Genomic DNA, 111,423 nt, shown 5'->3' on the forward strand with positions numbered 1-111,423 from the left:
GGCTGACCTCCAGGCTCATCTTGTTGTTCGACAGGATGCGCGGGGTAAATTCGAGGCTCACGCCGAACTCTCGGAACTGGATGGAGATCGTGTCTTCATCGGCGGCCACCGGCACGGGGAATTCACCGCCCGCCAGAAAGCTCGCCGTCTCGCCCGACCGGGCCACCAGATTCGGCTCTGCAAGCGTGCGGATCACCCCGCGTTCCTCCAGTGCTTCCAGGAAGAAATCGATGTTCACGCCGCCGGACCCGCCCAGAATATTGAGGATCGACTGCGGCGCACCACCTGAAAGCAGGCCCGACCCGGTGGCAAAGAGAAAGTCGCCCGCGCGGCCGACTTCGCTGCCGATGCCAAGCTCGGTCACATCTTCGCGCGAGGCTTCAACGAAGCGCACCTCGAGCATCACCTGCTGGGGGCTGTTCACATCCAGGGCATCAATGACTGCGTCGGGGGCGTAGCTGGCCGCGACCTGCATGATCTCTGCGGCCGTCTCATCGTCCGGCACCTCGCCGCGCACATGAAGACGCTGGGCAATCGTGCGCAGCTCGAGATCTATGTCTGGAAAGAGCGCGTCGATGTCATTGCGGATCGCGCCAAGGTCGTGCTCAACGCGCACATCGATCAGTTCAATGAGGTCGCCAGCCTCATCATAGACCAGAATATTGGTCGAGCCGATGGAGCGCCCGCGGACATAGAGCCGGTTGTCAGAGGTCGGGGACGCGTCGGCGATCTCGGGCTGGGAAATCGCAATCCGCGCAAATGGACGGTTGATAGCGACCGGCGTGGAGCGATTTACAACAACGGTCAGGTCGCTCTGCAGCGGAGAGGTGCCTGCCGGCACAGTCTGAGGCAGGGCAGATTGGGTCGCATGCGGCGATGCGGTTGCCGCGCCCGGTACCGAGAGCGCGAGCATGGCTATCGCAACCGATAGAATCTGACAGGTTTTGGACGTCATTCTGTGCCTCTGAGCCGCTGTCTGCTGGCCGCAATTCTTGCGGGCCGTCAGCCAACAGCTCTAGGGGACAGGCTTGAAGCCCCACTGAAACGAGCCGGGAAAACTTGCGTTAAATTTACCGTATCCTGATCAAGGTCTGTCAGGACTTTCGATGGGCGTTTCGGCCTCAGGCAGGTTTGGCAGGGCCGATCCAGACCTGCTGGGCATTGACGAATTCCAGGATTCCGTGCGGTCCAAGTTCGCGGCCAAGGCCAGAGGCCTTTGTGCCACCGCTCGGCAGGCGCGGATCGGTCTTCACAATGCCGTTGACGCTCACCTGTCCGGTATCGATCTTCCTCGCCATCGCTTCGCCGCGTTCGGCGCTTGTCCAGACACTGGCGGCAAGGCCGTAATCAGTATCGTTGGCCAGCTCCAGCGCATGGGCTTCGTCACGCGCGCGCACCAGAACGCCGACCGGACCGAACGTCTCTTGATTGAAGGCGCACATGTCGGGCTTCACATTTGAGAGCAGGGTGACGGGATAGAAATAGCCATCCCGATCCGGCAGCTCCCCGCCCAGAAGACAGTCCGCCCCCTGGGAGATTGTCTCCTGAACCTGCCTGTGCAGCTCATCGCGAAGGTCCGGCCGCGCGATCGGGCCAACATCAGTGTCGGCGCTGACCGGATCGCCCACCTTCAGCGCGCCGAGCTTTTCCTTCATCAGCGCCTCGACCTTATCGTAGACGCTGTCTTCAACGATGATCCGCTTGGCCGCGATACAGGACTGGCCGGCATTGATGATGCGCGACAGGGTCAGCACATCGGTTGCCTTGTCGAGGTCGGCGTCTGCGAGGATGATGGACGGGTCGGACCCGCCAAGCTCCAGCACAGCTGGCTTGATCGCAGAACCTGCAATCCCCGCAACCGCAGAGCCGCCCTTGGACGACCCTGTAAAGGAGACCCCGCGCACGCGCTTGTCGCGGATCACCGGCTCGACGGCCGGCGTCTCCAGATAGAGCGCCTGGAACAGTCCTTCGGGCGCACCGGCTTCGGTAAAGCACTTTTCCAGCGCTTCGGCGCAGCCCGGCACATGCGGATCATGTTTCATAAGGCAGGTATTGCCGGCCATCAGGGCCGGTGCGGCAAAGCGGAAAGCCAGCCAGAACGGCGCGTTCCAGGGCAGGATGCCAAGAATGGGCCCCAGCGGCAGGTGCTGGACATAGGACAGGGTCGCATCGGACTCGAGCACCTGACGCGTCAGGTAACCCTCCGCATGATCTGCATAATGCTCCGCGCACCAGGCCGACTTCTCGACTTCGCCGCGCGCTTCCTTGCTGGGCTTGCCCATCTCCTCGGTCATGACCGGGCCGAGCGTCTCGACATTGTCACGCATGTATTTCGCGACCTTGCGCAGAAGGGCGGCGCGCGTCTCGAATGAGGTCTCCTTCCAGTCTTGGAAGGCAGTCAGCGATTTTGCGATCTTCTGTTCGACTTCAGCGGCCGTGTCGGTTTTGACTTCACGAACGGTCTGGCCGGTCGCCGGATTGACGGCTTTCAGCATTCTCTTCTCCTGAAGACCTGGGTCTTGTCTATTCGGCCGCGGGGGCCGGCTGGCTTTTCTTCTTCGGGGCGGCTGGCGCGGACGATTTTCCGCCGCCGCCTTTCAGCGTGAATTCCTCGGGCAGGCTGAAGAAGCTCTCGCAGCCATTCTCTGTGACGTAGAAGGTGTCGGAAATGCCGACCGTCTTGTCGCCATCGACGCCCCAGACCCACGGAATGATATGGAAGGTCATGCCTTCTTTCAGGATCTGCGGGTCGCCCTGCATGAGCGACAGGATATAGCCTTCGTCCCAGCTTGGCGGGAAGGCGATCCCGATGGAATAACCCGACCGTGTAATCAGTGAGCCGCCATGCGAGCCATCGGAAATGATGTCGCGCACAATCTTGTCGGCGTCCGAGACAGTCAGGCCCGGCTGGACACGTTCGCGCAGCTCCAGCAGTGCTTTCTGCATTTGCTCCTCTGCGCTGCGCATGGAGGGCGAGAGCTTGTCCTGCATTACGACCGTGCGCATCATGGCTGTGTGGTAGCGTCTGTAGCAGCCGCCAACCTCCAGGAACACATGCTCGCCCTCCTGCACGGTGCGCCCTTCCCATGTGGCATGGCCGATCATGGAGCGGGGGCCAGAGGTCACATAGGGCATGACCGAGGGCGGCTCGCCGCCCGCCTCGAACATAGCGGCGGAGATGGCCGCCCCGATCTCATTCTCGGTGACGCCGGGTTTCGCAATCTCGATCCCGGCCTTCATACCCGCTTCGGTGGCGCGGGCGGCCTTCTTCATGATCTCGATTTCGTGCTTCGACTTGCAGACGCGTCCTTCCTCCACAATGCCGAAACAGTCGAGCAGACGCCCGCCGGTATAGGCCGAGTGGAAGCGGTCCTGCTGATAGGCCGGCAGGAAGTAGGAGTTCCGCTCATAGCCGACAGTCGAATTGTAGAGCCCGGCTTCGCGCAGCGCCTCGATGAGCCGCTGGATGGCATCGCCATTGTCCGCATAGGGCCGGGTCTTCTCAACCCATGTGCGGGCGTGGACATTGGACTCCTCCATGTTCCGTGTGACCATGAAACAGTCGCCGTCCAGCGGCACCACCAGCGCCTGGAAGAAGGAATAGCCGGTGGTCTGGTAATCGGTGAGGTACATGATGTTCTCGGGGTCCGAGATCACCACAGCATCGAGCCGGCGGCTCCTCATACGCTCACGCAGGCCTTCAAGACGGCGGACATACTCCTCCGGCGGGAAGGTCATATCATCGCGTTGCTTCATGCTGGCTCCATCACGCTCTGCATGGCCGCTTCCATGATGTCGAGGCCCTCCTTGAGGTCGGCATCGTCGATGGTGAGCGGCGGGATGAGTTTGGCCACCCGGCCTTCGCTGCCGCAGCCGCCAATGAGCAGGCCGTTCTCGAAGCATTCGGCGACCACCTTCTTGGCAAAGGCGCCATCCTTGGTGTCGAGGCCCTGCATCATGCCCTTGCCGCGCACTTCCATACCCTTGCCAGCCATCTTTTTCAGCCGCTTCTCCATGATCTCGCCCTTGCGGCGGACATCGGCCATGAAGCTGTCATCGCGGAAATAGTCCATGGCGACCTTGCCCGCGATGAAGGAAATGCCCTGGCCGCGGAAGGTGCCGGTATGTTCGCCCGGCGACCAGTGCTTGTCATGTTCCGGCTTGTTGAGGTTCATGGCGAGCGGGGTGCCGAAACCGCCAATCCCCTTGGCCAGGGTGATGATGTCGGGGTCGAGGTCCATGCCGTCGAAGCTGAAATAGGAACCGGTACGCCCGCACCCGGCCTGAATGTCGTCCAGAATGAACAGGGCACCGCGGTCGCGCGCGAACTGGCGGATTTCCTTTAGCCATTTCTCGTCGGCAACATTGACCCCGCCCTCAGCCTGGATCGGTTCAATGAGGATCGCCGCAGGCGGCTCATAGCCGGATGACGGGTCGGCATAGGCTTCTTCCATACCCTCCAGCGGATGGCCGAAAGGCAGGCGTTCGACATGGTTGAGCGGCACGCCCGCCGCATTGCGGAAATAGGCGTTCGCCGTCGCGGCCAGCGAGCCGAGCGTCATGCCGTGAAAGCCGTTCGTGAAGGCGATGACCTGTTTGCGGCCAGTGACGCGCCGGGCGAGTTTCAGGGCGGCCTCAACGGCATTGGTGCCTGTCGGGCCGGTGAACTGCATCCGGTAATCCCAGCCGCGCGGCTCCAGGATTGTCTCGGTGAAAGCGGCGATGAAGTCGCGCTTCGTCGTCGTCATCATGTCGAGGCTATGGGGAATGCCGTCTGACTGGATGAATTCGATGATCGCTTCCTTCATCTTCGGATTATTGTGCCCGAAGTTCAGCACGCCAGCGCCGCCAAAGAAGTCGATATAGGATTTGCCGGCCTCGTCGGTCTGGCGGGCGTTCGATGCGGACTTGAAGACGGTCGGGTAAGTCCGAGCGTAACCCCTGACATTCGATTCCCAGCGTTCAAATAGGTCCATGTCGGTCTCTCCTCGGAATTTGTGTTTAGGTTCGGTCGTTCAGAAATGTGGATTGTTCGGGCAGCGGCGCGCCGGCAAGGCGCGCATAGATGCGCGTCACAATCGGCAGCAGCCTGTCATTGAAGTCATAGCGGGGCGAATGGCAGGGCTCGTGATGGCCCTGGCCATCATCGGCGCCAATCAGCGCAAAGGCGCCCGGTATCTCTTTGAGATAATAGGAAAAATCCTCCGACGCCATGATCGGCACCGGAATGTTCTCAAAGTGCCAGCTTTCGCCAAGGTCGGCCGCGATCGCCTCGCGCATGCGGCCCGCTTCGGCAGGATGGTTCACAGTCGCATCGTAGCGGGGAAAAACCTCGACCTCTGCCTCGACGCCATAGGCCCTGGCCTGGGAGATGGTGATTTCCCTGATAAGGCCCTCTATCAGGGGTCGGTCATCAGCATTGGCGAGCCGGATGCTGCCGGCGAGCTTTGCGCTGTCAGGGATGACGGTTTCGCCGCTCGGCGCCTCGATGGAGGTAACACTGACCACGGCTGCATTCTGGGGCGTGATACGGCGCGAAATGATCTGCTGTAGCGCCATCGTGACGGCCGAGGCTGCGAGCACAGGATCGCGCGTGTTTTCAGGCTGGCTCGCATGGCCGCCTGCGCCCTTGAGCGTCACCCGGAATGTCCCGTTGCCTGCCATGACCGCGCCGTCCGGGCAGACAGCCTTTCCGAAGGGGATGGCCGGCCAGTTATGCCAGCCGAAGATGCAGTCGAGCCCGTCCAGCGCGCCATCCTCGATCATCTTGCGCGCGCCGTGCCCGCCTTCCTCGGCGGGCTGAAAGAGCAGCGTGACAGGGCCGGGCAGCTCGGCCTCATGGCGTTTCAGCCAAGCCGCCGTCGACATCAGCGCAGCCGCATGGCCATCATGCCCGCAGGCATGCATGCAGCCTGAACTGGACGAACTATAGTCCAGCCCAGTGCTCTCGTTGATCGGAAGGGCGTCTATGTCGGCGCGAAGCCCGACATGTCGTCCTTTTGCGCCAGCGGCGAGTGTTGCCACAGTGCCGGTGCCTGCGCAGATACGATAATCAATATCCAATCGCGCAAGCGATGTGCGGATAATTTCGGCTGTGTCTTTCTCCTGCCAGGTCAGTTCGGGATGGCGGTGAAGATCATGCCGGAAGTCCGCCGACGCAGACACGAGCGCCTGCCAGTCGGAGGGGGATGCTTCGGGCAAGATGAAGCCTCGGCGCGACATGACCGTACCGTACAGACTAAGCCCTTTGCTTCAAGGAGCCTTGTGGAAAAACAATTGAATGAACTGAAACTGACCGAAAATGGTCATAAAAGCGGGCAGTGACTCAGGCTTTGGCCTTGCCGTCAGCAGCTCTCAGAAGTTGAATGAACTCGTCCGGCACATTCTTCTGCGCTACGCGGTCATAGGTCCGTTTCAGACCGGTCGACATGGCATTGCGAAATGCACGCCGGGCGTGGCGTTCTTCAACGCTCACCGGTCTTGCTTTTCTGTGCTCATGCATATCGGTCATTGTTCTGTCTCATTGCTCAACCAGTAAACAGTTATCTTCCGAGACCGTTCCGATTTTATAGCGGAACAATGGTTAACAGAATTCCATAAACTCTTCATTTTCTGGTTGAGGCTCACCCTTAGTCCGTTGTGAATGCTGGCGATCTGCACATCCTATAGGGTTGAGAAGATGCGCTGCACATTCCGTTTTACGGGCGATATGTTCGTGTTATGTTCCGTCGATGGGAAAGCGCACGCTCATAGACCGTCTGGCTATATTGGCCGATGCCGCGAAATATGATGCGTCCTGCGCCTCATCCGGCTCAGCGAAACGAAACTCACTTTCGACCAATGGGATAGGTTCCACCGAGGGGATGGGCATCTGCCACGCCTATGCGCCGGATGGCCGGTGCATCTCTCTCCTGAAGATATTGATGACCAATTTTTGCATCTATGACTGCAAATATTGCGTCAACCGGGTCTCCAGCAATGTTGAGCGGGCGCGTTTCAGCGTGGAGGAGATCGTCAAGCTGACGCTCGATTTCTACAAGCGCAACTATATTGAGGGCCTTTTCCTCTCTTCCGGCATCATCCGGTCTGGCAATTATACGATGGAGCAGATGGTGGAGGTCGCCCGCCAGCTGCGGGTCGAGCATAATTTCGGCGGCTACATCCATCTCAAATCCATTCCGGAGGCCGATCCTGCCCTGATCGAACAGGCCGGGCTTCATGCAGACAGGCTTTCGATAAATATCGAGCTGCCCCGCGAGGCCTCGCTCAAATCCTATGCGCCTGAGAAGTCGGGGGCGGTCATCCGCACCGCCATGGCGAATGTCCGGCGGGGCATTGAAGACCGCCAGCACGATCGTAAGGAGCGGGGCAGGGCGCGCCCGCCGCGTTTCATTCCCGGCGGCCAGTCAACGCAGATGATTGTCGGCGCTGACCAGTCCTCGGACAGGGACATCATGACAGCCAGCGCCTCGCTTTATTCCGGCTACAAGCTGCGCCGCGTCTATTATTCGGCGTTCAGCCCCATTCAGGACAGTTCCGGCGACCTGCCCCTTATCAAGCCGCCTCTGATGAGGGAGCACCGGCTCTATCAGGCCGACTGGCTAATGCGGTTCTATGGCTTCGAAAAGGATGAGATCTTTGAGGCGCGCGGCGATGGCATGCTGGATCTCGACCTCGATCCGAAACTCGCCTGGGCGCTGGAGCGGCGCGAACATTTTCCCGTCAATGTGAACCGCGCCAGCCGGGAAGCGCTTCTTCGCGTTCCGGGTTTCGGGACCAAATCGGTTCAGCGCATACTTGCCGCGCGCCGCCATACACATCTGCGTCTCGATCATATCGCCCGGATCGTGCACTCACTGAAAACCTGCCGGGACTTCATAGAAACGGTAGACTGGCACCCCGCCGGCACGCTTGATCTTGCGCATCTGCGCGACAGGTTCGTTCCGGCGCCGCAGCAGCTCCAGCTCCTCTGATGGAACAGGTGACGCTTTCGTCCGAGACGGATTTTGATGGCTGGCGCGAGGCAGCGCGGCGGCTGGCGGGCACAGGGGTTCCGCCGGGGGCGGTCAAATGGGCCGGCCCGGCGGGCGAGACCGATCTTTTCGCCGCGCCCGCAGTCAGCGAAGGGGAGGCGTCTGCGCCGGGCGAAGCCCCCGGCATCCGCGTGCCGAAGGCGTTTGTCGACATGGCGCGCCGCGTTGTCTGCCACCGCGATCCTGCGCGTTTCGCCTGGCTCTATCAGCTATTATGGGACCTGCAGCGTGACCGCGCGGCGCTGTCTGATCCGCTCAATGATGCGGCCCTCTGGGTGAAGGCCGCAGACAAGCAGATCCGGCGCGATGTCCACAAGATGCACGCCTTCGTCCGCTTCCGGAAGGTGGGAGAGCGCGGCGATCGCGAGGTTTTCATGAGCTGGTTTGAGCCGGATCATCGCATTACGGCGCTCACCGCGCCTTTCTTTGTGCGCCGCTTCACCGGTATGGACTGGTCGATCCTGACGCCGGACGCCTGCGCCAGCTGGGATGGGGAAAAAATGACCTTTGCCGAGGGGGCCGACCGTTCACAGATGCCGGACGAGGACGCAATTGAGGATCAGTGGCGCACCTATTATGCGTCCATCTTCAATCCCGCGCGGCTCAAGATCGGTGCGATGCTGTCGGAAATGCCGGCCAAATACTGGAAGAACCTGCCGGAGGCCGAGCTTATTCCCGGTCTTATAAGACAGTCCTCCGAACGCACCGGCGCGCTGCTGGCTGCCCCCTCCAGCCCGGCCAATATCCGCGCCTCGCGCATGTCGGCCTTCCTGCCGGAAGAGAATGCAGCCGGTATCCAGTCGCTGGAGGAGGCCCGCCGGGCGGCGTCCAGATGCACGCTCTGCCCGATCCATGAATGCGCCAGCCAGACCGTTTTCGGCGAAGGCCCGGCTGGGGCGCGGCTGATGATTATCGGTGAGCAGCCCGGCGACCGCGAAGACATTGCCGGCAAGCCTTTCGTCGGCCCAGCGGGCGAGCTTCTGGACAGGGCGATGGGCGAAGCCGCGATCGACCGGCACAAAGCCTATGTCACCAATGCCGTGAAACACTTCAAATTCACCCCGCGCGGGAAACGGCGCATGCACCAGAAACCGAATGCAGGGGAAATCGATACCTGCCGGTTCTGGCTCGATCTGGAGCGCCAGTTCGTCAAGCCGGACCTTATCGTCAGCCTTGGGGCCACGGCCTTGCGCGGGGTCTTTGGAAAGGCGGTGGCCCTGAAGGAATTGCGCGGCGCGCTGACGGAACTTGGCGAGGGGACCCAGCTCATTGCGACCGTGCACCCATCCTATCTTCTACGCCTGCCGGACAGGGCGCGGGCAGAGGAGGAATATCGCCGCTTTGTTCAGGATCTCGGCCGCGCGCAGTCACTCCTGTCGCGCAAGGCGGGCTGATCTTCAGCCACCGCCAAAGAATTTGGCGAATTGGCCCCAGGGGACGAAGGCGACGGTAACGGCGGCGGTAACAGCCGCCAGCACATAGCCAAGCAGCATGAGGACGCCATCGCGCGCCATGATGGCAAGGCCGTACAGCGTGATCGCCGCGCCCGGTACGCCCACGGCGAACGGCACCAGCTCCAGCGGAATCATCAATAGCGAGAGGAAGATAATGATGACCGCAGACGCATAGATCGCCCAGGGGCCCGTGAGCATCGTAATCCGCTCGGAAACAAGCCCATCAATACGTTTCAGCCAAGGCTTTGCCTTCTCGTCGGCCTTTTTGAGCTTGTCCTTGGAGATCGAGCGCTTTTCGATGAAGCCGGGTACCCAGATGCGGTTGGCCCCGAAGACGATCTGCACGGTGAAGAGGATGATGATGACGCCCACAATCATGGGCAGTCCAGGCACGGCGCCGATGGGCGGGACAGTCACAAGCATGCCGAGCAAGACGATAATCGGCCCGAAGGAGCGCGAGCCGAACAGGTCCAGAATGTCGCCAAAGGTGACCTTGTCGCCTTCAACTTCGTTGATTGCCCGCTCAAGAACGTTTTCAAGCGGATTGTCCCGTGAGGCTGTTTCGCTCATCGAGGTACGTCCTTCTTTCGCCGATGATACACTTATAGCGTGCAATCTGGGGGAAAGTTCATTCGCCCTTTGTGACAGGTGCAGGCGACAGGATGGAGAGCATGGTCTGGCGCATGAGGCCGACGATGTTTTTCAGGTCGAGATCGGGGTTTCGCAGCAGACGGTTCGCAAGGCCCGAGAACTGCACCATCATCATGTCCGTGCGCGCCTCGGCCCGGTCCAGGCCCAGCTTGTCGTGAATAAGATGGGCCAGCTGATCGCGGATATAGCGGTCATGACGCTGTATGATCTCGGCGACTTCGGGATTGCGCTGACATTCGGCCAGCATTTCCATGTTCAGTGCCGACTGGAGGATATCGGTTTTCTGGGCGATGGATTCGATGGCACGCTCGGTCATGACAGTGGCGAGCTGCGCTGAGTCGACTGCATCGAATTCGGCGAATCTCTCCGCCGCGCGCGCCGACTCGCGGTCGACAATCGCGGCGATGATCGCCTCCTTGTTCTCGAAGTAGTGATATATGTGGCCGGGGCTCATACGGGCGCGTTCGGCGATCTTGGCCATGCCGGCACGATGGAATCCGAATTCCACAAAACAGTCAGCGGCAGCATCGAGGACTTGTTCGATACGGGCCTGGCGCCGCTTTTCTCCGCCTGTCATGGGTGGCTGCTTCGACTGCAAAATTAATTGTCCTCACTCATTGACTTGGTGCGCTGCAGCAATAAGTAGAATGCTCATTCTAAAAGCAAGGGCCGCGCAGAAAAAAACCAGTCGTCGCGCGACCTCGTATGAAGGACTGATTATGGTCTCGAAGGTTTATCGTCCATCGCCCCGCCATACTGGTGTGAAGGCGTGTCTCGCCACTCTTGGTCTGGCCGCGCTTGCCGCTTGCGGACAGGGTGCCGGCGGGGAGGGCGGACAGGAAGCGGGCGGCGGCGGCGCCCAGCAACAACAGCCGCAGGCCGCCCGTGTTGAGGTGGTGCGGATCGAGCCCCAATCCATCGGCAGTGTCCGCACTCTGCCTGGACGGGCCACGCCCTACGCCGAAGCTGAGATTCGCCCCCAGGTGACGGGCCTTATCGAAAGCCGCCTGTTCACTGAGGGTGAGCTCGTCAATGAAGGGCAGGCGCTCTATCAGATTGATGCTGATGAATATGTCGCCGCCGTGCAGAGCGCGCAGGCCGCGCTTGAGCGTGCGCAGGCCACAGCGGCCACGGCTGGTGAAACCGCCAAACGGTTCGAACGCCTTGCCGGTATCAACGCCGTCAGTCAGCAATCCTATGACGAAGCCGTCGCCGCGCAGAAACAGGCTGAAGCCGATGTCGGCATCCAGCGCGCTGCGCTGGACCGCGCCCGCATCGATCTCGCCCGCACCAAGGTTCGTGCTCCGATTGACGGACGGATCGGGCGCTCGGCGGTGACAGAAGGCGCGCTTGTGACCGCCAATCAGGCAACGCCGCTCGCCCGTGTCCTTCAACTCGACCCCATCTATGTCGACATGACTGCATCGAGCGCGCAGGTCCTGCGCTGGAAACGTGACGTCGCCGAAGGCAAGATCGAGACTGTCGGGCCGACGTCCGGACGTTCTGCGGCCGTCCCGGTGACACTCGAGTTTGAGAATGGAGACGACTATCCTGTCGAAGGCCAGCTCGAATTCTCGGAAGTCAGTGTTGATCAGGAAGCTGGAACGGTCATTGTGCGCGCACAGTTTCCCAACCCGGGCAATCTGATCCTTCCTGGCATGTTCGTGAAAGCCTCCTTTGCGGCGGGCAGCTATAATGACGTCTATCTCGTGCCCCAACGCGCCGTTCAGCGGACCCCGCAGGGGGACGGATACGTCTTCGCGGTTGGCGACGATGGTACAGCCGTCCGCAAGAGTCTCACCATTCAGGAAGCAAACGGCTCCAACTGGGTTGTGACCGAGGGCCTCTCCGCAGGTGACCAGATTGTGATCAGCGGCTTCCAGAATTTGCGGGCCGGCATGCCGGTGCAGGTCATCGGCACCTCGTCGGATGAGCTTGCCTCGGTGAAAAACGCCGACACAGAAACCGCTCCAGAGTAAGAGACAGACCCGATGGCAAATTTCTTCATCGACCGCCCGGTCTTCGCCTGGGTGATTGCAATCGTCATCATGCTGGCGGGGGCGATGTCGCTCCGCGCCCTGCCTGTGTCGCAATATCCAGACATCGCGCCGACCACGATTTCCGTGAACGCAGTTTATCCGGGTGCATCGGCCAAGGCGGTCGAGGACTCGGTGACCCAGGTCATCGAGCAGCAGATGACGGGCCTCGACGGGCTCGATTACATTTCGTCTTCCTCCAGTTCGTCGGGCGAAAGCTCGATCACGCTGACCTTCGAGACCGGGACTGATCCGGACATTGCCCAGGTTCAGGTCCAGAACAAGCTGTCGCTTGCGACGCCGCTTCTGCCGGAGCCGGTGCAGCGTCAGGGCGTGACCGTTAACAAGGCGAGCGCGGGCTTTCTGTTGATCACAGCGCTCTATTCGCCGGATGGCAGCTACGACCAGACTGACCTTGGCGACTATATCCGCACCAACATGTACGACACGATCGGCCGTACCGACGGTGTGGGCCAGGTCCGTCAGTTCGGCTCCCAGTACGCAATGCGCATCTGGCTCGATCCGGACAAGCTGACCCAGTTTGACCTCGTGCCGGGCGATGTAATCGCAGCAATCCGTGCCCAGAACACACAGGTGTCCGCTGGCGCGCTCGGCGGGGCACCATCCGTTGAAGGCCAGGAAATCAATGCGACGGTGACGCTCCAGTCTCTATTGAGTACGCCCGAGCAGTTCCGCAATCTCTTCCTGCGTACAACGCCCCAGGGGGGCTCGGTCCGGCTTGGTGATGTAGCTGAAGTAGAGCTCGGCGCTGAAAACTACTCGTTTACATCGAAGTTCAACGGACATCCGGCTTCGGGTTTTGCCGTCTCTCTTGCAACCGGCGCCAATGCCCTCAACACAGCAAAGGCGGTGAAGGCAGAGGTCGCCCGTATCGCGCAGGACTTCCCGGCAGGCATTGATTATGCCTTCCCGGTGGACTCCACCCCCTTCATTCAGACGTCCATTCACGAGGTCCAGAAGACGCTTGTGGAGGCAATTGTTCTCGTCTTTCTCGTCATCTTTGTCTTCCTGCAGAGCCTGCGCGCATCCTTCATCCCGATGATTGCCGTGCCGGTCGTGCTTCTTGGCGTCATGGCAGGGCTGCTCGTCCTCGGTTTCTCCATCAATACGCTCACCATGTTCGCCATGGTGCTCGCCATCGGCCTCATTGTTGACGATGCCATCGTGGTGGTTGAGAACGTCGAACGCGTCATGGAAGAAGACGGCCTCGGCCCTGTCGAGGCGACCCGTAAATCCATGGGACAGATCACCGGCGCTCTTATCGGCATTGTGGTTGTGCTTTCTGCGGTTTTCATCCCGATGGCCTTCTTCCCTGGCTCTGCGGGTCTCATCTACCGTCAGTTCTCGGTGACCATCGTGTCGGCCATGGCGCTCTCGCTCCTGATTGCGCTTATCCTGTCGCCGGCGCTCTGCGCCACCATTCTGAAAAAGCCGAAAGAAGGCGAGAAACCTGGTCTGCTGGAAAAGCCGGCAGTGTGGTTCAATAACGGATTTGATCGCCTGCGCGAGGGATATGGGGGCGTCGTCGACCGTATTCTGCGCCGCCGGTGGATTTTTGCCGGGGTTTTCGCCGTCATTGTGGCCATCACAGCATTCGGCTTCGTCCGCCTGCCCACGTCCTTCCTGCCACAGGAAGACCAGGGCCGCGTCATTACGCTCGTCCAGCTGCCGCCGGGGTCCAGCCTCGAGCGCACGACAGAGGTCATGGATGAGGTGCACGATTATTATTACGACGCCCATGAAGACAGTCTGCAGGGCCTTTTCACCCTGTCCGGCTTCAGCTTTGCCGGGCGAGGACAGAATAATGGTATCGCCTTCGGTGCGTTGAAGGACTGGTCAGAGCGGACTGGTCCCGGCGAGTCCGCGTCTGCCATCGCTGGCGCTGCCAGCGGCCATTTCGGCCAGAGCACGGACGCCCAGATCTTCGCCATTGTGCCCCCGCCAATTCAGGAGCTCGGTAACTCATCAGGCTTCGATATGTATCTTCAGGATGCAGGCGGTATCGGCCATGATGAGCTGATGCAGGCCCAGGGGCAGCTGCTGGGACTCGCAAATCAGCAGTCTGAACTGACTGGCGTGCGTCCGAACGGCCTTGCCGACGGACCGCAATTCAACATCGATATTGACTACCAGAAGGCGCAGGCTTTCGGCGTCGATACCTCAAGCATCAACAGCCTGCTATCGACCGCTTTTGGTGGCACTTATGTCAACGACTTTATCGACCGTGGACGCATCAAGCGCGTCTACGTGCAGGGTGAAGCTGCTGACCGGATGCAGCCCGACGATCTTGGCCATTGGTATGTTCGCAATGAGTCAAACCAGATGGCGCCGCTCGAAGAACTCGTGACCAGCGACTGGACCTATGGGTCCCCGCAGCTGCAGCGCTATAATGGTTTTCCTGCACTCAATATTCAGGGGTCCCCTGCGCCAGGCGTCAGTTCCGGCGTGGCGATGAACAAGATGGAAGAGCTGGTCGGCCAGCTGCAACCCGGTCTCGACATGGAATGGACAGGTATCAGTAAGCAGGAGAAGGAAGCCGGCAACCAGGCCTCGCTTCTCTACATTCTCTCCATCCTGTTCGTCTTCCTGTGTCTTGCGGCGCTCTATGAAAGCTGGACCGTTCCGGTTGCCGTGCTTCTGACAGCGCCCCTCGGCGTTGCAGGCGCCGTCCTTGCGGCCCACCTGCGCGGGCTCGATAATGACGTCTTCTTCCAGGTGGCCCTGCTGACCACAGTGGGTCTCGCCTCAAAGAACGCTATTCTGATTATCGAATTTGCGCGGAATCTGGAGCAGCAGGGCGTCGGCCTTATCAAGGCAATCGAACAAGCAGTCCGCATGCGTCTACGTCCGGTCCTTATGACCAGCTTTGCCTTCGGCTTCGGTGTTCTGCCGCTTGCGCTCAGCACCGGGGCAGGCGCTGCGGGGCGCCAGGCCATCGGTACGGCTGTCCTTGGCGGCCTTATCGTCTCAGTCGTATTCGGCTTGCTGTTCGCACCGCTATTCTATGTGATGATCCGTAAACTCACAGGCGAGAAAAGCCTTGTGACACAGACCCCGGGGGAGGCCCAGGCATGAGAGCCCTTCGTTTGATGGCATCAACCGGCAGCGCCCTTGCTGCCCTGGCCCTTGCAGGCTGCACGACGCTGATGGAGCCCTATGAGCGCCCCGAAGCGCCAATCCCGGACGCCCTTCCGGTGACCGATGCGGCGGGGCAGGAGGTCCAGCCCCTCTACTGGCAGGACATCTATCAGGCTGACATGCTTCAGCGTCTGGTCGCGCTCGCGCTGGATGAAAACCGCGATCTCCGCATCGCGGCGGCCAATGTGCAGCTAGCGCGCGCCCAATACGGCATCAGCCGTTCCCAGCTCCTGCCGACCGTTGCGGCGCGCGGCAGCGCCACCGAGGCGGGCGATATTGGTGGCGGCGATGGGGCAGGCTTCAATGAGGGCGCGTCGGCGAGCCTTGCCATCACCGCCTATGAGCTAGACCTTTTCGGCCGCGTCTCGGCGCTGAACGAGTCCGCGCTACAGTCCTACCTGGCCTCGGCCGAGGGTGAGCGGGCAGCGAAAATCTCCATCGCCGCAACAGTGGGCGAGATCTGGATGCAGCTTGCCGCGGACAAGGCGCTGCTGGCACTGGCCGAGGACACGGTCGATGTGCAGTCTGAATCGCTCAACCTGACACAGGAACTTTTCAATGCAGGCGTGGCGACCGAGCTCGATGTGCGCCGCGCATCTGCCAGCGTTGAAACGGCTCGCGCCCAGGCTGCGCAGTTTGCCGCCGCCGTCGATCAGGACCTGAACGCCCTGCGCTTCGCCGTCGGCACCGATCTTCCCGAAGGCACCTATGCCGCGGCCAAACTGGAGCCGAGCCCGCTGGCGGAGCAACCCCCCGTCGGCCAGTCCTCGCTCATCCTTCTGAAGCGGCCGGACGTGCAGTCCGCCGAACGACAGCTCATGGCCGCCAATGCCGATATTGCCGTCGCCCGGGCGGAGTTCTTTCCCGTTGTCTCTCTGACAGGGCAGGTGGGCTATTCCAGCCGCGAGCTGTCGGACCTCTTCGATGGATCTGGGGGCTGGTCCTTCGGGCCGTCCATCTCGCTGCCGATTTTCGATGCCGGTGCGCGTCAGGCCAATCTCGATGCCACCCTGGCTCAGCGTGAGATTGCGCTTGCCAGCTATGAGCAGGCGATCCAGGCAGCCTTCCGCGACACCGCCGATGCCCTGGCTGTGCGCCGCACGATCGATGAGCGGGTCGATGCCCTGGTCCGCCTGGTTGAGGATACCGAGGTCACACGCGATCTTTCCGACGAGCGTTTCCGCGTCGGTGTCGACGACTATCTGTCGGTGCTCGATTCGCAGCAGCTCTACTATGACGCCCGCCAGCAGCTGATCCAGGCCAATCTGGTGCGCAACCTCAATGTGATCTCGGTTTACCGCGCGCTGGGGGCATGGCCGGAGCGTCAGCCGGCGGCCGATACACCGCCTGAATCGTGACGCCTGCGTCATAATCTATGGACAAGGCAGGTGTTTCGCGGTTTACTTTGCGGCATGACAACACCTGATTTCGACGTGATCATCGTGGGGGCGGGCCTCTCCGGTATCGGGGCCGCCTACCACCTGCAGGCGCGCTGCCCCGATAAGTCTTACGCCATTCTCGAGGGCCGGGAGGCCATTGGCGGGACGTGGGACCTCTTCCGCTATCCGGGCATCCGGTCGGACAGCGACATGCACACGCTCGGTTATGACTTCAAACCGTGGAAGGCGCGCAAGGCGATTGCCGACGGGTCATCCATCCTGAGCTATGTGCGCGAGACGGCAGCAGAAAACGGCATCGACCGGCACATCCGTTTCAACAGCCTCGTCCAGGAAGCAAGCTGGGACTCCGAAGCGGCCGTCTGGACACTGACGATCCTCGACAGGACGACCGGTCAGACGAGCGATCTCACCTGCCGTATGCTCCATATGTGTGCGGGCTATTATTCCTATGAGGGCGGCTACAAGCCGGATTTTCCGGGCGAAAACAGTTTTGCCGGCCGGGTGATCCATCCGCAGGCCTGGCCTGAGGATCTCGACTATGCCGGCAAGAAGGTCGTGGTCATCGGCTCCGGTGCAACCGCTGTCACGCTCGTTCCGGAAATGGCAAAGACCGCCGCGCACGTTACCATGCTGCAGCGCTCGCCCACCTATATCGTCTCGCGCCCGGCAGAGGACAGGATCGCGCTCGGTCTGCGCAAGATTCTGCCCGAAAAGCTCGCCTATGGCCTGACGCGCTGGAAGAACACGCTGCTCCAGATGCTGTTCTTCAGGATGGCGCGCCGCCGGCCGGACAAGGTCAAGGACCGCATCATCGGCATGGCCCGCGAGGAACTTGGCGAAGGCCATGATATTGAGACCCATTTCACGCCGGACTATAATCCCTGGGACCAGCGTCTCTGCCTCGTTCCGGATGGCGACCTTTTCACAGCGCTGCGCGATGGCGACGCGACCATCACGACCGATACGATAGAGACCTTTACCGAGACAGGCATAAAACTCTCCTCCGGTCAGGAGCTGGAGGCCGACATCGTGGTGTCCGCGACAGGCCTGCAACTTGAATTCATGGGCGGCGCGGTTCTCAAGGTCGATGGTGCCCGAATCGATCCGGCCTCGCTTCACGGCTATCGTGGCATCATGTTCACCAATGTGCCCAATCTGGTCGTCACATTCGGCTACACGAACGCGTCCTGGACACTGAAGGCAGACCTGATCGCCAAATATGTCACGCGTCTTCTAAAACATATGGACAAGACCGGTGCGGTTGAAGTGCGCCCCATTCCTGAAAGCGATCCGGGCGATGCGCCATGGCTGGATTTCTCTTCCGGCTATGTGACCCGAGCCCTTCACAAGCTTCCCAGACAGGGCACGTCCGCGCCCTGGAAGCTGAACCAGAACTACATACAGGACATCTTCGAGATCCGGCATGCGCCGCTTGATGACGGTGTTCTTCAATACCGTCGTGCCGGTGATCCATACTTCAGTGATAAACACGCCGACGCAGCAGCGGCGATTGCGGCCGAATAGCGAAAGCGGGGTTTACTGCACTGCGTGGCCAAACCCGCTTGAACCGGGCCGCGCTTGGTCGTATGTGCGTGCCAAGTGCCGCCTTAGCTCAGTTGGTTAGAGCGCTGGTTTGTGGAACCAGAGGTCCTCCGTTCAAGCCGGAGAGGCGGTACCATTCTCCCCTACAGCCAATTGTGTCCTAATCTGGATGGAATGGAGAACAAAAGTGAGGCGACCCGGAAATATTGTTGCATTTACGCCTCGCTTTCTGGAAAAAACTGGAAGTTTCAAATATTTTCCGTTCTTGTGCTCTCGTCTAGGGAACCAAGTTCCTATAGATGGGTAGTCACACGGAATGGTCCGTTAGTCTCTGCGGTCGGTGGGCAATGGTGCCCGTCCCGGCTCACAATAGGGGATGAGTATGAAAAGAACTCTTATGTGCGCGACAGCCGCAGCCGCCATGGCGTCTGCTATGACTGTCGCAAATGCTCAGGACGGCTGGTATGGCCGTGCTGACCTGGGCTACACTTTCGACGGTACGCTGGACAGCGACGCCGAGCGTAACTCGCCGCTCTCCCTGGGTGGTGATCAAAGCGTCGAAGACGGCTTTGGCGCTCAGCTCGGTCTCGGCTACGGCTTCGACAACGGCTTCCGTCTCGAATCCACCGTTGGTTACCGCTCTACGACGCTTGACGTCAGCGGCGTGATCAACGGCGCAGGTGTTGTTCCGGTTCCGACCGCTCCGGGTCTGGCTTACCAGCCGGGCGGCAGCGGTGAAGCTTCCGTCTATGACGTGATGTTCAACGGCATCTACGACTTCAACGCCGGTGGCGCGATCCAGCCCTACCTCGGCGCTGGTATCGGTCTTGCCAAAGTTGACGCACGTGCAACCAACCTGCGCGCTGGCCTCAACTCCGGTGGCACCGTCACCACGTATGACGCCAACGGCTTCAACGACGACGACACCGCGCTGGCCTATCAGGCTCTCGCCGGTATCGGTTATGCGATGACCGAGCAGCTCACGCTGGACATCGGCTACAAATACTTCGCAACCGATGGTCTTGATTTCGACGGCCAGGGCGCGCTCGGCCAGCCGGTCGCCTATGACGGCGAGTATCAGGATCACTCCGTGACCGTTGGTCTGCGGTATCAGTTCGCTGCGCCGGCTGCTCCGCCGCCGCCGCCGCCTCCGCCTCCGCCGCCGCCACCTCCGCCACCGCCGCCGCCGCCTCCGCCGCCGCCGCCTCCTCCGCCACCGCCGCCTCCGCCGTCGTGCTCGACGCTGAACCAGGCGTTCGTGGTCTACTTTGAGTGGGACCGCTCGGAAATCACGAGCCAGGCTTCGGCAGTGATCGATCAGGCTGTTGCGAACATTCGCGGCCGTCAGGATTGCGCTCCGAACTCGGTGACCATCGTTGGTCACACCGACACCTCGGGTGCTCAGTCCTACAACGCTCGCCTGTCCGAGCGTCGTGCGACTGCGGTTGCGACCGCTCTTAACGAGCGTGGCATCCCGTCCAGCATGATCACCACGGAAGGCCGCGGCGAGAACGACTTGGCCAAGCAGACGCCTGACGGTGTCCGCGAGCCTCTGAACCGTCGTTCGGAAGTCACGATCATCGTTCGCTAGGAACGGTCTGATCTGACATCAGATTGAGGATGGCCCGGCAGATATCTGCCGGGCCATTTTCATTTGCGCGCAGAAAAAATCTGCTGTTCACCGCGCACCGAAAGACCTGCGAGACGCCGGGGCCTCAAAGCCCGGCTGATTGCGCCCACAAAAAAACACCGGTCATGATGACCGGTGTTTTCAATTGTTTTCCCTGTAAGGGTTGTCCTGGACGGCCTTAGTCGCCGCCGCCTGATCTGCTTTCGCGGGCGAGGGTGTAATCGTCGATGAGGCCGACGCTTGCCAGCGCAAAGGCATATTCAATCGCCGTCTCCTTTAGCCCTTCAAATCGGCCCGTAGAGCCGCCATGGCCGGCATCCATATTGATGCGCAGGAAATAAGGCCCGCCCTCCGGCGCTTCATAGCGAAGTTTTGCGGCCCATTTTGACGGCTCCCAATAGGTCACACGCGGATCGGACAGGCCGCCCGTGATGAGCATGGCCGGATAGGGTTTGTCGCCGACATTGTCATAAGGGCTATAGGCCATGATCGTGTCATAGGCTGCTCCATCCGTGATCGGATTGCCCCATTCAGGCCATTCCGGCGGCGTCAGTGGCAGGCTCTCATCCGACATGGTGTTGATCACATCGACGAAGGGGACCGCCGCGATGATGCCGCCAAAGAGTTCCGGATCCATGTTGGCCGCAGCGCCCATGAGAAGCCCGCCTGCCGATCCACCATGGCCAACGACCCGGCCTGCGGACCCATAGCCATTGTCCACGAGGTAACGCCCGGCGGAGACATAGTCCTTGAAGGTGTTCTCCTTCTTGTCGAGCTTGCCATCGAGATACCATTGATAGCCCTTGGCCTGAGAGCCGCGAATGTGCGCGATGGCATAGATAAAGCCCCGGTCGACGAGCGACAGGCGTGAGGTGGAAAAGCTCGCCGGGATCGTCATCCCGTAGGAGCCATAGCCGTAAAGCAGGAGAGGGGCCGAGCCGTCGACCGGCGTGTCGGCCCGTCTCAGCATGGTCACCGGGATTTCCTCTCCATCCCAGGCCGGCGCCATGATCCGTTCGACGACATAATCGTCTGGATTATGGCCGGATGGGACTTCGCGTGTCTTGCGAAGCGTCCGCTCGCGGCTTGCCATGTCATAGTCGAACACCTGGTCCGGCCGTGCGGGGGAGGCGTATTCGTAACGCATCACGGTGGAGTCGTATTCGCCGGAGCCAAGGCCCAGATCATAAGCGCTCTCATCCATGGCAATCGTATGCTCCTCGCCGCTTTCGCGCTCACGCACGACAATGCGGGGCAGGGCGTTGGCACGCTCCAGCCGGACAAGATGGTCCCTGTAAGGATCGAGACCCAGGACAAGCGTACCGGGGCGGTGCGGGATGACCTCTTCCCAATTCTCGCGGCCCGGCGTCTCGATAGGGGCCTTCACCACCTTGAAGTCGACCGCGCCATCGGCATTGGTCAGGATGTAGAAGGCACCGTTCCAGTGCGATACCGAATACTCCTCATCTTCCTTGCGCGGGGCGATGAGCACCGGTTCGGGTGCCTTTGCATCGGCGGGGAAGAACCAGACTTCGCCGGACGTATGACCGCCCGTCTCGACAAAGATGAAGTCTTCAGATTCAGATTTGCTGACCCCCACAAAGAAGCCCGGATCCTCCTCGCGGTAGATTTCGACATCTTCGCCGGTGGTCAGATTGCGCTGGAAGACGGCGGTCGGCCGCCCATTATCGTCGCGCTCGACCCAGTAGAGCAGATTGGAGTCGGCGCCCCATTCAAAGCTGCCATATGTGCCTTCGATTGGCTCGCCAACGGCTTCGCCGGTTTCGATATTTCGCACGCGGATCGTATAATACTCACTGCCCTGCGTATCGATCGCAGAGGCCAGCAGCGTGTGATCCGGCGACTGGTCCAGACCGCGGATGGAGAAGTAGGACTCACCTTCGGCTTCCTTGTCGCCGTCGAACAGGATGGTTTCCGGCGCATCCGCGCTGAAGGCCTGGCTGGCTGGCCGGCGGGCGAAGATCGGATACTCGCCGCCCTCGCGATAGCGCACATAATAGGCATAGGGGCCATCCTTGGCCGGCACGGAACTGTCGTCTTCCTTGATCCTGCCGCGCATCTCTTTCAACAGCGTTTCGCGCAGCGACTCGGTCGGGTCTTCCAGCGCGGCCTTCGTATAGGCGTTCTCGGCCTCAAGATATTCACGGATATCGTCGCGCAGCACGGACGGGTCGCGCATGACCTGCTGCCAGTTTTCGTCCTTCATCCACTGATACGGGTCGGTCCGGGTACGCCCGACCTGTTCGATCTCCACGGGCACGCGTTTGGCCGCTGGCGGCGTTTCGGTTGCGGTTTCGTCGGCTGTCTGGGTGTCGGAAGCAGTTTCATTCATTGTATTATCACTCGGTTCGCTCGCTCCGGATTGAGAGGGGAAGCCTGTCAGAAGGGCTGCGCTCGCGGCGCTCGCCAGCAGATAGCTCAGACGCATGGAAAAAGGGCTCCGTTTCTTATCGAGAAACGGAAACCCTAGCGGCTCTTTCAGAGCTGTCCAGCGGGCCGCTGTTCAGGCCGGTTTGAAGTTGAGCACGACACCATTGATGCACCATCTCTCACCGGTCGGAGGCGGTCCGTCCTTGAAGACATGGCCCATATGCAGTCCGCACGTGGCGCAATGGCACTCCTTGCGCGGCATGAGCATCTTGAAGTCGGTCTTCGTCTCGACGGCCGTGTCGCGCACAGGCTTGTAGAAGCTCGGCCAGCCCGTGCCGGAATCGAATTTGTGCTCGGACGACCAGAGCGGGGTATCGCACCCCACACAATGATAAAGCCCGTCGCGCTTCTCATCATTATGGTTGCCGGGCGAAAAGGCACGTTCGGTCCCGTCCTTGACGCCGACGCGGAACTGTTCGTCCGTCAGCAGCTCACGCCACTCCTCATTGGAACGGCTGACGCGCTTGAAATTGTCGGCGGGCTTTGGGGGCAGCATGTCGTATGACTCCTGTCTCGAGGTCTTTCACACGAGATATGGGGTCAGAGCCCGCTTTCAACAGGCTCTGGCGACATGTTGCCCGGACTGGCGACTAGTCCTCCGCCAGCCGCAACCCGCCTGTGCGCCAGGCGGCAAGGCAGTCATTGGCATCGTGATGGGCATCTTTCGCCAGAAGCGGCGTCTCAGTCATGCCCTCGCCTGCAAAGCGTGGATCGTCACACTCGCCATCACCGGCCCACTGGCTTTCATTATCGCCAAAATTGATGCCGTTGAACACGATGCCCTCAGGCGCGGTCTGTGGCTCGCGCTTTACCTTGTCAGAGGAGGGGTCTTCTGCCTCTTGCGGGGTGCGCGCGGCGTTTTCCTTCTTCTCCACCGCCTCTGTTCCGGCACTATCGCGAAGCGACAGGCGGCCGGCTTCATAGGCGGTGCGGCAGTCGGTTGCGTCGTGGCCAATATCTTCCTCCAGCAGGGATGTGGATGTCATGCCATCGCCCATGAAGCGGGGGTCGTCGCATTCGCCATCCATGGCAAATACGCTGGCATCGTCGCCAAAGTCGACCTCGCCAGCCTCATCGGCGGGCGTCTCCATTTCGCTCGCCGCTTCGGGCGTTTCAGCGATGTCAGCGGCGTCGCCGCCTACGTCTTCGCTGGCATCCTCGGCCCCCTCAATCTCCGCATCTGCATCAGCGGACACATCAATATCGGTGGTGTCTTCTTCCGTGCCTTCTGAGCTTTCGGCGTCTGCGGCCCCTTCGCTCTTATCGGCCTCGGCATCGGCTTGCGATGGCTCTTCGGCGGATGCGGCCTCATCCTCGCTTGCGGCTTCATCGAGGCTGATATCTTCCTCCTCGCCTTCATCGCCTGTGGCCAGATCCGCTTCTTCGTCGGCCGCCTCGTCAGTTGTGACAACGTCCCCGGCTTCATCGCCTGCCGAGTCTGTCACGGGCGCCTCACCGGCCTCAGGCTCATCGGCAGCCAGCGCCCCGTCTGCGGTCTCTTCTTCCATGGAGGCGGGGGCCTCTTCGGCGGGCTCGTCGGCATCGACGTCAGATGTCTCCTCGCCGGTCTCGCTCTGCTCGTCTTCCGATGCCATAGCCGTCTCATCCGGCGCGGCATCGATTTCTTCGCCATCCGAACCGGCGTCAACGTCGACCGCTGCCTCGGCGGCGGGGGCGGTGTCCGCCTCGACTTCGGCGCTGGCCTCTGTCTCCGCCTCGATTTCTGTCTCTTCAGCCGGTGCTGCCTCAGCCTCCTGGGCCTCCGCATCGACCAGGCTGATCTCGCCAGCCTCATAGGCTGCCGCGCAGTCATCGGCATCCTTCAGGCGTGCCTCGCCGGTCGGGGCGTCCGCCATGCCGGGGCCCTCAAAACGCGGGTCGCTGCAGACCTCGTCGCCGGCAAACGCATCTGCCGTCGTGCCGAAATCGGGCAGGGCGCTCTCCTGCGCTGCGCCGGGCAGCGCCAGCAGGGCGAGAGCCGTGGTCGAGAGGAAAAGGGACTTCGGTTTCAGTGTCATCGTCGGGACCCTTGTTCTAAGCGGTGCAGCCGGCATCGCTGGTTCTGCCTCATCCGGCCTTGGACAGGCGCTTTTCTACACCACAGCGCACATTATGTGGGCTGCAGACTGTCTTGCACTATTCAGCTCACAGCCTGTGCAAGAGTCATACCTTACGGTGAAAATCGGACAAAAAAAGGGCTGGCAGGAAAACCCGCCAGCCCCTTGTTCATGCGTAGGTTTTTGCCACGGCCTAGCCATAGACGACAGTCAGCGTCTCAGCGACCAGCGCTGGGCGCTCCTGGCCTTCAACCTCGATGGTCGCTTCCATACGGGTCTGCTTGCCGCCGGCCTTTTCCTCGACCGCGAGGCATTTCTGGCGCAGGCGTACCTTGGAGCCGACCGGCACCATATTGGTGAAACGCACCTTGTCCGAGCCGTAATTGATGCCGCGCGTCGTGCCTTCGATGCGCAGGACCTGCGCGCCCAGCATGGGCAGCAGCGAAAGGGTCAGGAAGCCGTGCGCGATCGGGCCGCCCATCTCCTTCGTCGCGCGCTCGACATCGACGTGGATCCACTGGTGGTCACCCGTGGCGTCGGCGAACTTGTTGACGCGGTCCTGATCGATCAGGACCCAGTCGGACACGCCGACTTCCTGGCCGGCGAGGGATTCAAGGTCATTATAGTGGACTTTTTTCGGGTCAGCCATTTTCTCTGGTTTCCTTCCTGATGTGTGTCGAAGTCTCTGGCGGCCACTTTTGCGGAAACCTGGCGCACTTCGCAAGCCTTGGCGTCGCGATAGCCGCACGCGGGGACGCTAAGGCCGCTCATATCCGGCTTGCCATTCGTCCGGCAAGCAGGCAGCCTTGGCGAAGGCCGGTGCCACCCAGAGGACCGGTCCAGGGGAACCAGCAAGAAGAGAGAGCACCATGGCCGATCCTGTCGTCACCGTCGATCCAGGCAATAAGGGCAATGCCAACCTTGTCTACATCCTCTACCTTTGCAGCTTCCTGATCGGAATCTCCTCGGTCGTGGGCGTCGTCATGGCCTATGTCGGCAAGGCAGATGCCTCGCCGCTCGTGCGCTCGCACTATGACAATCAGATCAACATCTTCTGGAAGATGCTGCTCTATGTGCTTGTCGGCACCATTCTCCTGCTTGTGGTGGTCGGCATCCTCATCATCTTCGCGGCCGTGGTCTGGTATGTCATCCGGATCGTGAAGGGCATGCAGGCGCTCGCCGCTGACCAGCCGATCGAGAATCCGGGCAGCTGGGGTATCTAGGCACCCCAGCTTTTCCCGAGGCCTCCTAGACGATGGTCGAGTCCGACTTGCCCCAATAGCGGTCGCGCACCAGACGCTTATAGAGCTTGCCGGTGGGGTGACGCGGCAGGTCAGGATCGAAATCGACCGTTTTGGGGCATTTGATCTTGGCGAGTTTCGAGCGGCAGAACTCCAGGAGTTCTTCCTTCAGCGCCTCGTCGGCCGGCACGCCCTCGGCGGGCTGGATGACGGCTTTGACTTCCTCGCCAAACTCGTCATTCGGCACGCCGATCACGGCAACATCCGCCACTTTCGGATGGGTGATCAGCACGTTCTCGGCTTCCTGCGGATAGATGTTCACGCCGCCGGAAATGATCATGAAGGCCTTGCGGTCGGTGAGGTAGAGAAAGCCGTCCTCATCGACACGGCCGACATCGCCCAGCGTTGACCATTCCGGGTGCTTCGGATTGAGCGCGCCTTTCGTCTTTTCCGGATCATTGTGATAGGTCGGCGGCGTCGTGCCGCCATAATAGATCGTTCCGGCCTCACCTGCGGGCAGTTCATTGCCCTCCTCGTCGCAGATATGCAGCTCGCCCATGACGGGCAGGCCGACAGAGCCCTTATGCTCCAGCCATTGCTGGGAGTTGATCCAGGTCATGCCATTGCCCTCGGAGCCGGCATAATATTCCTCGATCACCGGGCCCCACCATTCGATCATCTGCTCCTTGACCGGGATCGGGCAGGGCGCCGCCGCATGGATGGCCGCGCGCAGCGAGGAGACATCATATTTCTCGCGTACTTCCTTGGGAAGTTTAAGCATTTTGACGAACATGGTCGGCACAAGCTGGGTGTGCGTCACCTTGTATTTCTCGACCAGCTGGAGATATTTCTCCGGGTCGAACTTCTCCATGATGACCAGGGTCGCGCCCATCCGCGTGAACGCCATGCACCAGCGAAGCGGCGCTGCATGATAGAGCGGGGCAGGCGACAGATAGACCATGCCATCGCCTTCCGCCTTGGCGAGCAGCTGGGCCAGCTGTGCCAGCACGCTCGGCTCGTCGATCGGGATATCGCGCTCCAGCGGTGGGCGGATCCCTTTCGGGCGGCCCGTCGTGCCCGAGGAGTAGAGCATGTCTGTGCCGGCCATCTCGTCATCAATCGGCGTTGCCGGCTTCGTGGCCGCCAGCTCTTCCAGCTTCTGATAGCTGAAAATCTCGCCATCGATGGACCAGTAGGCGTCGAGTTCGGTGATCGAATTGACCTCCGTCGCCACCGCGCTGAGCCCGGCTGAAGCAATCAGCACCTTCGATCCGGAATCCTCGACAATATACTGCACCTCCGGCGCGGTCAGGCGCGAGGAGATGCAGACATAATAAAGCCCCGCCCGCTGCGCCGCCCACGCCACCTCGAAATAGCGCGGGCTGTTCTCGGCAAAGATGGCGATCGTGTCACCCGGATTGAGACCATGTTCGCGAAACAGATGTGCGATCTGGTTGGAGCGCTCGTCCAGCTCCCTGAACGTGACGGTCTCACCGGAACTGCCCATGATATAGGCGGGCTGGTCTGGCTTTGACTTGGCGAAATGAAAGGGATGCATGCGGGGTCCTCCTGTCCGAATATACGCGCTCTGGGCCAGGCCAGGTCCGGCGCGCTTGCTGGTCTTTTTGGGTTTTGTATCAAGACCGATTGTGGCGTCCATGCCCAACGTAGCGGAAGGACGTCAGGTGAAGATGAGAGAGGGACGAAATCATTTTATCCGCCCCGCTGGACTCCCATGTTTCAATCTCACCCATGACCCGCGAGTGGATCCTCTCTGTTCTTGACCTGCTGCCCGTCTGGCGCTGGCCGCTCTTCCTCTGGGATGTGGTGCGCGTGCAGCTCTGGGCCGATGAACTGGCGCTCCATGTATGCGGATATGTGTCCCTCGTGGTCACCCGTCAGGGACGGATCGTCGTCGTCGAAATCTTCGAAGCCGACAGGCCGGACCCAGCCGACTGGACACGACATGCCCCGCGTGCGCCATGGGCCGCGCTGGACCTTGATGTCCTTTCGGTGGCGCATGACCCGGCCTGCGGGCGCGGCGCAGTCGAGACCTTCGTGCCTCCTTTACAGGACTGCCCCTCACGCACCCCGTGGCGCATTCAGGCCATCACCGGCCCGGGCTAGCGTCCCTTCCCGGAAAATAGACCCTTGCGCCGTCAGCCCCGCCGGGTCTGCGGCCGAACGTGCTGCAGCAAGCGCCGGCGCGTCAGCGGCGAGGTCCGGCCCGGCGCTGCGATGCTTGCCAGGCGGCGCGGATTTCAGTGCTCCGCATATGGTCGCCATGCTTGGACCAGCCCGGCGCATTCACAAGGCGGCGCGCCCATGTGCGCGGTGAGAGCCCGTCCCCGGCGCAGTCCTTCACCAGAGCAGCTGCCTCATGGAAGGCGACCTTGATAGGGTTGGTGCTCTCCAGCGGCTTGATGATGCCATAGCGCGGGCGCTCTTCGTCCAGCTCGGCCTCGAACGTGCCGAAGAGGCGGTCCCAGATGATCAGCGTGCCGCCGAAATTGCGGTCCAGATAGCGCGGATTGGTGGCGTGGTGCACCCGGTGATGGGAGGGCGTGTTGAAGACGAATTCATACCAGGACGGCAGCCGCCCGATGGCCTCGGTATGGATCCAGAACTGATAGGTCAGATGAAAGGCGGACGCGGCGACGATCCAGCCCGGCGAGAAGCCGATCAGCACCATGGGAATGCCGCTGAAGACAAGGCTGGTCAGCGGCCCCGTCCATGGCTGGCGCAGCGCCGTGGTGAGATTATAGTCGGGGCTGGAATGATGGGTCACATGCTCGGCCCAGAGCCCGCGTGTCATATGGCCCAGCCGGTGCTTCCAGTAATAGAAGAAGTCATAGACCAGCATGACGACCGGAAAGAACAGCCATGTATCCGGCATGTCCCAGACATGATGCTGGCTGACAGATTTCAGCACCCAGAGCGAGAGAAGCGCGGTCGAGGAATTGATGGCAATATTGCCGATGCCCATGCAGACCGATGTCAGGGCATGGCGCGGGTCATAGCGACCGCGCGCACGGCCTGTCTTCACCGCCCACCATTCCATCGCAATGGCCAGCGCCACCACCGGAACGGCGAGGAAAGAGAGCGAGGGGAGGTCGTCAATCATGCAACTGGCACTGGATGTCCGGCGTCTGTGATCATCCGTATAGCTACCGGCAATAAGCGCTCAAGGCGAGGGGCCGGGCTGCGACCAATCGGCCCTTCATTGGGCCGGATGGCGGCTATTCGGATGCGGCCGCCGGGTCTGACTGGCGGATGGGGGCTTCTGTCTCGGCTTTCAGCCAGGCCGCCCGGATATCCTCGCTGCGATTATGAGCGCCATCAGGACTCCAGCCTGGCGGGCTGAAGGCGCGGCGGACCCAGCGGTCCGGCCGCCATCCATCGCGCCGGCAGTCGGCCAGAAGCCCGCCGGCCTCATGAAACGCAATGCGGAGCGGATTGTAGCTCTCCAGCGGCTTGACGATCCCATAAGCCGGGCGGTCATCAGCGCGCTCGGGCACGAAGCTGCCGAAGATTTTGTCCCACACAATGAAGACACCGGCATAATTGGCATCCAGATAGCGCGGATTGGTGGCGTGATGGACGCGGTGGTGAGAGGGGGTGTTCATCACCGCTTCGAAACAGGCCGGCATCTTTCCGATGGCCTCGGTGTGGATCCAGAACTGGTAGAGAAGGTTCAGCCCGCCCGCGAAGAAGATGAAAAGCGGATGGAAACCGATGAGGACCAGCGGCAGGCCAATAAGGATCAGCCCTGTGAACGGGCCAAACCAGGGCTGACGAAGCGCTGTGGTCAGATTGTAATGGGTCGAGGAGTGGTGCGTGACATGCTCCATCCAGAACCAGCGCACGCGATGGGCCAGCCGGTGCTTCCAGTAATAGGTAAAGTCATAGGCGACGAAGAGGACAATCACGCTCCACCAGCTCACCGGGATTTCGAAGAGGCGATAGGGCCAGGCCAGCATCATCATCCACAGCGCGGCCGCGCCGGTGATTGTGTTGACCACGAGATTGCCCACCCCCATCGCCATGGAGGCAATAGCGTCCTTCGTCTCATACCGCCCGCCAGCCCGGCCGGACTTCACCGCCCACCATTCCCAGATGACGGCAAGAACAAAGGCCGGCGCAGCCAGCGTGGTGGGCGAGGGAAATTCCATCACAGGATGATGACACGTGCGTCACCGGCTTTGAAGCCAGCAGATACCGTTGGTGCTGCCTTGGGTTTTCGCCAGGCTGCGAGGGTCAGCCTGTCGCTATTCGCCAGGTGGAAATGTCTCGGCCAGAGCGTCATGCAAGGCGATATCCCATTGGTCGATATAATGGCCTGCATGGAAGGGGCGGAAGCTGACATCGTAATCGGCCTCCTCAAGCGTGCGCACCGCAGCATCGGCGGAATAGTAGAAGGCTGGCTCATACGTGCCGGCGGAGATAAGGAAACGAGCTTTTTTGCCGCCGGTATCTGGCGTGGTTTCAAGAGGCCAACCGCCCGGCGACATGACAATAGCTTGCCCGAAGACGTCCGGTCGCCGAAGCCCAGCGTGAAGCGCGAATACACCCCCGCTCGACTTTCCTGCGACCACAGTTTCATTCGTCTTTTCAGTGATACCGAATTGCTCTCTCGCCCAGGGCAGAACGGTCTCGGTGACCCATGCCAGATGCGCGTCGAAACGCTCTGGCGCATCCCGGTATTCCGGCAGGTAATCGCTCGACCGCACATCAAAGTTGAAAGTCTTTTCGTCGACAATAGCGTCACTGCCCGATTGAAGGCCAATGATAACGAATGGCGTCACCTCGCCGGAAAGCGTTCGTTCTTCCACCAGTCTGCCATAATAATCTGCTGATGCTCCATCGCCGAGAACGAGAACAGGCCACTCGCCACTTGGGTCATGGTCGGGCGGCAGATAGATGCTCAGCTTGCGCGTCTCGTTCAGTTGCGGACTATGGAGCGTCTCTTCCAGAAGTGTGCCTTCCAGCGGCATGTCGGGATTTTCCGTAAAAGGCAGGGCCGCCGGCGCATCTGGCCCGCGCCAGGAGAGTTCCGTCTCATCTTCGTCGCCCATCACGAAAAGATGAAGCATCGACTGCTTCAGATTCTTAATCCGCAGACGCGTGGCCCAAAGGTCATCCGCGGAAAGCGACGTCCAGTCTGGCGAGTGCAGCGAGCAACAAACAATCGGGGTTTCTTCGCTTCGGGCATAAAGTGTCAGCGTCTCGTCACCCATCTCCCAGGCGATGCGTTTGTCTCCAAGGACGTCCTCGGCCTGCGCCGGCGTGATATCTTCAACCGGAAGGGTGCAGGTGTCCGCGGCAAGGCCAAGCAAGGTCTGGGCGCCCGCGCTCTTTGCCTTTTCCGGATAATCTTCGGCGTAGCTTTCGGCATCGCTGCACGAAATCCCAACCGACAAAATGCTGGGCATTTGATTTTGCTGTGCCACCGCAGGAAGAGCTGATGATAACAACAGAAAGGCGGATAGCCCGGTCGATCTGCGCATACTTGCATCTCCGATTATCTAAGGTTGTATCCTGAGCGCCAGGGATAGCAAAGGCAAGCGGTAATCGGGCTCGCCAGTCATGCCGCTGCCGAACAGGTGTGAACTCGACACGAAGACGCCTTGACGGCCCCCGCGTCACCCGCCTTCCTGTCACCGCCAGTTACACAAGCGAACAAAAGGGAGACCGCCAAATGGCCGCCACGACAATCAAGGAATTTGAACAGATCAAGCTGGAGAAGGAGGATGGAATCGCTGTCCTGACCCTTCACCGTCCTGACAAGATGAATGCCTTTACCGGCAAGATGATGCAGGAGATGATCGCCGCTTTCGATGAGACAGACAAGGATGACGACATCAAGGTCGTCATCGTGACCGGGTCGGGCGAGCGCGCCTTCTGTGCCGGCGCCGACCTCTCTGAAGGGGCCAAGACATTCGACTATGATGCCCGCGCCTCCTCCGGCGAAGCGGGGCGCACTGACAAGACCGACATCCAGCGCGATGGTGGCGGGCGCGTTACCCTGCGCATCTTTGAAAGCCTGAAGCCGGTCATCGGCGCCATCAACGGCGCGGCTGTCGGTATCGGCGTGACCATGCAGCTGCCGATGGATATCCGGATCGCGTCTGACAATGCGCGCTTTGGGTTTGTCTTCAACAAGCGTGGCATCAATCCGGAAGCTGCGTCGAGCTGGTTCCTGCCGCGCCTCGTCGGTATCTCCAAGGCGCTGGAATGGTGCTATACGGGCCGCGTCTTCCCGGCAGCCGAAGCGCTCTCTGGCGGTCTCGTTTCCGAAGTTGTCCCGCAGGCGGACCTCATGTCCCGCGCCAGGGAACTTGCCCGCGAGATTGCCGACAATACCGCGCCGGTCTCCAACGCCGTCACCCGTCACATGATGTGGCGCATGCTGGGCGCAGAGCACCCGATGGAAGCGCACATTGTCGATTCGGCCTCCATCTATGAGCGCGGCCAGTCCGCCGACGCCAAGGAAGGCGTGATGAGCTTCCTCGAGAAGCGCCCGGCCAAATATGAAGGCTCCGTCTCCAAGGACATGCCGACCTTTTTCCCATGGTGGAGCGACCCGTCCTTTAAATGGATTTCCAAGAAAGGCGGCTGACAGGCGTCAGCATTGCCAGGGTAATGGAAGGCTGCGGGCGCTTGAGGCCCCGCAGCCTTTTTTCCGGGAAAGCTCAGGCTTTCTTTGCGTCGGCGATATGCTTCATGTTCCAGATCGGCGTGCGCACCACCATCCAGCCAATCAGCAGCGTCATGCCAAGCGCAGGGACCACGGCTACACGCTGGGGCTGGTCGGGAAAGAAGTCGATCAGCCAGCCCATGACGGCGGCACCGAACGGGGCGCCTGCCATGAAGCCGAGCTGATAGATGGAGAGGACGCGCGAGAGGTGATTCTTGGGCGCCGCGTCCTGCACAATGGATCGGCTCGTCGCGATGGAGATGCCAGCGGCAAGGCCCCAGACGAAGACGATAACAAGGAAGATCCAGTGCGGCGGCTTGGCCAGCATGATCAGAATGGCGAGCGAACCGAGCAGCTGCGCGGTCAGCAGAAGCCGCCCCGGCCGCTTGATCGCGCGGAAGAGCGACAGGGTTACTGACGACACGAACGCGCCCAGCCAGAATGTCACGAACATGTCGCGGATCCCGTCCGAGGAGAGGCCATAGAGGTCGCGGTTGATGATCGGCAGCACGACAAGGAAGGACCCGATGACGAAGATGCCGACCCCGAACATGAGAACCGTCATCGCCCAGAGCTTGCCGTCGGCGACGACGACCTGAAAGCCTTCCTTGATATCGCCAAAGGCGGCGCCGAGGCCGTTACGTTCGCTCTTGAACTTGCGCCCGCGGGCAAGGAAGAGGGCAAAGCCTGCGCCAAGGCCGACAATGATGGCCTGGAAGACGAGCAGCTCCCAGCTCGGGATCGGCCCGATGGTAAAGCCGCCGAGCCAGCTCGGCATACGTGTCAGCTCATCGGCATAACCGCCCAGGATCAGGCCGGCGATCTGCGCAGCGAACTGGGCGATGGTGGCAAAGGCGACACCCTGCTGCAGGGTCACGCCGGAGCCGACCCGCGCCCGCCGGTCCACCACTTCATTGATGATGGAATCGCGCGCCGGCATCATGAACGCGCCGACCGTGCCCATCGCGATGCCATAGATAATCATATAGCCATAGGCGAGATTGCCGGTCGCAACGATGATGGCGAGGATCGCCGCGGGCACGGCGGCCATCAGGTGCAGAAGGGTCAGCAGATACTTGCCGGAAGCCCGCTCTGCGATGACGCCGCCGATCAGCAGGAAGATCACGGACGGGGCAGACAGCGCCATGTTGGCAAGACCAAGCTCGGTCCCGTTCAGGCCCAGGCGGTTGGTGATCAGATAGGGGAACAGCACCATCTGGAGGCCGAAGGCGGTGAACCAGCTGCACTGGATCATGAGATAGGCCGGAAGCTCGGACCTGACCCGTCTGTGGGTGCGGCGGCTGAAGATGTCCCGCGCCGTTATTTCAACCGAAGCGCCTGCATTCGTGGCGCTGTCCAGGCCGCTGACGGGGGACCGCACACGGCCCGTGCGGTCTTCCTGTTGGCTCTCCAGCTGGCGTTCGTCTTCGTCCATGAAGGTCTTGCGGTCCTCTCGCGAAAGGCGCGACTGTACTGTGTGGAGCCCCCTAGAAAAGCATTTTTCCCTTCATCACTGCATTCGCAGGGATGCGCTCGCCTGTCACCGCACCACTCATTGAGGTTTGCAGGGACCGGTCCTATCGTCGCAGCAGACACAAACGGCGAGGAGACCGAGGAACATGTTCGCACTGCGTCTTCTTGTCAGCTGGGCTTTCGCGGCCTTTCTCATTTTTGTCTACCTCAACGCGACCATACACCCGCTTCCCGATCCGCCGGAAGGTTTCGTGAAGCTGTTCGACCGGCCCGGCGACAATGTCATCTTCCAGACCATGGCCGACAAGACAGGCATTGCCCTGCTGGAGCCGACGGGCCGCGTTGCGGTGGCCATTTTCGAACTGCTGCTCTGTGTCCTGCTACTCATACCGGCCTCGCGGCGATTCGGGGCCGTCCTCTCTTTCCTTCTGATGTGCGGCGCGGTCACCGTCCATCTGATGCCGGACGTGCTGGGGCGGGAGCTTCCAGCCTCGACGGCCGTTTTCGAGAGCGCCACCGACTATGGACGTGTCTTCGCACTGGCGGTGTCCATGCTCGCTGTCTCGCTCCTGCTTGTCTTCGTTCATCCGAAAAAGCGTGAACGCACGGCATACTGACGAGCCCCATCCCACACGCCCTGTTAACCTGGGACCGGCAATTATAGCGGCTGAAACGGAGAAGCCGACCGGACCTTAAATGTCAGACCACAGACACATGCCGGAAGCCATTCCACCGGAGCCGGACGCCTCAAATGGCAGCCGGGCGAGGCGCCTTTTGCTGAGGCGCCTTATCGATTTTGTCGCTCTGCCCTCGACGTCGGTGGCGCCGCAGGACCGGTCCATGGGGGGCGATATCCTGCTGGAAATGCTGTTTCACGCCTCCTCGGAGGACCGTGAATTCTGTGCCCAGCGCCTGCAGCTCAATAAGGAAGCGCCGCGCCGGCTGATGCGCTATCTCGCCATGTCCGACCTGGAGGTGGCGCGCCCGATTCTGGAGGCCAATGAGGGGTTTGATTCGGCAGATCTTGCGAACATCGCCGATCAGACGACGCTCGATCACAGACTTTTGATCGCAAAGCGCAAACGCATCGATCCAACCGTTGCAGAAGCGCTCTGCAAGCGCGAGGAGGGCGCGGTCCTGAAAGCCCTCGTCACCAATAAAGGCGCGACAATCTCCGAGGCGGGCATGGATTTTCTTGTCCAGCATTCGCGCCGGATCGAGGGGCTGCCAGCGCTGCTGATCAAGCGTCTTGAGCTTATCCCGAGCCAGGCCATGGCGATGTTCTGGTGGTCTGACGGGCCGACGCGGCGGTTCATCCTGCAGCGCCAGGCGGCAGACCGCATAGAGCTGGTGGACCTTTGCTCCGATGTCTTTGCCGTGGCCGCCGAAGAGAACTGGGCCGACCCCGTGGCCCGCAAGACGCTCCAGCTTATCGAACGCCGCCAGCGCAATCGCGCGGCGATCGAGAAGAGCCCGTTCGACAGCCTGGAACACGCCATTGAAGTCGCGGCCGACCGGGGCCTCGACCCGGAACTGGCGCAGGAGATCGGCTTTCTTTCAGGCGTAAAGCCCGTCACAATTGCCAAGATACTGAGCGATCCCGGCGGCGAGGGGCTTGCGGTTCTCTGCAAGGCGACCGGCCTCAAACGGGATTATCTCAGCCATCTCTGGCGCTCCCTTCGACGGCCGATGGCGCTGGATGATGGCAGCGTGCATCCACAATTTGCTTATATGTCAGAGACCTATGAGATGCTGGCTGTCGCGAAGGCGCAGACGACCTTGCGCTACTGGAACTGGTCGCTCTCTTCCTCTTTCTCGCCGCAGGGCGGAGCCTTGGCTGACCCGGATGCGACAGATTCGCCCAATGAATCGCGTTTTTCTGCCTCACGCCGGACCGCTCATCTTGTTTTCGGCGACTAGACTGGAAGAGGGTCTGGTCAAACCTTTATCGAACGAGTAACAGCGACGCTCACACGTCATTGATCGAAGAGCGGAGCGGGTATCTCGTGGGTTATTTTCTGGGGCTGATCTTTGTGCTGAGTGCACTCTGGCTTGGCCTGTCGGGAATTTACGAGCCGTTGCTGCTGACCCTCGGCGGTATTTCAGTAGTGATTGCGATTCTCCTTGCCGCGCGCCTCGAAACGGTGGACCGGGAAGGTTCGCCCTATGGCCGGACGATTCCGATTCTGGCCTACTGGTGCTGGCTGCTGGTGGAAATCTTCAAGGCGAACTGGCCTGTCATCAAGGCCTGTCTCGGCGCCGATCTGAAGATCAACCCGGCGCTCGTGAAGGTGAAGACCCGGTGTGAGAGCAATCTGGCAAAGACGATCTTTGCAAATTCGATCACGCTTACGCCGGGCACGGTCACGGTAGAGGTCGAAGGCGACATGATGCTGATCCACGCTCTCTTTGAAGAGGCTGCGACGCCGGAATCCTTTGAAGAGATGGACCTTCGCTCCTATCGCGCTGCCGATGGCAAGCGTAAGGAGGAGCTGGCCGCATGATTGAGACTGCAGCTGTCGCCATAGTCATTGCGATCGCGCTGACGCTCATCCGGGCGCTGCTGGGGCCGACGCTTTATGACCGCGTGCTCGCGGTCAATTCGCTCGGCACCAAGGTCGTGATCTTTATCGGTTTCCTCGGTTTCGTTCTTGGCCGTCCGGACTGGCTCGATATCGCTGTCCTCTATGCGCTGATCAATTTCGTCTCGACGATCGCCATCCTGAAATTCTTCCGCTACCGCTCCTTCCAGGTGCCGCTCCACCGGCGCCCCGTCCCGAAGGTCACGGCCGGGCAGGGGGGCGACGATGTCTGAGCTCATCGATATTTTCATGATCGTGAAGCCCTGGATCGGCGGCATACTCAGCCTCGCCGGCGCGCTGCTCTGCCTGATCGGGTCTGTCGGTGTGCTGCGCTTTCCGGACTTCTTTACCCGCCTTCATGCCGCCAGTATCACCGATACGGGCGGGGTCACGCTTGCCCTGGTGGGCATGGCGTTCCTCGCGCCAACCTGGCTCATCGTGTTCAAACTGGCGGCCATCTGGCTATTCATCTTCCTGACCAGCCCGACTGGCTCACACGCGCTCGCCAATGCGGCCCACACCGCCGGGCTTCAGCCTGTCATTGGGCGCGATCTTAAACGTGCAGACACTACAGAGGAGGAGGCATGATCGGTTACGCCGGCGCAGATCTCGCCATCGCCCTCATCAACGTTCTTTTGCTCGGCCTTCTCTTCGTGGTCGGTGTTGCGATTGCGCGCATGCGCAGCCTGTTCGCCATCGTCATGCTGTCGGGCATCTACTCCCTGATTTCCGCAACCTGGTTTGTCGCTCTGGATGCGGTCGATGTGGCCTTCACCGAAGCGGCTGTGGGCGCGGGTATTTCCACAGCGCTGCTGCTTGGTGCCATGCTGCTGACGGCGCGCACAGCCAAGCCGGAAACGCGCGCCATGCGGATCGTGCCGATCCTCGTCGTGATCGCGACCGGTGCCATGCTGGTCTACGCGACGATTGACCTCCCCGCCTTTGGCGATCCTGACAGCCCGGCGAACACCTATGTCGGCACGGACTATCTGGAGCGCACGCCGGAAGAGATTGCCGTCCCGAATATCGTGACCGCCGTCCTCGCCAGCTACCGGGGTTTCGATACGCTAGGGGAAACGGGCGTGGTGTTTACCGCAGCCCTCGCTGTCATCCTGCTGCTTGGCTTCGGAGAGCGCTCGCTCGCGGCGACCTTCAATCGCAAGAAGGACAAGAACTGATGGCCGGACCGCGTACAGACCACCATGTTGTCCTGCGCATTGTCGCAAAGCCGCTGATTCCGATCATCGCGCTCTTTGCGCTCTATGTGCATTTTCATGGCGACTACAGCCCCGGCGGCGGCTTCCAGGCTGGCGTCATCATCGTCGTTGCCATCGTGCTTTACGCGCTGATTTTCGGTATTACGCCTGCCATGCGCGCCGTGCCGCCGGTTTTTGCCCGGTCTCTCGCCGGGCTTGGCTTCATCATCTATGCGAGTGTCGGCGTCTGGTCGCTGATCATGGGCGGCAATTTCCTCGACTATGACGTTCTCTTCAATGAAGAGCCGGGCGGCCATATGGGCCAGCACTATGGCATCCTCATGGTTGAGCTTGGCGTCCTGTTCGCGGTCGCAGGCTCCATGCTGTCCATCTTCTACGCCTTTGCGGGCCGGGTGACAGAGATCAAGGACGAGGACTGGTAATGCTCGATTTCGTCCTCGAACGCGGCAATTACTGGGCGATCATCGGCCTGATGATGATCGGCCTCTACACGCTGTTTGCTGCCACCAACCTGATCAAGAAGCTGGTCGGCCTGTCGATCTTCCAGACATCGATCATCCTTTTCTACATCTCGCTCAGCCGTATCGATGGCGGCACCGCGCCCATTCTCTATGGCAAGGATGCCGGCGGACATGGCGGCGGGCATGACGAAGCCTCCGGCGCGCACGGCGCGGCCAGCGAGGCGGCGCACAGCGCTGCGGATGCCGCTCATGGCGCCAGCGACGCGGCGCACGCCGCCGCCAGCGCGCACGGGCTGGAGAATATCTACTCCAATCCGCTGCCACACGTGCTCATGCTCACGGCTATTGTTGTGGGCGTCGCGACGCTCGCTGTGGGCCTCGCCCTCGTTGTGCGTATCCGCGAAGCCTATGGCACCATTGAGAGCGATGAGATCCGCGAGACCGACCTTGAGGTCGCCCGCGCCGAATTCGCCGTCGACAAATCTGATGAGGCCAGCGCAGCATGATGGACTGGATCCTGCAGATCGCGCCAGCCTGGGCTGAAGCGCACGCGCCGGCTCTGCTGATACTTCTGCCCATGCTGGCAGGCCCGCTTTCGGCTTTCCTGCCGGGTGGCGGACGCCTGGCATGGCTCCTAACCGTGGTCGTCACCACGTTGTGTACGCTGCTCTCCATCATCCTGCTCGCTCAGGTCCAGTCGGTCGAGGGCGGGGCGATCATCTCCTATGCCATGGGTGGCTGGGCGCCGCCTCATGGTATCGAGTTCCGCATCGATGCGCTGAACGTGCTCGTCCTGCTGCTTGTCAGCTCGATTGCCCTTCTGACCAGCATCTTTAGTTGGCCGACCATCAAGGCAGAGATTGCCGATGGAAAGCGCGCCATGTTCTTCGGCGCCTTCCAGGTCTGCTTTATGGGCCTTCTCGGCGTGGCGGCGACCGGCGACGCCTTCAACCTTTTCGTCTTCCTCGAGCTCTCCTCCATCGCGACCTATGTGCTCGTCGCGCTCGGGTCGGGCCGGGACCGGCGCGCGCTACCAGCGGCGATCAACTACCTCCTCATGGGCACGATTGGCGCCAGCTTCTATGTGGTGGGTGTCGGCTTCCTCTACGCCGCGACGGGCACGCTCAACATGGCCGACCTTGCCGTCCAGCTTCAGGATGTCGGCGGCAATCGCGCGGTCCAGGTCGGCTTTGCCTTCATCCTGGTCGGGCTTGGCCTGAAAGCGGCAATGTTCCCGCTGCATCAGTGGCTGCCCAATGCCTATGCCTACAGCCCGAGCTTTGTGACCGCGTTCCTCGCCGCGACAGCGACCAAGGTGGCGATCTACGCCATGGTACGCTTCCTGTTCAGCGTCTTCTCGCTCGACTTTGCCTTTGAGGGGATGAGCCTTGCCTTCATCGTGGCGCCCATGGGCATTGCGGCCATGCTCGCCTGTTCCTTCCAGGCGATCTTCCAGGCAGATATCCGCCGGACGCTCGCCTATTCCTCGGTAGCGCAGGTCGGCTACATGCTGCTCGGTATTTCGCTGGGCACGGCCGCGGGCGTTTCGGCCGGCATGTTCCACCTCGTCAATCACGCCCTGATGAAAGGCGCGCTCTTCATGGCCGTCGGCGGTGTCGTGCTGACCTATCAGGGGACCCGCATCCATGACTTTGCCGGCCTTGGCCGCAGCGCGCCCTGGACGATGACGGCATTCGCCATCGCAGGTCTGTCGCTCATCGGTGTGCCGCTGACAGCCGGTTTCCAGTCCAAGTTCGCGCTCGTCTCCGCCCTGCTTGAGAGCGGCTGGTGGTGGGCGGCCCTCATCGTGGTCTTCTCCAGCGTGCTGGCGGTCGTCTATATGGGCCGTATCCTTGAAGCGGTGTTCTTCAGGGCGCCCAACAATCCCCACAAGGAACACAAGGAGGCGCCGCTTCTCATCCTTGTGCCGCTCTGGATTCTGGCCATCGCCAATATCTGGGTCGGTGTCAGTGGGGGCTTTGTCTATGGCCTTGCCGATGACGCGGCATCGGCCCTGTTCATCGGGGGCGCGTCATGAGTGGTGAAACCCTGATCCTCGCAGCCCTGATCCTGCCGCTTCTGACGGCTGGCGGTATCTGGCTTGCCGGTAAGGTGCCGGACGTTCGCGAAGGCGTGACACTTGTGGGCGCCGCGCTGCTCTTCATCGTCGCCTGTCTGCTGGCGGGGACTGTTGCATCTGGCACGCCGGCGGAAGCGGATCTCGGCACCGTGGTGCCCGGCCTCGATTTCGCCTTCAAGCTGGAGCCGCTCGGCGCGATGTTCGCACTCGTCGCCAGCGGGCTCTGGATCGTCAACAGCTTCTATTCCATCGGCTATATGCGCGGTGCGAAGGAGCGCCACCAGACGCGCTTCTATATGTGCTTTGCCATCGCCCTGCTTGGCGCGATGGGCGTCGCCATGGCGGCCAACCTCTTCACACTCTTTGTTTTCTATGAAGTGTTGACCCTGTCGACCTTCCCGCTGGTTGCGCACAAGGGCGATGCCGCAGCGCTACGCGGGGGCCGTATCTATCTGATGACGCTTCTGGCGACCTCGATCGGTCTCTTCCTCGTGGCCATTATCTGGACTGCGACGCTGGCAGGCAGCATGGATTTTGTGCCGGGCGGTCTGCTGGCCGGGGTAGAGGGGGTGACGCCGGTTATCGCCAGCGCGCTTCTCATTCTCTTTGCCTTCGGTATCGGCAAAGCGGCGCTCATGCCGGTCCATTTCTGGCTGCCGAATGCGATGGTTGCCCCGACCCCTGTCTCGGCGCTGCTGCACGCGGTGGCTGTCGTGAAGGCGGGCGTGTTCACCATGGCGAAGGTGGGGCTCTATGTCTTCGGATATGATCTTCTGAAAGACACGCCGGCGCGCGACTTTGTGCTGTTTGTGGCCTGTTTCACCATTGTGGTGGCCTCGCTCATTGCGCTGACAAAGGACGACCTGAAGGCCCGGCTGGCCTATTCGACGGTCGGCCAGCTCGCCTATGTCACAGCCGGTGTCATGCTGGCCAATCAGGCGGGCATGATGGGCGGCGCGCTTCAGATCCCCGCGCACGCCTTTGGCAAGATGACCCTCTTCATGTGTGCGGGCGCGATCTATGTCGCGACCGGCAAGAAAGCCATTTCGGAAATGCGCGGGCTTGGCCGGCGTATGCCCTGGGTCTTCGGCGCCTTCCTTGTGGGCTCGCTCTCCATCATCGGCATTCCGCCCATGGTGGGCGGCTGGCCGAAAGTGCTCCTGATGCTCGGCGCAGCCGATAGCGGCGATTCTTATGTCGCCTGGGTGCTGGTCATCTCATCCCTGCTCAACATCGCCTATCTTCTGCCGATTGCGGTGCTGGGTCTCATGCCGCCGCGCGGCACGCCTGAGCCTGCGCCCTATAAGCGGCCGGAAGGCGCGCCGCCCTTTGCCGTGGCCGCGCCAGTCTTTACCGCCATCGGGACGGTGGTCCTGTTCTTCCTGATGGGTGAGATATACGATTTCCTTCTGCCTGCGATTGGAGGCCAGTCATGAGCGATCATGCAACCCCGCCTCATCTGAGCGACCATGGCGAGCACGCCGTTGACGAGAGCCAGACCACACCGGCGGCCCGCGCCCTCTTTGGCTGGACGACGAAGCCGTGGATCGGCAAGGCCGTGTTCTGGGGTCTTCTTGCCGTGTCGGTCTTCCTGATCGCGCTTGAGCCAATCATCGAAATGATGACGCCGGAGGGCGAGCATTTCCGCCACGCCTATTTCAGCATTGACGGGACAACCGGCTTTAATGGCCTGTGGGGCTTTGGCGCATTCACCCTTGTGGTGCTGGCGGGCTGGCCGCTTGGCCGTCTGCTGCGCCGGTCCGAGGACTATTACGACGACGAGGAAGAACCAGCCGGAACGGAGCCCCACCCATGAACGGGCTGATTGCATCGATCAATCCGGGCCTCGTGCTCATCCTGGCGGGCATGATTGCGGCCGTGACCCCAATCCAGCGCGCGCGCCAGCTGCTCGCCCTTATCGCGCCGGTCATCGCGATCGTGCTCCTGCTTCTGGCGCAGCGCGAGACGGATCTCGCAACCATGTCCATGATGGGCTTCGACATGGTGTTCTACCGCGTCGACTCGCTCTCTTTCATCTTCGGCCTTGCTTTCCTGATCGCGGCCTTCATCAATGCGATCTACGCCCTGCATCAGGACAGCCCGCTCGAGGATTCGATGGGGCTCGCCTATATGGGCGCCGCCGTCGCGGCCGCCTTCTGCGGCGACTTTATCAGCCTCTTTGTCTTCTGGGAGCTGACGGCGGTCACCTCGGTCTTCCTGATCTTCCAGTCCGGCACGCGCGCCGCCTACAAGGCCGGCATGCGCTATCTCGGCCTGCATGTCCTGTCGGGTGTGCTGCTGCTCTTCGGCGCCATGCAGATCTATTTCGATACCGGCGATATGAGCATCCGGGCGCTGGAGCTTGGTAATCCGGGCGTGCTTCTGGTTTTCCTCGCCTTCGGGATCAAGGCCGGTTTCCCCTTCCTGCACACCTGGCTGGCGGACGCCTATCCCAAAGCCACCGTTGTGGGCACGGTCATCCTGTCGGCCTTCACCACCAAGCTTGCCATCTATGCGCTGGCGCGCACCTTTGCCGGTGAGACCAGCCTTGTCTGGATCGGCGCCATCATGACCGTCTATCCGGTCTTCTTCGCGGTGGTGGAGAATGACCTGCGCAAGGTATTGTCCTTCTCGCTGAACAACCAGCTCGGCTTCATGGTCTGTGCCATCGGTATCGGTACGCCGCTCGCGCTCAATGGCGCCGCCGCGCACGCTTTCTGCCACATCATGTACAAGTCGCTTCTCTTCATGAGCATGGGCGCGGTCCTCTATCGTACCGGGACAGCCAAGGCGACAGAGCTTGGCGGCCTGTTCCGCACCATGCCGTGGACGACTGTTTTCTGTCTGATCGGCGCAGCCTCGATTTCGGCTTTCCCGCTCTTCTCCGGCTTTGTCTCCAAATCGCTGACGATGAGCGCCGTCGCCGGTGCAGGCTTCCTCATCCCGTGGCTGATGCTGCTCTTTGCGTCGGCCGGTGTGCTGGAGCATTCGGGCATCAAGATCCCGTATTTTGCCTTTTTCAGCCATGACAGCGGCAAGCGTCCCAAGGAAGCGCCGTTCAACATGCTGGTCGCGATGGGCCTTGCTGCCTTTATCTGTGTCGCTGTCGGTCTGCCAGCCTTCTTCCCCGGCTTTGGCTTCAACTGGCTCTATTCGATCCTGCCTTTCGCCAGCGATCCATATACGATGCGCTACGAGCCTTATACGGGCGACCATATCCTCACGCAGATGCAGCTTCTGATGCTGGCCGTCTTCGCCTTCGCCCTGCTGCAGCGTCTTGGCGCATACCCGCCGGAGAAGCGCGGTATCATCCTCGATACCGACATCCTCTACCGCAAGGTGGGCTACGGCTTTGCTGTCTGGGCCGGCAAGGTCTGGAGCAAGGTCGGCCCGGCCCTGGCCGGCGTGGTTGGCGGTATGGGCTCAAGGACGTTCTCGCGCCTTGAGGCAGCGTTCAGTCCGCGCGGGACGCTTGCCTCCGGTGGGCTCTATAACAGCATGGCCGTGTGGACAGTGGTTCTTCTCGGGCTCGCGCTTCTTGTGGCTTTCTTCATTCGCTAGGTGTCACAGCCTTCAAAGATGAAGAATAGCAGCTCGTTTAACCTCGATTACGTCTCGGAAAGGGTGTGTCCTATAGTTATTCCCTGTGCACATATTTGCGTGTACTGGGAACTCAACTCATCTAGATGAATTTGAATTGGTTGAGAAATATAGGAGATACGCGTGGAAACCGGCACCGAGAAGAATATCGCGGCAACTGACACCCTGGAACTCACGACAGAAATCGTGGCAGCCTATGTCAGCAACAATCCGGTTCAGAGCAGCGACCTTGCGGGTCTGATCCGCAACGTGCATGCGGCCCTGAACGGGTTGAGTGCCGAGGAAAAGCAGGCGCCCGAGGCAAAGCCGGCTATTCCGGTCAAGAAATCGGTCACTGACGACTATCTGATCTGTCTGGAGGACGGAAAGAAGTTCAAGTCGCTCAAACGTCACCTGCGCGCCAAATATGACATGACGCCGGACGAATACCGCGAAAAGTGGGGCCTGCCCTTTGACTATCCGATGGTCGCGCCGAGTTATGCGCGCAAGCGGTCTCAACTTGCCAAGAAGATGGGCCTCGGTACCGGCAAGAAATAGGGCGCTTTTCTAGGCCGGCGCCCCGAATACTGAAAACGCCAAACCATTACGTTGCCGAAATGAAATATTTCGGCAATCTTGGTTAATTTTTATTTGATTGACTCTTGCCGCGCGAATCGAATTGCGACACACCTGATTCTAACGAATCGCACAGGGTGGCTGACGATGAAGAGTCAAGCAGATGTTGTTCGCCTGATCGACGCTCAGAATGAGATTGTCGATTACTGGTTACAGATCAGGGGGATGCAGGCGGCCCCCACACGCAGCGATATCGATCCGGGTGCGCTCCGCGCGCATCTGGGCAGCCTGTCCATCCTCGAACTTGATAGCTCCGGTGAGCAGGCCACATTCCGCCTTGTCGGCACCCAGCTGCGGCATCTCATCGGCGCCGACATGCGCGGCCGAAATATTGATGAGCTGCCAGCCAGCCTGGCCGCGCTCTGGCGCACGGGCCTTGATCTCGGCGCCCAGTCCACAGGACCGCAGAAGGGCATCGCCGAGCTTGCCGACAGTTACCATGCCTGGCTGCGTCTGCCGCTGCGCGCCGACCCGGCTGAGTCCAGCCCCAGCCTGATGCTGTGCCACGACATTATCCGCCGCAAGAAGCCGCGTGCGTCACGCCCACTCTTCTGCCTGAATCCCCTGACGGGAAGGGCCGCAGCAGCCTGATCTCGCAGGAGATTGATTTCCCATACTAGGAATAATATCCTAATTATATACTTTACAAAGCAATCCGTTTTGGGCGATAAAAGCTCAACGGAGAAACGCAATGTCTATTTCGCTTACAGATCCAATCTTCACCGACGAAGACGCAGCGCGCGAACACCTTGAAGCGCAGCGCTGGCCGGACGGCGCCGTGTGCCCGCATTGCGGATGCGTAGGCGAAGATCACGTCACTCCGATTAAAGGTGCCCGTGCGCGTCCATCCAAAGCCCATCCAGAGGGCAAGGAGCGCAAGGGCCTCTATCAATGCAACGGCTGCCGCAAGCAGTTCACCGTCACCGTTAAAACCGTGTTCGAACGCTCTAAGGTGCCGCTGAACAAGTGGCTGGCCGCTACCTACCTTCTGGCGTCCTCAAAGAAGGGCATGTCTGCCCATCAACTGCACCGCATGCTTGGCGTCACCTACAAGACAGCTTGGTTCATGTTTCACCGCATCCGCGAAGCCATGAAAGAAGATAACTCCACGTCTGGCCCTCTCGGTGGCGAAGGCAAGATTGTCGAAGCCGACGAGACCTATATCGGCAAACGTGACGTGCCTTACGTCTCCCCGCGCCGCATCAAGGAAGGCCGTCCTTTCCTCAAGTCAGGCGGCAACCAGAAGCGCCCTGTCGTCTCCCTCGTTGAGCGCGGTGGACGCGTGCGTTCCTTCCATGTCCGCATCGCCAACAAGGCGCAGGTGCGTGACATTCTGGTCCGCAACGCAGACCGTAAGTCCAAGCTCTACACCGACGAATCCCGCCTCTACACGACGACTGGCCGCGAGTATGCCGATCACCAGACCGTCAATCACTCTGCTGGTGAGTATGCCCGCAAAGGCGTTCACACCAACACGATTGAGAATGTCTTTTCTGTCTTCAAGCGCGGCATGATTGGTGTGTATCAGCACTGCGGCGAAGCCCATCTTCACCGCTACCTCTCAGAGTTCGACTTCCGCTATAACCGCCGTCAGGCGCTCGGCGTGAACGATGAAGACCGTCACAACCAGCTTCTCAAAGCCGTGGCAGGCAAGCGCCTGACCTATCGGCGGACTGGTGAAGCCGCGCTCGCCTAAGCAGCTGGCGAGGGCCTTCAAGCGCTACAGGAAGCGCCGTCATCCCAAATGAATCGACTCTGAGACGGTCCACGATTAGTCTTTGCTTACCCACCCCGTCGGATGACGGGACAAGGGAAGCCTTTAGCGAGGCTAGTAGTCGGCGCGCTTAACGTCGGCGAAGGGATGCTGCGAAACCTGCCGATCGGGTCACTCAGGCGTCTCGTGAATTGATGGACGTGATGTGCACTTATCGCCATCGACCGCGTGGCAGCGCGGTATATAAATCCCGTCCGAGACCTTGGGTCACGGGCATGCCTGTGGCCGGAGGACAGATTATGGAACTCCGGTTCACTCTGTCATTGAAGGCTGACCGGCGGGCACTCATCCTGCTGGCACTGCTTCTTCTTTGACGCACTACGGGGGCGCGGGCTGTTGCTCGCGCCTCTTCTTTTAGTCTAACTTTTATATCGCCGATTTATAGGATCGATTGCCCCCATCTTGTGCCGTCGCTCGGACTCACGCTTAGATTTCGCCTCGTCTTTCACGTCCTCTTGTGGCTTTGGCTTGCTGTCCATCAGCCGCTTGAGGGTGTCGTTGAATTTTTGCGTGGCATCATTCATGAGCATTCTCCCTGATCCGCCAGATTTCAAATTGCCGGACATGACGCCGGGACTTAGCGTCTATAGCACGCCACCAACCGGACACACGACTGTCTCGAAAGATATAGCTACCGACATCGGCTCCTTTCTCTTGGCCTGGTCGGATTTCGAGCGCTCGATATCTCGACTGCTGGAAGCGGTCACAGACGAAAACGGCTCAAACAAAGACTGGCGCAGTTTCATATCGTACAGGAAGAAACATGGCCGCCTTAACGATGAGCTGGGGCTACTAAAACCGCGATTGCCGAAAACGGTCCGGATGCTGCGGCGCGTATTCAAGCCCACTCTAGATCTTCACATCGTGCGTAATGTGCTTGCTCATGGTAGCTGCCAAGTCAACTTTCGCGATGGCATGGATGCTGTGTGGGTACAGGGCGAGCTTAAGGGGGTCAGGTACGAGTACGCGATCACGTCGCCAGATTTCAGGGAACTTGAAAGAGGGCTAGCTATAGCGCGCTGCGTCCCCGAACTTGCCCTTATTGATCAGCGCTACGAGACCACATCGCCAGAAAAATCCGCCTTACAAGATTTTCAGCGTAAGCATCATCAGACTCTGACCATTCAGCCCATGCGCCCACTCCGGCCCTGATCATTTGATGGGTAATCTCAATTTCCTGTACCGGCCTGTCGCCGTCTTCTATATCCGAATCACACATGCTTTGTCACGTATATAATTAGGAATAATATCCTACACCCTGTCTCCTCGCTCTAAGGTGGGAGAGTTCAGACAGAGGAGAGTAGGTTATGAACACGCAACAGCGACTACGCGACGAGCACAGCGTCCGCCTGGCGGTCGGCCTGACAGGCTACGCGCTCCAGATTCCGGCGGAGCTGATCCTGTCCTCGGCGGAGCGCGACCACCGCATCGTCCGAGCAAGGCAGGTGGCGATGTACCTGTCGCATATCGGTCTGGGGATGAGCCTGGCGCGCGTTGCCTCAGCGCTGGGGCGCGACCGGTCCACCGTGGCCCATGCCTGTCACAGGATAGAGGACATGCGCGATGATCCGGATGTCGACAACTGGCTCGACGAACTTGAAGCCCGGCTGAAAGGCGCCGCCAATATCGAGCAGCACCAGAGGGATCTGTCGCTCAGCCCGCGTCCGTTGCAGTCGCTGCAACTGAGTTGATCCGCTCCAGCATGGAGGCAAGTCCGTTGGAGCGCTGGGCTGACAGCGTCTCGCTGACGCCGATCTCTTCAAAGAAGGCGAGGGCATCGAAGCTTGCGATGTCGCTCGCCTTCGCGCCCGAATAGAGCCGGATGAGGATGGCGATGAGGCCCGATACGATCAGCGCATCGGACTCGGCGCGGATATCGAGACGCCCGTCCTCGCTTTCGGTGAGCACCATCCAGACCTGGGAGGCGCAGCCGCGCACCCGTGTCTCTTCGGTGCGCTCTTCGGGCGCCAGAGGCGAGTTGGCCTTGCCCATGTCGATGATGTGAGCGTAGCGCGTTTCCCAGTCGTCGAGAAACTCGAATTCGGCAGAAATATCGCTGGCACGTTCCTGAACGGTCATGTCGCCAATCTGGGTATCAAAAGCTCAAAAGAAAGCCCCGACCCCCAGTTGAGGGCGGGGCGAGAGATTGAATACGGGCAAGCCTAATTGCTGACCTTGGCGATGCAACTTCCAATCTCAGCGAGCGCATGTTCGCCAAGACAGAAAGGCACCTCAAAATGCTGGTGCGTGGCAGCGATACACTGTTGAAGGTTGAGCTGTGCCATATTCATACAGCCGCTCGTCTGGCCTTCGGTCATGGCGCTCTGAACCGGTGCAACGCCCGTGGCATCTTCGCTGCCAAGCACGCGGTAGACAGCCAGGGTCGCGATCTTGTCGGCGACCTGTTCGCTGCCGACAGAGACGCTGAGCGGGCTGTTGCTGGACGTGATATTGCTGACATTCACGACCTGCAGCCGGTCTGCACTGCCGCTGACGCTGTTCCAGACGGACGGGGCGCCGCTGCGGCCAGCTGTCGAGAGGACAGAGCCGATGTCCGGCGCATCGAGTGCGGTGGTCATGTTGGGGCGCGCGGTGCGTCCGATCATGGAATCGGCGCGCAGACGTGTCGCGAGGGCGCCCGAATCGCCGAGCTTGCCCTTGGCCCAGCCAAAGGCCTGGAGGCTATAGGCCTGTTCCTTGACGTATTCGGCTGTCGACTGAAGCCGCTGGGCGTCCGCCGCACCGGCATTGAGCGCCGCGCCGACGGCGGTGGTACCGCCATTGATCTTGCGCGCATACCGGCTGTCAGTCTGCAGACCACGAACAAGGAAGTCGCGGCCGTAATAGCCTTCGACATCGCGCACGGCGGCGCGGAATTCAGGGCTTTGCGAGGCGACGAGGGCGGAATAGGCAATCCAGCCGCGCGACAGCTGTTCGGCATTCTGGCTGCCAAGGTCTGTCAGCGCTTCCTGGATACCCTCAACATTCTCGAACTTGTGCTGCTCGATGTCGCTGACGTCGCTCTGATAGGTGGCATAGACAGCCGCTGCGGAAGAAAGGGGATCGGGCGCCGGAGTAATTGAAAAGGCGCTGATGGTCGGCGCTGCCGCACCTTCTGCGGAGGCGGCTTCAGCCCCCGTCTCTGGCGCAGTGGTGTCGCCGGCATCCTGGGCCGTTGCGGAAACAGCGAGGAAAACCCCGGCCGTCAGTGCTGCGTGAAATTTTCCGAGTGTCATTCTGTTTCCCTCTGGAAGAGCGCCGGCACATCCGTGCTCTATCATTCTCGCGCTACAAGCCGTAGTCTATGATCAGTCCACGGGCGACTCAACTTGTATTCTTCAGCGGCGAGAATGAGCGTTAATCCTAACTGATAGATGAACGAAGTGTTTAAAAGCGCAGTCCCCACCGCCGCTCTGATCTGGCTGGCAACCGCCCTGGCCGCCAGCCTTGCCGGCGGGGTGTCCGGTCTTCCGGAGGTGGCTGCCGCCGCTATTTTCGCTGGCGCCGCGCTGCCGGCGGTCTCGACGATTATCGTCGCCCTGAAAGGCAAGCGCTGGCCCGTGGGGCGCAAGGTTGCGCTTGCTGTCCTGCCATGGATCGCCTTGTCGGTCATCGCTGTCTCCCTGACGGGGGGAATTGCCTCGCCAGCCCTTTTGACGGCTGGGCTCGCGCCGCTTTTTGCGCTCGCCTTCGGCTGGCGGACCCGCGCACTTGAGGCTGCGTTCTTCTCACTGGTTGCGCTGGCGGCCAGCATCGCGGCGGCTGCCTTCCTCGAAACCAGCATCATGGACCCAGCGATTGGCCCTCCGAGCGGCCTGCTTGCCATCGGGGCGCTTGCGACCGGCGCGGTGCTTCTTGCCGCCAGTCTGAAATCGCCGGTCTCAAGGGGCGCGCGCAACCGGCGGGGAACAGATGCGCGCGTCAACGCGAGCGCCAGGGCAGAGGCCCGGCCAAACCCCGGCCCGGTAATGATTGTAGACGTCGCAGGCGACGGACGCGTGCGCATGGTCTCGGGCGAGCTCGCCGTCTCTCTGGCACCCCAGCACAAGCAGCCCTTCACAGATGCCTTTCCCGAAGAGCATGAGGACTGTCTGCGCGATGCCCTGTCCGCTGACGGGACCGCCCTGACGCTAGACATCGGTGAGACGCCGCTGGAGCTGATTTTCGACCCGCACGCAGCCGGGACCCGCGTCTTCATCACTGAGGCCAGCCAGGAAGACAGCCCGCAGACAGAGGCGGCTGAGACGATCGCCAGCGATGCCGAGCGACGGGCGCAGGCCGCCGAAGTGGCCCTGGAGGAGCGCACCGCCTTCTTTGCCAGTCTCGGTCATGAGCTGAAGACACCGCTCAACGCCATTCTCGGTTTCTCCGACCTCATGCGCAATGAATTGCGCGGTGAGCTTCCGCAGGCCTACAAGGAATATGTCCAGCTCATCCATGAGAGCGGACAGGACCTGCTTCTCACCGTTGAGGACATCCTGGATTATGCAAAGGCCGAGGCTGGCAGTACGCGGCTCGAGCTGGAGCCGGTGGACCTTGTGGCCAGCAGCGAGTCCGTCATTGCTCAGCTTTCTGGCTTTGCCGAACGGGCCGGTGTGAATATCCGCCAGCGGGCGACCGGCGAGGTGTGGGCCACTGGCGATGCGCGGGCGGTGCGCCAGATCTGGCAGAACCTTCTCTCCAACGCGATCAAATATTCTTCGCCGGGCTCAACCGTCAGTATCGACGCCCGGTCCGGCACGTCGACAGTCGCGCTGTCGGTGCGCGATACCGGGACCGGCATGACTGCGAGCGACCTGGAACTGGTGGCGCGTCCCTTCCAGCAGGGGTCGAATGCGCGGGGCAGGGCGGGCACGGGTCTAGGCCTGGCTGTGGTGAAGTCCTTTGCCGATCTGATGACCGGCAAGGTCATTATCGATACCGCCCCCGGGGAAGGCACGCGCGTGCGCGTCATCCTGCCCAAGGCGGTGGAGGAAGATACAGCAGACCCGGAATCGAAAGCGGACGAAGCCGTCGGCTGATAACAGGGGCAGGGCTAGTGGCGCTTGTTCCGCGCCGCGTTGCGCTCGATCCGCGATTCACGCAGCAGGAGCAGAAAGCCGCTGATCAGCAAAGCGCCGATCAGGACGATCAAGACTTGCAGCGGCAGGAGGCTCGACCCTGCAACATCCTGCGCGCGCGCCGCGATCACATCCTTGCCGCCCAGCGAGAGTGCGTTGACGCCGCCCCGGATTGGCTGTGAAGACATCTGCAGGAGCGAAGAGGCGGCGGTGAAGAGGCTGAACATGGTCGGGTCTGACTTCGCGCATTAGGATCGTGTTAAGGTGAACAGCGTGTTGCAAGCGGCATGCCGGAAAGCGAAAGGGCTCTGATCGATGGAAGACCGCCTGCCAAGCTGGCTCTGGGTAGATGCACTTGTGCGCCGCGTTCAAGTGGCGGGGGCAAGCTGTTTCATTGTCCAGAAAGGCGACAGGGAGCGCGGCGACGTCATCATCAAGGTGGCCGACCTTGCCGGCGGGGCGCGCGTCTATGTTCCGCGCACCAGTATGGAGGGCGAGCGTATCTTCTCTGACATCCGCCTGCAGGGCGTCGGGGAGAGCGAGGCGGAGGCCGATGCCTATGTCCGCCGCGCACGCGAGCGTGACAGCGACCTCTGGGTCATCGAGATTGAGGACAAGGAAGGGCGGACCTTCCTGACAGAAGATGTCGAAGCGCCCGAAGAATCGTCCTGATCTGGTTCGTCTGGGCAGAACGCCGTAGCATCAGGGGAGGATGTGCGTTTGGCGAAACTCTATTTCACCTATTCCGCCATGAATGCGGGAAAATCGACCATATTGCTGCAGTCGGCACACAATTACCGCGAGCGCGGCATGAAGGTGACCCTCTGGACCTCTCCGCACGTAGCAGCCGACCCTGACGGGGTCGCGATGATCTCCTCGCGTATCGGACTTTGCGCCGAGGCGCGCATGTTCGAAAGCCAGATCGATCTTTTCGCTGCGACCCAGGCCGTTCATGTCGAAACGCCGCTTGATGCGGTCCTGCTGGACGAGGCCCAGTTCCTGACGCGCGCTCAGGTCTGGCAGCTCTCACGCGTCGCAGATGCGCTTTCCATCCCGGTCCTCTGTTTCGGTCTGAGGACCGATTTCCGGGGCAAGCTGTTTGAGGGGGCGGCCGAGCTGCTGGGCATTGCCGACAGCCTGCGCGAGATCCGCACCATCTGCCATTGCGGCAAGAAGGCCACCATGACGGCCCGTTTCGGTGAAGATGGCAGGCCCCAGACCAAAGGCCAGCAGGTCGATATCGACAAGGAGCACTATGTCTCCCTCTGCCGGGCGCACTGGAAGGAAACGACGGGCCTTCATCGCGACTGAGGGGAACCTCCAGCCTGCTGGCCGGGTTGATCGGGCATGGAGCAGAACGCTCCAGCTGACAGCAGACAAAAAGGACCTGCCATGCCTACCCCTGACGGACATACCACAGCCATCCGCGCCTCACGCGTCATCGGCACCGACGTCTATTCGACCACCGGCGACAAGATCGGAGAGATCGAGGACGTCATGCTCAACAAGCTCGACAACAACATCATGTTTGCCGTTGTCGGCTTTGGCGGCTTTCTCGGTATCGGCGAGAAATTCCACGCCATTCCATGGGCCTCGCTCGACTATGAGAAGGACAAGGGCGGCTATGTCGTGCCCTTCTCGGAGAAACAGCTGAAGGATGCGCCCGCCCATTCGCTCAAGGAGCTGACCAAGGATGACGGCAAGGCCGCGCGCGACTCGGCTTTCGACTATTACAAGGTCGAACGCTACTGGGTGGTCGGCGCCGACTAGATCTTCCCGCGCCCATACATATCCGGGAGAAGGGCTGGCCGCGCGCCGGCCCTTTTTTCGTATCGATTGCATCCTTCATTTGCAAATGCGAGGCATTATCGATAGGGAATAAGGCGTATAGCCATCGGCTTTTAGTTCTTCTATTGCGTCCATGAACGCCCTTGTTTCCGGGGCGGGAACGGGTCAATTGCGAAACTGTCGAACGAATTGGGATGAGAGATGACGACTGCCAGCACTGAGACAGCCGCCCCGCGCGTCAATCCGAACGCGCCGACCGAAGAGACCGTGCTCGAGGTCCAGCACTATACAGACCGGCTGTTTTCCTTCCGGATTACCCGCCCGCAGAGCTTTCGCTTCCGCTCGGGCGAGTTTGTGATGATCGGCCTGCCGCGCGAGAATGGCAAACCGCTGCTGCGCGCCTATTCGGTCGCTTCGCCAAGCTGGGACGAGTCCCTGGAATTCTATTCGATCAAGGTGCCGGACGGGCCTCTGACCTCACGCCTGCAAAAGATCCAGCCGGGCGACAAGGTGCTTCTGGGCAAGAAGCCGACGGGCACGCTGGTGCTCGATGCGCTGACGCCGGGCAAGCGGCTTTACATGTTTTCCACCGGCACCGGCTTTGCGCCCTTTGCCAGCCTCGTGCGGGACCCGGAAACCTATGAGAAGTTCGAGGATGTGATCGTCACCCATACCTGCCGCCAGAATGGGGAGCTGCAATACTCCACCAAGCTGGTTGAGGATCTGGTGAATGACCCGCTCGTCGGCGAAATGGTGCACGGCAAGCTTAAACTCTTTACCTCCTGCACGCAGGAAGACTCTCCGCGCATGGGTCGGCCGACCGATCTCATCCGCTCGGGCGAACTGTTCAAACAGCTGGGCCTTCCGCTGCTCGACCCGTCGACTGACCGGGCCATGATCTGTGGCTCCATGCCCATGACGCTGGAGATGAAAGAACTGATGCAGGAGGCGGGCCTCACCGAAGGCTCCAACGCCGCCCCGGCCGAGTTCGTCATCGAGAAAGCATTTGTGGGGTAGGGACACCACCTGGGCCAAAATTTCAGTTGCGCTGGAAAATGCCAGATAGCTAAATAGGACTCTGTTCCACCTAGAGATTCCTATCGATGAAAGCTGTATATGTGGCTGCCGGGGCATGCGCCCTGATCCTGTCGGGCTGCGAAAGCACCTCTGATTATTACTATCCGGACCAGTCTCATACGAGCGACAGCTATTGTGACGATGGCGGCCGTGTCACGCGCCATTCCGGCGTTAGCGGCGGCCAAGGCTATGTCTATTTTGTCAATCATTCCAGCCAGAGCGTGACGGCCTTTGTCGACTATGCCGATGGCCGGTCTGATGGCAGCGACTTCATGGATTACTCAGACGGGGTAGAGCCAGGCAAAACTTCAAAGACCTGGTATCACGCGCCGAATGCCGACTATTCGACTCGCATGATCTGCTCGCAGGATCTCTGGAATGCGCTTGGGTCCTGAGCCTTCGCGCGCAGAAGCCGTGAGAGCCTAGCCCATCTGACCGCGATGGCGCAGCTTTGCGTCCGCCAGGACGCAGGCCATCATCGCTTCTGCGACCGGAACCGCCCGGATGCCGACACAGGGGTCATGACGGCCCTTTGTGCGCACATCGACTTCATCGCCGCCGCGTGTCACAGACCGGGTCTGCGTCAGGATGGATGAGGTCGGCTTGATCGCCACGCGCACGACAACGTCCTGACCCGTGCTGATGCCGCCTGCGACCCCGCCATTATTGTTCGACAGAAAGCGCACGCCCTCATTGCCCATGCGCATCTCGTCGGCATTTTCTTCGCCCGAATAGGCCGCTGCCGCAAAGCCTGCGCCGATCTCCACGCCCTTGGCGGCATTGATGCTCATCATGGCGCCGGCAAGTTCAGCATCGAGCTTGCCATAGATGGGCGCGCCCCAGCCGGCCGGCACGCCGGAAGCGTGAACCTCGACCACAGCGCCGGCGCTGGAGCCTGCCTTGCGGGTCTCGTCCAGGAAGTCTTCCCATTGGGCTGCCGTCTTCGCATCTGGGCACCAGAAGGGATTGTTGGATGTCTCGTTCCAGTCCCAGTTTTCGGGGTCGATCATGTGTGGGCCAATCTGGACCACCGCGCCGCGAATGGTGATGCCATCGCCCAGAACACGCCGCGCCACGGCGCCTGCCGCGACCCGCATCGCAGTCTCACGCGCTGAGCTGCGGCCGCCGCCGCGATAGTCGCGGACGCCGTATTTCTGGTCATAGGCATAGTCGGCATGTCCCGGCCGGTAGCGGTCGCGGATTTCCGAATAATCCTTGGAGCGCTGGTCGACATTCTCGATCATCATCGAGATCGGCGTGCCGGTCGTGACCTGCCCATCCGTGCGGTCATCTTCGAAGACACCGGACAGGATGCGGACCTCGTCCGGCTCCTTGCGCTGGGTCACGAAGCGGCTGGTGCCGGGCTTTCTCTTGTCCAGAAAGCCCTGCACGAAGGCCTCATCCAGCGGCAGGTTTGGCGGGCAGCCATCCACCACGCATCCAATGGCCGCCCCGTGGCTTTCGCCCCAGGTGGTCACGCGGAAAAGGTGGCCGAACGTATTGTGCGACATGGCTGCCCGTCGTCTGTCTGGCTGTGACTGCGTGGGCCTTAAGAGCCCAGCAGACCTTTCACAGCCTCGCGCTCTTCGCGCAGTTCCTTGTCGGTCGCATCCATGCGGGCGCGTGAGAATTCACTGATCTCAAGGCCCTGAACGATCTCATATTTGCCGTCCTTGCAGGTGCAGGGATAGCCATAGATCACGCCCGGCTCAATGTTATAGGAGCCATCAGCCGGAATACCCATGGAGACCCAGTCGCCATCCGCCGTGCCCAGCGCCCAGCTGCGCATATGGTCGATGGCAGCCGAGGCGGCCGACGCGGCGGAGGAGGCACCGCGCGCCTTGATGATGGCGGCGCCGCGCTGCTGCACGTCCGGAATGAAGGTGCCTTCATACCAGTCCTGATCGACCTTCGACATGGCTGCCTCGCCCTTCACCGTGGCGTGGTGGAGGTCCGGATACTGGGTCGAGGAGTGGTTGCCCCAGATGATCATCTTCTTGATGTCGGTATTGTGCGCGCCGGTCTTCTCGGCCAGCTGGCTCATCGCACGGTTATGGTCGAGACGGACCATGGCGGTGAAGCAGTTCGGGTCGAGGTCCGGCGCGGCCTGCTGGGCGATCAGTGCATTGGTGTTGGCCGGGTTGCCGACGACGAGGACTTTCACATCGCGTTTGGCATGGTCGTTGATCGCCTTGCCCTGCGGGCCGAAGATCGACCCATTGGCTTCCAGAAGGTCCTTGCGCTCCATACCCTGCTTACGCGGCATGGCGCCGACCAGAAGGGCGAAGTCGCAATCCTTGAAGGCGACGTTCGGGTCATCTGTCTGGACGATATTGTTGAGCAGCGGGAAGGCGCAGTCATTCAGCTCCATCACGACGCCTTCAAGCGCGCCGAGGGCTGGGGTGATCTCAAGCAGGTGCAGGTCGACCGGCTGGTCCGGGCCGAGCATGTCGCCAGCGGCGATACGGAAAAGCAGGGCATAACCGATCTGGCCAGCGGCACCTGTAACGGCAACTTTGACGGGCTTTTTCATGGGAGGCTTCCTTCCAGCAATTGCGTTCTGTCTTGTTGGCCGCATCAATGGCGAATTTGCGGGCCAAGGGCAAGCACCTCACACCCTGGGCGCGCGTAAAGCGCGCACCCCCATGTTAGAGATTTGCCAAGCGGGCCAATGGCAATACGCTCATGAACAGACAAGACCGGGAGGATAGAAAATGAGCTATGACTTTTCAGGCAAGAATGCCGTTGTCACCGGAGCGAGCCGCGGAATCGGCAAGGCGATCGCGAAGACACTTTCCGAAGGCGGGGCGCGCGTGGCGCTCGTCGCGCGCAGCGTCGAGGCGCTGGAGGAGCTGGCCAAGGAGCTGCCGGGCGAGTCTGTGGTGATCCATGCCGATCTTCGCTCGTCCGATGGCTGGAAACCGACGGCAGAAGCGATCGTCGAACAGCTCGGCCCTGTCGACATCCTCGTCAACAATGCTGGCGTCAGCGTCCACGAACCGGCCGGTCGCGTGACCGAGGACAATCTGGACATGACGCTGAACGTCAATGTCAGGAATCTCATCCTGCTGACCGATGCGCTGACCGACAGCCTCAAATCGCGCAAGGGCAATGTCGTGAACATTTCCTCTGTGTCCGCCAGCACGGGCAGTGTCGGCCAGATCGCCTATTCGGCCTCAAAGGGCGCGGTAAATTCCATGACCCGCAACATGTCGATCGACCTTGGCCGCGCCGGCGTGCGCGTGAATGCCGTGGCGCCGGGTGTCATCGACGACGGCATGTGGACGACAGCGTTCGAAAGCGGGGCTGTCGACCGTGAGAAGACGATGGCAGGCATTGCCAAGGTCATTCCGCTGGAGGGGCGCTGGGGCAGCGCGCAGAACATTGCCGATGCTGTCGCATTCCTTGCCTCCGACAAGGCTGATTATATTACCGGACAGGTGCTGCGCGTAGATGGCGGCATCCTGGCCTGAACCAGAAGACAGGAGAGGCTCCTATGAGCGACAGTCACGTCATCCCGCCGACCCCGACAGAGGCCGACTATAAACGCGATAGCGAAGGCAATCCGTTGATCGCGAACAGCTCAGACCCTCTGGCGCTGTTCAGCGACTGGATGGCGGCAGCGCGCGAGAAGGAGCCCAATGACGCGAACGCCATGTCGCTGGCCACGGTCGATACGCATGGCCGGCCGGATGTGCGTGTCGTGCTTCTGAAATCGGTGGGCGAGGAAGGCTTTACCTTCTACACCAATTTCGAGAGCGCCAAGGGGGTCCAGCTCAAGGACAATCCCTACGCTGCACTTGGTTTCCACTGGAAGTCGCTTCGCCGTCAGGTCCGGGTGCGGGGCGCCATCGTCTCTGTGCCGGAGACGGAGGCCGACGCCTATTTCGCCTCCCGCGCCAGGGCGAGCCGGATCAGCGCCATCGCGTCCGACCAGTCTCGCCCGCTGCCCTCACGCGATGTCTTCGCAGAACGGATCGACACGCTGCAGGAAGAATATCAAGGCCGGGACGATATTCCGCGCCCCGAGCACTGGGGCGGCTACCGGGTCGTGCCGGAAAGTATCGAGTTCTGGCAGGATCAGGCCTTCCGCATGCATGACCGACTGAAATTCACGATGAAGAACGGCGTCTGGACCGCCGGGCGGCTTTACCCCTGAGGGGGAGGGCTGCCCGGCGCGCCCGGCTTCAGATAAGTCCGGCGCTTTCGCGCTGGACAATGAGGTGGGGCACCCCGTCGCTTGTCTTGTCCCAGGAAATACCCTCTTCGGATATCATCGCTTTCACGCGCTGGCGGAGGCCCGAAAAGCTATCGAATTCAACCACATCCACGGGTTCATCAAAGTGGAGCGTGACCTCGTAGCCCATCCCGCCGGCAAGCTCGCGCACGCCATGGACGCGGCCCTCAAAGGGCTGTTTCAGATAGCGGCCGGAGACGCGCTCGCCGACCTGGAGCGGAATTTCCGGCTGGTTTTAAAGCCGCGCGGAGGCTGTGTTCCAGTCGCGATAGCCAAGCTCATGGGCAACCGTCTCCAGTGCCTTTGCGTGGCTGATACTCTGGCCCCGGCGGGCCGCTTCGGCCCGGATCTCTCGCGCACGGGCCTTGGCCTGCGCTCTCGTCATGATCGTGTGTGACATGGGTGTCGTCTTTCGCATGTACCGACCGGCTGTCTGGGGCGGGCGTTCGCCTTGCCGCTTGGCCGGTCTTTCATGGAAAGGACAGCTAGCGTGACATGCAGGGCCTCACGGCCCCGGAGATCTTCACCATCGGACATTCAGGCCCGGCGAACGGCAGGCGTCTCTCACCATGGGGCGGGCTCATACGCCCGGCCGGCGAAAACGTCAATGGATCTGCGATGGCTGCCGCCCGGAGAGGCGAGCGAAGACTAGAGGTCCTCGACCCGCGCGCCTTGCGCTTCCAGGACGGGCCGCATTTCCCAATAGGCCTCCGGCGTGCGCAAGAAAGGGATGCGCGGGTGCAGGTGATGCACGATGTGATACTGCATGCCGAGCGAGCCGATATTGCCAAGCGCGGCGCGGAAGCTGCGCGTGTGGCGGTAGCGGGAGGTTTCATTCGCCGGATGGTGCGGCGCCCAGCTCAGATAATACTGGATATAGATGTAACCGACATGGTGCGGCAGCCACCAGAGCGCGGCGGCCTCGAGCGCATACCCATTCCAGGCCAGCGTGAACATGATGGTGAACCAGACGGTGCGATAGATGATCGCTTCCATCAATATGTCCATCCGGCCAAGGCGTTTCAGCGTTCGGGCATAGGCATTGAAGCCGCCGCGTGAGCGGGGCTGGGTGTTCTGGATCGCCTGCCAGATGGCCTGGAGCGGGCCGTCCGCGCGTGAGCTGTAGTCCGGGTCGAGCTTCGGGTCATTGGTGTGCAGATGGTGCTGCGTATGGGTCGTGCGTGCCAGCCGATACGGCAAGGCGAGTGGCACGATGGCGAGATGCCCGACAAGCTCATTCAGCCATCTGAGGCGCGAGCCCGGCCGGGCAATGATGTCATGCTGGGCTTCATGCGAGGGCAGATAACCGAGAATCGCCAGGAGTGTTGCCGCGACAAGACCGGTCCAGAGCGGGATTACGTCTAGAAAGACCAGCGGCCAGAGCGCCAGCCATCCGGCAAAGATCGAAAGACCGGCTATCGTGGCGAGCCATGGAAACTTGCCGATATGGCGCCGCGCAATCTCGCGTTCGACGCGGGCTAGCTCCTTGGGTGTCAGTTGTGACAGGTCGCGATTTGCCATCAGATCCAGCGTCCCCTGATCTGGGCGCAGATGCCGAGTGTCATTGCAATGGCAAAGCCGGCCAGAAGTGGCGGCATGCCAATAGGCATCGGAACATCCAGCGCCTGAAAAGTCTGTGAAAGCAGAGGGGTCAGGAAACCAGCCGCCCAGATCAGCGGCCCAAACCTGAAAATATGTCGCAGCGTCGCAATTCGCATTGCGCGGCCCCCCAGCCCTTCGTCCCAATATGCCAGCTCAGGAGCCTGAATGCTCTCCGCCGGCTTCTCTACTGAGGATTAAATGCCGCCAAAAGGTGAAGATTGTCTTTCCAAGAATAAAATATTGAAGCCTTTTGGCCGCTTTTCCGGCCGATATTCGCAATGGCTTCAATAAATACAGCCGCGCGCAGCCGAGAGGGGGGCTTTGGTCAGGCCCTCCTCGCCAAGCAGTCGATAGGGTTCATCGGTTGCAAGCAGAACGAGCCCGCTCTCTACCAGGGATTCATATTCTGAGGGGTCGCCATCCGCCCAGTACTGGTCGTCGAGACGCTCGCCAGGGCGCCCGAGCGTGCCAAACGCGCTCTCGATGCCCTTGCTGGCAAGCCCGCGCCACTTGCCGGGGCTCGGCTCATTTGTGCCGGTCCAGGCGATCAGTTTCTCCGGGTCGACGCCGCCTTCAAGCAGTTTTGCTTCATGGGCGCGGTTGCCCACACCTGCCGTCATCATGAGGTCGGGCGCAAGCTCTGCGACCTGCCAGGCTTCCTCATCATTATAGGTGATCATGATGACATTGTTTTCCGCACCGGCGGCGCGCACGGCCTCTACGATATTGCGAAAGCTCGTCGTTTCCTTGCGGTCGAGCTCGAGGATGGCGCCCGTTTCCACTGCCCAGTCCAGCGCGTCGGATAGCTGCGGCGGGTGAAACTGTGTGACCCGGCCCTCATTATCGACCAGCCGCAGCTTCGAAATGTCGGCCCAGTCGGCATCAGCCACAGGGCCTTCACCGCTTGTCGTGCGCGTCAGGGAGCGGTCATGCATCAGGAAGAGCACCCCGTCGCGGCTTTCGGCGACATCGATCTCCATGACTGGGGCGCCCGCATCATAGGCATATTGCAGCGTCTCGACCGCATTCTCGGGATAGCCGGGGGCCGGGCCGCCGCGATGGGCGGCAATCAGCACCCCGCCTTCCTCGCGCACGCAATCCATCACGTCAGGCAGGCCAGGGGCGCTGCCGGTCTGATCAGCTGTTTCCTGCGCCGCGGGGGTCGATGACCCGGCCGTGTCTGCAGGTGCGGCAGGCGACTGTCCGCAGCCGGCCAGAACCGCGCCCATGAGGCAGGCGCCCGCCAGAAGATGCAGTTTGGACATGGGACCTCGTTCGCCATCGCTTGCTGTTGAAGAAACCGGGACATAGAAGAAACCGAACGCAACGGAAACCCGTGAAAAAATCCTGGAGGAGAGAATATGCAGGGCTTGATGCAAAACTGGCAGCTGACCGTCGACAAGGTGCTCGACCATGCCGCCCACAATCATGGCGACCGTGAAATCGTCACCCGCGAAGTCGAAGGCAATATCACGCGCACCAATTACCGGACCCTGCACACCCGCGCCAAACAGGTCTCTTCCGCGCTGAAGGCCGACGGCATCAAGCTCGGCGACCGGGTCGCGACCCTCGCCTGGAACACGGCCCGCCATATGGAAGCCTGGTATGGCACGATGGGGATCGGCGCTGTCCTTCACACGATCAATCCGCGCCTGCATCCCGACCAGGTCGCCTGGATTGCCAACCATGCCGAAGACCGCATCCTGCTTGTCGATACGACCTTTCTGCCCATCGTCGAGGCGGCCAAGAGCCAGCTCAAGACAATCGAGAAATTCATCGTTCTGACCTCACCTGAGAATGTGCCGGACAATTCGCTCGGCGCGATCTCCTTTGAGGACTGGATCAAGGACCAGTCGACCGATGTCGTCTGGGGCGACTTCGATGAGCAGACGGCCTGCGGCCTCTGCTACACGTCCGGTACCACGGGTAACCCGAAGGGCGTGCTCTATTCGCACCGCTCCAATGTGCTGCACACCTACATCACCATGGGCGTCGATACGCTTGGCATGGGGGCGGCCGATGTGGTCCTTCCGGTGGTGCCGATGTTCCACGCCAATGCCTGGGGCCTTGCCTTTGCCTGTCCGGCAACCGGCGCAAAGCTCGTCATGCCGGGCGCCGACATGTCCGGTAAGGCGATCTATGAGCTTCTGGACAAGGAGAAAGTGACGATCACGGCGGCTGTGCCGACGGTCTGGCTCCTGCTCCTGACCTATCTTGAAGAGAATAATCTGAAGCTGCCGCACCTGCGCAAGGTCGTCATCGGCGGGTCCGCCGTGCCGGAGCGTATCCTGCGTGCCTTCGAGGAAAACTATGATGTCGAGGTCTTCCATGCCTGGGGCATGACCGAGCTTTCGCCGATGGGCACGCTCGGCGCGCTGCCGGCCGCGCTTATCGATGCGCCGCACGAGGAACAGATCGCCTTCAAGCTGAAGCAGGGCCGGCCGCCTTTCGGCGTGGAGCTCAAGATCGTTGACGATGAAGGCAATGAACTCCCGCGCGACGGGGAAACCTCCGGCCGTCTGATGTGCCGCGGGCCTGCCATTTCGCAATTCTATTTCAAGGCGGACGAGCCTGCCGTCGATGCGGATGGCTGGTTCGATACAGGGGACGTCGCCACGCTGGACGAACATTCGACCATGCAGATTACCGACCGTGCCAAGGACGTCATCAAGTCCGGCGGCGAATGGATCAGCTCCATCGACATCGAGAATTTCGCTGTTGGCCATCCAAAGGTCGCCAATGCCGCCGCCATCGGCATCTATCACCCAAAATGGGATGAGCGCCCGCTCCTCATCGTTCAGCCGGCGGACGGCGAGACGCCCAGCAAGGAAGACGTGCTGAAGCAGCTGGAAGGCAAGATCGCGAAATGGTGGACGCCGGACGATGTCCAGTTCGTGGACGAAATTCCGCTTGGCGCGACCGGTAAGATCAACAAGCTGAAGCTGCGCGAGATGTTCAAGGACTACAAGCTGCCGACGGCCTGATCCGATGGACCTTCAGCTGAAAGACAGGGTGGTCTTTGTCGCAGGCGCTAGCCGCGGTATCGGCCTCGGGATTGTCGAGACGCTTCTGGAAGAAGGCGCCCGCGTTGCCATTGCGGCACGCGGCGCCGGCAAGCTGGAAGAAGAACGCGCCCGCCTCGCCGCTCAATATGGCGAGGACAGGTTATGGGCACGGGCTGGCGACCTTCGCGAAACGAAGACGCTGGAAGAGATGGTCGATGCCATCGAAAGCGAGTTCGGTCCGCTCTGGGGTGCTGTCGCCAATGTTGGCCTTCATCCCTGTCCGCCGGGCTTCGATGTCGATGATGACACCTGGACCGGCGGCATGCAGCAGAATCTCGACAGCGCCTTCAGGCTCGCACGCACCTGTCTTCGCAAGATGGAGCCGCGCGGCGAAGGGGCCTTGCTGATGATCTCGTCGATTGCGGGGATGGCCGCGATGGGCTCCCCGCTGACCTATGGCACTGCCAAGGCCGCGATGAACCATCTCGTGCAGGAGCTCGCGCGCATTACCGGCCCATCCGGGGTTCGCATCAACGCCATCGCCCCCGGTAATATCATCTTTCCGGGCGGCGCCTGGCAGGAGCGGGTCGAGGGTGAGCGCGGCGCGGTCTGGCAGAAATGGATCAAGCGCGAAGTGCCCTTGCAGCGCTTTGGAACGCCTGAAGAGATCGGGTCCGCGGCGGCTTTCCTGCTCAGTGAGCGGGCGAGCTTCATGACCGGGGCCATCGTGCCGGTCGATGGGGGCCAGACAAGACAGAGCTGACGGCACGGAGCTTGCGTCGGGCAAGGCCTTGCCAAAGCCGCTGTCCCGGCTATGGCTCGCATCAACACATAATGTCCAGTCGGGGAGGCCGGAATGAGTGCAGCAGAGAAGAAATCAGGGTTCAGGAAGAAGCTCGCCGCCGGCGCGCTCGCCGTCTCGATCTTCGTTATCGTCTGGTTCGCGGTCGCCGCGCTGGGCTCAAAATACGGGCTCTGGGGCTGGCAGTTCGGTCTCGGGACCATGACTGCGGTGTGGGGCAAGTGGCTTAGCTTTTTTGCTGTAGCGCTCTCTGTGATCGCCCTGGTCCTTGGCTTCGTGAAGGCGCCGCGTGTTCAGCCGGTCATCCTGGCTCTGGCGGCGCTTCTCGTCTCTTCAATGGTTCTATTCCGCCTTGCAGGGTTTGGTGCGCAGGCCGGGTCCCTGCCGCCCATCCACGATATTCAGACCGACTGGTCCGAACCGATCACCCTGTCGGAGTCCCTCATTGCACAGCGCCGCAGCGATGGCGCGACCAATCCGGTTGAGGATGATCCCACCATTGCAGACTCCGCAGACAGCCGCTGGCCCGGCATGGGTGGGCGCCGTGTTGCCGAGGTTCAGGAAGAGGCAGAGGGTGAACGCACAATCGATGGTGAGACGGTGCCGCCCGCCTATGACCGCCCGATCGAGCCGCTCTATTTCGATCAGTCGCCGGGCGAGATCGCGACCTATGTGCTCGAAATCGCCGAAAATCGCGGCTGGGACATCTTCTCGCGCCCCGAAACGGGACAGGACGTCGAGCGCACCATGATGGAAGCGACCGAAACCTCGACCTGGTTTGGCTTCAAGGATGATGTCGCCGTGCGCATCCGCGCGGTGGAAGGGGCAACCCGTGTCGACATGCGCTCCATCAGCCGTGTCGGGCTCTCCGATCTCGGCATGAATGCCCGCCGTGTGTCGAGCTTCATGGACGAACTGGAAGCACGGGCTGATGGCCGGCGAGAGCCATAGGCGCGGCGTTCCAGCCGCGCGATGGCCCGGGAAGACTGTCGACCCCGCGACGATTTTCGGCTACACGATAAGGGCTGCGTGACTGGCGCTTGAGGTGGGTCACCACTGGGGAGCGCAGCACTGGACAAAGCCGTGCGCCTGGGCATGACCCTCACCTCTCAAAGGAGGCTGCCCATGCCTGACCACTCCCCGCTTTCCGTCGCCTTTCTTGTCTTTCCGAATGTCACCCAGCTGGACCTAACAGGCCCCGCGCAGGTGCTCTCGCGCCTCGGCAATACCAGTGTCGACCTTGTCTGGGCGTCGACAGATCCCGTGCCGACCGATTCCGGTTTTCCGCTGCTTCCCACCAGAACTTTCGATGAGGTCACCCAGGCCGATATTCTCTGCGTCCCCGGCGGCTTCGGCGTGATGGATGTCATTGAGGACAAGCGGGCGCTCGACTGGGTCAAAAGGATCGGTCAATCGGCGGACTGGGTGACGAGCGTGTGCACCGGCGCGCTCGTACTGGGCGCGGCAGGACTGCTCAAAGGCTACCGCGCGACCACGCACTGGGCCTCGCACGACCAGCTCGCCTTCTTTGGGGCAGAGCCGGTTAAACAGCGCTTCGTGATCGACAGGAACCGCGCCACCGGCGGCGGGGTCACCTCGGGTATCGATTTCGGTCTTGCCCTGGCGGCTGAAATCCGCGGGCAGGCGCATGCGAAATTCATCCAGCTCTCGATTGAATACGACCCCCAGCCACCCTTCGATTCAGGTACCCCCGACAAGGCGGATGCGCAGACGCTTGAGCGCTACTGGGCGCTGGTCGAACAGGCGGCGCCCGGCCGGCGCGAGAAGGTGAAGTCGATCGCAAAAGGTCTCGGCTTCTAGAGCCGGGGCGAACCCAAAGACCGCGAGAAATAACGCGCCCTCATCCTGAGCCTGTCGAAGGATGAAGAGGCTAGGGCGTCTAGCCGGCTGACTGGAGCGCGGTCCAGCGGAATTCCGACCTCACGGTCGGCTTCTGGTCGGCCGTCTCGACCCGGCCTTCCTCGACCAGTTTCAGCATATGGCCGAGAACCGACATGGCGGCGGCCGGGTGCAGGCGCTTGTCGACATCGGCATACATGGTCTCGACCATTTTCGGGATATTGGTCTCGCCTGCCTTCAGATGTTTGATGACGGCGGCTTCGCGGTCCAGCCGGTGCTGGCGATAGGCGCCGATAAAGCCGTTCACATCCTCGCGCACAGGCGAGCCATGGGTCGGCCAGAGAATGTCGAAATTGCGTTCCTCAATCTTGTCGAGCGAACGCATATAGTCGGCCATATTGCCGTCGGGCGGCGCGACAATCGTCGTCGACCAGCCCATGATATGGTCGCCGGAGAGGCAGGCATTTTCCTCGCGCAGGCCAAAGCATAGATGGTTGCTGGTGTGGCCGGGCGTCTCGATCACGTCGAGCGTCCAGCCGGGACCGGAGATCACATCGCCATCACCGATCTTCACATCCGGCTGGAAACCGAGATCGTCGGCCGAGCCAAGCTCGCCCTTGGCGGTGGGGACGCCGCAATTCTTCGCATAGGTCTTGCAGCCGGCCCAGTCGGCCAGCGGCTGGGCAAGCGGGGAATGGTCCGAATGGCCATGCGTTACCAGGACATGGGTGATGGTCTCATCCTTCAGGATGGCCTTCAGCGCGTCGAAATGCTCGGACTGGTCAGGGCCCGGATCGATGACCGCGACCTTGCCATGGCCGATAATATAGACCCCGGTCCCGACATAGGTGAAGGGGCCCGGATTATTGGCAATCACACGACGGATCAGCGGCGAGACCTGCTCGACCTTGCCGTATTCGAAGTCGATTTCTTTGACGAATGGAATTCCCAACGCGAACCCCCTGTAACTAGCGTATTCGGACCTGGACGATATCTAGGCGGAGCGCTTGGGCGCAAACGCGGTGACAAAAGCGCGCGCCATGCGGCGGGTCGCCTTCAGCTTGTCACCCAGATTCAACGCCACGGGCGGCCCCATGTCTGTCTTGTTCGCATCCACAATGTAGATACGACCGGATTGACGGTCACGTAAGATATCTACCCCGCCCCATTCCAGTCCTATCTCTGCGGCAAAAGCGCTAATCACTGCTATTTCTTCGGCAGAATAGCATTTGCGGGGCTCATCCAGAATCACATCCGCATTCTCATTGAGGAAGCGGCGGGCAATGGGCCGGCGTTTGCGGAACACCACGGTCGGTACGCCGCCAACGATGCAGCATCGCAGATCCTCGACCAGACCGCCCTCAATCTCATTGTCGACAAGACGCTGATAGGTCTTGCCTTCGATCGGCTCCATCGGGCCTTCGATGATGCGCCCGTCATGGCAGGCATTCTTTTCCGACTTTTCCACCATCGGGCCGGTATAGATGGTCGGATCGACCTTCAGGTTATAACCGGCCGCCCGGCCAAAGCTTTCTGCCACGCAGGTCTTTGAGATGTCGGTACAGCCGAAATTGACCAGACGCGCGCCGGGCTTGGTTTTCGGCGTGCGCGCATGCGTATGGGTCGAATCGTCGAACTGGAAGACGATGTCGGCCTGCGACACATCAGAGATAAGCTTGGCGCCAGAGGCATGCATGACCGGCCAGATAAAGTACCATGGGCGCGGCTTGTCTGGATGAAAGGCGATGGTCGGGCGCTTGTGGCCGGTAATCCGTCGCCAGGTACGCCAGGACTGGGCCATTGTATAGAAGGTCAGCCAGGTGAGAATATCATTGGCCAGCTGCCTGTTGGCAGGCACCCGGTGGCCCGTTTTCTTTACGAGCCAGGCGCCGTCTTCATATTTGAAATCTGCCAGCCAGTTTCTGGACATTCTTTATCACCTGCGTTCGACCGCCGACCCTCTGTTCGGGGCGCGGAAATCGCACGCCTTACATCCCTCTGCAACTCATAAAGCGCTGATGTTGCTTGAGCAAATCTTTACTGCTGACAGCCTGGCCTGGATCAGAGCAGGGGTTTCAGGCCGGAGAGGTCGTATCCTGCGCCTGCGGCGGCCTCGATGATCTCGTCCGACTGGCCCTGGCCGCCATGTGTGAGGGCCCATGCCGTGATGGAGCGGGTGCCGGTGCGGCAATATGCCAGTGCCGGGGAGGGGGCCTCAGCCAGAATCGAATTCATCCGTTCAATGATTTCTGGCGTCGGTGCGCCAGAGAAGGGCAGGGCGACAAAAGTCAGCCCCTTCTCCTCGGCACGGGTGCGGATAGAGCCCATACGCGGCTGGTCGACCCCGCCTTCGCCGTCGGGACGGTTTGCGATGATTGTTTTGAAGCCCGCTTCGGCGATGGCATCGACATCGTCCTCTGAAATCTGCGGCGCGACAGAGAAATGATCTGTCACGGTTCGGATATCTACCATCTGTTACCTCGGTGTCATGTGGCGTTGACAAGCATTCGTCTGGCGTGAACCTAAGTAGCCTCCGGCGAAGTTCCAAGCCTCGCCTTACGCTTCTATTGGATCGACGAAGAGATTTCCTGAACGTGTCAGCGCTGCAGCGAAGCCTTTCCCGCATTCCGTGGGCCTATGTGATCCGGCGGCTGCTCTTCGCGATTCCGACCCTGCTGGTCATTATTGCGGTCGCCTTTTTCATGATGCGGCTGGCCCCAGGCGGCCCTTTTGACGGCGAGCGCAAGCTGAATGCCGCCACAGAAGCCGCCATCGCCGCCAAGTTCGGTCTCGACCAGCCGCTCTGGAAACAGTTCACCGACTATCTTCTCGGCGTGCTTCAGGGCGATTTCGGCCCCTCGATGAAGACGCTCGGCAAGAGCGTGAACGATCTTATCGCCGACGGCCTGCCGGTCAGCCTCGCCATCGGCTCGCTTGCCATGCTGGTCGCGCTCACCATCGGCACGGCCATGGGCGTCTTCGCCGGCCTTCGCCAGAATACGGCGGGCGACTATACCGTCATGGGATTTGCCATGGCAGGCATTTCCATCCCGACCTTTGTGACCGGCCCGCTCCTCATCCTTGCCTTTGCGCTTGGCGCGGGCTGGTTCGCGGTCGGCGGACTTGGCGAGTATCCGAATATCGGAATGAGCGTCCATAATATGACGCTGCCGGTCCTGACGCTCGCCCTGCCGCAGATCGCCATCATTTCGCGCCTGATGCGCGCCTCCACGATCGAGACGATGCGCTCGCCGCATGTGCGCACCGCGCGCGCCAAGGGCCTTCCGGAGCGGACCGTTATCCGCCGCCATGTCCTGCCGTCTGCCGTGCTGCCGCTGGTTTCCTATGCAGGCCCCGCCATGGCCCGCGTGATGACCGGCTCTCTTGTGATTGAGCGCATCTTCGGCCTGCCGGGCATGGGCTCCTATTTCGTCGATGGCGCGATCAACCGCGACTATACGCTCGTCATGGGCGCGCTCATCATCTACGCAACGCTGATCGTGATCTTCAACCTGATCGCCGACATCCTCTACGCCCTCCTGGACCCGAAAGTGAAATACGACTGATGGTCGATACGCTGGACATGACAGGCCGCAAGGACCCGGTGGAAAAGGCGCTCGCGGGCGGACGCTCCCTTTGGGACGATGCGCGCCGGCGGCTGTTCAACAACAAGGCGGCCGTCATCTCCATGTGGGTGCTCGGCCTGATGATCTTTCTCGCCGTCTTCGGCCCCTTCCTCTGGGTGCACGATTACAGCCAGATCTCTACCCAGACCGAGCTCGCCCCGACGTTGGAGAACTGGCACCTGCTCGGCACCGATGAGCAGGGCAGGGACCTTGTCGCGCGCAATCTCCTCGGTCTTCGCATCTCGCTGGCGGTCGGCATGGTCGCGACCCTCGTCTCGCTCGTGATCGGGGTCACCTGGGGCGCGATCGCAGGCTATGTTGGCGGGCGGACCGACAATCTCATGATGCGCTTCGTGGACGTGCTCTACGCCATGCCCTTCATCTTCTTCGTGATCCTGCTGCTGACCGTATTCGGCCGCAATATCATTCTCATCTTCGCTGCCATCGGCGCTGTGGAATGGCTGACGATGAGCCGGATCGTTAGGGGCCAGACGCTCGCCATCAAGGGCAAGGAATTCATTGAGGCGGCGCGCGCCGCCGGCGTCTCCGGCCCGGCCATCATCCGCCGCCACATCCTGCCCAATGTCGTCGGCCCGGTGGCGGTCTATGTCACGCTGACCATCCCTGTCGTCATCATGGCCGAGAGCTTTCTCTCCTTCCTCGGCCTTGGCGTGAATGAGCCGCTGACCTCGCTCGGCGTGCTGATTTCCAATGGCGCGAAGGAGATGCAGGACAAGCCCTGGCTGCTCATGGCACCGGCCATCCTGATGGCGGTGACGCTGCTCTGTCTCAACTTCATCGGCGACGGACTGCGCGACGCGCTCGACCCGAAAGAGCGGTAGACGCTGCGTCATCTCCAACGCAGCTTTTCACGGCGGCAAATTTTGCGCTAAAGCCCAACGCCATGACAGACGCGCCCTTTATCGATCTGAAATCGACCCACAATCCCTATCGCTGGTTCCTGCCGGTGGAAGAGCGCTATTGCGTCGGCCCACCCGGCCAGAAATTCCTGTTTGGAGGCGTCGGTCTCGGCACCGCCATAACCGCGCTGGAACGCACGACAGGCCGTCCCTGCATCTGGGCGACGGCGCAGTACCTTTCCTTTGCCAATCCGCCGGACGTGCTGGACGTTGACGTCCGCTCACCTGTGGTGGGCAAGAACATTACCCAGGCGCGTGTCCTCGGCCATATCAAGGACCGCGAAATCTTCACGGTGAACGCCGCTGTCGGTGAGCGCGAGTCGGAACACTCCCAGCAGTGGCAGAAAAAGCCGGACGTCGCGCGGCCAGAGGACTGTCCGCCCATGCCGCGCTTCGACAAGCACAATGTCGATCTTCACCACTATCTGGACATGCGGGTGGCACAGGGGCGCTATTCGCCTGACCGCGCCATCGAAGGTGGCAGAAGCAAGGATGGGCGCGTGGTTCTGTGGGGGCGTTCGAAGACCGGTCACCCCGTTGATTCGGCGATGCTCGCCATCATCAATGATTTTGTGCCCTCCGGCACCAGCCACGCCCTTGGCCTGCCGGCGGGCGCGAACTCACTCGACAATACGCTGCGCATTCATCACATCGTGGAAACGGAATGGGTCTGCTGCGACATTCAGGTTGAGGGGGTCCACAATGGCTTCGTGCACGGCCGTGCGGCCATGTTCGCTGAGGATGGCACGCTGATGGCGACTGGCAGTCAGTCCGGCATCATCCGGATCTTTGATCCCGATGCCTTCAAGACGCGGTTCAAGAAAGACTGACGCCCCGGCCGGGGCGTTCAGATGATCTCATTGTGAGGTAAGAAAACAGGCTGCGGGCATTCTGCCCGCAACTTGATCTGTCAGTGAGGATCTTTCTGAACCTCTGCCATATCTATGCGCGAGCCCCCCAATCCGTTCCGGATTTTTTATGAAAAAATTCATTGTTTCAGACTGGGACAGATAATTCTACTTAAGCGCGGAACTTGTGGCCTCTGGGTTGGCGGCGCAGGTTCCGGAGCCGGTATGCTGCGGCATGGCTTCAGGGTCGCCCTGTGAAAGGGCGGCCGCGGCGCCAATCGATTCGGCATCGGAAAACATGGTCGCCAGCCGCTTCAGGCTCTGCTCGCGGGCGCCCGGCGTTTCGGCATTTTCCAGCGCCGAAAGCTGGGTCTCGCCTTCCTGCGCCATGCCGCGAAAGATACAGCCAAGATCGGAGGGCCCGCCCGACCCGTCGATCCAGCTGCCCAGACGCCCGGCGGTCAGCGCAAAGCGGGCAATCTCCGTCTGATAGCTCTCTGGCACATCCGAAAGATCGCCATCGCTTTCCAGCAGGCCGACCGTTTCCTGATAGAGGGTACTGGCGCGCATGCCCCAGTCGCGCGCAAGGTCTGGCGACGCCGACGCTGAAAAGGGCAGGGCGCAAAGGATGAGAGAGGCGATCAGGCGTTTCATCGGGATACAACTCCATAATTCTCCTCAGAGGCGAAGCAATCGCGGTGCCAGTCGCCTTTTGAGAATATAGTCCGGCCCTCCTGCAACCGGATGCGCCGCCGCGCGTTCAGGCCCGCACATCTCGAGGGAGGCTGACAGCCATCGAATGCCAGATGAGACACCCGGGACGTCCCGGCGCTCGTTTACGAACCGGCTGAGCCGCGGCGCGCGGCTTGCCATTCTCCGCACCAATCCCGCAAAACTGCTCGTCGTTGGCTATGTCGGCTACATGCTGGCCGGCTGGCTGCTCCTGTCGCTGCCATTCGCGCATGAAGACAGCGTGCCGGCAATCGACAATTTCTTCATATCGGTCTCGGCGGTCTCGACGACCGGTCTTGCTACGGTCGATCCTTCCTCGAGCTACAGTTTCTTCGGCGAACTTGTGATCCTGTTGCTGATCCAGGTAGGCGGCGTCGGTTATATGACCATCGGCTCCTTCGCTGTTCTGGCGACCGTCCACAAGCTTTCACCGCTTCGTGAAAAGATCACGCGCGCCGCCTTCGCCCTGCCGGATGATCTGAAGCCCGGCCATTTCATCCTGACGGTCGTCATCTTCACCCTGGTCTGTGAGACGGCCGGCGCCATCGCGCTCTTCCTCATCTTCTCCAGCGCAGGCCAGGATGACGCGGTGTGGAGCGCGATCTTTCATGCCGTCTCGGCCTTCTGCACGGCGGGCTTCAGTCTGAACCCAAACAGCTTTGAGGCCTATAGCGACAATGCGGGCCTCAACATCGTCATCTCGGCGCTCAGCCTTCTGGGCGCGATGGGCTTCCTCGTCATCTGGGATGTCTGGCGCAATTTTACCTCCGCGGCCTTTCATCTTGGCTTCACGACCAAGGTCATCCTGCGCATGACGGGCGCTTTCCTCTTCTTTGGTACGCTCATCCTCTTTGTTGCCGATCCCGGAATCGCGTCGCTGCCAGAGGGGGAGAGGCTGCAGGTCGCCTTCTTCCAGACCATGACCGCCACCACCACGGTTGGCTTCAACACTGTGCCGATTGGCGCGCTTTCCATGTCGGTCATGGTCGTGCTCTTCATCCTGATGGCAGTGGGGGCCTCGCCCTCGGGCACAGGCGGCGGTCTCAAGACGACCACTTTCGCCGCGCTCCTCGCCATCATGCGCTCCACCCTGAAACAGCGAAGCCGTGTGCGCTTCTTCAAACGGCCCATTGCCGCCTCCCGTCTGCAGGCAGCCGGGGCGTCGGCGGTCTATTTCCTGGTGCTGATGTCGATTGCCGTCTTCCTGCTCGGCCTCACCGATCCGGAGTTTGAGTTCGAGCGCATCGTGTTCGAGGTCATTTCCGCGCTTGGCACAGTGGGCCTTTCCATGGGGATTACCGGCGATCTCTCCTCGCTCGGCAAGCTCATCATCATCATCCTGATGACAGCGGGCCGCGTTGGCATCCTCACCTTCGGGATCGCCATCGCCATGCATGACGAAAGCCGCGCCGAAGAAGCCGACAATGAGCTGCTGATCTAGGCGCCTGCTTGACTTCCCGCCGGGCGCTCCATATCCAGCCCGGTAATGAACACCAAGCTGCATCACCATCACCACCACGCGTGACGCGCCGCATGAGGCGCGAACCGGTCCGGCTGCGCCTCGCTACAGTGTTCATCTTCCCCAGTTTGAACCGCCAGAGGCCCCAGCCCCGCGACAAACGGTTTCGTGTCTTGTCCAGCGTGTCTGCTTCACACTTTTCATCGCTTCGTCTAAGCGAAGCGCGGACTGACCAGACAGGACCTCCAAGATGGCCAAGAAGAAACAGGACCCGGACGCCCCGAAAAGCGGCAAGGACCTTGCCCGCAAGCCGCGCGGCTTTCCCGACCGGCGCGAGGCGCTGATCCACGCCCAGGCAGAGATGATCGACCGGGTCACCTCCGTCTATCGCCGCTGGGGCTTTGAAGCCCTCGACACGGGCGCCTTCGAATATGCCGACGCGCTGGGCAAGTTCCTGCCTGATGATGACCGTCCGAATGCGGGTGTCTTCTCGCTCATGGATGATGACGAGCAGTGGATCTCGCTGCGCTATGATCTCACCGCGCCGCTCGCCCGCTTTGCTGCTGAGAACTGGCAGACCCTGCCAAAACCCTTCCGCCGCTATGCCGCCGGGCCTGTCTGGCGCAATGAAAAGCCGGGGCCGGGGCGTTTCCGCGAATTCCTGCAATGCGACGCCGACACGGTTGGCGCAGCTGGCGCGCATGCCGACGCTGAAATGGTCGCCATGGCGGCCGAAGCCATGCGCGCGGCTGGGGCTCGCGACGGTGAGTTTGCGGTTCGTGTGAATACGCGCCGCCTGCTCAATGCCGTTCTCGAAGGCGTCGGCGCGAACACAGACACGGCCCGCCTCACCATCCTGCGCGCGCTCGACAAGCTCGATCGGCTGGGAGAGGAGGGCGTCAAACTTCTCCTCGGTCCGGGCCGGGAGGATGAGAGCGGTGACTTCACCAAGGGCGCGGGTCTCGACACCGCCGGCATCGACCGGGTCATGGCCTTTGCAAAAGCCGGCCGTCCGACACGCGGTGAGACGCTGGAAGCCCTTGGCCTCGCAGTGGGCACCGGCGCCGAAGCACAGGCCGGGCTCGATGAGCTGACTGCCATTGCGAGCGGTCTGGAAGCCTTCAATTGTCCGGATGCGGACGTTCTGTTTGACCCGTCGGTCGTGCGCGGCCTCGAATATTATACCGGCCCCGTCTTTGAGGCAGAGCTTCTGCGCGAGACGGTCGATGAGGATGGCAATACCGTCCGTATCGGCTCGGTTGGCGGGGGCGGGCGCTATGATGACCTTGTCGCTCGCTTCACCGGTGAGAAAGTGCCCGCCACAGGCTTCTCCGTCGGCATATCGCGCCTGGCAACCGCCTTCGCGATTTCAGGCGACATCGATGCGCTGAACGGCCCCGTCGTCATCCTCAACATGAACCGCGAGGACCCGACAGAAGCGCTGAAGCTCGCGACTGAGCTTCGCGCCGCAGGCATTCGTGCCGAAGCCTATATGGGCTCCTCCGGCATGCGCCCGCAGATGAAATATGCAGACCGGCGCGGCGCCCCTGTTGCTGTCATGGTCGGTGAGGATGAGATCGCCAAGGGCGTGGTTACCATCAAGGACCTGAAAGAGGGCGCTAAACAGGCCAAGGCGATCAAGTCCAATGAGGAATACCGCGAAGCCCGCCCCGGCCAGTTCGAAGCCCCGCGCAGCGAAATGGTCGCCCGCATCCGCGAAATCGTGGAGGCCTCCGAATGACGTCCCCCGCCGAAATCTTCGCGCGCCTCGGCGGCGACATTGTCGATCCGCCAATCACCATGCCGGCCAGCCAGCCGCTGGAGCTGTCCGGCGAAGCGGTGCGCGCGCGCCTCTGCGTCTTCGTCAATGAAATGGGAGAGGAATGCGCCCTGCGGCCCGACCTCACCCTGCCTGTCGCGCTTGCGCAGGCTGAACAGGGCGTCAGCGGCGAAACCGTCAAACGCTACGCCGCCCGCGCCTTCCGCCTGCCTGTCGTGCCGGGCGATGCGCTAGAGTTTACGCAGGTCGGTTTCGAACGCTATGGCGCCCCCTCGACGGCTGAGACCGATGCCGAGAGTTTTGCCCTTGTCTGCGAGGCTGCCGAAGCGGCGGGCGCCAACGCTTGCGACGCGCGTATGGGCGACCTTGCAGTCTTCCCGGCCTTTGTCGATGCGCTGGGTCTCGCCCCCGGTCTCGCCGATGCGCTGAAACGCGCCTTCCGGCAGGCCGGCGGCGTGTCCGCGCTCCTGAAGCCCGGCGCCTCTCAGCCCGCTCACGGCCTCGCCGCCCGCCTCAAGGGCGCCGCCCCCGAAGAGGCGAAAGCCATCGTCTCGGACATCTTCGCCCTTTCCGGTATCCAGCCGCAGGGACACCGCACCCTTGATGAGATTGTCGAAGGTCTTCTGGCACAGGCGGCAGACGCCGAACATGGCGCCGCGCCCGACACAGCCCGCCAGACACTCGAAGCCGTCATGGCTGTGAACTGCTCACCGGCGCAGGCGGCGGACAAACTGCTCGCCATTTCCCGCCAGGCTGGCCTCGAAGGTCTGGATCCCTTCCTTGAACGCCTACAGGCGCGGACGGACCGGATGGCTTCACTTGCGCCGGACTTCATGAAAACGGCCCGCTTCGGCACGCCCTTCGGGCGCCGCTTCAACTATTATGACGGCTTCCTGTTTGAGCTGTTCCTTCCCGGCGAAGCCGATGGCCGCCGGCCGTTCGGGGCAGGGGGGCGTTACGATACGCTGCTCGCGCGCCTCTCGGGCGGAGATGTCGACACAACGGCCATTGGCGGCGTCGTCCGTCCGGACCGTCTCACAAGCGGAGGCACCGCATGACCCGGCTAAAACTCGCTATCCCGTCCAAGGGGCGCCTGAAGGAGAATGCCGAAAACTGGCTCGCCCGCGCCGGCTTCAAGCTGCGCCAGTCCGGCGGCGACCGGGGCTATACCGCAGAGCTGAAAGGCCTGCCCGATGCCGATGTCCTGCTTCTTTCTGCCCGTGAGATCGCGCAAGGCCTCATAGATGGCTCATTTCACATCGGTGTGACGGGGGAGGATCTGCTGCATGATCTCTCCAGCGACCTTCCGCGCGATGCGTCCGTCATCAAGCGTCTGGACTTTGGCGGCGCCGATGTCGTCGTTGCCGTCCCGGCTGCCTGGCTGGACGTCAACACGATGAGCGACCTTGAGGCCGCCGGCGCCCGCTTCCGCCAGCGCCATGGACGGCGCATGAAGGTCGCGACCAAATATCTCCGCCTCACGCGCAACTATTTCGCCAGCAAGTCGGTCGGTGAGTACCGTCTGGTGGAAAGCGCCGGCGCGACAGAGGCGGCCCCTTCGTCGGGGCAGGCCGAAGTCATTGTCGACATCACCTCCACGGGCGCGACCCTGCGCGCCAACAGCCTCAAAGTCCTCGATGACGGCGTCATCCTGAAAAGCCGCGCCGCGCTTGCCGGATCGCTGCGTGCCGACTGGAATGCGGGCGCCCGCGACGCGCTTCAGAAGCTTCTCTCCTCGATTGAGGCCGTCGAAAGCGCCGACGCCACCAGCCTGCTCATGGTCTCGGGCGCTGTCCCGGATTCGCTGGTTTCTGAGCTGGATTTGACGGCGATGGGCGAAAATTCTTTCCTGAGTGCCTCGGGTAAGGCGGTCGAAAATGCTCGCCGACTCACCGATTCCGGAGTGAAATCTGTCTCAATCCTCAAGTCAGACTTCATTTTTGACCAGACGACGCCGTCATACGAGGCATTCATTACCCAATTAACGGCACGTGCTTGACAGTGTGACAGAAAATTAGCATTCAGGTACGGCAAGTTTCTGGGAGGAAACGCTGCAATACTCTTTACGGGCGCGGCCACAAGCCGCGCCTTTTTTTATCCTCCCGCCAGCCTGACAATTCGTGTCCGTGACCCGGCAGGTCAAAAAAAATCGGCCCCTTTCGGGGCCGGATCTGGAGGTAGTGTCTCTTGTCAGGAGACCCGGCTGGCAGCTCAGGGTCAGGGCGTCAGGGGTGCGGCCAGCCGGGTTTTGTTATTATTGATTTTCAATAATTCACTTATCGAAAAGCGTCAACACCTTATCGATAAACATTATCAAAAATTCATTCGGGGGAGAGTTGGACCCGAGTTTCCCAAGTAGGGACTGACCCGCTCTCTGAACAGGTCCTGCTGCATGACTTTTCATCCATGACTGCACGTGGCGACGACATATTTGACGGCAGGGCACTGGCGCACCTTTCCGCGCGGGCAGGTCCTGTGAGTTGACTTTGAAATCCGCGCCAGCCATGCCGACATCAGCATCACGTCACACAGAAACATTTCGGAGCCTGCAATGTCAGACCCACGCGCCCATATCCTGCCCGTCTACGCCCCGCCATCGGAGGTGTTTGTGCGCGGTGAGGGGGTGAACCTCTTCACTGAAGAGGGGGATAAATACCTTGATTTCGTCGCCGGCATCGCGGTGAGCTCGCTCGGCCATTCGCACCCCAAACTGGTCGAGGCGCTGCAATCCCAGGCCGGCAATCTCTGGCATCTCTCCAACATGTTCCGCGTGCGTGCAGGCGAGGATCTGGCCGACAAGATGTGCGCGCGCACCTTCGCCGACCGCGTCTTCTTCACCAATTCCGGCACCGAGGCTGTTGAGTGCGCGCTGAAATCCGCGCGCAAATATCACTGGTCCAAGGGCAATGACGACCGCATCGAATTCGTGACCTTCACCGGCGCCTTCCATGGCCGCTCGCTGGGCGCGATCAATGCTGGCGGCAACCCCAAATATCTTGAAGGCTTCGGCCCGCCGCTTGAAGGCTTCCGCCAGCTTGAATGGGGTGACCACGAGGCGCTCAAGGAAGCAGTCACCGAAAAGACCTGCGCGGTCTTTGTTGAGCCGGTCCAGGGCGAAGGCGGCGTGCGCGCCATGCCTGAGGAATGCCTGACCGGCCTTCGCAAGCTCTGCGACGAGACCGGCACGCTGCTCATCTATGATGAGGTCCAGTGCGGCATGGGCCGGACCGGCAAGCTCTTCGCCCATGAATGGGCAGAGAATGCCGCGCCCGACATCATGTGTGTCGCCAAGGGCGTCGGCGGCGGCTTCCCCTTCGGCGCCTGCCTGATGACCGAAGAAGTCGGCCTGCCGATGCAGCCGGGCTCCCACGGCTCCACCTATGGCGGCAACCCGCTCGCCATGGCCGTCGGCAACGCCGTCTGGGACATCATCTCCGATGAAGATTTTCTCGCCCATGTCCGCAAGGTCTCCGGCACGGTTGCCCAGGGCCTCAAATCCCTCGCCGACAGCCATGCCGACAAGGTCGACGGCGTCACCGGCAAGGGCCTCCTCACCGGGCTCAAACTGAAATCGGCGCCAAAGCCGGTCCAGAATGCCTGCCGCGAAAAGGGCCTCCTCGTCGGCGTCGCCGGCAACAATGTCCTGCGCCTCGCCCCGCCGCTCATCATTGAGGATGAAGACGTCCGCAAGGCCGTCAGCGTCATGGATGAAGCGCTGAGCGAGTGGGAGATGGAGGGGTAGGCCTTCTGCGTCAGTTGAGCGGGGGAGGGCAGTTGAATGGTCGACCTCGGTGACGCCTCGGAAAAACTGATGGGCATGGACGACGCCACCTGGCGCCGGCATGCCAATCCGTGGAGCGGGTGGAGCCGTGTGGCGACCCTGCCTGCGCTCGCGCTTGCCATCTGGAGCCGTGTCTGGATCGGCTGGTGGGCACTTGCGCTCGTGGCGGCCGTTCTCCTGTGGACCTGGCTCAACCCGCGCCTCTTCCCCGAACCGCGTAGCCTCGACAACTGGATGTCGCGCGGGGTCATGGGTGAACGGATCTGGCTTGCCCGCAAGCGCGAGCCGATTCCCGCCCACCACGCCCGCATGGCCAATCTGCTCAACGGTCTCAGCGCGCTCGCCATGGTGCCCTTTGCCTGGGGGCTCTGGCAGCTGGGGATATGGCCGACCGTGTTCGGCATGGCTGTCTCCATGCTGGCGAAGCTCTGGTTCGTTGACCGGATGGTGACTCTCCGCCGGATCGCGGAAGGCCAGGAGGGAGGCTAGCCGCCAGAGGCGGTGACTTCGAAATAGGCCGGCTGGTCGATATCCTCGATCAGGCCAGGCCCGGAGGGCGTCCAGCCAAGACGCTTACGGGTCTTGGCGCTGGAGACGGCCATGTCTGTCCCGGCGAATTTCAGGAACCAGCCGAAATGCGCTTCGGCCTCTTCGCCTGAGACCGGCACAACCGGTAAGCCAAGACGGCGCCCGATCACTTCGGCAATCTGGCGGAACGGAATGGCTTCCTCTGCGACGGCGTGCAAATTGCCGCGCGCGCCTGTCTCCAGCGCCAGCCGGTAAGCGCGGCCGGCATCGGCTTGATAGACCGCAGACCAGCAGTGCGTGCCATCGTCGACATAGGCCGATGTGCCTTTCTGGCGGGCGATCTCAATGAGGATCGGCACAAATCCTGTCTCGCCCACTCCGTGAACCGACGGAGGCAGCCGCATGGCAATCGCGTTGACGCCCTGCTCACGAAGGCGTCCAAGCGCGGCCTCGGAGCCTCGCGGATACTCGCTATCGGGCTGATGGGCGCTCGCATCCTCGTCTGGTACCGCCTTTTCCGACTGCAACATCGCCGCTCCGGAGGTCGCGATAATTGGCCGGTTCGTCGCGATAAGTGCGCTGCCCATCGCCTCTATCGCTTTGATGTCTTCTGCGGCGTTCTCTTCAAATCTCGAAAAGTCATGACCGAAAGCCAAGTGTATCACCGCGTCGGCATTGTCTGCCGCCCTTTCCAGCGTATCGATGTCAGCGAGTGAGCCAGCAACAGGCCGGGCCCCTGCCTCCCGGAGTTTCCGGGCGGAGGCCTCCGAACGGGCAAGGCCCGTCACCTCATGACCATTCGCCAGCAATTCCGCAGTCACAGCCTGGCCCACAAAGCCCGTCGCGCCCGTTACAAATACACGCATCAAATGTCTCCTTCGTCCGATGTTGCGGGAAGGTAGACGCTGGCCTATCCTGTTAAAGTAGTGATCTTATCCTGGTATAATTGGTAACAGGCCCAGCATGACCCCCGAACAGGACAACCGCCTCGGTAGGTATCTGAAACAGCGGCGGGCACAGCTCGATCCGGTCTCTTTCGGCTTCAATGTCGGGCGCCGCCGCACGCCTGGCCTGCGCCGGGAAGAGGTCGCTCAGCGGGCCAATATCAGTGCGACGTGGTATACTTGGCTAGAGCAGGGGCGCGGCGGTAACCCGTCTGCTGATGTCCTCGACAGGATCGCCAAGGCCCTGCACCTGACCGCACTGGAGCGCGAGCACCTCTTTCTGATCGGCCTCGGCCGGCCACCAGAGGTGCGCTATGGCGGGACCGACCCGGTGACACCGCGGCTCCAGCGCCTGCTCGATTCCATGCCGTACAGCCCCGCCATTGTAAGGACCGTGACTTGGGATGTCCTTGCATGGAATCGCGCCGCCGCCGCGGTAATGACCGATTATGGGGGCCTTCCCCCGGATCAGCGAAATGTGCTCAAGCTGATATTCACCAATGAACGTGTTCGCCAGGCCCAGCATGACTGGCGCATGGTCGCGCGGTTTGTGGTCGGCGCCTTCAAGATGGATATCGAGCGGGCTGGTGCCGTCGCGGCCGCCCGGCCTCTGATCGACGAGTTGCTGGCTGTCAGCCCTGACTTTGCCGTGTTCTGGCGCGAGCCGCACGTTCAGGACACCATGCATGTTATCAAACGCTTTCGGCACCCCGAAATGGGGGAAGTCGGGCTGGAATATTCCAGCTTTGCAGCCGACGACCGGCAGGACCTTCATCTCAATATCTATATGCCCGCGACGGATAAGGATCTTGAGAAAATCAGGCGCCATATCGCAGCGTCTGACTGATGTAAAAAAGCCGGCACCCATAGGGCACCGGCTCTCTCATGTCTTGCCTGAAGGCGAAGGGCTTATTTCATGCCCTTCATGCCCATGCGGCCGATCTCGTGGCGGCCAACGACCATGTGGTGCACTTCGTCCGGGCCGTCCGCCAGGCGCAGCGTGCGCTGGCTGGTATACATGTCGGCCAGCGGCGTCCACTGGGACACACCGGTTGCGCCGTGGATCTGGATCGCATCATCGATGATCTTGCAGACCCTCTCCGGCACCATGGCCTTGACCATGGAGATCCAGACGCGGGCTTCCTTGTTGCCCAGAACGTCCATCGCCTTGGCGGCCTTGAGGACCATGAGGCGGCAGGCCTCGATCTCGATCCGCGCGCGGGAGACCTTCTCCTGATTGCCGCCCAGCTTGATCAGCGGCTGGCCGAACGCATCGCGGCTCATGCCACGCTCCAGCATCAGGTCGAGCGCCTTTTCAGCCGCGCCGATGGAGCGCATGCAGTGGTGGATACGGCCCGGGCCGAGGCGGAGCTGCGAAATCTCGAAGCCGCGGCCGACGCCGAGCAGGATGTTCTCTTCCGGAACTTTCACATCGGTGAAGCGGATGTGCATGTGGCCGTGCGGGGCGTCGTCCTTGCCGAAGACGTGCATCGGGCCGAGAACCTCAACGCCGGGCGCGTCCATCGGGACAAGGATCTGCGACTGCTGCTGGTGGGACGGGCCGTCCGGGTCGGTCTGGACCATGACGATCATGATCTTGCAACGCGGGTCGCCAGCACCGGAGGCGTAATATTTCTCGCCATTGATGACCCATTCGCCATTCTTCAGAACAGCCTGGGTGCGCACATTGCGGGCGTCGGAGCAGGCGGTCTCCGGCTCGGTCATGGCAAAGGCCGAACGGATCGTGCCCTCGAGCAATGGCTTAAGCCACTGGTCCTTCTGGGCCTTGGTGCCCACCCGCTCGAGCACTTCCATATTGCCCGTATCCGGCGCGGCGCAGTTCATGCACTCGGAAGCCAGCGAGTTCTTGCCGAGCTCGGCGGCGATATAGGCATAGTCGAGGTTCGGCAGGCCTTCGCCGGTTTCGGCGTCCGGCAGGAAGAAGTTCCAGAGGCCCTGATCCTTGGCCTTCTGCTTGACTTCGTCCAGCAGCTCCAGCTGACCCGGCACATAGGAAAAGCGGTCTGCGCGCCCTTCGCCGAGCGCGTGGAACTTCTCGCTCATCGGGTCGACTTCTTCCTTGATGAAGCGCTTCACGTGCTCGTAAAGCGGCACCGTCTTTTCCGACATACGCAGGTCGTTAAGGTCGTCGCGAACGCCCATTGTGCCGATTGTTGCGGTATCCATTTGATGATCCTCCCAGAGATCCGGTGTTAAGAAGGGGCTCTCCGGCCAGCCCTGAAAGCGGCCAGAGAGTTGATTGTTTCACTAGTGAAGTATATCGTCAGGGTCGAGGAATCGCAAGGGGTAGAGATGACGTCCGACACAAAAAGCCCGCGCATCTATTCGCGTCTCCAGATTGCCGCTCAGCTCTACAGGAAGGTGGCTGACCGCCAGCTGGTTGATGCTGTCGGTGTGACGGCGCCGCAGCTTGGCGTTCTGACGCGCGTCGGTTCGGCGCAGGCGCTCAACCAGACGAGTCTCGCGCGCGACCTGCGCCTCAACGACTCGGCAATTACGGCCATGGTGCGCCGTCTCATCGGGCTCGACATGCTGGAAAAGACACGCAGCGAAAGCGACAGCCGCGCCTTCGTCCTGAAACTCACCGCCAAGGGCGAGGAAACCATCGCCCGCGCGCAGGCGCGCCCGATCCCCATAAACCGCCGGATCGAGGATGAATTCGGCGCCGACGCCCTTCGCGAATTCACCGCCAAGCTCAACCGTCTCATCGACCTCTGCGACGAAGAACAGATGGCCGAGGTGGAAGAGTAGGGCGCCACGCTGGACCAGTGGCGCCCGGTAGAGAGGCTAGCGAACAAGATCGAAGCACAAGCGCGGCGGCGAAGGCTCAACCCTCCATCGCCTGCGATGAAGCAGCCCCTCTAGGCCTTCACACTCTCGCGTTCGCTCATGCGGTCATACCAGGCCGACACGTTCTTCAGCTTGCGGTCCAGCGGCTGTCCGATCTGCTCGCCGAACGCCAGGAACGAAAAGAGCATGATGTCCGCCAAGGTGAACCGCTCCCCCGCGATCCATGTCTTGCCGGCCATCTGTTCGTCCAGCCACTGAAGCGAATGCTGGACGCTTTCCTTCAGGCCGGGGGCCGCGTCCGGAAAGCAGGGCATGCGGTCCTTGAACAGGGGCAAGCCTTCGGAATAGCGGAAGGCCCGTGTCATCGGCTCGATCACCTGCAGGTCGCACCAGCGGACCCAGCGGCGGGTCTGGGCGCGCTCTTCCGGGGTCGATCCGATCAGGCGCTCGCCTTCGGCGGTCTCGTCCAGATATTCGCAGATAGCCGTGATTTCTGTGATGAGCGTACCATCCTGCAGGATAAGCGCCGGAAGCTGCCCCGCCGGATTGATCTTCAGATAGGCTTCCTTGCGGTTCTCGCCGCCCATGAGGTCGATTTCCGCCATGTCGACCTCGATGCCGCGCTCGGCGAGAAAGGTTCGAACGACTTGCGGGTTCGGGCCAACGGAATTGTAAAGTTTCATCTTGCGTCTCCTCCACGCATTTTCTGATCTGCGGGCGGAGACTATCGGCGCACTGAAAGGCAGCAAGCCATGACGCAGGGTTCAGCCGGTCTTCGGCTTTTTCCGGGCGGTGCTGCGGCGCGGTTTCGGCTTGCCTTCCTTGGCCGTTCTTGTGTTGAGGCCGCGTCCGCGCCGGCTCATCACGCCATTGACCTCTGCGCCGGTACAGATGGCAAAGGCCGAAAGCCAGAGCCACATGAGCAGGGCGGCGACCGCGCCGAGAGAGCCGAACGTCTCATTATAGTCGGCAAAGGCGCTGAGATAGAAAGAGAAGGCGACAGAGGCGAGCAGCCAGATAATCCCGGCCACCACCGCGCCGGGCAGGATTGGCCGCGCCTTGCTTTCCTGCGAGCGGACCCCGTGCGGGCGGGCTGTTCGCATGAAGGCATAGATACCTAGCAGAAAGATGCCGATCAGGCCAAGCCAGCGAAGGATCCGCAGCAGGGCGTCTACAAAGGCGCCAAGCTTGAGCGCTTCGATGATGGGCGGGACCGCCCCGATGGCGGCCAGCGATATGATCGCAAACACGATGGCACCCGCCGTGAAACCGAGCGCGAGCAGGTTCTGTTCTATGAACCCCCGCCTGGCAGGGCGGTCATAGGTGACCGCGACCGCCAGCAGGAGGGCATTTGCCCCGCGAGACGCTGACCAGAGCGCGATCACGAGCGAGACCAGAGCGCCCCAGGACAGGCCCGTCGACTGGCTATCGGCGATCCGTACCATCTGATTGGTGATCAGCCTGTAGGCCTCGGCCGGCAGGAAGGTCTGCATGATCTCGAAGTATTCGCGAAGGTCTGCAGAACTGGTGAACAGGCCCCAGACCATCAGCGCGCAGGCGACAGCCGGGAAGACGGACAGGAAGGCATAGAAGGCCACCCCGCCTGAAACCAGCGCCACATCGTCCTCGCCCAGACGCCCAGCTGTGCGGGTGACGACATTGACCACGGGATAGCCGAAACGCCTGTATAAAGGCGCACTTCTGACTTTCTGAAGAAGGTCCGAACCAATCATTACGGGATTAACTCCGCCGCCACGCCGCTGTTCCTGTGCCGGGGCGATAGACTTGACGCTCCCGGCTTGAGGTTAAGTATGTCGAAGGAGTCGATAATGGAGCGAAAGACATGCTGAAGACACCCAAAAGCTGGCTGGCCCTGATCCTTTTTCTGCTTGTGCTGATCTTCGCGCTTCAGAACCTGCAGCAGGTGGACGTGAACTTCCTGGGCTTCACCTTCCCGACCCGGCGTATTTTCGTCATGCTCTTCTGCCTGATTGTGGGCTTCATCCTCGGCAAGACGATCCGGCTGAAGCGCAGCTGAGCCGATAGACGCTGCACGCGGGTTTGGCCAAAAGTCTTCCGGTGAGAATTTTCGCAGGTTTTTTCCGCGCCGCTCTGATGGCCTGTCTGTGCACCGCCGGTGCACCGTCCATGCACCGTGCAAATGCCGGCCCGGATGCTGGAAACACGCAACACTCTGCGACTGGAGAATCGGTCGGCGCCCTGCAGGACGTTGAGGCCCTCTGCGATCTGGTGCGCGACCACTATGTCTATCTCGCGCCTCGCGAGCCGGTCTGGGACGCCACCTGCGAGAGCGCCCAAGAGGCGGCCTTGGAAGAGGCGGCGGCAGAGCCTGCCGGCCACCTTGCCTTGCTCGAGACGATGCTGGACCAGCTCTGGGACAATCACGTCTCGCTGGACACCAATTCCGCCACCTCGCCCCGGCTGGTGCCGTCTGGCAGCGACTACTGGCTTGATTTCAAAGATGGAAAAGCGCGCGTCACCGCCGTCAGGCCCGGCTCCGGCGCCGCAGAAGCGGGGTTGAAAGTGGGCGACCGGGTGCTGGCGCTGAACGGCGTCCCGGTTCTCAGCGCCGCCCTGGACCGCATCCGGCATGGCCGCGGCGAAGTAAGTCGGGCCCGTCTTGTCTGGGCCCTCAACGCTCAGGCTGCGGGATATCGCGGCCAGATACGCGGCGTGACGGTCGAAAGTGCCGGGACGGAGAAGGAGCTCATCCTCACCGATCCAGCCCCGCTACAGGCCGATGAACTGGTCAGCTACAAGCGCCTGCCCGGCAATATCGGCTATCTCCGGATCGAGGATTCGCTCGGCGATGAGGCCACTGTCGCCGCCTTCGACGCGGCGCTGGAAGAGCTGAAAGGCGCGCGGGGCTGGATCATCGACCTTCGAAACACGCCCAGCGGCGGCAATACCGATGTGGCAGAGCCCATTCTGGGTCGCTTTATCAGGGGCGTCAGGCCCTATCAGAAAGCCGGGCCACGCTGGGAAGGCGAAGCGGTCCGCCGGGTCGCCTCGCGCGGGCCATGGCGTGTCAGAGGGCGGGTCGCCGTGCTGGCGGGGCGCTGGACGGGCAGTATGGGCGAGGGGCTGGCGGTCGGCTTTGACGGGCTCCGGCGCGCACGTATTTTCGGCTCACCGATGGCGGGGCTGGCGGGCGGTGTCGAGAGTTTCGAACTTCCCGCCAGCGGCTGGTCTGTCCACCTGCCAAGCTATAATCTCTATCATATCAAGGGCATGGAGCGCCACACCTGGCGCCCGGCCCACGCCGTCATCGCCGACAATGGAGACGGGCCAGACCTCGCGCTAAAGGCGGCGCGGGACTGGTTGGCACGCTAGTCGCCCGCATCCCCGTCGCCGTCCCCGGCATCACTGTCAGAGAGCTCCGATGAGCCGCCGGTCGGCTCGTTTCTGGCCGACGCCGCGGACTCTGGCGCAGGGCTGGGGGCAGGTGATGGCTTGCTGTCGCTGAGCTTCGCGCCCTCCTTCAGCATCACGAACTCGCCGGCATTGCGGAAATTGATATCGCGCTGCGGGAACGGGATCTCGATCTCGTATTTGTAGAGCGCGGTGTGCAGGGCCCAGTAATAGTCCGCCTTGACCTTGGCCGGCTTCTTCACAGCTTCCTCAGTCAGCCAGATGACAAGTTCGAAATCGAGGCTGGAGTCTCCAAAACCGACCAGCCAGACCTGCGGTTCGCGGCCCGGAATGCCGCTGAAGGTCCATGGCACTTCGTCAGCGGCCTCAAGCGCGGCCGTCTTCACCAGTTCCTTGTCAGTCCCATAGGCAACGCCGAAGCCGACACGCATGCGCCGTCGTGCATCGCGCAGGGTCCAGTTGATGACCTGCGCCTTGATGAACTCCTCATTGGGGACAAGTATGTCGACATTGTCGTTCGTCGTCACCAGCGTGGAGCGGATGTTGATCTCTTTTACGAGCCCCGTCACCCCGGACTGAAGCTCGATAAAATCTCCAACCTTAACAGAGCGTTCGAACAGGATAATGATGCCGGAAATAAAGTTCGAGAAGATCGACTGAAGGCCAAAACCGATACCGACACCGAGGGCACCGCCAAAGACGGTGAGGGCGGTGAGATTGATGCCGAGCGTCGACATGGCGACGATGATCGCCGCCGCCATGAAGGCGACCTTGAGGACCTGGCCGAGGAGGCCAGCCATGGAGGGGTTCAGCGCCTTGTTGGACTTCAGCTGGGACTGGGCGGCGTCGCCGGCAATCCTGCCCAGCCAGAGCGCGACGATGGCGATGAAGACGCTGGTAATGATCCGCAGCAGGGTCACTTTTACCCCGCCAATTGTGAAGGCAGCGGCATTGAGGGCGTCTGCGACAGGGTCCAGCAGGTGGAGGATATAGAGCGCCGCAATGGTCCAGGAGATCACGGCAATGGCGGTCTGCCAGAAGCCTGGCTGCATGTTGGCGGTGACAAAGCGCACCACGATCCAGGCATTCATCAGGCTTGCCGCAACACGAAGACCTTCATTCGGCAGGCCAACGGACTCAAAGACGGCGGTCGCAATCCAGAGAAGAACGACCGTAAAGGCGGGCCAGATGATCCTGGCAACAGAGTGAGCGAGGCGGGTCAGGACATCGCGCGATTCACGCCCATCCGCCCAGGCGCGCAGGCGTTTGGCGGGATAGCGCGAGGCCACATAGCCAATGGCGAGCGCGGCGAGCACAGCCAGAAGCTGCCAGAGCGACCCCAGCGAGATGAAGTTGTCCTGAAAGGTCTCGACGCCGGTGACTGCGCTCTCGCGGATATCCTCCCAGTCGATATTGGCCTGAACGAAATCCTCAATCGAATCCTCTCCGTCTCCGGCGGGTGTCTCCTGAACCTGAGCGCCAACAGATATCAACGCGTCGGTGACTGGACTGCCAGGAGGGGCCTGCCGGGCGAGGAAAGAAAGAAGTGTTGTCAAAGCCATTTGAGTTTCCGGAAGATGAGGAACTGAAAGCCCATCAGGACACCGAGCGCACCGCAGGTGATCCAGAAGGCGTTGGAGGAACCGACGCCGGGCATACCGCCCACATTGATCCCGAGAAGGCCTGTCAGGAAGCCGAGAGGCAGGAAGATGGCCGCCACGATGGACAGCATATACATGGTCTGGTTCATCTTCGCCTGGGCCCGGTTATTGAGATCATCCTGAAGGACGATCGCACTTTCCTTTGAAACATCAAGGTCGTCGAGGTAACGTCTCAACCGTTCGCCGACCTCGCGGATATCGGTCATGTTTTCTTCCGATAGCCAGTGCGGCGGTGATTTCTGGATGGCCAGCATCGCTTCATGCTGGGGCGACATGTACCGTTTGAGCGCCAGACAATTGCGCCGGATCGAGGCGATTTCCGACAGCAGCTCATCGATCTCCGTGTCCTCATCTTCCTCCATTTCGTCGATCCGGTCATTCATGTCGACGATGGAATAATTCATCTTGGCGACGAGCTGTTCGGCCAGTGCCGTGAAGAGATCGCCCGCCGTGCAGGGGCCGCGGCCCGCTTGCAGCTCCTTGTAGATATCGCGCGGCGTCTGGAGCCGCCGGCGGCGCAAGGTGATCAACCGGTTGCCGTCGCACCAGACCTGCATGGCGATCATGTCCTCAGGCTCTGCGCCGGGATTGAAATTGATGCCGCGCAGAACGGTGATGAGGCTCTCTTCCTCGCGGAAGGCGCGCGGGCGGGTCTCATTGGATAGCAGCAGTTCTGCCGTGCCTTCGCAGAGGTCCAGATAATCGATCAGCCAGTCGTCGAGATCCTCATACATCCGGTCCAGGTGAAGCCAGAGAGTTTCGCCCGGCCGGGTGGGGGACCAGTCCCTTGCCGTCTGCCAGTCTACGTCCTGGCAGCTGCCCTCTCCATTGAGGATGCAGCCGAACAGGAGCGGGCCATCAGGCGCCGGCTCTGGCATTTCCCGCGATCTGGACGAAACGGAATTGTCATTCATTGTCAGGACTGTACGTCCGGCGGTCGCCAAGGCAAGTTATTCAGCCTTAAAACAGGGCGTCAGCCGAGCGCTGCCCTGATCGCCTCGTGCAGGTCGCTTTCGTCGTAGGGCTTCTTGAGAACCGGCACATTCGGGAATTTCGAAGAGAGCGCGCTGGAATCGCCATAGCCGGTCGCGAACACAAAAGGCGTTCCCCGGTCGCGCAGCTCCATCGCGACGGGCTCACTCGTCTCATTGCCGAGATTTACATCGAGCAGCGCCATCTGGAAGTCCGACTTCTCCAGCGCAACTTTTGCCTCGCGTACCGAACCGCAGACCGACACCGCCTCTGCCCCAGCGTCCCTGAGCAGGTCTTCGGCATCGAGCGCGATGATCATATTGTCCTCAACCAGCAGGACATGGCCCGCAAGACCGCTGACGCCTGCCGGCTTTGCGCGTGCGGCCGGGGTGGACGCGTTCGCTTCTGCAGATTCGGTAAATTTGGAGACATGTCTGGCAGGGATGATGAAGTCTGCCTCAAGGCCCGTCAGTTCATAACGGATGTCCGCCGTGCCGCTCAGCTCATGAGGGATGGAGCGGGTAATGATGGTCGTCCCGAAACCCTGGCGGGTCGGGGCCTGGACGGCGGGGCCGCCAGCCTCGCGCCATGTCAGAACAAGCTCGCCGGTCTCGCTGGGCTGCGTGCCAATCGTAATTTCGCCTTCGGAGTCCGCGAGGGCGCCGTATTTCGCTGAATTGGTGGTCAGCTCATGCAGGACCAGCGACAGCGTGCTGAAGGCGTTCGGCATGAGGCAGGCGTCCGGCCCCTCGAGCTTCACACGCGCGGCCTTAGGACCGAGATAGGCCTCGGTCTCGGTGCGTACCAGACCGTGCAGGGACGCCGGGGCCCAGTTGTCGGCCGTCAGCTGGTCGTGCGCGCGGGCGAGGGCCTGGACGCGGCCGCCAATAATTTCGCTGAGGTCCTCAATGGAGGTGGCCTCGCGCGCACTCTGGCCGACCAGCCCGCGGATCAGGTTCAATATGTTGCGGACCCGGTGGTTAAGCTCTGCGATCAGCAATTCCTGACGCTCATTCGCGCGCAGACGTTCCTGATGCGCCTCATCCGACATGCGCAGGACAACTTCCAGCAATGTGACGCGGAGCTGTTCGGCCGCGGCGATCTCTGCCGGCTTCCAGGGCATGGACTGCCCGTCGACAGTTTGCTGCCAGGTCTCGAAACTCTTGCGCGGGGTCAGGCGCGCCCCATTCGGGCCAAGAGTGACGGGCTTTTCGGGATTACCCGCCCAGTTCACCTTGTGGGTAAATTCCTGGCGGAAGAGGACGACATAGTCGCGCGGGCGCCGGGACACGGGCACGGCGAGGAGGCCGGCTGCGCGGTCCACATAGTCCTTTGCGGGCGGGTGGGCTTCGCCCAGCGCATCGGTGGCATAGACCCGGCTGCCGGCAGTCGTGTTGAGGAAGCGGACAATGCCCATGAATTCCTCACGGGTCGGTGTGCGCCCCAGCGAGACGAAGTCGCCATCCACCCAGGCGGCCACGCCGTCATTGGGGATGACGGAGCTCAGGGCTTCGGCGATGGTCGAGAAATGGTCGCGGACGCTCTGGCCACCGGCGAGCTGGGACATGAGCTGATCGTGAAGGACCTGCGTGCGCCGGCTGTGTTCACTGGCCTCGTCAGCCAGCAACTGGCCCAGCACGAAGCTGAACATCTGGGCAAAGAGCTCTGCCGCCGAGCGGATTTCATAGGGCAGGACCCGCGGCTCATAATGGTGGCAGGCAAAGAGGCCCCAGAGGTTGTCGCGGTGCAGGATCGAGACGGACAGGGACGCATCCACGCCCATATTCTTCAGATATTCGATATGGATCGGGGAGACCGCGCGCAGTCCGCTCATGGAGAGGTCGAGCGGCTGGCCTTCGGGGCCGCGCTCAGGGATGATCGGGGAAACGGTTTCGTTCACATTCGAGATGATGCGCAACAGGTTGCGCCGGTAAAGTTCGCGGGCCTGCTGCGGGATGTCGGTCGCCGGATAGCGAAGGCCAAGAAATGAATCGATATTCGGGCTCACGGCCTCGGCGATGACCTCGCCGGACTGGTCTGCGCCAAAGCGATAGACCATGACCCGGTCGAACCCTGTCAGCGCCTTCATCTGGCGCGCGGCGATCTTGCAGAGCTCCGGCACGCTGCGCGCCTTGCGCACCCGGTCGATCATCGGGCGCACATAGGAGGTGTAGTCGGAGAGGTTCGAGGCGCGTTGCGGTTCGACCTCGATGATGACCGACTGGCCGGAGATGTGAACGGCGGCATTGAACCGTTCCTGCGAGCCGGGAAGGAGGTTTAGACCGAACAGGCGCTCAACGGCGTCGTCTCCATCGAGACGCTGGATCCGGGCGCGGATATCGTTGAGCGCCTCTGCCGTGATGACATTGCCGAGCGGTTCGCCGATGAGGGATTCAGGGTCCAGCGACAGGAGGTCGGCCACGTTCAGGGAGACGTGCTGGACCAGCCAGTCTGAATTGACGGCAATCAGGCAGCCGAATTGCTGCACATGTCCGAGAATGTGGATGGGTTCGCGGTCACAATTCGTCAGGTCGATTTTCGTGTCCGGTGACACGTTAGGGGTCGTCATACGGGGGTACTTGCCTTCTGAACTGTGCGATGCGCCGCTTCGAACCATGTGAAAGCCGTTCTGGCCGACGCAATAATCTCTTTTTCCTCGTCCGCCCGTCCTGTCCATACTTTCAAGGTGTTGCTGACCGATTTCCACATATCCTCACTCTGCGGGCAGGTGAAATAGCGGGTGGCGGCGGCAACAACGGGGTCAGTAGAGGCCCGAATCTCAGCCAGCAATATGCGCGCGCCAAGGCGGGAGCCTGCAATTACATAGATCAAGCCAAGTGGATGAATCCTGGTGTCATCGGCATCGATCTGGCAGGCCACCGAAGGGCGCGCATCCAGCGCGGCGAGATCCTGCTCGATTGCGGTGATCATGGTGACCAGCGTGTGCGCATGCGGGGAGGCAGGGTCTGGCAGGGCTGCGAGCGTGCGCCGCAAGGCAATCGAATGGGCCTGTAAAGTGGTGGCGAGACCTTCGCGGGTGGACAGGTCATGCTGACCGAAGAGGGCATCGACGGACTCGTGGGCATCACGGGTTTCCTCGCGAAGACGAAGTCTCAAAGTCGACATTGGCCCAGCAGTCCCTCTCGCTCTCGGTCGCAGAACACCGGCATGTAATCGACAGCCAAAAGCGTCACAAGTGAAAGGTGTGCGATACCGAAGCTATGAAATCCTCCGGTGTGTGGACTTGTTCCATGTAAGACTGAGATCGACCGTATGTTTTGCATCGCGGGCCATTTTGCTCTAGAGCGCGCGCTTTGAATTCTGGACCGTGGAACAAGGCGGCAAGGCAATGGCGATAAGACATTTCCTCGATATCTGGCAGATGGAAGCTGGCGAGCTGCGTGCGATGCTGGACGAAGCCCATGCAATGAAGGCGGCCCGCCGGGGCTGGCCCAAGGGCCGCGTCGACGAGGGCGCGCCGCTGGACGGGCATATCCTTGCGATGATTTTCGAGAAATCGTCGACCCGCACCCGGACCAGTTTCGATGTCGGTATCCGCCAGCTTGGCGGCAGTTCAATCGTGCTCAACTCCGGCGACATGCAGCTTGGGCGCGGCGAAAGCATTGGCGACACGGCCCGCGTACTCTCGCGCTATGTCGACATGGTGATGATCCGCGCCAACGATCATGGCGATGTCGAGGATTTCGCCGATGCCGCCGGCGTGCCTGTCATTAACGGCCTTACCGACCGCTCGCATCCCTGCCAGATCATGGCGGACCTGATGACGCTTGAGGAAAACGGGCTGGATCTGAAGGGCGCGCGTCTTGCCTGGGTCGGCGATGGCAACAATGTCTGCTCGAGCTTTATCCATGCCGCGCCGAAATTCGGCTTCACCCTGGCTGTGGGCACGCCCGACCGCTATGCGCCCGATGATGACGATATCGATCTCGCGCGCGAGCTGCAGGGCAAGGTGGAGCTCTACAGCACCGCCGAAGATGCCGTGGCCGGCGCCGATGTCGTGATTGCCGACACATTCGTGTCCATGGGCGACATTGATGCCGATGAACGGCTGGAAGAGCTGGAGCCCTTCGCGGTCACCGAAGAGCTGATGGACCTTGCCCAGCCCGGCGCGAAGTTCCTGCACTGCCTGCCCGCCCATCGCGGCGAGGAAGTCGACAGCGAGGTGATCGACGGGCCGAACTCGCTCGTCTTCGACGAGGCCGAGAACCGCCTCCACGCCCAGAAGGCCATCATGCGCTGGTGCCTGGATAAATAGGCGGCTGGGGCGGTTGCCCGCAGAAAACCCTCTTCTATCCTGAAATCGCCGTAAAAATTCCTCTAGCGCGCCTTTCTGCCTTGTGCATATCGTCTGGCACCCAAGGGGAGGACGTATCTCATGCGCAATCTGATTTCAGCGGCAGCACTTCTTTCAATCGCGGCGCCAGCTCTGGCCCAGGAAGCCGGCGGCTTCTCGCAGCCCTACTGGATCGACAAGCCGGTCATCGAGGCGCTGGGACGCGCCGACCTTCAGGTGAAGCCGAACCGGACCAGTTTTTCGGTGACCTACAAGAATACAGCCGATACGGCGGCCGCCGCCACCCGGCAGGCTTCCGAGCGCGCAAAGGCGGCGCATGAGGCGATGACGGGCGTCGCGGGCGAGGATCTGACCGTGACGAGCAATGTCACCGTCAACCCGGTCTACAATCAGGTCCGCGACGATGAGGGCAACCTCACCACCGACTATTCGGCCGACAATATCCGCGCTTATGAGGTGGCCGTGACGCTGAATGTCGGCGTTGAGGATATCTCGAAGGCGAGCCGGACGCGGGCCGCAGCGCTGGCACTCGGGCCGGAAGGGTCAAGCTATTTCAATAACAGCCTTGAGCGCGATACCGAGATCCTGCAGGCGGCCTACCGCGCCGCGATCACCGATGCCCGCCAGCGCGCGCAGATGATCGCGCAGGCAGCCGGCGTTTCGCTCGGCAAGCTGCTTGTCGTTCAGGAGGGCAGTGGCCCCTGCCTTGGCGAATGGACGGACGGGACGGGCTATTCCGGCTATTCGATGGCGCCGCCGCCGCCTCCGCCACCACCCCCGCCGCCGGCCCCGTCCGGCCCGGGCGCGATGACGGTCAGCCAGGAGGATATGGACGCCCTCGACCTGCCCAACACGCCGGACACAACGTCGGTGCGCGGCGCCGCCTGTCTGGTCTATGAGATCAGGCAGTAGGGGCCCTGCAAACAGGCAGGTGACGCGGCGTCTGCAATGACAGCCAGGCTGCGTCATGGTAGTTCTCCTGTCAGTTGAGAGGCTGCGCCAAAGCAGCCCCGCGAACAGGAGGAAGACCCCATGAAAGCTGCCGTACTGCGTGAGCCGAACAAGCCGTTGTCGATTGAGGAGGTTTCGATCTCCAAGCCGGGGCCTCGGGAGGTGCTGGTGCGGCTGAAGGCGGTCGGGGTGTGCCATTCAGACGTGCACTTCTGGGATGGCGCCTTTCCGCATGAGCTGCCGACAATTCTTGGCCATGAGAGCGCGGGTGTCGTCGAGCAGGTGGGCAGCATGGTGTCGGCGGTGAAGCCGGGCGATCATGTGGTGTCGATCCTCTCGCCCTTCTGCGGGACGTGCGAGTTCTGCCTGACCGGGCATATGTCGGTCTGCCACACGGTGAACGCACCGCTTTTCCGGCGCGCCGATGATGACGCGCCGCGGCTTTATGCGGGTAAGGAAAAGCTCAACCAGTTCCTCAACCTCTCTTCTTTCGCGGAGCAGATCCTGGTGCATGAGAATACGCTCTGCGCCATCGACCCGGAGATGCCGATGGACCGGGCAGCATTGATCGGCTGCGGGGTCATTACCGGTGTCGGGTCGGTGTTTCATGCCGCGCAGGTGGAGCCCGGATCGACCGTGGCCGTGGTCGGCTGCGGCGGGGTTGGCCTGTCGGCGATCAATGGCGCGGCGATTGCCGGGGCCTCTCGGATCATTGCGGTCGATCTGTCCGATGACAAGCTAAAGATCGCAAAGACGTTCGGGGCGACCGACTTCGTCAATCCGAAGAATGGCGATCCGATCGAGCAGGTCAAAGAGCTGACCGGCGGCGGCGTGCATTATTCGTTCGAGTGTATCGGCCTCAAGCAGACGGCCGAGCAATCCTACATGATGCTGCGCCCGCGCGGCGTCTCGACGATTATCGGCATGATCCCGCCGGGCGTGAACATCGAAGTGCCTGGCATCGAGCTTCTGGTGACCGAGAAGCGCCTTCAGGGCGCGGTCATGGGCTCGAACCGGTTCCGGGTCGACTTTCCGCGCCTGATCGAGCTCTACAAGCAGGGCCGGCTGCACCTCGATGATCTTGTCTCCGACCGGATCGGTCTCGACGGGATCACCGGGGCGCTGCAGAACCTCAAGGAAAACAAGGGCACGGTGGCGCGGCAGGTCGTGGTGTTCGACTAGTCCTGCTTGCTGGCGCGACGCGAGCGGATATTGGCGCGCACGAATGAGGATTGCGAGCGTTCCTCCGGCTCCATCAGCAAAGCCGGGTCGGGCATTTCGAGCGCCGCGTCGAGCGTGCGCTTGGTGACACGCAGATCGTCTAGCAGAGGCCGGAGCGCTGTCTAATGGCGGCGCCGGGGCAAGGCGTCAGAAGCTCTTGCTGATCCAGATACGGATATCCTGATCCGGCGCGGTGTCTGTCACGCCGAAGAGGGTGCCAATGGTCCAGCCATAGCCGTTGGGCAGGGGGCCGCTCAAAGTGGGGCCAATTTCCTGGACATGGTTCCTGCCGCCGAAATCGTCACTGCTGCCGAGATTGGCAAAGCTGAGAAGGGAGAGGTCGTAGCCACCGCCCGCCTTCCAGATCAGGCTGGAGCGAACCTCGAAGTCGATGGCGTCGTCCGCTGCGTCGCCAAACTGACGGGTGGCGATGAACTGGGCGCGGGCGCGGAGCCTGCCTGTCAGCTGCCACTGGTTCAGCCAGTTGAAACCAAGCCGTTCCGGGTCAGGCCCATTTGACAGGCGCGCATCGAAGCGGATGCCGGTTTTCCAGAAGGGTGCGTTTTCGGGCGAAAGCTCTATCAGGTATTCTGCGTTGAGATTGTCAAAGCGCAGATCCCTGCTGGGGCCGTCATCGAAATTGGCGAAGACCTTGATGGCGCGGCGCCCGTTCAGCGAGAAGCCATAGTCAAAGCGGTGCGCGAAGCTGTCTGCTGCGCCATCTTCACCGGGCCGCCAGCCTAACCGGTATTCCACTTCGCGCTCATTGGCACTGACGGCCGGGCCCGACACTGAGGAGGTATTTTGCGCCTCTGCCAGCCCGCACCCGAAGAGGGTGATCAGGACGATCGCAATCAGGATGCGGGTGTGAGCGCGAAGGGCGGCATTCATGGACAGGGTCTCAGGCTGGATAGGCGATCCACGCGCGGTGGAGCAGGGCGGTCCTGTGTCAGGTATCGAAACCTCACGGGTTTTAAAAGCGCCCGATTGGGCCAGGTGGCCAGCCAGCCGGTCAGCTGTGCCAAAAATCCGGTCACACCTTCAAAAAAACTTCGGCTCTCTCTTTCCAGTGCTGGCCTTGCGGTTCGCCGTCATGCTGGTTTCGGGCCGGTAGAGAGGGCCCTGATGACTAGACCACAATCGAGACGTGACTTTATCTGGAATTTCTCCCGGGTGATGGGGGTTGCCGGGGCCTATACTGCGATGGAGGCGCTGGGGCTTGTCGCCGAAGCCGGGCCATATGCCGGGCCGCCGGAGGTGGGCAACATGCTGGGCGCCGGCCGCCGCGTGGTTATCCTCGGTGCCGGGATTTCAGGGCTTGTGGCGGCCCATGAGCTCAAGAAGGCGGGCTATACGGTAACGGTGCTGGAGGCGCGTCAGCGGCCCGGCGGGCGCGTCTGGACGGTGCGGGGCGGCAGCGTGCTCGAGCATGACCATCTGCCGCCGCAACGCTGCCAGTTCGGGGCCGGGCAGTATTTCAACGCCGGCGCTGCGCGGATCCCGTCTGTCCATACAAGTGTGCTCGACTATTGCCGGTATCTCGGTGTGAAGCTGGAGACGCATGTCAATGAAAGCGGGGCGTCGAAATTCGTCAATGCGAAGCTGCGTAACGGCCAGCCCATCGATCACCGGCGGGTGGTCAACGATATCCGCGGCGGGGTGAGCGAGCTGCTCTCCAAGGCCACCAATCGCGGGGCGCTCGACGCTGAACTGACGGCGGATGACAAGACGCGGCTTCTCGATTTCCTGTCGGTCTATGGCGCGCTGGGCGAAGGCAAGGTCTATGAAGGCAGCGACCGGAGCGGCTATCAGCTGGAGCCGACCGTTCTCAATGCGGGCTCGAAACCGCGCGAGGCGATTCCGATGAAAGAGCTCATCGCTGACGGGTCCATTGCCAGAAACCTCGTCTTCAGCGAAGGGCTGCTGCAGCAGGCGACGATGATGCAGCCGGTAGGCGGCATGGACGCCATTCCCTACGCCTTTGCCGCCAAGCTGCGGCGCGAAATCATGTATGGGGTTCGGGTCAGCTATCTTGGGCGCACTGAGCAGGGTGTGCGTGTGCTCTATGACAACAAGGATGGTACGGCCGGATCAATCGAAGCCGATTACTGTATCTGTACCCTGCCATTCTCGGTTCTGCAGAAGCTCGATACGGGGCTTTCCGCCCCGGTGAAGGCAGGGGTCAACGCCTTCAAATACGCCTCAGCCGGCAAGGTGGCCTGGGAGTCACGCCGCTTCTGGGAGAATGAGGAACATATTTATGGCGGGATCTCCTTCGTCGACACCGATTCCAACATGGCCTGGTATCCGAGCAATGATTTCCAGGCGCGCGATGGCGTCCTGATCGGCACCTATAACTTTGCCGATCAGGCAGAGCGGTTTGCCGCGATGAGCTGGGACAAGCAATTCTCGACATCGCGCGCGTCGGTCGACCAGATCCATCCTGGCAAGGCCGTACAGTTGCGCCATCCTGTCGGTATCAACTGGATGCATGTTCCCTATTCGATGGGGGCATGGGCCAGTGAAAGTGAAAACGACCACCCATCTGCCTCGGCGGTGGACGCTGTCCTTGAGGGGGACGGGCCCATCGTTTTTGCTGGCCAGCATCTGAGCCCCATCGGGGCCTGGATGGAAGCGGCGATAAGATCATCCCACTATGCTGTTGCGCAAATCCATGACCGCACGCGCGCCAATTAAAGGACTTCCCATGAAACGACGCATCACAACCGATCTTGCTATCATCGCTCTGGCAGGCGGCCTGCTTGCCGCCTGCAACGCGCCGGCCTCGGACACAGGCGGCGGCGAAGCCAGCAGCGGGGGGGCCGGTTCGATCAACCGGATCGCCATACCGGGATCGGATTTTCCAATCTCCATGGCGGTCGAGACGTCCGGCAATGTCGAGACCCTCTATGTGAGCGGGATCGTGCCGCAAGTGGTCGATCCGGAGGCAGACCCCAATAGCCGCGAAGCCTATGGCGATACCAAACGCCAGACCGAAACGGTGCTGGAAGAGATGCGGGCGCGGATGGAGGATGCGGGCTGGTCGCTGGGCGATATCGTCATGATGCGTGTCTATCTGGTGGGCGATGAGGCGACCGATGGCCGGCTCGATTTTGCGGGCTTCATGGAAGGCTATTCACAATTCTTCGGCACGCCGGAGCAGCCCAACAAGCCGGCGCGGGCCGTGGCTCAGGTGGCCGGCCTTATCCGTCCAGGCTGGCGGGTGGAGATCGAGGCGCAGGCGGCGCGTCCGGCCGACTAGTCTCAGCGAGGGGCGGGAACGGTCCCGCCGATCGCTCGTTACCCGATCAGGTTGCGGCGCCATATCGGGCCGTGGGCAAAACGGGTAGGGCGAATTGAAAAGCGGAATTCTTTCAGGAAAGGTCGAGCCCGCCACGCATTGGGCGATTATCGGCCTTTTCATTTTGGCATCGATCAGTGCCCTGTCCTTTGCGCAGGCCTTCTTCATTCCCGTTGTCTTCGCGATTTTTCTGGCGCTGATCTTCAGCCCGGTCCGGCGGTTTCTGGGGCGCGCAGGTATCGGCCCGGCTTTTGCCGCAGCCATTATCATGACGGTCTTCTGCCTCGCCGCCTTCACGACGCTGTATGTCATCTCCAACTCGCTCGCGACCATCCTCAGCGATGAGCCGCAGATCATGAACCGGATCCAGGCGCGCCTGCAGGAGATTTCCGGCGTTCTTGAGCCGGTCCGCGAGGCCGGCAAGAAAATCGAGGAAATGCAGGGCAGCAATCAGGGCCCTGAACGGGTCGTGGTGCGCGAAGAGGGTATTTTCAGCCTCTGGGCGGAGACCACGCCTTATGTACTGGGCCAGGCCGCGCTCGCCATTGTGCTGGCGACTTTCCTGATCGGTTCGGGCGACATGTTCTATGAAAAGCTGGTGCGCGTGATGCCCACCGTGTCACGCAAGAAGACGTCGGTTGGCATTGCCCGCGAGGTCGAAAACCAGCTCTCGACCTATTTTCTGACAATCTTCGTCATCAACCTGTTTCTGGGCGTCGTAATCGGGGTCTCCATGTGGGCACTTGGTATGCCCGACCCGGTCTTTTTCGGTGTTATCGCGTTTGCGCTAAACTTCATTCCCTATGTCGGCTCCCTGGCGGGCATCGGCTTTGCCTTCGTGATGGCGCTGGTCACCTTCGACAGCCTGCTGATGACCCTCGCGCCGCCCTTCGTCTACTGGCTGATCAACACGGCTGAAGGTCAGTTCCTGACGCCTGTGGCGGTTGGCCGGCGGCTGAAACTCAATGCGGTAGCGGTGTTTCTGTCGCTCGCCTTCTGGGCCTGGCTCTGGTCCTTCGTTGGGATGTTCCTGTCGACGCCGATGCTGATCGCGCTGAAAGCCTTTACCGAGCGCACGAGTGAACTGTCATGGCTGGATACTTTTCTTCAGGGGCGCACCGAATGCGACCCGAACGATAATGCGATTGTCCATGATGTGCTGGATGACGATGGCACAGATGCCTGCGACGCGCCGGACGCGATCCCCGAGGAGGAGCTTGCAGAAGGCCCCGCGGCCGGGACCGAAGAAATGGCCGATGAGGATGAAGAGGACAAGCTGGCGCCTTCGATCAGCTAGTCCGTTTCTGCCTGGACCTCGTCCAGGCCAAGCGCGGCAAACACCGCAAGGCCGCTCATGACAGCAAGGACGGCGATGACAATGGCAACGCCTGTGAACTCTGCCAGCAGGCTGAAGACCCCGCCCAAAGCGAGCAGGATGCCGATGATCGTGTTCGAAAGCGCGGTGTAGGCGGCTCTCGTGTCCCGCGTTGCCATATCGACAAGGTGGGTGGAGCGCCCGAGCCGGACCCCCTGATAGGCCAGCATCAACGCAAAAATCATGGCAGGCAGCGCCCAGACCGCCTCAAGCAGGCCAAGCGCGTTGAGGACAAGAGTCGCCACAAGGGCGAGCGTGGCGGCGATGGCGGAAAAGATCAGGACCTTCCGGCTCGACCGGTCGGCAAGCCGGCCCCAGATATAGGAGCTGAAAAGGGCGGCGCCTGCGGACGCAATCACAAGAAGGCCGAGCCCCCCGAAGGCGTTTCCTGCCTCTTCGCTCGTGCCCAGAGCCACCATGAAAGGCGGGGCGAGCGCCGTAGAGATGAGCAGGCCGCGCGTCGCGATAAAACGGCGAAGCTGCGCGTCCCTTGCCAGCAGGCCGAAATTTTCCCTGGCGGCGGCAAGGGGATTTGCGCCGCCTTCTGTAGCGCCGGCTTCTTCCTGCAGCGTGGAGAAGAGTACCGATGCGATCAGCCACAGGCCGGCCGCGACGAACAGGCCGGCGATGACCACGGGCATCCGCTCCAGCTCACCCGTTGTAAGAATGGTGCCGAAAAAGATGACGAAGAGGGCCGCCGTCGAACTTGCCGTGCCGGTGGCAGTGCCGCGGCGCGCCTTGGAGACGGTCTTGCCGAGGACATCCTTATAGGTGACCGAGCAGACGCTGCGGGCAAGTGCGAGGACGCCAAGGGCAAGAACAATGGCAAAGCCTGCTGCCGCGCCCTCAAGAAACAGGGCGGCGAGCGCGATTGCTGCGGCGCTGAGGCCCTGGATGGCGCTGCCAGCACACCAGGCCCATTTGCGCTTTGAAAGCCGCCGGAGGCTGGCGGCGGTCAGAAGCTGGGGCAGGAGGGCGCCCGATTCCCTTACCGGGACGAGCAGGCCGATGAAGACCGCCGGAGCGCCAAGCTGGGTGAGCAGCCAGGAGAGGACGAGCTTGGGATCGATCAGCCCGTCAGCCGTTTTGGTCGCGCCGAGTGAAACGATGTGGGTGAGGAAATTCTTGGGCTGGTCGTTGCAGGCGCTTTCGGGAATGTCGCGGCAGACACGTCCTTCATCGTCTGATGTCAGCATTCGATAGACTTTATCGAGCGTCGTATCGGCCATTGCGCTCCCCCTTCTCCCCTTATCCTGAGCGCAGATAGCGTACGCCGGAGGGGCGTCAATGCCGGGACGGAAGGCGAGGTAAAGAGGTGCCCCAGCGGGAGAGCTTCCCGGGCGCCCTCTGATATATTTCGCAAAAAGACTCACTTGAGGACGAGTGGTGCGGAACGTCGTCTTTGCGTGGTCCGTTTACAGGACATGACGGATACGACAGAGACGAAGCCGCAATCCTTCCGGGGCCGCATCAAGGCCATGGCGAAGGGCCCTCTCTTCTATCCAATTTCGGTTCTCGTCGGTTTTCTGGAGGGCAGTTTTGTCGTCGTGCCGATGGAGCCGGTCTTCATTCCGATGATGGTGATGAAGCGCAAACAGGCCTGGCTTGTCGCCCTGGCACTATTGCTTGGCAATGTTCTGGGGGGGCTTCTGATCTACTGGCTGGGCGCGCTCCTGGCCGATGATGTCATCCAGCCGCTCATCTCCATGTTCGACGCCCAGCAGAGCTATGATGAGACCGTGCGGAAGCTGAAAGAGGAGGGCTTTACAACGCTCTTCATGATCGGGGTCACGCCCTTTCCGTTTCAGGTCGGGGTCGCGGCGGCCGGTGCAGCAGGGTTCTCCGTTGCACTTTTCGTCATTGCCGTCGCCGCGTCGCGGTCCATCCGTTTCCTGGTGATCGCCTTCCTCGTCATGCTGGTTGGCCAGCGCGCTGAGGATGTCCTGCGCAAATATGACGTGGAAATCCTGATCGGTGGCCTGCTCATCTTCGCCGGCTTTGCGACCTATCTCGTCTTCTTTGCCTGACGCGGCGTCCGGTCGTCTCTGCGCTTGATATCCTCCCCGGCCTCGTTTTCTATCGGCTGCAACCGCGCAAGGAGTGATACGGTCATGGCAGGACAGGTTCAGGGACATTGCGATCCCAGGTTCTCAGAGCTTCGCGACGAGTTCGAGCGCAATTTCGCCGAGCGGGGAGAGAAGGGGGCTTCGGTCTGCCTCAGTCTCGGCGGGGAAACGCTGGTCGACCTCTGGGGCGGGGTGGCCGATGTCAAGACGGGTGAGGCCTGGCGCGAGGAGACGGTGGGGATTGTCTTTTCCTGCACCAAGGCGGCGACGGCGATTTGCGCCCATATCCTTGTCGACCGGGGCGAGCTGGAGCTGCAGGCGCCCGTCTCGAAATACTGGCCGGAGTTTGCCAAGGCCGGCAAGGAAAAGACGACTGTGCAGATGATGCTGAACCATGAAAGCGGCATTCCTGCGCTGCGTGAGCCGGTCAAGGAAAAGGGCTTTCTGGACTGGGACTATATGGTCAAGCGGATGGAGGACGAGCCTGCCTGGTGGGAGCCTGGCACACGCAATGGCTATCACATGCTCAATTTCGGCTGGACGGTTGGCGAGCTGGTCCGCCGGGTGTCTGGCAAATCGCTGGGACAGTTCTTCGCCGATGAAGTGGCCGGGCCAACGGGGGCGAGCTTCTGGATCGGCCTGCCGGATGGGGTGGAACCGCACATTGCCGACATCCTGCCGTACACCCCGCAGAAGGGAGATCCTGTCTCAGACTTTGCGCGCATGCTTGTCAGCGATCCAAATTCCATTCAGGCGCTGGGCTTCGCGAATAATGGCGGCTGGGGCGCCAATGACGAGGATGCGCACCGGGCAGAGATTGGTGCGGCTGGCGGTATCTCGAATGCCCGGGGTCAGGTGGCGATGTATACGCCGCTTGCTGTCAATGACGGCTCTATCGTTTCCAGAGACCGGGTCGAGGCCATGTCGATGGTGGCAACTGCGACCCAGCGCGATGCCACCCTGCTGGTGCCCACCCGGTTCGCGGCAGGCTTCATGAAGTCCATGGACAATCGCGGCCAGCCGGGAGCACAGGCGCAGTCCGTCCTCATGGGCAAGGACGCATTCGGCCATGTCGGCGCTGGCGGGCAGATCGGATTTGCCGACCCGGAATGCGGGATGGCCTTTAGCTATACCATGTCGCAGATGGGCCTTGGCATGTTCATGAACGAGCGGGGCCAGTCGCTGATCGATGCGGCCTATAAGGGACTTGGCTATCGCACGAATGCGCCGGGAGCATGGGTACGCTAGCGGGGTCGTCTAGCCGGCTTCGCGCTGGAACATGGCCGAGCTTTCCATACCGAATTCGATCTGCAGCACCATATGGGCGTCACCTGCAGAGAGCGGCTTGCTGTAATAATAGCCCTGGATCTGACCTGCGCCGAGGTCGCAGATCAGGTCGAACTGTTCCTGTGTCTCCACGCCTTCGACAATACAGTCGAGGCCCATATTCTCACACAGATTCAGAATGGAGCGCAGGACATTTGCGCTCTTTTCATTGCGGGGAAGGTCGCGCACGAAGCTGCGGTCGACCTTGAGCGCATCGATGGGAAGGCGGTGGACATAGGCGAGACTGGAAAAGCCAGTGCCGAAATCGTCGATTGCGATCCGCGCGCCGGCTGCCTTGATTTCCTCAAGCACTTCGAGCGCGCTGTCGAAATCCTTCAGCACCGCGGACTCCGTTATCTCGAAGACAAGGCGTGACACGGGGAATTCCTGCTGCTCTGCAATCGAGAGCAGCCGCGAGACCGCCCCAGGCATGTTCAGGCTGATCGCTGAGAGGTTGAAGCTGAGCGTAAGGTGTTCGGGCCAGTGGCGTGCTTCGCAGACGGCCTTGCGGAACAGGACCTCGCTGAGATGACCGATGATGCCGGTAATTTCCGCAATCTTGATGAAGCGGTCCGGGCGGACATGGCCGAGCGTCGGTGAGTACCAGCGCGCCAGCGCTTCAAGCCCGCAGGAGTGTCCGGCCTCCAGGTCCAGAACGGGCTGGAATTCGACAGACATTTCCTGCTCAAGGTCGGCATGGCGCAGCGCCTGCTCCATGGCGCTGTGGGCGAAGACGAGCTTTTCGTGTTCGTGGGAGAAGAAGACCGGCTCTGACTTCTGATGTTCCTTGGCATAGTAAAGCGCATAGTCAGCCCGGTCGAAAAGATCGCCGCAGGTTTCCGCCGTATCTGGATAGCGGGCAAGGCCGATGGTCGCCGAGAGGTTGGCTGTGCCTTCGTCGAAGCGAAAGGTCTCGCGCAGTGCCTCACAGGCCATGCCCGCAAGGGCCATCACGGACTCATCGTCAACTGGAGAGCGGATGATCAAGCCAAACTCGTCGACGGAAAGCCGGGCAATCGAGACCTCCTCGTGCTCGAATACCTTTTTCAGGCGCCGGCTTGTTTCCACCAGGACGGCGTCACCGGCCTGGTGGCCGAACACGTCATTGATGGCCTTGAAGCCGTCGAGATCAAGGAGGGCGATAACGAAGCTGCTGCTTCGTTTACGGGAACGATTGGCGAGGTCCTCGATATCCGAAAGATATTTGCGACGGTTGGGAAGGCCGGTGAGATCATCCGTATTCGCCAGACGCATATTTTCCTCATAGAGGCCTTGCAGCCTCTGGTGCTGGGCACGCTGGTCGACCTTCTGTCTTATCATCCGGACAAAATCACGTTCCATTCCGTTGAGGATGATCCCCAGGAGAATCGCAACGAGCGCGAAATTCAGGGCGATGCCCCAATAGGAGAGCTGGGCTTCCAGCATCAGCAGGCCGCAGGTCAGCGGCGTGACGGTCGCGAGCGTTGCAAATGAGGCCTGGCGCAGATGCGCAAGGCAGAAGGCGCAGGCCGTTACGGACACCGCATTGAAAACAATTGCCTGCGCGTTCTGGCCAGCATCGCCATAAGGCAGGAAGAGCATGCCCCATACACCCAGTATGGCACTCACCGGCACCACGAGAGCGACGGTCTGGCGGAGTTTCCTCACGACCTGGGCGTCGGATAGACGGTCAATCCTGAGCTTCGAGAAGGACCATATCCGGGTGACCATGAAAATAACTGCAACAACCGGCAGATAGATGGTCATGTATGAAGGCGCCGGAGAGCTCAGCTGGGAGACGGACAGAACGATCAGGTTGATGATGAGAAGGCCATACATCAACGGAACGTGCCTGCTGAGGACCTCAAGGCGCGCGCGATTTACCTCTGTGTCAGCCGCGTCAATTCTCATGAAGTCGCGTATTCTTGACAGCACTGGGGTGAACCTTTCTGATCTACCGAGGTTCGGGCATATTTGAGCTTGTTTAAACTCGCTTTTCTAGAAAGAGTGATATTTCATCTAATTCGCTAATGAGTTGTGTCGATCCTGAAGGACCGCGTGTGCAAGCCGGTGCTTGTCTGGGGAGGGGGAGGCCGCCACATGGTGGCGCATCAGATGCCCGGACCCGGAGGGACGCCGCCGTGACTTCACTGTCATCCAACCCAGACGATTTCGTCGCCGCTTTCACGTCAGACACGCTGCCGATCACAGGACGGATTGCGCGTATGGGGCCGCGTTCCCTGTCGCCGATCCTGCACCGTCATGCCTATCCTGACCATCTGGGCGAGATACTTGGCGAGGCCGTGCTCCTGTCCACGCTGGTCGGATCGGCCATGAAGTTCCAGGGCCGGATCATGGCGCAGGCCGAGGGCGATGGGCCTGTCTCGATGCTGGTCGGCGAATACCGCACCGATGGCGGCGTGCGGGCCTATTCCCGCTTCGAGCCGGATCGCTGGGCCTATCTTGAGAAGGTGAACAAGGGCGCCAAGCCTCACATGCCGCAACTGTTCGGACCGCAGGGGGCGCTGGCCCTTATCATCGTGCAGGACACTGAGCATGTGCAGCCCTATCAGGGCATCGTTCCGCTCAACAAGGGCACGCTGGCCGAATGCGCCGAGGACTATTTCCGCCAGTCCCAGCAGGTGCAGACCTGTCTGGCGCTATCTGTCAGGCGCGACGCGGCCGGTGACTGGCATGCTGGCGGCATGATGATCCAGAAGCTCGCCGGTGACGACTCGCGCGGCGACACTGAAGAAGGCTGGCGTGAGGCGCAGGCGCTGTTCGCGACACTGCAGCCCGATGAACTCTGTTCAGAAGAGATATCCGCCGAAGACCTGCTCTTCCGTCTTTTCCATGAGGGCGGGGTGCGTATGCAGTCGCCAGAGCCGCTGGATGACAGCTGCACCTGCAATGAGGAGCGGTTGCGCCATACGCTGGCGGGGATGCCTGACGAGTCGCTTCATGAGATGGCCGAGGAAGACGGCACGCTGGGCGTCGACTGCCAGTTCTGCGCGCGCCATTACGACATCCCGGTCGAGGCCGTGACCGGATCCACGAACTAGCGGCCGCGACGCTCTCCGGTGCTCGCTGCTTCCCGTGAGGTCAGCATTGATCCGGCGGGGCGAGTTAGGCTTCAACGGGATGGAAGAGGACTGGCAGCCGCCAGTCCTTTCTGTGCAATAAGCTGGAGGACCTGACCGTGGCGAAAACGAACAAGACCTGGATCCTGAAGAAACGCCCGGTTGGCGATGTCAGCGAGGGCGACCTTGAACTGGTCGAGACGCCTGTGCGCGAGCTCAAGGACGGCGAAGTCTGCATCCGCACGCTCTACCTCTCCCTCGACCCCACCAACCGCATATGGATGTCAGACCGTGAGCAGTATATGCCGCCGGTCCAGATCGGCGATCCGATGCGCGGCGGCGGTATCTCCGTGGTCGAGGAAAGCCGGTTCGACGGGCTGGAGCCGGGCGATATCGTCAATACCGGGCTCGGCCAGTGGTCGCTCTATCAGGTGAAACCCGGCGCTGAGGTCAACAAGCTGCCAGAGCTTCCAGGCGTGCCGCTGACGGCCTTCATGGGCCCGCTCGGCATGACGGGGATGACGGCTTATTTCGGTCTCATGGATATCGGCAAGCCGAAAGCCGGCGAGACCGTGGTCGTCTCGGCGGCAGCTGGGGCGGTCGGCTCCATGGTCGGCCAGATCGCCAAGATCCAGGGCTGCCGCGCGGTCGGGATCGCGGGGTCTGACGAGAAGTGCAAATGGCTGACAGAGGTCGCCGGTTTCGATGCGGCGATCAACTACAAGAAGGAAGACGTCGGCGAGGCGCTGGACCGCCATTGCCCGGACGGGATCGACATCAATTTCGAGAATGTTGGCGGTGAGATCATGGATACGATCCTGATGCGCCTCAATGATTTTGCGCGCATGCCGCTCTGCGGGCTCATCTCCTCCTATAATGCGACCGAGCCGGTGCCGGGGCCGTACAATTTCTCCATGCTGCTGATGCGCCATGTGACGCTGAAGGGCTATATCGTGACCGACTATATCGAGCGCTTTGCCGAAGGCATGCAGGCGATGGCCGGCTGGCTGATGGAAGGGAAGATCAAGTTCGAGACCGATGTGGTCGAAGGGCTTGAGAAGGCGCCGGGCTCGCTCGAGCGGCTCTTCAGTGGCAAGAATCTCGGCAAGCTGGTGGTCGAGGTCTCCACGCCCGAGGGCTAAACACTCTCCGACCGGCCAGGGCCAACGTCTAGGTAGCTGTCTGCATGACACAGACAGAGCTGCCCCATGGGCAATGACGAGACGCGGCCGCTGGCATTTGTCCTGACCGCAAGGCAGGCCCAGTGCCCGCCGCCTGGCGACTGGCGCGGCTGGCTGGCGCTTGGCGGGCGCGGGTCAGGCAAGACGCGCGCCGGGGCGGAATGGACGCGGGTTTCTGCGCTATTTGGCGGCTGCGGCTCCATCGCGCTGATCGGGCCGACCCTGCACGATGTGCGCGAGACAATGATTGACGGGGTCTCCGGGCTCTGCCGGATCAGCCGTCCCGGCGAAGAACCGCCGGCCTATGAAGCGTCACGGCGCCGGCTCGTCTGGCCGAATGGCGCGGTGGCGCAGGCCTTTTCTGCTGAAGACCCCGATAGCCTGCGCGGTCCGCAATTCGATGCAGCCTGGTGCGATGAAGCCGGGGCCTGGCGTCAGGACATTGCGACATGGGACATGCTGCAGCTTGGCCTCCGGCTCGGCCGGCGTCCGCGTTCGGTGATTACCACAACACCGCGGCGCACGCCCCTGATCCGCCGTTTGATGAGCGATGCCGACATCAGCGTGACGCGCAGTTCGACGCGGGACAATGCCGGCTTCCTCTCGCCGGTCTTCCTGGCCCATATCGAAGCGAGCCTTGGCGGCACGCAGCTTGGCCGGCAGGAGCTGGAGGGCGAATTCATCGATGTCGAGGACGGTGTCTTCTGGACCCGCGCCATGCTGGAAGCGGCAAGGGCGGGGGCCTTGCCGGATACCTTTGCCGATGTCGTGGTGGCGGTCGATCCGCCGGTCAGTATCGGGGCCGATGCGGATGCCTGCGGCCTTGTCGCGGCCGGGACTGCAAATGCCCCTGGCGGGGGCGCGCATTTCTGGCTGATCGAGGATGCAACCATTCAGGGCTGCTCGCCGGTGGTGTGGGCGCAGGCAGCTGTAGACCTTGCCGAACGTGTGGGCGCGAGCCGGATTGTGGCCGAAGCCAATCAGGGCGGTGAGCTGGTGCGCAGCGTCTTGCGCGCGACGGGAAGTCTGCTGCCGATACAGCTTGTCCATGCCCAGCTTTCAAAGTCGGCGCGGGCCGCGCCGGTTCTTGCCCTCTATGAGCGGGGCCGGGTGTCCCATGCCGGGCATTTTCCCGACCTTGAAGACCAGATGCTGGAGTTTGGCGGCGCGCAGGCCTCGGGATCGCCGGACCGCGTGGATGCCCTCGTCTGGGCGATTGCGACGCTGGAAAGTGCCGTCGGTCGGCAGCCGCGCATCCGTCCGCTTTGAGATCATTTGAGGACGGCGCGAGCCGGTGCCGTCCGAAAGGCCCGTTACGTCTGGCTCAAACCCGTTTCGTCCGACCGGGAGGGCTCACCGGCTAGACATGTCTCAACGATGCAAAAGCCGGGGCGGGCAGGCGAGCCAGGTGCCCGGTGACCAGAGGAGAGACACGGATGAAATGGCCCTGGCAGACGGTCGAGACGCGCGCGGCGCATACCTCCTTCATTGCGCTGGCCAATCTGCCGGGGAGCGGCTGGGGCCAGACCGATGCGGGAAGCCTGATGCGTGATGGCTTTGCCGGCAATGCGATTGCCTATCGCTGTGTACGGATGATCGCCGAGGCGGCCGCCTCTATCCCGCTTTCGGCGTCAGATGAAAGTGTCGCCGGCCTTCTGTCGCGTCCGGCACCGGAGGCGGCGGGAAGGGTTCTGCTGGAACGGCTTTATGGCGACTTGCAGATTGCGGGAAATGCCTGGGCCGAGGCGGTGACGCTGCCGGGGGAGACCGCGCCCAAAGGCCTGTTCGCCCTTCGCGCGGATACGGTGCGACCTGAAACGAATGGGGAAGGCGGGCTGATCGGATGGGCTGTGCGCAAGCGGCGAGGCGAGCGTGTCATTCACCGAGAGGCCGATGGCTGGAGCCCTGTCCTCCATCTCAAACTCTATCATCCCTCGGATGGGGTCCTCGGGTTTTCGCCCATGGCGGCGGCGCGAAAGGCGCTGGACCTGCACAATGGCGCGGCCGCCTGGGCCAAGGCGCTGATCGAGAATGCAGCCCGGCCCTCCGGCGCGCTGGTCTATGGCGGTGACGGAGCGAGCCTGACGCCCGCCCAGTTCGACCGCCTCAAGGAAGAGCTGGAAAGCGCGCATACCGGCAAGTTCAATGCGGGCCGTCCGCTGCTGCTGGATGGCGGCCTCGACTGGAAGCCGATGTCGCTGTCGCCAGCCGAGATGGACTTTGCTGGCACACGCCATGCCGCTGCGCGGGAGATCGCGCTCGCCTTTGGCGTGCCGCCCATGCTGCTGGGTATTCCGGGAGATAATACGTATGCGACCTATAAGGAGGCGAACCTCGCTTTCTGGCGTCTCACCATCCTGCCGCTGGTCCAGAAAGTGGCCGACGCGCTGGGCGTCTGGCTGTCTGGGCGGTTCGACGAGGTGACGGTCAAGCCCGAGCTGGACGACGTGCCGGCCTTCTCTGCAGAGCGCGACGCGCTCTGGGCGCGCGTGGATGCGGCAAGCTTCCTCAGCGCAGCAGAGAAACGTGCGCTGGCGGGGGTCGAGCGATGATCGAACGTAAGCTGACAGCCGGTTTCTTGCTGGCGCTGGCAATCCAGACCGGCGGTGCGCTGGTCTGGGCCGGGGCGGCGGCTGCGCGCCTTTCAAGCCTGGAACAGCGCGCCGAGATCGCGCGGCCCATAGGCGAGCGGCTTGCCCGTGTGGAAGCCAATCTCGAGGCCATCGAGACCCAGCTCGGCCGGATCGAGATGCGGCTGGAGGCGGAGGATGAGTAGCGCCCCTGTCCTGATCGAGGGGTATGCGGCGCTTTTCGGTGTGGCGGACCTTTCGGGCGACGTGGTGCGGGCTGGCGCCTTTGCCACGAGCCTGCGGCGGGGCGGTGTCCCCATGCTGCTTCAACATAGAAGCGGCGCCGTCTCGGGCAGGTGGACCCGGATTTTGGAGGATGGGCGCGGCCTGTTCGTCCGTGGACTGATTGATCATGATGAGGCGCGGTCTCTGGCCAATGCCGGGCTGTGCGGGCTGTCCATCGGCTTTCGCGCCCGCCTCTGGAAGCCGCGCCCGGACCGTGGGCGCGACCTTATCAGCGTGGAGCTGGTCGAGATTTCGCTGGTGGCCGCGCCGATGCAGCCGCTGGCCCGGTTCAGACAGATTGGAAAGGCCGCACGGGCGGCCTGAGAGAGGAGAGACATGACCAAGGAAACAAAAATGGCGAGCAGCAATGAGGCGGCGCTGGCCCAGGATATGATGACCGCATTTGAGGCCTATAAGCAGGCCAATGATGAGCGTCTGGCTGAGATCGAAGCGAAAGGCAGCGCCGATGCGCTGCTCGATGCAAAGCTGAAAAAGCTCGATCGCCGGATCGACGAGATCAGCCTGAAAGCCGCACGCCCGGATGAGGGCGCCCCTGCCGCCACGGGCGGCGAGCGTTCCGAAGCCTGGGCCCGTTATATGCGCACCGGGGATGAGAGCGGGCTCTCGCACCTTGATGTGAAATCGCTTTCGTCCGGGACAGATGATCAAGGTGGTTACACCGCGCCGCCGGAGCTGGACCGGCTGATCGAGGCGCGCCTGATGCAGGCATCGCC

107 protein-coding genes, 1 tRNA gene, 1 pseudogene and 1 riboswitch (1 of these 110 only partly in view) are annotated in these 111,423 nt (G+C 61.6%); of the genes and pseudogenes, 68 read left to right on the top strand and 41 right to left on the bottom strand.

Annotated elements, in window-relative coordinates; all coding sequences use genetic code 11:
- The 6 genes from ABNU55_RS08545 to ABNU55_RS08570 all read right to left on the bottom strand — a co-directional run.
- The coding region (locus tag ABNU55_RS08545; protein ID WP_348764303.1) for a pilus assembly protein N-terminal domain-containing protein at positions 1-955 on the bottom strand (955 nt) is incomplete at its 3' end.
- Positions 956-1,121: 166 nt separating this feature from the next.
- Positions 1,122-2,495 carry an NAD-dependent succinate-semialdehyde dehydrogenase gene (locus tag ABNU55_RS08550; RefSeq protein WP_290753584.1) on the bottom strand — a complete coding sequence of 458 codons (1,374 nt, stop codon included), beginning with the start codon at positions 2,493-2,495 and terminating at the stop codon, positions 1,122-1,124.
- A gap of 28 nt (positions 2,496-2,523) precedes the next feature.
- Positions 2,524-3,756, bottom strand: a complete 1,233-nt coding sequence (gene doeA, locus ABNU55_RS08555) for an ectoine hydrolase (protein ID WP_290753587.1) — start codon at positions 3,754-3,756, stop codon at positions 2,524-2,526.
- On the bottom strand, positions 3,753-4,976 hold the full coding sequence (locus ABNU55_RS08560) for an aspartate aminotransferase family protein (RefSeq protein ID WP_290753589.1): 1,224 nt from the start codon (positions 4,974-4,976) through the stop codon (positions 3,753-3,755). Before ABNU55_RS08560 ends, doeA begins: the two co-directional genes overlap by 4 nt.
- Before the next feature lie 25 nt (positions 4,977-5,001).
- The gene (gene doeB2 / locus ABNU55_RS08565; protein ID WP_348764304.1) at positions 5,002-6,222 is read right to left on the bottom strand and encodes a N(2)-acetyl-L-2,4-diaminobutanoate deacetylase DoeB2; all 1,221 of its coding nucleotides are present in this window, start codon (positions 6,220-6,222) and stop codon (positions 5,002-5,004) included.
- A 103-nt stretch (positions 6,223-6,325) separates the two neighbouring features.
- A complete protein-coding gene (locus ABNU55_RS08570) occupies positions 6,326-6,511 on the bottom strand; it encodes a NepR family anti-sigma factor (protein WP_290753594.1) in 186 nt (61 codons plus the stop codon).
- 220 nt (positions 6,512-6,731) lie between these two features.
- On the opposite strand from ABNU55_RS08570, the gene ABNU55_RS08575 reads away from it, so the two are divergent.
- Together ABNU55_RS08575 and ABNU55_RS08580 are read left to right on the top strand one after the other, a co-directional pair.
- On the top strand, positions 6,732-7,973 hold the full coding sequence (locus tag ABNU55_RS08575; protein ID WP_290753597.1) for a putative DNA modification/repair radical SAM protein: 1,242 nt from the start codon (positions 6,732-6,734) through the stop codon (positions 7,971-7,973).
- Positions 7,973-9,427, top strand: a complete 1,455-nt coding sequence (locus tag ABNU55_RS08580; protein WP_290753600.1) for a UdgX family uracil-DNA binding protein — start codon at positions 7,973-7,975, stop codon at positions 9,425-9,427. Before ABNU55_RS08575 ends, ABNU55_RS08580 begins: the two co-directional genes overlap by 1 nt.
- Positions 9,428-9,430: 3 nt before the next feature.
- Here ABNU55_RS08580 and ABNU55_RS08585 read toward each other — a convergent pair whose 3' ends face one another.
- Positions 9,431-10,057 (bottom strand): exopolysaccharide biosynthesis protein, encoded by a 627-nt coding sequence (locus tag ABNU55_RS08585; protein WP_290753603.1) that lies wholly within the window; start codon positions 10,055-10,057, stop codon positions 9,431-9,433.
- Between the two features lie 58 nt (positions 10,058-10,115).
- Positions 10,116-10,715, bottom strand: a complete 600-nt coding sequence (locus ABNU55_RS08590) for a TetR/AcrR family transcriptional regulator (protein WP_290753606.1) — start codon at positions 10,713-10,715, stop codon at positions 10,116-10,118.
- A 142-nt stretch (positions 10,716-10,857) separates the two neighbouring features.
- On the opposite strand from ABNU55_RS08590, the gene ABNU55_RS08595 reads away from it, so the two are divergent.
- The 6 genes from ABNU55_RS08595 to ABNU55_RS08620 all read left to right on the top strand — a co-directional run bounded on the left by ABNU55_RS08595 (position 10,858) and on the right by ABNU55_RS08620 (position 19,866).
- Positions 10,858-12,117, top strand: a complete 1,260-nt coding sequence (locus ABNU55_RS08595; RefSeq protein ID WP_290753608.1) for an efflux RND transporter periplasmic adaptor subunit — start codon at positions 10,858-10,860, stop codon at positions 12,115-12,117.
- A gap of 12 nt (positions 12,118-12,129) precedes the next feature.
- The gene (locus tag ABNU55_RS08600; protein WP_290753611.1) at positions 12,130-15,270 is read left to right on the top strand and encodes an efflux RND transporter permease subunit; all 3,141 of its coding nucleotides are present in this window, start codon (positions 12,130-12,132) and stop codon (positions 15,268-15,270) included.
- Complete coding sequence (locus tag ABNU55_RS08605; RefSeq protein WP_348764305.1) at positions 15,267-16,691, top strand: efflux transporter outer membrane subunit; 1,425 nt, start codon at positions 15,267-15,269, stop codon at positions 16,689-16,691. The genes ABNU55_RS08600 and ABNU55_RS08605 overlap by 4 nt, the downstream gene beginning before the upstream one ends.
- A gap of 54 nt (positions 16,692-16,745) precedes the next feature.
- Entirely contained in the window at positions 16,746-18,257 is a 1,512-nt protein-coding gene (locus ABNU55_RS08610) for an NAD(P)/FAD-dependent oxidoreductase (protein WP_290753616.1), read from the top strand.
- A gap of 77 nt (positions 18,258-18,334) precedes the next feature.
- A tRNA-His gene (locus tag ABNU55_RS08615) sits at positions 18,335-18,411 on the top strand.
- Positions 18,412-18,672: 261 nt separating this feature from the next.
- Positions 18,673-19,866 (top strand): OmpA family protein, encoded by a 1,194-nt coding sequence (locus ABNU55_RS08620; protein ID WP_348764317.1) that lies wholly within the window; start codon positions 18,673-18,675, stop codon positions 19,864-19,866.
- A 217-nt stretch (positions 19,867-20,083) separates the two neighbouring features.
- On the opposite strand, the gene ABNU55_RS08625 is transcribed toward ABNU55_RS08620, so the two are convergent.
- From ABNU55_RS08625 to ABNU55_RS08640, 4 genes are all read right to left on the bottom strand, one after another.
- On the bottom strand, positions 20,084-22,258 hold the full coding sequence (locus tag ABNU55_RS08625; protein ID WP_290754474.1) for a S9 family peptidase: 2,175 nt from the start codon (positions 22,256-22,258) through the stop codon (positions 20,084-20,086).
- Positions 22,259-22,429: 171 nt separating this feature from the next.
- On the bottom strand, positions 22,430-22,852 hold the full coding sequence (gene msrB / locus ABNU55_RS08630) for a peptide-methionine (R)-S-oxide reductase MsrB (RefSeq protein WP_290754473.1): 423 nt from the start codon (positions 22,850-22,852) through the stop codon (positions 22,430-22,432).
- Between the two features lie 94 nt (positions 22,853-22,946).
- Positions 22,947-24,374: a hypothetical protein gene (locus tag ABNU55_RS08635; protein WP_290754472.1), complete on the bottom strand. Its 1,428-nt coding sequence runs from the start codon at positions 24,372-24,374 to the stop codon at positions 22,947-22,949.
- 232 nt (positions 24,375-24,606) lie between these two features.
- Positions 24,607-25,062 (bottom strand): MaoC family dehydratase, encoded by a 456-nt coding sequence (locus ABNU55_RS08640; RefSeq protein ID WP_290754471.1) that lies wholly within the window; start codon positions 25,060-25,062, stop codon positions 24,607-24,609.
- 220 nt (positions 25,063-25,282) lie between these two features.
- On the opposite strand from ABNU55_RS08640, the gene ABNU55_RS08645 reads away from it, so the two are divergent.
- On the top strand, positions 25,283-25,636 hold the full coding sequence (locus ABNU55_RS08645; RefSeq protein WP_290754470.1) for a DUF4870 domain-containing protein: 354 nt from the start codon (positions 25,283-25,285) through the stop codon (positions 25,634-25,636).
- A 25-nt stretch (positions 25,637-25,661) separates the two neighbouring features.
- Here ABNU55_RS08645 and ABNU55_RS08650 read toward each other — a convergent pair whose 3' ends face one another.
- Positions 25,662-27,212: an acyl-CoA synthetase gene (locus ABNU55_RS08650; protein ID WP_290754469.1), complete on the bottom strand. Its 1,551-nt coding sequence runs from the start codon at positions 27,210-27,212 to the stop codon at positions 25,662-25,664.
- 194 nt (positions 27,213-27,406) lie between these two features.
- Between ABNU55_RS08650 and ABNU55_RS08655 the strand changes: the two genes are divergently transcribed.
- Positions 27,407-27,781: a hypothetical protein gene (locus ABNU55_RS08655; RefSeq protein WP_290754468.1), complete on the top strand. Its 375-nt coding sequence runs from the start codon at positions 27,407-27,409 to the stop codon at positions 27,779-27,781.
- Between the two features lie 82 nt (positions 27,782-27,863).
- Here ABNU55_RS08655 and ABNU55_RS08660 read toward each other — a convergent pair whose 3' ends face one another.
- The 3 genes from ABNU55_RS08660 to ABNU55_RS08670 all read right to left on the bottom strand — a co-directional run bounded on the left by ABNU55_RS08660 (position 27,864) and on the right by ABNU55_RS08670 (position 31,086).
- On the bottom strand, positions 27,864-28,778 hold the full coding sequence (locus ABNU55_RS08660) for a sterol desaturase family protein (protein ID WP_290754467.1): 915 nt from the start codon (positions 28,776-28,778) through the stop codon (positions 27,864-27,866).
- 115 nt (positions 28,779-28,893) lie between these two features.
- Positions 28,894-29,826, bottom strand: a complete 933-nt coding sequence (locus ABNU55_RS08665; RefSeq protein WP_290754466.1) for a sterol desaturase family protein — start codon at positions 29,824-29,826, stop codon at positions 28,894-28,896.
- A 96-nt stretch (positions 29,827-29,922) separates the two neighbouring features.
- Entirely contained in the window at positions 29,923-31,086 is a 1,164-nt protein-coding gene (locus ABNU55_RS08670) for an alpha/beta hydrolase-fold protein (protein WP_290754465.1), read from the bottom strand.
- A gap of 266 nt (positions 31,087-31,352) precedes the next feature.
- On the opposite strand from ABNU55_RS08670, the gene ABNU55_RS08675 reads away from it, so the two are divergent.
- Positions 31,353-32,273, top strand: a complete 921-nt coding sequence (locus ABNU55_RS08675; RefSeq protein ID WP_290754464.1) for a crotonase/enoyl-CoA hydratase family protein — start codon at positions 31,353-31,355, stop codon at positions 32,271-32,273.
- Between the two features lie 73 nt (positions 32,274-32,346).
- Here ABNU55_RS08675 and ABNU55_RS08680 read toward each other — a convergent pair whose 3' ends face one another.
- Positions 32,347-33,786, bottom strand: a complete 1,440-nt coding sequence (locus ABNU55_RS08680) for an MFS transporter (protein ID WP_290754463.1) — start codon at positions 33,784-33,786, stop codon at positions 32,347-32,349.
- Positions 33,787-33,970: 184 nt separating this feature from the next.
- Between ABNU55_RS08680 and ABNU55_RS08685 the strand changes: the two genes are divergently transcribed.
- The 15 genes from ABNU55_RS08685 (at position 33,971) to ABNU55_RS08755 (ending at position 46,075) form a co-directional block, all read left to right on the top strand.
- Entirely contained in the window at positions 33,971-34,441 is a 471-nt protein-coding gene (locus tag ABNU55_RS08685; RefSeq protein ID WP_290754462.1) for a hypothetical protein, read from the top strand.
- 79 nt (positions 34,442-34,520) lie between these two features.
- Positions 34,521-35,744: a DUF2336 domain-containing protein gene (locus ABNU55_RS08690; RefSeq protein WP_348764306.1), complete on the top strand. Its 1,224-nt coding sequence runs from the start codon at positions 34,521-34,523 to the stop codon at positions 35,742-35,744.
- An 86-nt stretch (positions 35,745-35,830) separates the two neighbouring features.
- Positions 35,831-36,328: a Na+/H+ antiporter subunit E gene (locus tag ABNU55_RS08695; protein WP_290753739.1), complete on the top strand. Its 498-nt coding sequence runs from the start codon at positions 35,831-35,833 to the stop codon at positions 36,326-36,328.
- A complete protein-coding gene (locus tag ABNU55_RS08700) occupies positions 36,325-36,639 on the top strand; it encodes a monovalent cation/H+ antiporter complex subunit F (RefSeq protein WP_290753736.1) in 315 nt (104 codons plus the stop codon). Before ABNU55_RS08695 ends, ABNU55_RS08700 begins: the two co-directional genes overlap by 4 nt.
- Complete coding sequence (gene mnhG / locus ABNU55_RS08705; protein WP_290753733.1) at positions 36,632-36,994, top strand: monovalent cation/H(+) antiporter subunit G; 363 nt, start codon at positions 36,632-36,634, stop codon at positions 36,992-36,994. Before ABNU55_RS08700 ends, mnhG begins: the two co-directional genes overlap by 8 nt.
- Complete coding sequence (locus tag ABNU55_RS08710) at positions 36,991-37,584, top strand: DUF4040 domain-containing protein (protein ID WP_290753731.1); 594 nt, start codon at positions 36,991-36,993, stop codon at positions 37,582-37,584. The genes mnhG and ABNU55_RS08710 overlap by 4 nt, the downstream gene beginning before the upstream one ends.
- Positions 37,584-38,045, top strand: a complete 462-nt coding sequence (locus ABNU55_RS08715; RefSeq protein WP_290753728.1) for a Na(+)/H(+) antiporter subunit B — start codon at positions 37,584-37,586, stop codon at positions 38,043-38,045. Before ABNU55_RS08710 ends, ABNU55_RS08715 begins: the two co-directional genes overlap by 1 nt.
- Positions 38,045-38,590: a cation:proton antiporter subunit C gene (locus ABNU55_RS08720; protein ID WP_290753725.1), complete on the top strand. Its 546-nt coding sequence runs from the start codon at positions 38,045-38,047 to the stop codon at positions 38,588-38,590. The genes ABNU55_RS08715 and ABNU55_RS08720 overlap by 1 nt, the downstream gene beginning before the upstream one ends.
- Positions 38,587-40,122, top strand: coding sequence for a monovalent cation/H+ antiporter subunit D family protein (locus ABNU55_RS08725; protein WP_348764307.1), 1,536 nt, complete (start codon positions 38,587-38,589; stop codon positions 40,120-40,122). The genes ABNU55_RS08720 and ABNU55_RS08725 overlap by 4 nt, the downstream gene beginning before the upstream one ends.
- Entirely contained in the window at positions 40,119-41,600 is a 1,482-nt protein-coding gene (locus ABNU55_RS08730) for a proton-conducting transporter membrane subunit (protein WP_290753722.1), read from the top strand. Before ABNU55_RS08725 ends, ABNU55_RS08730 begins: the two co-directional genes overlap by 4 nt.
- Positions 41,597-41,980: a hypothetical protein gene (locus ABNU55_RS08735; RefSeq protein WP_290753720.1), complete on the top strand. Its 384-nt coding sequence runs from the start codon at positions 41,597-41,599 to the stop codon at positions 41,978-41,980. Before ABNU55_RS08730 ends, ABNU55_RS08735 begins: the two co-directional genes overlap by 4 nt.
- On the top strand, positions 41,977-43,725 hold the full coding sequence (locus ABNU55_RS08740; protein WP_290753719.1) for a Na(+)/H(+) antiporter subunit D: 1,749 nt from the start codon (positions 41,977-41,979) through the stop codon (positions 43,723-43,725). The genes ABNU55_RS08735 and ABNU55_RS08740 overlap by 4 nt, the downstream gene beginning before the upstream one ends.
- A 162-nt stretch (positions 43,726-43,887) precedes the next feature.
- A complete protein-coding gene (locus tag ABNU55_RS08745) occupies positions 43,888-44,301 on the top strand; it encodes a MucR family transcriptional regulator (protein WP_290753716.1) in 414 nt (137 codons plus the stop codon).
- Positions 44,302-44,466: 165 nt separating this feature from the next.
- Positions 44,467-44,970, top strand: a complete 504-nt coding sequence (locus ABNU55_RS08750) for a PAS domain-containing protein (protein ID WP_290753713.1) — start codon at positions 44,467-44,469, stop codon at positions 44,968-44,970.
- Positions 44,971-45,070: 100 nt separating this feature from the next.
- Complete coding sequence (locus ABNU55_RS08755) at positions 45,071-46,075, top strand: IS1595 family transposase (protein WP_290753711.1); 1,005 nt, start codon at positions 45,071-45,073, stop codon at positions 46,073-46,075.
- Positions 46,076-46,512: 437 nt separating this feature from the next.
- Here the strand turns inward: ABNU55_RS08755 and ABNU55_RS08760 are convergent, their stop codons facing one another.
- Positions 46,513-46,677 carry a hypothetical protein gene (locus tag ABNU55_RS08760; RefSeq protein WP_290753709.1) on the bottom strand — a complete coding sequence of 55 codons (165 nt, stop codon included), beginning with the start codon at positions 46,675-46,677 and terminating at the stop codon, positions 46,513-46,515.
- Between ABNU55_RS08760 and ABNU55_RS08765 the strand changes: the two genes are divergently transcribed.
- Both ABNU55_RS08765 and ABNU55_RS08770 read left to right on the top strand, forming a co-directional pair.
- The gene (locus ABNU55_RS08765) at positions 46,676-47,305 is read left to right on the top strand and encodes a hypothetical protein (protein ID WP_290753707.1); all 630 of its coding nucleotides are present in this window, start codon (positions 46,676-46,678) and stop codon (positions 47,303-47,305) included. The genes ABNU55_RS08760 and ABNU55_RS08765 overlap by 2 nt on opposite strands.
- Before the next feature lie 155 nt (positions 47,306-47,460).
- Entirely contained in the window at positions 47,461-47,844 is a 384-nt protein-coding gene (locus ABNU55_RS08770) for a helix-turn-helix domain-containing protein (RefSeq protein WP_290753698.1), read from the top strand.
- On the opposite strand, the gene ABNU55_RS08775 is transcribed toward ABNU55_RS08770, so the two are convergent.
- Positions 47,807-48,232: a SufE family protein gene (locus ABNU55_RS08775; protein ID WP_290753696.1), complete on the bottom strand. Its 426-nt coding sequence runs from the start codon at positions 48,230-48,232 to the stop codon at positions 47,807-47,809. The genes ABNU55_RS08770 and ABNU55_RS08775 overlap by 38 nt on opposite strands.
- A gap of 83 nt (positions 48,233-48,315) precedes the next feature.
- Positions 48,316-49,389, bottom strand: a complete 1,074-nt coding sequence (locus ABNU55_RS08780) for a hypothetical protein (protein WP_290753693.1) — start codon at positions 49,387-49,389, stop codon at positions 48,316-48,318.
- Between the two features lie 138 nt (positions 49,390-49,527).
- Here ABNU55_RS08780 and ABNU55_RS08785 point away from each other — a divergent pair, with 138 nt between their 5' ends.
- Positions 49,528-51,174 carry a HAMP domain-containing sensor histidine kinase gene (locus ABNU55_RS08785; protein WP_290753689.1) on the top strand — a complete coding sequence of 549 codons (1,647 nt, stop codon included), beginning with the start codon at positions 49,528-49,530 and terminating at the stop codon, positions 51,172-51,174.
- A gap of 14 nt (positions 51,175-51,188) precedes the next feature.
- On the opposite strand, the gene ABNU55_RS08790 is transcribed toward ABNU55_RS08785, so the two are convergent.
- Positions 51,189-51,440 (bottom strand): hypothetical protein, encoded by a 252-nt coding sequence (locus ABNU55_RS08790; RefSeq protein WP_290753686.1) that lies wholly within the window; start codon positions 51,438-51,440, stop codon positions 51,189-51,191.
- Positions 51,441-51,528: 88 nt separating this feature from the next.
- Here ABNU55_RS08790 and ABNU55_RS08795 point away from each other — a divergent pair, with 88 nt between their 5' ends.
- The 5 genes from ABNU55_RS08795 to ABNU55_RS08815 all read left to right on the top strand — a co-directional run bounded on the left by ABNU55_RS08795 (position 51,529) and on the right by ABNU55_RS08815 (position 54,473).
- The gene (locus ABNU55_RS08795; RefSeq protein WP_290753684.1) at positions 51,529-51,885 is read left to right on the top strand and encodes a DUF1491 family protein; all 357 of its coding nucleotides are present in this window, start codon (positions 51,529-51,531) and stop codon (positions 51,883-51,885) included.
- Between the two features lie 48 nt (positions 51,886-51,933).
- Positions 51,934-52,524, top strand: a complete 591-nt coding sequence (locus ABNU55_RS08800; RefSeq protein WP_290753682.1) for a thymidine kinase — start codon at positions 51,934-51,936, stop codon at positions 52,522-52,524.
- Between the two features lie 81 nt (positions 52,525-52,605).
- Complete coding sequence (locus ABNU55_RS08805; protein ID WP_290753679.1) at positions 52,606-52,983, top strand: PRC-barrel domain-containing protein; 378 nt, start codon at positions 52,606-52,608, stop codon at positions 52,981-52,983.
- Between the two features lie 219 nt (positions 52,984-53,202).
- Positions 53,203-54,018: a ferredoxin--NADP reductase gene (locus ABNU55_RS08810; RefSeq protein WP_348764308.1), complete on the top strand. Its 816-nt coding sequence runs from the start codon at positions 53,203-53,205 to the stop codon at positions 54,016-54,018.
- An 86-nt stretch (positions 54,019-54,104) separates the two neighbouring features.
- A complete protein-coding gene (locus ABNU55_RS08815; RefSeq protein WP_290753674.1) occupies positions 54,105-54,473 on the top strand; it encodes a hypothetical protein in 369 nt (122 codons plus the stop codon).
- Positions 54,474-54,500: 27 nt separating this feature from the next.
- Here ABNU55_RS08815 and aroC read toward each other — a convergent pair whose 3' ends face one another.
- Positions 54,501-55,589: a chorismate synthase gene (gene aroC, locus ABNU55_RS08820; RefSeq protein WP_348764309.1), complete on the bottom strand. Its 1,089-nt coding sequence runs from the start codon at positions 55,587-55,589 to the stop codon at positions 54,501-54,503.
- Between the two features lie 38 nt (positions 55,590-55,627).
- Positions 55,628-56,611, bottom strand: a complete 984-nt coding sequence (locus tag ABNU55_RS08825; RefSeq protein WP_290754048.1) for a malate dehydrogenase — start codon at positions 56,609-56,611, stop codon at positions 55,628-55,630.
- Positions 56,612-56,792: 181 nt separating this feature from the next.
- On the opposite strand from ABNU55_RS08825, the gene ABNU55_RS08830 reads away from it, so the two are divergent.
- Positions 56,793-57,551: an SDR family oxidoreductase gene (locus ABNU55_RS08830; protein ID WP_290754050.1), complete on the top strand. Its 759-nt coding sequence runs from the start codon at positions 56,793-56,795 to the stop codon at positions 57,549-57,551.
- 23 nt (positions 57,552-57,574) lie between these two features.
- Positions 57,575-58,237, top strand: coding sequence for a pyridoxamine 5'-phosphate oxidase (gene pdxH, locus ABNU55_RS08835; protein ID WP_290754053.1), 663 nt, complete (start codon positions 57,575-57,577; stop codon positions 58,235-58,237).
- A gap of 28 nt (positions 58,238-58,265) precedes the next feature.
- Here pdxH and ABNU55_RS08840 read toward each other — a convergent pair.
- From ABNU55_RS08840 to ABNU55_RS08850, 3 genes and pseudogenes are all read right to left on the bottom strand, one after another.
- Positions 58,266-58,733: pseudogene (locus ABNU55_RS08840) on the bottom strand (glyoxalase superfamily protein).
- A gap of 230 nt (positions 58,734-58,963) precedes the next feature.
- On the bottom strand, positions 58,964-59,836 hold the full coding sequence (locus tag ABNU55_RS08845; protein WP_290754056.1) for a fatty acid desaturase: 873 nt from the start codon (positions 59,834-59,836) through the stop codon (positions 58,964-58,966).
- Between the two features lie 365 nt (positions 59,837-60,201).
- Complete coding sequence (locus ABNU55_RS08850) at positions 60,202-61,182, bottom strand: glycerophosphodiester phosphodiesterase family protein (RefSeq protein WP_290754059.1); 981 nt, start codon at positions 61,180-61,182, stop codon at positions 60,202-60,204.
- Positions 61,183-61,278: 96 nt separating this feature from the next.
- On the opposite strand from ABNU55_RS08850, the gene ABNU55_RS08855 reads away from it, so the two are divergent.
- From ABNU55_RS08855 to ABNU55_RS08870, 4 genes are all read left to right on the top strand, one after another.
- Positions 61,279-62,901 (top strand): long-chain-fatty-acid--CoA ligase, encoded by a 1,623-nt coding sequence (locus ABNU55_RS08855; protein WP_290754061.1) that lies wholly within the window; start codon positions 61,279-61,281, stop codon positions 62,899-62,901.
- 4 nt (positions 62,902-62,905) lie between these two features.
- Positions 62,906-63,685, top strand: a complete 780-nt coding sequence (locus ABNU55_RS08860) for an SDR family oxidoreductase (protein ID WP_290754063.1) — start codon at positions 62,906-62,908, stop codon at positions 63,683-63,685.
- Between the two features lie 93 nt (positions 63,686-63,778).
- Positions 63,779-64,675 (top strand): DUF1499 domain-containing protein, encoded by an 897-nt coding sequence (locus ABNU55_RS08865; RefSeq protein ID WP_290754065.1) that lies wholly within the window; start codon positions 63,779-63,781, stop codon positions 64,673-64,675.
- Positions 64,676-64,743: 68 nt separating this feature from the next.
- A riboswitch (ZMP/ZTP riboswitch) is annotated at positions 64,744-64,826 on the top strand.
- A gap of 23 nt (positions 64,827-64,849) precedes the next feature.
- Positions 64,850-65,545, top strand: a complete 696-nt coding sequence (locus ABNU55_RS08870) for a DJ-1/PfpI family protein (RefSeq protein ID WP_290754067.1) — start codon at positions 64,850-64,852, stop codon at positions 65,543-65,545.
- 79 nt (positions 65,546-65,624) lie between these two features.
- On the opposite strand, the gene ABNU55_RS08875 is transcribed toward ABNU55_RS08870, so the two are convergent.
- The 3 genes from ABNU55_RS08875 to ABNU55_RS08885 form a co-directional block, all read right to left on the bottom strand.
- Positions 65,625-66,536 carry an MBL fold metallo-hydrolase gene (locus tag ABNU55_RS08875; RefSeq protein ID WP_290754069.1) on the bottom strand — a complete coding sequence of 304 codons (912 nt, stop codon included), beginning with the start codon at positions 66,534-66,536 and terminating at the stop codon, positions 65,625-65,627.
- A 42-nt stretch (positions 66,537-66,578) separates the two neighbouring features.
- Positions 66,579-67,514: a hypothetical protein gene (locus tag ABNU55_RS08880; protein WP_290754071.1), complete on the bottom strand. Its 936-nt coding sequence runs from the start codon at positions 67,512-67,514 to the stop codon at positions 66,579-66,581.
- 131 nt (positions 67,515-67,645) lie between these two features.
- Positions 67,646-68,056, bottom strand: coding sequence for a TIGR01244 family sulfur transferase (locus ABNU55_RS08885; protein ID WP_290754073.1), 411 nt, complete (start codon positions 68,054-68,056; stop codon positions 67,646-67,648).
- A gap of 122 nt (positions 68,057-68,178) precedes the next feature.
- Between ABNU55_RS08885 and ABNU55_RS08890 the strand changes: the two genes are divergently transcribed.
- From ABNU55_RS08890 to ABNU55_RS08900, 3 genes are all read left to right on the top strand, one after another.
- Positions 68,179-69,150 (top strand): ABC transporter permease subunit, encoded by a 972-nt coding sequence (locus tag ABNU55_RS08890; RefSeq protein ID WP_290754075.1) that lies wholly within the window; start codon positions 68,179-68,181, stop codon positions 69,148-69,150.
- Positions 69,150-70,052, top strand: coding sequence for an ABC transporter permease subunit (locus ABNU55_RS08895; protein WP_290754078.1), 903 nt, complete (start codon positions 69,150-69,152; stop codon positions 70,050-70,052). The genes ABNU55_RS08890 and ABNU55_RS08895 overlap by 1 nt, the downstream gene beginning before the upstream one ends.
- 62 nt (positions 70,053-70,114) lie before the next feature.
- Positions 70,115-70,960 carry an acyl-CoA thioesterase domain-containing protein gene (locus ABNU55_RS08900; protein WP_290754081.1) on the top strand — a complete coding sequence of 282 codons (846 nt, stop codon included), beginning with the start codon at positions 70,115-70,117 and terminating at the stop codon, positions 70,958-70,960.
- A gap of 186 nt (positions 70,961-71,146) precedes the next feature.
- Here the strand turns inward: ABNU55_RS08900 and ABNU55_RS08905 are convergent, their stop codons facing one another.
- Positions 71,147-71,632 carry a hypothetical protein gene (locus ABNU55_RS08905; protein ID WP_290754083.1) on the bottom strand — a complete coding sequence of 162 codons (486 nt, stop codon included), beginning with the start codon at positions 71,630-71,632 and terminating at the stop codon, positions 71,147-71,149.
- 145 nt (positions 71,633-71,777) lie between these two features.
- Here ABNU55_RS08905 and ABNU55_RS08910 point away from each other — a divergent pair, with 145 nt between their 5' ends.
- From ABNU55_RS08910 to ABNU55_RS08935, 6 genes are all read left to right on the top strand, one after another.
- Positions 71,778-73,151 carry a potassium transporter TrkG gene (locus ABNU55_RS08910; protein WP_290754086.1) on the top strand — a complete coding sequence of 458 codons (1,374 nt, stop codon included), beginning with the start codon at positions 71,778-71,780 and terminating at the stop codon, positions 73,149-73,151.
- A gap of 268 nt (positions 73,152-73,419) precedes the next feature.
- Positions 73,420-74,910, top strand: a complete 1,491-nt coding sequence (gene hisS, locus ABNU55_RS08915) for a histidine--tRNA ligase (RefSeq protein ID WP_290754089.1) — start codon at positions 73,420-73,422, stop codon at positions 74,908-74,910.
- Positions 74,907-76,007 carry an ATP phosphoribosyltransferase regulatory subunit gene (locus tag ABNU55_RS08920; RefSeq protein WP_290756489.1) on the top strand — a complete coding sequence of 367 codons (1,101 nt, stop codon included), beginning with the start codon at positions 74,907-74,909 and terminating at the stop codon, positions 76,005-76,007. The genes hisS and ABNU55_RS08920 overlap by 4 nt, the downstream gene beginning before the upstream one ends.
- Positions 76,004-76,948, top strand: a complete 945-nt coding sequence (gene hisG, locus ABNU55_RS08925; RefSeq protein ID WP_290755265.1) for an ATP phosphoribosyltransferase — start codon at positions 76,004-76,006, stop codon at positions 76,946-76,948. The genes ABNU55_RS08920 and hisG overlap by 4 nt, the downstream gene beginning before the upstream one ends.
- Positions 76,949-77,500: 552 nt before the next feature.
- Complete coding sequence (locus ABNU55_RS08930; RefSeq protein WP_290755262.1) at positions 77,501-78,691, top strand: aspartate aminotransferase family protein; 1,191 nt, start codon at positions 77,501-77,503, stop codon at positions 78,689-78,691.
- Between the two features lie 36 nt (positions 78,692-78,727).
- The gene (locus ABNU55_RS08935; protein WP_348764310.1) at positions 78,728-79,219 is read left to right on the top strand and encodes a DUF6653 family protein; all 492 of its coding nucleotides are present in this window, start codon (positions 78,728-78,730) and stop codon (positions 79,217-79,219) included.
- Here the strand turns inward: ABNU55_RS08935 and ABNU55_RS08940 are convergent.
- Positions 79,216-80,124 (bottom strand): SDR family oxidoreductase, encoded by a 909-nt coding sequence (locus ABNU55_RS08940; protein ID WP_348764311.1) that lies wholly within the window; start codon positions 80,122-80,124, stop codon positions 79,216-79,218. The genes ABNU55_RS08935 and ABNU55_RS08940 overlap by 4 nt on opposite strands.
- 97 nt (positions 80,125-80,221) lie before the next feature.
- On the opposite strand from ABNU55_RS08940, the gene ABNU55_RS08945 reads away from it, so the two are divergent.
- Entirely contained in the window at positions 80,222-81,049 is an 828-nt protein-coding gene (locus ABNU55_RS08945; RefSeq protein ID WP_348764312.1) for a helix-turn-helix transcriptional regulator, read from the top strand.
- 62 nt (positions 81,050-81,111) lie between these two features.
- On the opposite strand, the gene ABNU55_RS08950 is transcribed toward ABNU55_RS08945, so the two are convergent.
- On the bottom strand, positions 81,112-82,389 hold the full coding sequence (locus ABNU55_RS08950) for an acyl-CoA dehydrogenase family protein (RefSeq protein WP_290754207.1): 1,278 nt from the start codon (positions 82,387-82,389) through the stop codon (positions 81,112-81,114).
- A 126-nt stretch (positions 82,390-82,515) separates the two neighbouring features.
- On the opposite strand from ABNU55_RS08950, the gene ABNU55_RS08955 reads away from it, so the two are divergent.
- Positions 82,516-82,974 carry a MarR family winged helix-turn-helix transcriptional regulator gene (locus ABNU55_RS08955; RefSeq protein ID WP_290754209.1) on the top strand — a complete coding sequence of 153 codons (459 nt, stop codon included), beginning with the start codon at positions 82,516-82,518 and terminating at the stop codon, positions 82,972-82,974.
- Positions 82,975-83,084: 110 nt separating this feature from the next.
- Here ABNU55_RS08955 and ABNU55_RS08960 read toward each other — a convergent pair whose 3' ends face one another.
- Entirely contained in the window at positions 83,085-83,696 is a 612-nt protein-coding gene (locus ABNU55_RS08960; RefSeq protein ID WP_290754211.1) for a glutathione S-transferase family protein, read from the bottom strand.
- 81 nt (positions 83,697-83,777) lie between these two features.
- Entirely contained in the window at positions 83,778-84,746 is a 969-nt protein-coding gene (locus ABNU55_RS08965) for a YihY/virulence factor BrkB family protein (RefSeq protein WP_290754213.1), read from the bottom strand.
- A 110-nt stretch (positions 84,747-84,856) separates the two neighbouring features.
- Here ABNU55_RS08965 and ABNU55_RS08970 point away from each other — a divergent pair, with 110 nt between their 5' ends.
- Positions 84,857-85,051, top strand: a complete 195-nt coding sequence (locus ABNU55_RS08970) for a LapA family protein (protein ID WP_290754215.1) — start codon at positions 84,857-84,859, stop codon at positions 85,049-85,051.
- A 110-nt stretch (positions 85,052-85,161) separates the two neighbouring features.
- Positions 85,162-86,367, top strand: coding sequence for a S41 family peptidase (locus tag ABNU55_RS08975; protein WP_290754222.1), 1,206 nt, complete (start codon positions 85,162-85,164; stop codon positions 86,365-86,367).
- Here ABNU55_RS08975 and ABNU55_RS08980 read toward each other — a convergent pair.
- From ABNU55_RS08980 to ABNU55_RS08995, 4 genes are read right to left on the bottom strand one after another with little or no spacing between them, the layout of a single operon-like run.
- Entirely contained in the window at positions 86,364-87,968 is a 1,605-nt protein-coding gene (locus ABNU55_RS08980; protein ID WP_290754224.1) for a mechanosensitive ion channel domain-containing protein, read from the bottom strand. The two genes, ABNU55_RS08975 and ABNU55_RS08980, sit on opposite strands and share 4 nt — an antisense overlap.
- The gene (locus ABNU55_RS08985) at positions 87,959-88,981 is read right to left on the bottom strand and encodes a CorA family divalent cation transporter (protein ID WP_348764313.1); all 1,023 of its coding nucleotides are present in this window, start codon (positions 88,979-88,981) and stop codon (positions 87,959-87,961) included. Before ABNU55_RS08985 ends, ABNU55_RS08980 begins: the two co-directional genes overlap by 10 nt.
- A 59-nt stretch (positions 88,982-89,040) precedes the next feature.
- A complete protein-coding gene (locus ABNU55_RS08990; protein ID WP_290754228.1) occupies positions 89,041-91,608 on the bottom strand; it encodes an HWE histidine kinase domain-containing protein in 2,568 nt (855 codons plus the stop codon).
- Positions 91,605-92,165, bottom strand: coding sequence for a biliverdin-producing heme oxygenase (locus tag ABNU55_RS08995; protein WP_290754230.1), 561 nt, complete (start codon positions 92,163-92,165; stop codon positions 91,605-91,607). Before ABNU55_RS08995 ends, ABNU55_RS08990 begins: the two co-directional genes overlap by 4 nt.
- Positions 92,166-92,388: 223 nt before the next feature.
- On the opposite strand from ABNU55_RS08995, the gene argF reads away from it, so the two are divergent.
- The 3 genes from argF (at position 92,389) to ABNU55_RS09010 (ending at position 95,487) form a co-directional block, all read left to right on the top strand.
- Complete coding sequence (gene argF, locus ABNU55_RS09000; protein WP_290754232.1) at positions 92,389-93,315, top strand: ornithine carbamoyltransferase; 927 nt, start codon at positions 92,389-92,391, stop codon at positions 93,313-93,315.
- Between the two features lie 120 nt (positions 93,316-93,435).
- Positions 93,436-94,266, top strand: coding sequence for an SIMPL domain-containing protein (locus ABNU55_RS09005; protein ID WP_290754234.1), 831 nt, complete (start codon positions 93,436-93,438; stop codon positions 94,264-94,266).
- 120 nt (positions 94,267-94,386) lie between these two features.
- Entirely contained in the window at positions 94,387-95,487 is a 1,101-nt protein-coding gene (locus tag ABNU55_RS09010) for a Zn-dependent alcohol dehydrogenase (protein WP_290754236.1), read from the top strand.
- A 186-nt stretch (positions 95,488-95,673) separates the two neighbouring features.
- Here the strand turns inward: ABNU55_RS09010 and ABNU55_RS09015 are convergent, their stop codons facing one another.
- Entirely contained in the window at positions 95,674-96,417 is a 744-nt protein-coding gene (locus ABNU55_RS09015; RefSeq protein ID WP_290754238.1) for a hypothetical protein, read from the bottom strand.
- A gap of 234 nt (positions 96,418-96,651) precedes the next feature.
- On the opposite strand from ABNU55_RS09015, the gene ABNU55_RS09020 reads away from it, so the two are divergent.
- The 3 genes from ABNU55_RS09020 to ABNU55_RS09030 all read left to right on the top strand — a co-directional run bounded on the left by ABNU55_RS09020 (position 96,652) and on the right by ABNU55_RS09030 (position 100,124).
- On the top strand, positions 96,652-98,223 hold the full coding sequence (locus tag ABNU55_RS09020; RefSeq protein ID WP_290754239.1) for an FAD-dependent oxidoreductase: 1,572 nt from the start codon (positions 96,652-96,654) through the stop codon (positions 98,221-98,223).
- 10 nt (positions 98,224-98,233) lie between these two features.
- On the top strand, positions 98,234-98,788 hold the full coding sequence (locus tag ABNU55_RS09025) for a RidA family protein (RefSeq protein ID WP_290756537.1): 555 nt from the start codon (positions 98,234-98,236) through the stop codon (positions 98,786-98,788).
- 94 nt (positions 98,789-98,882) lie between these two features.
- Positions 98,883-100,124 (top strand): AI-2E family transporter, encoded by a 1,242-nt coding sequence (locus ABNU55_RS09030; protein ID WP_290754840.1) that lies wholly within the window; start codon positions 98,883-98,885, stop codon positions 100,122-100,124.
- Here the strand turns inward: ABNU55_RS09030 and ABNU55_RS09035 are convergent.
- Positions 100,121-101,431, bottom strand: a complete 1,311-nt coding sequence (locus ABNU55_RS09035; protein WP_290754838.1) for an MFS transporter — start codon at positions 101,429-101,431, stop codon at positions 100,121-100,123. The two genes, ABNU55_RS09030 and ABNU55_RS09035, sit on opposite strands and share 4 nt — an antisense overlap.
- Before the next feature lie 195 nt (positions 101,432-101,626).
- Here ABNU55_RS09035 and ABNU55_RS09040 point away from each other — a divergent pair, with 195 nt between their 5' ends.
- Entirely contained in the window at positions 101,627-102,229 is a 603-nt protein-coding gene (locus ABNU55_RS09040) for a VTT domain-containing protein (RefSeq protein ID WP_290754837.1), read from the top strand.
- A gap of 84 nt (positions 102,230-102,313) precedes the next feature.
- Complete coding sequence (locus ABNU55_RS09045; protein WP_290754836.1) at positions 102,314-103,516, top strand: serine hydrolase domain-containing protein; 1,203 nt, start codon at positions 102,314-102,316, stop codon at positions 103,514-103,516.
- Positions 103,517-103,525: 9 nt separating this feature from the next.
- Here ABNU55_RS09045 and ABNU55_RS09050 read toward each other — a convergent pair whose 3' ends face one another.
- Positions 103,526-105,412, bottom strand: a complete 1,887-nt coding sequence (locus ABNU55_RS09050) for an EAL domain-containing protein (protein ID WP_290754835.1) — start codon at positions 105,410-105,412, stop codon at positions 103,526-103,528.
- A gap of 302 nt (positions 105,413-105,714) precedes the next feature.
- Between ABNU55_RS09050 and ABNU55_RS09055 the strand changes: the two genes are divergently transcribed.
- From ABNU55_RS09055 to ABNU55_RS09085, 7 genes are all read left to right on the top strand, one after another.
- The gene (locus ABNU55_RS09055) at positions 105,715-106,635 is read left to right on the top strand and encodes an Hsp33 family molecular chaperone HslO (protein ID WP_290754833.1); all 921 of its coding nucleotides are present in this window, start codon (positions 105,715-105,717) and stop codon (positions 106,633-106,635) included.
- Positions 106,636-106,772: 137 nt separating this feature from the next.
- The gene (locus ABNU55_RS09060; protein WP_290754831.1) at positions 106,773-107,795 is read left to right on the top strand and encodes an NADP-dependent oxidoreductase; all 1,023 of its coding nucleotides are present in this window, start codon (positions 106,773-106,775) and stop codon (positions 107,793-107,795) included.
- A gap of 66 nt (positions 107,796-107,861) precedes the next feature.
- Complete coding sequence (locus tag ABNU55_RS09065; RefSeq protein ID WP_348764314.1) at positions 107,862-109,103, top strand: terminase family protein; 1,242 nt, start codon at positions 107,862-107,864, stop codon at positions 109,101-109,103.
- A gap of 167 nt (positions 109,104-109,270) precedes the next feature.
- The gene (locus ABNU55_RS09070; protein WP_290752214.1) at positions 109,271-110,386 is read left to right on the top strand and encodes a phage portal protein; all 1,116 of its coding nucleotides are present in this window, start codon (positions 109,271-109,273) and stop codon (positions 110,384-110,386) included.
- Complete coding sequence (locus ABNU55_RS09075) at positions 110,383-110,610, top strand: hypothetical protein (RefSeq protein ID WP_290752217.1); 228 nt, start codon at positions 110,383-110,385, stop codon at positions 110,608-110,610. Before ABNU55_RS09070 ends, ABNU55_RS09075 begins: the two co-directional genes overlap by 4 nt.
- Positions 110,603-111,013 carry an HK97 family phage prohead protease gene (locus ABNU55_RS09080; RefSeq protein WP_290752219.1) on the top strand — a complete coding sequence of 137 codons (411 nt, stop codon included), beginning with the start codon at positions 110,603-110,605 and terminating at the stop codon, positions 111,011-111,013. The genes ABNU55_RS09075 and ABNU55_RS09080 overlap by 8 nt, the downstream gene beginning before the upstream one ends.
- A gap of 12 nt (positions 111,014-111,025) precedes the next feature.
- Positions 111,026-111,423 carry the start of a phage major capsid protein gene (locus ABNU55_RS09085; protein ID WP_290752221.1) on the top strand. It continues 778 nt past the right edge of the window, so the window shows 398 of its 1,176 coding nt (coding positions 1-398); its start codon is at positions 111,026-111,028; the stop codon falls past the right edge of the window.

It is taken from the genome of uncultured Henriciella sp. (assembly GCF_964005855.1).
In the GTDB taxonomy this organism is placed as follows: Bacteria; Pseudomonadota; Alphaproteobacteria; order Caulobacterales; family Hyphomonadaceae; genus Henriciella.

What these genes read in the sequence shown, in the direction of transcription:
- ABNU55_RS08775 (WP_290753696.1), bottom strand. Translation starts at nt 48,232, where the DNA reads ATGACCGTTCAGGAACGTGCCAGCGATATTTCTGCCGAATTCGAGTTT.
- ABNU55_RS08620 (WP_348764317.1), top strand. Translation starts at nt 18,673, where the DNA reads ATGTGCGCGACAGCCGCAGCCGCCATGGCGTCTGCTATGACTGTCGCA.
- ABNU55_RS08575 (WP_290753597.1), top strand. Translation starts at nt 6,732, where the DNA reads ATGGGAAAGCGCACGCTCATAGACCGTCTGGCTATATTGGCCGATGCC.
- ABNU55_RS08940 (WP_348764311.1), bottom strand. Translation starts at nt 80,124, where the DNA reads ATGCGTGTATTTGTAACGGGCGCGACGGGCTTTGTGGGCCAGGCTGTG.
- ABNU55_RS09035 (WP_290754838.1), bottom strand. Translation starts at nt 101,431, where the DNA reads ATGGCCGATACGACGCTCGATAAAGTCTATCGAATGCTGACATCAGAC.
- ABNU55_RS08810 (WP_348764308.1), top strand. Translation starts at nt 53,203, where the DNA reads ATGACGACTGCCAGCACTGAGACAGCCGCCCCGCGCGTCAATCCGAAC.
- ABNU55_RS08900 (WP_290754081.1), top strand. Translation starts at nt 70,115, where the DNA reads ATGACAGACGCGCCCTTTATCGATCTGAAATCGACCCACAATCCCTAT.
- ABNU55_RS08570 (WP_290753594.1), bottom strand. Translation starts at nt 6,511, where the DNA reads ATGACCGATATGCATGAGCACAGAAAAGCAAGACCGGTGAGCGTTGAA.
- ABNU55_RS08690 (WP_348764306.1), top strand. Translation starts at nt 34,521, where the DNA reads ATGTCAGACCACAGACACATGCCGGAAGCCATTCCACCGGAGCCGGAC.
- mnhG (WP_290753733.1), top strand. Translation starts at nt 36,632, where the DNA reads ATGTCTGAGCTCATCGATATTTTCATGATCGTGAAGCCCTGGATCGGC.
- ABNU55_RS08725 (WP_348764307.1), top strand. Translation starts at nt 38,587, where the DNA reads ATGATGGACTGGATCCTGCAGATCGCGCCAGCCTGGGCTGAAGCGCAC.
- argF (WP_290754232.1), top strand. Translation starts at nt 92,389, where the DNA reads ATGGCGATAAGACATTTCCTCGATATCTGGCAGATGGAAGCTGGCGAG.
- ABNU55_RS08660 (WP_290754467.1), bottom strand. Translation starts at nt 28,778, where the DNA reads ATGATTGACGACCTCCCCTCGCTCTCTTTCCTCGCCGTTCCGGTGGTG.
- ABNU55_RS08735 (WP_290753720.1), top strand. Translation starts at nt 41,597, where the DNA reads ATGAGCGATCATGCAACCCCGCCTCATCTGAGCGACCATGGCGAGCAC.
- ABNU55_RS08715 (WP_290753728.1), top strand. Translation starts at nt 37,584, where the DNA reads ATGGCCGGACCGCGTACAGACCACCATGTTGTCCTGCGCATTGTCGCA.
- ABNU55_RS08785 (WP_290753689.1), top strand. Translation starts at nt 49,528, where the DNA reads ATGAACGAAGTGTTTAAAAGCGCAGTCCCCACCGCCGCTCTGATCTGG.
- ABNU55_RS08675 (WP_290754464.1), top strand. Translation starts at nt 31,353, where the DNA reads ATGGCCGCCACGACAATCAAGGAATTTGAACAGATCAAGCTGGAGAAG.
- ABNU55_RS08645 (WP_290754470.1), top strand. Translation starts at nt 25,283, where the DNA reads ATGGCCGATCCTGTCGTCACCGTCGATCCAGGCAATAAGGGCAATGCC.
- ABNU55_RS08625 (WP_290754474.1), bottom strand. Translation starts at nt 22,258, where the DNA reads ATGAATGAAACTGCTTCCGACACCCAGACAGCCGACGAAACCGCAACC.
- ABNU55_RS08655 (WP_290754468.1), top strand. Translation starts at nt 27,407, where the DNA reads ATGACCCGCGAGTGGATCCTCTCTGTTCTTGACCTGCTGCCCGTCTGG.
- ABNU55_RS08885 (WP_290754073.1), bottom strand. Translation starts at nt 68,056, where the DNA reads ATGGTAGATATCCGAACCGTGACAGATCATTTCTCTGTCGCGCCGCAG.
- ABNU55_RS08670 (WP_290754465.1), bottom strand. Translation starts at nt 31,086, where the DNA reads ATGCCCAGCATTTTGTCGGTTGGGATTTCGTGCAGCGATGCCGAAAGC.
- ABNU55_RS08970 (WP_290754215.1), top strand. Translation starts at nt 84,857, where the DNA reads ATGCTGAAGACACCCAAAAGCTGGCTGGCCCTGATCCTTTTTCTGCTT.
- ABNU55_RS08680 (WP_290754463.1), bottom strand. Translation starts at nt 33,786, where the DNA reads ATGGACGAAGACGAACGCCAGCTGGAGAGCCAACAGGAAGACCGCACG.
- ABNU55_RS08830 (WP_290754050.1), top strand. Translation starts at nt 56,793, where the DNA reads ATGAGCTATGACTTTTCAGGCAAGAATGCCGTTGTCACCGGAGCGAGC.
- ABNU55_RS08610 (WP_290753616.1), top strand. Translation starts at nt 16,746, where the DNA reads ATGACAACACCTGATTTCGACGTGATCATCGTGGGGGCGGGCCTCTCC.
- ABNU55_RS08730 (WP_290753722.1), top strand. Translation starts at nt 40,119, where the DNA reads ATGAGTGGTGAAACCCTGATCCTCGCAGCCCTGATCCTGCCGCTTCTG.
- ABNU55_RS08950 (WP_290754207.1), bottom strand. Translation starts at nt 82,389, where the DNA reads ATGGATACCGCAACAATCGGCACAATGGGCGTTCGCGACGACCTTAAC.
- ABNU55_RS09050 (WP_290754835.1), bottom strand. Translation starts at nt 105,412, where the DNA reads ATGTATGGCCTTCTCATCATCAACCTGATCGTTCTGTCCGTCTCCCAG.
- ABNU55_RS09010 (WP_290754236.1), top strand. Translation starts at nt 94,387, where the DNA reads ATGAAAGCTGCCGTACTGCGTGAGCCGAACAAGCCGTTGTCGATTGAG.
- ABNU55_RS08850 (WP_290754059.1), bottom strand. Translation starts at nt 61,182, where the DNA reads ATGTCCAAACTGCATCTTCTGGCGGGCGCCTGCCTCATGGGCGCGGTT.
- ABNU55_RS09040 (WP_290754837.1), top strand. Translation starts at nt 101,627, where the DNA reads ATGACGGATACGACAGAGACGAAGCCGCAATCCTTCCGGGGCCGCATC.
- ABNU55_RS08585 (WP_290753603.1), bottom strand. Translation starts at nt 10,057, where the DNA reads ATGAGCGAAACAGCCTCACGGGACAATCCGCTTGAAAACGTTCTTGAG.
- hisG (WP_290755265.1), top strand. Translation starts at nt 76,004, where the DNA reads ATGACCCGGCTAAAACTCGCTATCCCGTCCAAGGGGCGCCTGAAGGAG.
- ABNU55_RS08795 (WP_290753684.1), top strand. Translation starts at nt 51,529, where the DNA reads ATGGAAGACCGCCTGCCAAGCTGGCTCTGGGTAGATGCACTTGTGCGC.
- ABNU55_RS08995 (WP_290754230.1), bottom strand. Translation starts at nt 92,165, where the DNA reads ATGTCGACTTTGAGACTTCGTCTTCGCGAGGAAACCCGTGATGCCCAC.
- ABNU55_RS08920 (WP_290756489.1), top strand. Translation starts at nt 74,907, where the DNA reads ATGACGTCCCCCGCCGAAATCTTCGCGCGCCTCGGCGGCGACATTGTC.
- ABNU55_RS08700 (WP_290753736.1), top strand. Translation starts at nt 36,325, where the DNA reads ATGATTGAGACTGCAGCTGTCGCCATAGTCATTGCGATCGCGCTGACG.
- ABNU55_RS09005 (WP_290754234.1), top strand. Translation starts at nt 93,436, where the DNA reads ATGCGCAATCTGATTTCAGCGGCAGCACTTCTTTCAATCGCGGCGCCA.
- ABNU55_RS09015 (WP_290754238.1), bottom strand. Translation starts at nt 96,417, where the DNA reads ATGAATGCCGCCCTTCGCGCTCACACCCGCATCCTGATTGCGATCGTC.
- pdxH (WP_290754053.1), top strand. Translation starts at nt 57,575, where the DNA reads ATGAGCGACAGTCACGTCATCCCGCCGACCCCGACAGAGGCCGACTAT.
- ABNU55_RS08740 (WP_290753719.1), top strand. Translation starts at nt 41,977, where the DNA reads ATGAACGGGCTGATTGCATCGATCAATCCGGGCCTCGTGCTCATCCTG.
- ABNU55_RS08720 (WP_290753725.1), top strand. Translation starts at nt 38,045, where the DNA reads ATGCTCGATTTCGTCCTCGAACGCGGCAATTACTGGGCGATCATCGGC.
- ABNU55_RS08980 (WP_290754224.1), bottom strand. Translation starts at nt 87,968, where the DNA reads ATGGCTTTGACAACACTTCTTTCTTTCCTCGCCCGGCAGGCCCCTCCT.
- ABNU55_RS08855 (WP_290754061.1), top strand. Translation starts at nt 61,279, where the DNA reads ATGCAGGGCTTGATGCAAAACTGGCAGCTGACCGTCGACAAGGTGCTC.
- ABNU55_RS09020 (WP_290754239.1), top strand. Translation starts at nt 96,652, where the DNA reads ATGACTAGACCACAATCGAGACGTGACTTTATCTGGAATTTCTCCCGG.
- ABNU55_RS08985 (WP_348764313.1), bottom strand. Translation starts at nt 88,981, where the DNA reads ATGAATGACAATTCCGTTTCGTCCAGATCGCGGGAAATGCCAGAGCCG.
- ABNU55_RS08750 (WP_290753713.1), top strand. Translation starts at nt 44,467, where the DNA reads ATGAAGAGTCAAGCAGATGTTGTTCGCCTGATCGACGCTCAGAATGAG.
- ABNU55_RS08635 (WP_290754472.1), bottom strand. Translation starts at nt 24,374, where the DNA reads ATGACACTGAAACCGAAGTCCCTTTTCCTCTCGACCACGGCTCTCGCC.
- ABNU55_RS08595 (WP_290753608.1), top strand. Translation starts at nt 10,858, where the DNA reads ATGGTCTCGAAGGTTTATCGTCCATCGCCCCGCCATACTGGTGTGAAG.
- ABNU55_RS08880 (WP_290754071.1), bottom strand. Translation starts at nt 67,514, where the DNA reads ATGTCCAGAAACTGGCTGGCAGATTTCAAATATGAAGACGGCGCCTGG.
- ABNU55_RS08955 (WP_290754209.1), top strand. Translation starts at nt 82,516, where the DNA reads ATGACGTCCGACACAAAAAGCCCGCGCATCTATTCGCGTCTCCAGATT.
- ABNU55_RS09025 (WP_290756537.1), top strand. Translation starts at nt 98,234, where the DNA reads ATGAAACGACGCATCACAACCGATCTTGCTATCATCGCTCTGGCAGGC.
- ABNU55_RS08605 (WP_348764305.1), top strand. Translation starts at nt 15,267, where the DNA reads ATGAGAGCCCTTCGTTTGATGGCATCAACCGGCAGCGCCCTTGCTGCC.
- ABNU55_RS08975 (WP_290754222.1), top strand. Translation starts at nt 85,162, where the DNA reads ATGCACCGTGCAAATGCCGGCCCGGATGCTGGAAACACGCAACACTCT.
- ABNU55_RS08710 (WP_290753731.1), top strand. Translation starts at nt 36,991, where the DNA reads ATGATCGGTTACGCCGGCGCAGATCTCGCCATCGCCCTCATCAACGTT.
- ABNU55_RS09065 (WP_348764314.1), top strand. Translation starts at nt 107,862, where the DNA reads ATGGGCAATGACGAGACGCGGCCGCTGGCATTTGTCCTGACCGCAAGG.
- ABNU55_RS08945 (WP_348764312.1), top strand. Translation starts at nt 80,222, where the DNA reads ATGACCCCCGAACAGGACAACCGCCTCGGTAGGTATCTGAAACAGCGG.
- ABNU55_RS08790 (WP_290753686.1), bottom strand. Translation starts at nt 51,440, where the DNA reads ATGTTCAGCCTCTTCACCGCCGCCTCTTCGCTCCTGCAGATGTCTTCA.
- ABNU55_RS08805 (WP_290753679.1), top strand. Translation starts at nt 52,606, where the DNA reads ATGCCTACCCCTGACGGACATACCACAGCCATCCGCGCCTCACGCGTC.
- ABNU55_RS08780 (WP_290753693.1), bottom strand. Translation starts at nt 49,389, where the DNA reads ATGACACTCGGAAAATTTCACGCAGCACTGACGGCCGGGGTTTTCCTC.
- aroC (WP_348764309.1), bottom strand. Translation starts at nt 55,589, where the DNA reads ATGTCGCACAATACGTTCGGCCACCTTTTCCGCGTGACCACCTGGGGC.
- ABNU55_RS08960 (WP_290754211.1), bottom strand. Translation starts at nt 83,696, where the DNA reads ATGAAACTTTACAATTCCGTTGGCCCGAACCCGCAAGTCGTTCGAACC.
- ABNU55_RS08895 (WP_290754078.1), top strand. Translation starts at nt 69,150, where the DNA reads ATGGTCGATACGCTGGACATGACAGGCCGCAAGGACCCGGTGGAAAAG.
- ABNU55_RS08935 (WP_348764310.1), top strand. Translation starts at nt 78,728, where the DNA reads ATGGTCGACCTCGGTGACGCCTCGGAAAAACTGATGGGCATGGACGAC.
- ABNU55_RS08870 (WP_290754067.1), top strand. Translation starts at nt 64,850, where the DNA reads ATGCCTGACCACTCCCCGCTTTCCGTCGCCTTTCTTGTCTTTCCGAAT.
- ABNU55_RS09045 (WP_290754836.1), top strand. Translation starts at nt 102,314, where the DNA reads ATGGCAGGACAGGTTCAGGGACATTGCGATCCCAGGTTCTCAGAGCTT.
- ABNU55_RS08755 (WP_290753711.1), top strand. Translation starts at nt 45,071, where the DNA reads ATGTCTATTTCGCTTACAGATCCAATCTTCACCGACGAAGACGCAGCG.
- ABNU55_RS08550 (WP_290753584.1), bottom strand. Translation starts at nt 2,495, where the DNA reads ATGCTGAAAGCCGTCAATCCGGCGACCGGCCAGACCGTTCGTGAAGTC.
- ABNU55_RS08560 (WP_290753589.1), bottom strand. Translation starts at nt 4,976, where the DNA reads ATGGACCTATTTGAACGCTGGGAATCGAATGTCAGGGGTTACGCTCGG.
- ABNU55_RS08665 (WP_290754466.1), bottom strand. Translation starts at nt 29,826, where the DNA reads ATGGAATTTCCCTCGCCCACCACGCTGGCTGCGCCGGCCTTTGTTCTT.
- ABNU55_RS08760 (WP_290753709.1), bottom strand. Translation starts at nt 46,677, where the DNA reads ATGAATGATGCCACGCAAAAATTCAACGACACCCTCAAGCGGCTGATG.
- ABNU55_RS09080 (WP_290752219.1), top strand. Translation starts at nt 110,603, where the DNA reads ATGAGTAGCGCCCCTGTCCTGATCGAGGGGTATGCGGCGCTTTTCGGT.
- hisS (WP_290754089.1), top strand. Translation starts at nt 73,420, where the DNA reads ATGGCCAAGAAGAAACAGGACCCGGACGCCCCGAAAAGCGGCAAGGAC.
- ABNU55_RS08910 (WP_290754086.1), top strand. Translation starts at nt 71,778, where the DNA reads ATGCCAGATGAGACACCCGGGACGTCCCGGCGCTCGTTTACGAACCGG.
- ABNU55_RS08770 (WP_290753698.1), top strand. Translation starts at nt 47,461, where the DNA reads ATGAACACGCAACAGCGACTACGCGACGAGCACAGCGTCCGCCTGGCG.
- ABNU55_RS08685 (WP_290754462.1), top strand. Translation starts at nt 33,971, where the DNA reads ATGTTCGCACTGCGTCTTCTTGTCAGCTGGGCTTTCGCGGCCTTTCTC.
- ABNU55_RS09070 (WP_290752214.1), top strand. Translation starts at nt 109,271, where the DNA reads ATGAAATGGCCCTGGCAGACGGTCGAGACGCGCGCGGCGCATACCTCC.
- ABNU55_RS08845 (WP_290754056.1), bottom strand. Translation starts at nt 59,836, where the DNA reads ATGGCAAATCGCGACCTGTCACAACTGACACCCAAGGAGCTAGCCCGC.
- ABNU55_RS08590 (WP_290753606.1), bottom strand. Translation starts at nt 10,715, where the DNA reads ATGACAGGCGGAGAAAAGCGGCGCCAGGCCCGTATCGAACAAGTCCTC.
- ABNU55_RS08815 (WP_290753674.1), top strand. Translation starts at nt 54,105, where the DNA reads ATGAAAGCTGTATATGTGGCTGCCGGGGCATGCGCCCTGATCCTGTCG.
- ABNU55_RS08580 (WP_290753600.1), top strand. Translation starts at nt 7,973, where the DNA reads ATGGAACAGGTGACGCTTTCGTCCGAGACGGATTTTGATGGCTGGCGC.
- ABNU55_RS08650 (WP_290754469.1), bottom strand. Translation starts at nt 27,212, where the DNA reads ATGCATCCCTTTCATTTCGCCAAGTCAAAGCCAGACCAGCCCGCCTAT.
- ABNU55_RS08765 (WP_290753707.1), top strand. Translation starts at nt 46,676, where the DNA reads ATGAGCATTCTCCCTGATCCGCCAGATTTCAAATTGCCGGACATGACG.
- doeA (WP_290753587.1), bottom strand. Translation starts at nt 3,756, where the DNA reads ATGAAGCAACGCGATGATATGACCTTCCCGCCGGAGGAGTATGTCCGC.
- ABNU55_RS08965 (WP_290754213.1), bottom strand. Translation starts at nt 84,746, where the DNA reads ATGATTGGTTCGGACCTTCTTCAGAAAGTCAGAAGTGCGCCTTTATAC.
- ABNU55_RS08865 (WP_290754065.1), top strand. Translation starts at nt 63,779, where the DNA reads ATGAGTGCAGCAGAGAAGAAATCAGGGTTCAGGAAGAAGCTCGCCGCC.
- ABNU55_RS08640 (WP_290754471.1), bottom strand. Translation starts at nt 25,062, where the DNA reads ATGGCTGACCCGAAAAAAGTCCACTATAATGACCTTGAATCCCTCGCC.
- ABNU55_RS08825 (WP_290754048.1), bottom strand. Translation starts at nt 56,611, where the DNA reads ATGAAAAAGCCCGTCAAAGTTGCCGTTACAGGTGCCGCTGGCCAGATC.
- ABNU55_RS08905 (WP_290754083.1), bottom strand. Translation starts at nt 71,632, where the DNA reads ATGAAACGCCTGATCGCCTCTCTCATCCTTTGCGCCCTGCCCTTTTCA.
- ABNU55_RS09075 (WP_290752217.1), top strand. Translation starts at nt 110,383, where the DNA reads ATGATCGAACGTAAGCTGACAGCCGGTTTCTTGCTGGCGCTGGCAATC.
- ABNU55_RS08860 (WP_290754063.1), top strand. Translation starts at nt 62,906, where the DNA reads ATGGACCTTCAGCTGAAAGACAGGGTGGTCTTTGTCGCAGGCGCTAGC.
- ABNU55_RS08990 (WP_290754228.1), bottom strand. Translation starts at nt 91,608, where the DNA reads ATGACGACCCCTAACGTGTCACCGGACACGAAAATCGACCTGACGAAT.
- ABNU55_RS08930 (WP_290755262.1), top strand. Translation starts at nt 77,501, where the DNA reads ATGTCAGACCCACGCGCCCATATCCTGCCCGTCTACGCCCCGCCATCG.
- msrB (WP_290754473.1), bottom strand. Translation starts at nt 22,852, where the DNA reads ATGCTGCCCCCAAAGCCCGCCGACAATTTCAAGCGCGTCAGCCGTTCC.
- ABNU55_RS08600 (WP_290753611.1), top strand. Translation starts at nt 12,130, where the DNA reads ATGGCAAATTTCTTCATCGACCGCCCGGTCTTCGCCTGGGTGATTGCA.
- doeB2 (WP_348764304.1), bottom strand. Translation starts at nt 6,222, where the DNA reads ATGTCGCGCCGAGGCTTCATCTTGCCCGAAGCATCCCCCTCCGACTGG.